79 protein-coding genes, 6 tRNA genes, 1 pseudogene and 1 riboswitch are annotated in these 96227 nt (G+C 64.9%); of the genes and pseudogenes, 53 read left to right on the top strand and 33 right to left on the bottom strand.

Annotated features, from left to right (window positions below; all coding sequences use genetic code 11):
* On the bottom strand, positions 1 to 850 hold an 850-nt coding region (locus tag Q8P38_03410), incomplete at its 3' end, for a DnaJ C-terminal domain-containing protein (GenBank protein ID MDP4013660.1).
* Positions 851 to 895: 45 nt separating this feature from the next.
* Positions 896 to 2014 (bottom strand): heat-inducible transcriptional repressor HrcA, encoded by a 1119-nt coding sequence (gene hrcA, locus Q8P38_03415; GenBank protein MDP4013661.1) that lies wholly within the window; start codon positions 2012 to 2014, stop codon positions 896 to 898.
* 172 nt (positions 2015 to 2186) lie between these two features.
* On the opposite strand from hrcA, the gene Q8P38_03420 reads away from it, so the two are divergent.
* The gene (locus Q8P38_03420) at positions 2187 to 2426 is read left to right on the top strand and encodes a type II toxin-antitoxin system VapB family antitoxin (GenBank protein MDP4013662.1); all 240 of its coding nucleotides are present in this window, start codon (positions 2187 to 2189) and stop codon (positions 2424 to 2426) included.
* Complete coding sequence (locus Q8P38_03425; GenBank protein ID MDP4013663.1) at positions 2423 to 2818, top strand: type II toxin-antitoxin system VapC family toxin; 396 nt, start codon at positions 2423 to 2425, stop codon at positions 2816 to 2818. Before Q8P38_03420 ends, Q8P38_03425 begins: the two co-directional genes overlap by 4 nt.
* Positions 2819 to 2920: 102 nt before the next feature.
* On the opposite strand, the gene hemW is transcribed toward Q8P38_03425, so the two are convergent.
* The 3 genes from hemW to lepA form a co-directional block, all read right to left on the bottom strand.
* The gene (gene hemW, locus Q8P38_03430) at positions 2921 to 4114 is read right to left on the bottom strand and encodes a radical SAM family heme chaperone HemW (GenBank protein MDP4013664.1); all 1194 of its coding nucleotides are present in this window, start codon (positions 4112 to 4114) and stop codon (positions 2921 to 2923) included.
* A gap of 63 nt (positions 4115 to 4177) precedes the next feature.
* A complete protein-coding gene (locus Q8P38_03435) occupies positions 4178 to 6031 on the bottom strand; it encodes a long-chain fatty acid--CoA ligase (GenBank protein MDP4013665.1) in 1854 nt (617 codons plus the stop codon).
* 131 nt (positions 6032 to 6162) lie between these two features.
* On the bottom strand, positions 6163 to 7989 hold the full coding sequence (gene lepA, locus Q8P38_03440) for a translation elongation factor 4 (GenBank protein MDP4013666.1): 1827 nt from the start codon (positions 7987 to 7989) through the stop codon (positions 6163 to 6165).
* A 171-nt stretch (positions 7990 to 8160) separates the two neighbouring features.
* Here lepA and rpsT point away from each other — a divergent pair, with 171 nt between their 5' ends.
* Positions 8161 to 8424, top strand: a complete 264-nt coding sequence (rpsT, locus tag Q8P38_03445; protein ID MDP4013667.1) for a 30S ribosomal protein S20 — start codon at positions 8161 to 8163, stop codon at positions 8422 to 8424.
* Between the two features lie 44 nt (positions 8425 to 8468).
* On the opposite strand, the gene Q8P38_03450 is transcribed toward rpsT, so the two are convergent.
* From Q8P38_03450 to Q8P38_03465, 4 genes are all read right to left on the bottom strand, one after another.
* A complete protein-coding gene (locus tag Q8P38_03450) occupies positions 8469 to 9470 on the bottom strand; it encodes a hypothetical protein (GenBank protein ID MDP4013668.1) in 1002 nt (333 codons plus the stop codon).
* Between the two features lie 49 nt (positions 9471 to 9519).
* The gene (locus tag Q8P38_03455) at positions 9520 to 11973 is read right to left on the bottom strand and encodes a ComEC/Rec2 family competence protein (protein ID MDP4013669.1); all 2454 of its coding nucleotides are present in this window, start codon (positions 11971 to 11973) and stop codon (positions 9520 to 9522) included.
* On the bottom strand, positions 11970 to 12734 hold the full coding sequence (locus tag Q8P38_03460; protein MDP4013670.1) for a ComEA family DNA-binding protein: 765 nt from the start codon (positions 12732 to 12734) through the stop codon (positions 11970 to 11972). Before Q8P38_03460 ends, Q8P38_03455 begins: the two co-directional genes overlap by 4 nt.
* Positions 12735 to 13041: 307 nt before the next feature.
* Complete coding sequence (locus Q8P38_03465) at positions 13042 to 13566, bottom strand: hotdog fold thioesterase (GenBank protein MDP4013671.1); 525 nt, start codon at positions 13564 to 13566, stop codon at positions 13042 to 13044.
* Between the two features lie 57 nt (positions 13567 to 13623).
* Here Q8P38_03465 and polA point away from each other — a divergent pair, with 57 nt between their 5' ends.
* From polA to coaE, 4 genes are all read left to right on the top strand, one after another.
* Positions 13624 to 16359 (top strand): DNA polymerase I, encoded by a 2736-nt coding sequence (polA, locus tag Q8P38_03470; GenBank protein MDP4013672.1) that lies wholly within the window; start codon positions 13624 to 13626, stop codon positions 16357 to 16359.
* Positions 16360 to 16462: 103 nt separating this feature from the next.
* Complete coding sequence (locus Q8P38_03475) at positions 16463 to 17920, top strand: hypothetical protein (GenBank protein ID MDP4013673.1); 1458 nt, start codon at positions 16463 to 16465, stop codon at positions 17918 to 17920.
* Between the two features lie 203 nt (positions 17921 to 18123).
* On the top strand, positions 18124 to 19599 hold the full coding sequence (rpsA, locus tag Q8P38_03480) for a 30S ribosomal protein S1 (protein MDP4013674.1): 1476 nt from the start codon (positions 18124 to 18126) through the stop codon (positions 19597 to 19599).
* Positions 19600 to 19611: 12 nt separating this feature from the next.
* On the top strand, positions 19612 to 20211 hold the full coding sequence (coaE, locus tag Q8P38_03485; protein MDP4013675.1) for a dephospho-CoA kinase: 600 nt from the start codon (positions 19612 to 19614) through the stop codon (positions 20209 to 20211).
* On the opposite strand, the gene Q8P38_03490 is transcribed toward coaE, so the two are convergent.
* Positions 20204 to 21571, bottom strand: coding sequence for an AMP-binding protein (locus Q8P38_03490; GenBank protein ID MDP4013676.1), 1368 nt, complete (start codon positions 21569 to 21571; stop codon positions 20204 to 20206). The genes coaE and Q8P38_03490 overlap by 8 nt on opposite strands.
* 79 nt (positions 21572 to 21650) lie before the next feature.
* On the opposite strand from Q8P38_03490, the gene uvrB reads away from it, so the two are divergent.
* From uvrB to Q8P38_03505, 3 genes are all read left to right on the top strand, one after another.
* The gene (gene uvrB / locus Q8P38_03495; GenBank protein ID MDP4013677.1) at positions 21651 to 23741 is read left to right on the top strand and encodes an excinuclease ABC subunit UvrB; all 2091 of its coding nucleotides are present in this window, start codon (positions 21651 to 21653) and stop codon (positions 23739 to 23741) included.
* 30 nt (positions 23742 to 23771) lie between these two features.
* Positions 23772 to 24842, top strand: a complete 1071-nt coding sequence (locus tag Q8P38_03500; GenBank protein ID MDP4013678.1) for a TerC family protein — start codon at positions 23772 to 23774, stop codon at positions 24840 to 24842.
* 93 nt (positions 24843 to 24935) lie between these two features.
* On the top strand, positions 24936 to 25214 hold the full coding sequence (locus tag Q8P38_03505) for a hypothetical protein (protein ID MDP4013679.1): 279 nt from the start codon (positions 24936 to 24938) through the stop codon (positions 25212 to 25214).
* 65 nt (positions 25215 to 25279) lie between these two features.
* On the opposite strand, the gene Q8P38_03510 is transcribed toward Q8P38_03505, so the two are convergent.
* The 3 genes from Q8P38_03510 to Q8P38_03520 form a co-directional block, all read right to left on the bottom strand.
* Complete coding sequence (locus Q8P38_03510) at positions 25280 to 25906, bottom strand: transglycosylase SLT domain-containing protein (protein ID MDP4013680.1); 627 nt, start codon at positions 25904 to 25906, stop codon at positions 25280 to 25282.
* Positions 25907 to 26251: 345 nt separating this feature from the next.
* Positions 26252 to 26334 (bottom strand) — tRNA-Leu (locus Q8P38_03515).
* A gap of 69 nt (positions 26335 to 26403) precedes the next feature.
* Entirely contained in the window at positions 26404 to 27096 is a 693-nt protein-coding gene (locus tag Q8P38_03520) for an NADPH-dependent F420 reductase (GenBank protein MDP4013681.1), read from the bottom strand.
* Positions 27097 to 27171: 75 nt separating this feature from the next.
* Here Q8P38_03520 and Q8P38_03525 point away from each other — a divergent pair, with 75 nt between their 5' ends.
* The 8 genes from Q8P38_03525 (at position 27172) to Q8P38_03560 (ending at position 34450) form a co-directional block, all read left to right on the top strand.
* Positions 27172 to 27864, top strand: coding sequence for an energy-coupling factor ABC transporter permease (locus tag Q8P38_03525; GenBank protein ID MDP4013682.1), 693 nt, complete (start codon positions 27172 to 27174; stop codon positions 27862 to 27864).
* The gene (locus Q8P38_03530) at positions 27861 to 28190 is read left to right on the top strand and encodes a PDGLE domain-containing protein (GenBank protein ID MDP4013683.1); all 330 of its coding nucleotides are present in this window, start codon (positions 27861 to 27863) and stop codon (positions 28188 to 28190) included. The genes Q8P38_03525 and Q8P38_03530 overlap by 4 nt, the downstream gene beginning before the upstream one ends.
* Before the next feature lie 16 nt (positions 28191 to 28206).
* Entirely contained in the window at positions 28207 to 28968 is a 762-nt protein-coding gene (gene cbiQ, locus Q8P38_03535) for a cobalt ECF transporter T component CbiQ (protein ID MDP4013684.1), read from the top strand.
* Positions 28965 to 29714, top strand: coding sequence for an ABC transporter ATP-binding protein (locus Q8P38_03540; GenBank protein ID MDP4013685.1), 750 nt, complete (start codon positions 28965 to 28967; stop codon positions 29712 to 29714). Before cbiQ ends, Q8P38_03540 begins: the two co-directional genes overlap by 4 nt.
* A 34-nt stretch (positions 29715 to 29748) precedes the next feature.
* Complete coding sequence (locus Q8P38_03545; GenBank protein ID MDP4013686.1) at positions 29749 to 30225, top strand: DUF3618 domain-containing protein; 477 nt, start codon at positions 29749 to 29751, stop codon at positions 30223 to 30225.
* On the top strand, positions 30222 to 30584 hold the full coding sequence (locus Q8P38_03550) for a co-chaperone GroES (GenBank protein ID MDP4013687.1): 363 nt from the start codon (positions 30222 to 30224) through the stop codon (positions 30582 to 30584). The genes Q8P38_03545 and Q8P38_03550 overlap by 4 nt, the downstream gene beginning before the upstream one ends.
* Before the next feature lie 71 nt (positions 30585 to 30655).
* Positions 30656 to 32650: an acetoacetate--CoA ligase gene (locus Q8P38_03555; protein MDP4013688.1), complete on the top strand. Its 1995-nt coding sequence runs from the start codon at positions 30656 to 30658 to the stop codon at positions 32648 to 32650.
* 195 nt (positions 32651 to 32845) lie between these two features.
* The gene (locus tag Q8P38_03560) at positions 32846 to 34450 is read left to right on the top strand and encodes a nitrilase-related carbon-nitrogen hydrolase (GenBank protein ID MDP4013689.1); all 1605 of its coding nucleotides are present in this window, start codon (positions 32846 to 32848) and stop codon (positions 34448 to 34450) included.
* Between the two features lie 98 nt (positions 34451 to 34548).
* Here the strand turns inward: Q8P38_03560 and Q8P38_03565 are convergent.
* Positions 34549 to 34621, bottom strand: a tRNA-Lys gene (locus tag Q8P38_03565).
* 78 nt (positions 34622 to 34699) lie between these two features.
* Positions 34700 to 38350 (bottom strand): hydantoinase B/oxoprolinase family protein, encoded by a 3651-nt coding sequence (locus Q8P38_03570; protein ID MDP4013690.1) that lies wholly within the window; start codon positions 38348 to 38350, stop codon positions 34700 to 34702.
* A gap of 144 nt (positions 38351 to 38494) precedes the next feature.
* On the opposite strand from Q8P38_03570, the gene Q8P38_03575 reads away from it, so the two are divergent.
* Both Q8P38_03575 and Q8P38_03580 read left to right on the top strand, forming a co-directional pair.
* Positions 38495 to 39079: a TetR/AcrR family transcriptional regulator gene (locus Q8P38_03575; GenBank protein MDP4013691.1), complete on the top strand. Its 585-nt coding sequence runs from the start codon at positions 38495 to 38497 to the stop codon at positions 39077 to 39079.
* Positions 39080 to 39574 (top strand): hemerythrin domain-containing protein, encoded by a 495-nt coding sequence (locus tag Q8P38_03580; GenBank protein ID MDP4013692.1) that lies wholly within the window; start codon positions 39080 to 39082, stop codon positions 39572 to 39574.
* Here the strand turns inward: Q8P38_03580 and Q8P38_03585 are convergent.
* The 6 genes from Q8P38_03585 to Q8P38_03610 form a co-directional block, all read right to left on the bottom strand.
* A tRNA-His gene (locus Q8P38_03585) sits at positions 39553 to 39628 on the bottom strand. The two genes, Q8P38_03580 and Q8P38_03585, sit on opposite strands and share 22 nt — an antisense overlap.
* Positions 39629 to 39704: 76 nt before the next feature.
* A complete protein-coding gene (gene orn / locus Q8P38_03590; protein MDP4013693.1) occupies positions 39705 to 40325 on the bottom strand; it encodes an oligoribonuclease in 621 nt (206 codons plus the stop codon).
* A 48-nt stretch (positions 40326 to 40373) separates the two neighbouring features.
* Positions 40374 to 41249: a universal stress protein gene (locus Q8P38_03595; protein ID MDP4013694.1), complete on the bottom strand. Its 876-nt coding sequence runs from the start codon at positions 41247 to 41249 to the stop codon at positions 40374 to 40376.
* A gap of 179 nt (positions 41250 to 41428) precedes the next feature.
* The gene (locus Q8P38_03600; protein ID MDP4013695.1) at positions 41429 to 42691 is read right to left on the bottom strand and encodes a hypothetical protein; all 1263 of its coding nucleotides are present in this window, start codon (positions 42689 to 42691) and stop codon (positions 41429 to 41431) included.
* A 299-nt stretch (positions 42692 to 42990) separates the two neighbouring features.
* Positions 42991 to 43344, bottom strand: coding sequence for an STAS/SEC14 domain-containing protein (locus Q8P38_03605; protein ID MDP4013696.1), 354 nt, complete (start codon positions 43342 to 43344; stop codon positions 42991 to 42993).
* A gap of 103 nt (positions 43345 to 43447) precedes the next feature.
* A tRNA-Arg gene (locus tag Q8P38_03610) sits at positions 43448 to 43520 on the bottom strand.
* Between the two features lie 209 nt (positions 43521 to 43729).
* Between Q8P38_03610 and ssb the strand changes: the two genes are divergently transcribed.
* Complete coding sequence (ssb, locus tag Q8P38_03615) at positions 43730 to 44188, top strand: single-stranded DNA-binding protein (protein MDP4013697.1); 459 nt, start codon at positions 43730 to 43732, stop codon at positions 44186 to 44188.
* An 18-nt stretch (positions 44189 to 44206) separates the two neighbouring features.
* On the opposite strand, the gene Q8P38_03620 is transcribed toward ssb, so the two are convergent.
* The 3 genes from Q8P38_03620 to Q8P38_03630 are packed head-to-tail and all read right to left on the bottom strand — an operon-like array spanning position 44207 to position 47798.
* Complete coding sequence (locus Q8P38_03620; protein MDP4013698.1) at positions 44207 to 45022, bottom strand: ECF transporter S component; 816 nt, start codon at positions 45020 to 45022, stop codon at positions 44207 to 44209.
* A complete protein-coding gene (locus tag Q8P38_03625) occupies positions 45019 to 46671 on the bottom strand; it encodes an ATP-binding cassette domain-containing protein (GenBank protein MDP4013699.1) in 1653 nt (550 codons plus the stop codon). The genes Q8P38_03620 and Q8P38_03625 overlap by 4 nt, the downstream gene beginning before the upstream one ends.
* Positions 46668 to 47798, bottom strand: a complete 1131-nt coding sequence (locus tag Q8P38_03630; protein MDP4013700.1) for an energy-coupling factor transporter transmembrane component T — start codon at positions 47796 to 47798, stop codon at positions 46668 to 46670. The genes Q8P38_03625 and Q8P38_03630 overlap by 4 nt, the downstream gene beginning before the upstream one ends.
* A 75-nt stretch (positions 47799 to 47873) precedes the next feature.
* Positions 47874 to 48001, bottom strand: a riboswitch (cobalamin riboswitch).
* A 129-nt stretch (positions 48002 to 48130) separates the two neighbouring features.
* Between Q8P38_03630 and ettA the strand changes: the two genes are divergently transcribed.
* From ettA to Q8P38_03660, 6 genes are all read left to right on the top strand, one after another.
* Positions 48131 to 49825: an energy-dependent translational throttle protein EttA gene (gene ettA, locus Q8P38_03635; GenBank protein ID MDP4013701.1), complete on the top strand. Its 1695-nt coding sequence runs from the start codon at positions 48131 to 48133 to the stop codon at positions 49823 to 49825.
* Positions 49826 to 50054: 229 nt separating this feature from the next.
* Positions 50055 to 51152 (top strand): hypothetical protein, encoded by a 1098-nt coding sequence (locus Q8P38_03640; protein ID MDP4013702.1) that lies wholly within the window; start codon positions 50055 to 50057, stop codon positions 51150 to 51152.
* 25 nt (positions 51153 to 51177) lie between these two features.
* Complete coding sequence (locus Q8P38_03645; protein MDP4013703.1) at positions 51178 to 51729, top strand: hypothetical protein; 552 nt, start codon at positions 51178 to 51180, stop codon at positions 51727 to 51729.
* A gap of 143 nt (positions 51730 to 51872) precedes the next feature.
* The gene (locus Q8P38_03650; GenBank protein MDP4013704.1) at positions 51873 to 53423 is read left to right on the top strand and encodes a S41 family peptidase; all 1551 of its coding nucleotides are present in this window, start codon (positions 51873 to 51875) and stop codon (positions 53421 to 53423) included.
* A 115-nt stretch (positions 53424 to 53538) separates the two neighbouring features.
* Positions 53539 to 53964, top strand: a complete 426-nt coding sequence (locus tag Q8P38_03655) for an NfeD family protein (GenBank protein ID MDP4013705.1) — start codon at positions 53539 to 53541, stop codon at positions 53962 to 53964.
* A 15-nt stretch (positions 53965 to 53979) separates the two neighbouring features.
* The gene (locus tag Q8P38_03660; GenBank protein ID MDP4013706.1) at positions 53980 to 54888 is read left to right on the top strand and encodes an SPFH domain-containing protein; all 909 of its coding nucleotides are present in this window, start codon (positions 53980 to 53982) and stop codon (positions 54886 to 54888) included.
* A gap of 14 nt (positions 54889 to 54902) precedes the next feature.
* On the opposite strand, the gene Q8P38_03665 is transcribed toward Q8P38_03660, so the two are convergent.
* Positions 54903 to 55844 carry a mechanosensitive ion channel family protein gene (locus tag Q8P38_03665; protein ID MDP4013707.1) on the bottom strand — a complete coding sequence of 314 codons (942 nt, stop codon included), beginning with the start codon at positions 55842 to 55844 and terminating at the stop codon, positions 54903 to 54905.
* Positions 55841 to 57970, bottom strand: coding sequence for a prolyl oligopeptidase family serine peptidase (locus tag Q8P38_03670; protein MDP4013708.1), 2130 nt, complete (start codon positions 57968 to 57970; stop codon positions 55841 to 55843). The genes Q8P38_03665 and Q8P38_03670 overlap by 4 nt, the downstream gene beginning before the upstream one ends.
* Before the next feature lie 106 nt (positions 57971 to 58076).
* Here Q8P38_03670 and Q8P38_03675 point away from each other — a divergent pair, with 106 nt between their 5' ends.
* From Q8P38_03675 to malQ, 3 genes are read left to right on the top strand one after another with little or no spacing between them, the layout of a single operon-like run.
* Positions 58077 to 58430, top strand: coding sequence for a LapA family protein (locus tag Q8P38_03675; GenBank protein ID MDP4013709.1), 354 nt, complete (start codon positions 58077 to 58079; stop codon positions 58428 to 58430).
* Positions 58427 to 59854 carry an amidase gene (locus tag Q8P38_03680; protein ID MDP4013710.1) on the top strand — a complete coding sequence of 476 codons (1428 nt, stop codon included), beginning with the start codon at positions 58427 to 58429 and terminating at the stop codon, positions 59852 to 59854. Before Q8P38_03675 ends, Q8P38_03680 begins: the two co-directional genes overlap by 4 nt.
* A complete protein-coding gene (malQ, locus tag Q8P38_03685) occupies positions 59851 to 61980 on the top strand; it encodes a 4-alpha-glucanotransferase (GenBank protein ID MDP4013711.1) in 2130 nt (709 codons plus the stop codon). The genes Q8P38_03680 and malQ overlap by 4 nt, the downstream gene beginning before the upstream one ends.
* Here malQ and Q8P38_03690 read toward each other — a convergent pair.
* Positions 61974 to 62342 (bottom strand): annotated as a pseudogene (locus tag Q8P38_03690) (ERAP1-like C-terminal domain-containing protein). The gene malQ and the pseudogene Q8P38_03690 sit on opposite strands and share 7 nt — an antisense overlap.
* An 83-nt stretch (positions 62343 to 62425) precedes the next feature.
* Here Q8P38_03690 and Q8P38_03695 point away from each other — a divergent pair.
* Complete coding sequence (locus Q8P38_03695; protein MDP4013712.1) at positions 62426 to 63418, top strand: fibronectin type III domain-containing protein; 993 nt, start codon at positions 62426 to 62428, stop codon at positions 63416 to 63418.
* Positions 63419 to 63475: 57 nt separating this feature from the next.
* Here Q8P38_03695 and pepN read toward each other — a convergent pair whose 3' ends face one another.
* Complete coding sequence (gene pepN, locus Q8P38_03700; GenBank protein MDP4013713.1) at positions 63476 to 66061, bottom strand: aminopeptidase N; 2586 nt, start codon at positions 66059 to 66061, stop codon at positions 63476 to 63478.
* 66 nt (positions 66062 to 66127) lie between these two features.
* Positions 66128 to 66598, bottom strand: coding sequence for a hypothetical protein (locus tag Q8P38_03705; GenBank protein MDP4013714.1), 471 nt, complete (start codon positions 66596 to 66598; stop codon positions 66128 to 66130).
* A 445-nt stretch (positions 66599 to 67043) separates the two neighbouring features.
* Here Q8P38_03705 and Q8P38_03710 point away from each other — a divergent pair, with 445 nt between their 5' ends.
* On the top strand, positions 67044 to 68165 hold the full coding sequence (locus Q8P38_03710; protein ID MDP4013715.1) for a Fic family protein: 1122 nt from the start codon (positions 67044 to 67046) through the stop codon (positions 68163 to 68165).
* A gap of 61 nt (positions 68166 to 68226) precedes the next feature.
* Here Q8P38_03710 and Q8P38_03715 read toward each other — a convergent pair.
* A tRNA-Gly gene (locus Q8P38_03715) sits at positions 68227 to 68300 on the bottom strand.
* A 69-nt stretch (positions 68301 to 68369) separates the two neighbouring features.
* Here Q8P38_03715 and Q8P38_03720 point away from each other — a divergent pair.
* From Q8P38_03720 to clpX, 5 genes are all read left to right on the top strand, one after another.
* Positions 68370 to 68445 (top strand) — tRNA-Pro (locus Q8P38_03720).
* A 23-nt stretch (positions 68446 to 68468) separates the two neighbouring features.
* Positions 68469 to 69833, top strand: a complete 1365-nt coding sequence (tig, locus tag Q8P38_03725) for a trigger factor (GenBank protein ID MDP4013716.1) — start codon at positions 68469 to 68471, stop codon at positions 69831 to 69833.
* Positions 69834 to 69942: 109 nt separating this feature from the next.
* The gene (locus tag Q8P38_03730) at positions 69943 to 70572 is read left to right on the top strand and encodes an ATP-dependent Clp protease proteolytic subunit (protein ID MDP4013717.1); all 630 of its coding nucleotides are present in this window, start codon (positions 69943 to 69945) and stop codon (positions 70570 to 70572) included.
* Entirely contained in the window at positions 70569 to 71213 is a 645-nt protein-coding gene (locus Q8P38_03735; protein MDP4013718.1) for an ATP-dependent Clp protease proteolytic subunit, read from the top strand. Before Q8P38_03730 ends, Q8P38_03735 begins: the two co-directional genes overlap by 4 nt.
* 145 nt (positions 71214 to 71358) lie before the next feature.
* The gene (gene clpX, locus Q8P38_03740; GenBank protein ID MDP4013719.1) at positions 71359 to 72663 is read left to right on the top strand and encodes an ATP-dependent Clp protease ATP-binding subunit ClpX; all 1305 of its coding nucleotides are present in this window, start codon (positions 71359 to 71361) and stop codon (positions 72661 to 72663) included.
* A 15-nt stretch (positions 72664 to 72678) separates the two neighbouring features.
* Here the strand turns inward: clpX and Q8P38_03745 are convergent, their stop codons facing one another.
* Together Q8P38_03745 and valS are read right to left on the bottom strand one after the other, a co-directional pair.
* Positions 72679 to 73560 (bottom strand): hypothetical protein, encoded by an 882-nt coding sequence (locus Q8P38_03745; protein ID MDP4013720.1) that lies wholly within the window; start codon positions 73558 to 73560, stop codon positions 72679 to 72681.
* Positions 73561 to 73599: 39 nt separating this feature from the next.
* Positions 73600 to 76188 (bottom strand): valine--tRNA ligase, encoded by a 2589-nt coding sequence (gene valS, locus Q8P38_03750; protein ID MDP4013721.1) that lies wholly within the window; start codon positions 76186 to 76188, stop codon positions 73600 to 73602.
* A 71-nt stretch (positions 76189 to 76259) separates the two neighbouring features.
* Between valS and Q8P38_03755 the strand changes: the two genes are divergently transcribed.
* From Q8P38_03755 to Q8P38_03830, 16 genes are all read left to right on the top strand, one after another.
* Complete coding sequence (locus Q8P38_03755; GenBank protein ID MDP4013722.1) at positions 76260 to 77600, top strand: Mur ligase family protein; 1341 nt, start codon at positions 76260 to 76262, stop codon at positions 77598 to 77600.
* On the top strand, positions 77593 to 78000 hold the full coding sequence (ndk, locus tag Q8P38_03760) for a nucleoside-diphosphate kinase (GenBank protein MDP4013723.1): 408 nt from the start codon (positions 77593 to 77595) through the stop codon (positions 77998 to 78000). Before Q8P38_03755 ends, ndk begins: the two co-directional genes overlap by 8 nt.
* Before the next feature lie 411 nt (positions 78001 to 78411).
* Entirely contained in the window at positions 78412 to 79467 is a 1056-nt protein-coding gene (locus Q8P38_03765; protein MDP4013724.1) for a rod shape-determining protein, read from the top strand.
* A 90-nt stretch (positions 79468 to 79557) separates the two neighbouring features.
* Positions 79558 to 80373 (top strand): rod shape-determining protein MreC, encoded by an 816-nt coding sequence (mreC, locus tag Q8P38_03770; protein ID MDP4013725.1) that lies wholly within the window; start codon positions 79558 to 79560, stop codon positions 80371 to 80373.
* Positions 80370 to 80918, top strand: coding sequence for a rod shape-determining protein MreD (gene mreD, locus Q8P38_03775; protein ID MDP4013726.1), 549 nt, complete (start codon positions 80370 to 80372; stop codon positions 80916 to 80918). The genes mreC and mreD overlap by 4 nt, the downstream gene beginning before the upstream one ends.
* 47 nt (positions 80919 to 80965) lie before the next feature.
* The gene (gene mrdA / locus Q8P38_03780) at positions 80966 to 83005 is read left to right on the top strand and encodes a penicillin-binding protein 2 (protein MDP4013727.1); all 2040 of its coding nucleotides are present in this window, start codon (positions 80966 to 80968) and stop codon (positions 83003 to 83005) included.
* Positions 83002 to 84165, top strand: coding sequence for an FtsW/RodA/SpoVE family cell cycle protein (locus Q8P38_03785; protein ID MDP4013728.1), 1164 nt, complete (start codon positions 83002 to 83004; stop codon positions 84163 to 84165). Before mrdA ends, Q8P38_03785 begins: the two co-directional genes overlap by 4 nt.
* A 96-nt stretch (positions 84166 to 84261) precedes the next feature.
* The gene (locus tag Q8P38_03790; GenBank protein MDP4013729.1) at positions 84262 to 85950 is read left to right on the top strand and encodes a hypothetical protein; all 1689 of its coding nucleotides are present in this window, start codon (positions 84262 to 84264) and stop codon (positions 85948 to 85950) included.
* Between the two features lie 87 nt (positions 85951 to 86037).
* Positions 86038 to 87969: a TIGR03960 family B12-binding radical SAM protein gene (locus tag Q8P38_03795; protein MDP4013730.1), complete on the top strand. Its 1932-nt coding sequence runs from the start codon at positions 86038 to 86040 to the stop codon at positions 87967 to 87969.
* The gene (locus Q8P38_03800; GenBank protein MDP4013731.1) at positions 87966 to 88697 is read left to right on the top strand and encodes a TIGR03936 family radical SAM-associated protein; all 732 of its coding nucleotides are present in this window, start codon (positions 87966 to 87968) and stop codon (positions 88695 to 88697) included. The genes Q8P38_03795 and Q8P38_03800 overlap by 4 nt, the downstream gene beginning before the upstream one ends.
* 125 nt (positions 88698 to 88822) lie before the next feature.
* Positions 88823 to 90952 (top strand): Rne/Rng family ribonuclease, encoded by a 2130-nt coding sequence (locus tag Q8P38_03805; GenBank protein MDP4013732.1) that lies wholly within the window; start codon positions 88823 to 88825, stop codon positions 90950 to 90952.
* A 93-nt stretch (positions 90953 to 91045) separates the two neighbouring features.
* Positions 91046 to 91360 carry a 50S ribosomal protein L21 gene (gene rplU, locus Q8P38_03810; protein ID MDP4013733.1) on the top strand — a complete coding sequence of 105 codons (315 nt, stop codon included), beginning with the start codon at positions 91046 to 91048 and terminating at the stop codon, positions 91358 to 91360.
* A gap of 3 nt (positions 91361 to 91363) precedes the next feature.
* The gene (gene rpmA, locus Q8P38_03815; protein MDP4013734.1) at positions 91364 to 91615 is read left to right on the top strand and encodes a 50S ribosomal protein L27; all 252 of its coding nucleotides are present in this window, start codon (positions 91364 to 91366) and stop codon (positions 91613 to 91615) included.
* Between the two features lie 38 nt (positions 91616 to 91653).
* Positions 91654 to 93006, top strand: coding sequence for a GTPase ObgE (obgE, locus tag Q8P38_03820; protein ID MDP4013735.1), 1353 nt, complete (start codon positions 91654 to 91656; stop codon positions 93004 to 93006).
* On the top strand, positions 93003 to 94127 hold the full coding sequence (proB, locus tag Q8P38_03825) for a glutamate 5-kinase (GenBank protein ID MDP4013736.1): 1125 nt from the start codon (positions 93003 to 93005) through the stop codon (positions 94125 to 94127). Before obgE ends, proB begins: the two co-directional genes overlap by 4 nt.
* A 32-nt stretch (positions 94128 to 94159) precedes the next feature.
* A complete protein-coding gene (locus Q8P38_03830; GenBank protein ID MDP4013737.1) occupies positions 94160 to 94540 on the top strand; it encodes a hypothetical protein in 381 nt (126 codons plus the stop codon).
* A gap of 154 nt (positions 94541 to 94694) precedes the next feature.
* Here Q8P38_03830 and Q8P38_03835 read toward each other — a convergent pair.
* On the bottom strand, positions 94695 to 96227 hold a 1533-nt coding region (locus tag Q8P38_03835), incomplete at its 5' end, for a DUF222 domain-containing protein (GenBank protein ID MDP4013738.1).

Below are 96227 nucleotides of genomic sequence, written 5' to 3' on the forward strand. Positions count from 1 at the left end.
TGCCGTCCAGAGTCGTCAGCGGGACCTGCGCCCCGAGCGCGGCGACAGTCATCGGAACAGACACCAGGCAGTGCAAGTCATCGGCCTGACGAGTGAAGACCGGGTGCGGCTTCTCGACGATTTCGACGTATAGGTCGCCGCGCGGCCCACCCCCGGGACCGGCTTCGCCCTGGTCAGCCAAGTGGATCCGCGTACCCGACTCGACCCCCGGCGGGATGCGAACGCCGATCGTGCGCCTCGCTCTGACGCGCCCCGCTCCGCCACACGCCGAGCAGGGATGCGGGATGACCGATCCGAAGCCCCGGCACTGAGGACACGCGTGGGTCGTCATCACCTGACCCAGGAACGACCGCTGAACGGACTGGACCTCTCCGCGGCCATGGCAAGCCGTGCATGGGACAACCTGCGTGTCCGGTGCCGTCCCTTCGCCGCCGCACGATTCGCACACTGTCGCCGAGTCGATTGTCAGTTCCCGCTCTGTACCGAAGACCACTTCCTCAAGTGAAACCTCAACCTGAATAAGAGCGTCCTTGCCCCGGCCACGCCTCGGGCGCGGACCCCGGGAAGCGGACTGGCCAAAGAACGCGTCCATCAGGTCACCAAAGCCAAATCCGGGTGCCTGACCGCCTCCGGGCGCTCGCGGATCGACGCCTCGGTCGTACATGGCACGCTTTTGTGGGTCGCTTAGAACCTCATAGGCGGCCGCGATCCTCTTGAAGTGCTCCTGGGTCTCGGCGTCAGGGTTGACGTCCGGGTGCAGCTCGCGTGCGAGCTTGCGGTAGGCGCGCTTGATCTCCGCTTGATCGGCGTTGCTGGATACTCCCAGGTCGCCGTAGTAGTCATTGGCCACGCAGGATCTCCCGGTCGGGACCGACCGCGCCGCCGCCCGGCACTGTCATCGCTGGTCCGCCAGTATCCGGCCCAGGTACTTCGCCACCGCGCGAACTGTTCCCATTGTTCCCGGGTAGTCCATCCTCGTCGGCCCGACGACGCCCAGATGAGCCACCGCCTTCCGGTTCGGCCCATAGCCAACAGTGACGACCGAGGCAGCGTCCATGCCGGCGATGTCGTTCTCATGCCCGATCCGCACGTCCACTTCCTCAGCAGCCGTGGCATCGCCCAGCAACCGCAGCAGCACCACGTGTTCCTCTAGCGCGTCCAGCACCGGAGCGAGCGTCAGCGGGAATTCCCGGCCGTAGCGCGCCAAGTTCGCCGCGCCGCCTATCACGACCCGCTCTTCGGACTCCTCGACCGTTGCCTCTTGCAGGGTGTCCAGAACGCGCGATACGACGGCTTGTTCCTCTTCGTGGAACGACTCTGGCAGGTCGGAGACCAACTCCGAGACATCCGCGAACGGCCTGTCCGCGACCGCGACGTTGATGCGCGCGCGCAGCTCTCCCAGGACCGCTTCGGTCAGCGACGTCGGCGACTCCACGATTCGCTGCTCCACCCGCCCTGTGTCGGCGATGAGAACTACGAGCAGTCGCTGCGGGTCCAAAGCCACGAATTCCACGTGGCGCACTCTTGAGCGGCGCAGGGACGGGTACTGCACCATCGCCACCTGTTTGGTGAACTGCACGAGCAACCTCACGGTCCGCTCCACGACGTCATCCAGGTCAACGGCACCATCCATGAACGTCCGGATCCCCCGGCGCTCGGCTGCGGACATCGGCCGAATCGTTGCCAGCCGGTCCACGAAGGTCCTGTAGCCCATGTCCGTCGGCACGCGCCCCGCGCTGGTATGAGGCTGGACGATGTAACCCTCGTCCTCAAGTGCGGCCATGTCGTTGCGGACGGTCGCGGACGATACTCCCAGGTTGTGCCGCTCAACCAACGCCTTGGACCCGACCGGCTCACGCGTGGCCACGAAATCCTCGACGATCGCTCGCAGAACCTCGAATCGCCGCTCGTCAGCCATGGTCACCTCCTCGGCCGCGTCACGCTGGCGGCAGTCTGCCTGCGATCCGCCGCCGGTGGCCCACTCGTGGCATTCGGCGTCAACCGCTGCTGGCACTCAGTCCCTGTGAGTGCCAACTCTACGCGCTTAGGGGCATCTTCCGGACATTCGGCCGAATCCATCCCATGGCCTACACCTGATTCCGCAGGGACCGACCCTTTACGCAAGTCCCTCACAATGGTGGCGTGGTGTATGCTGGATACAGCATTACACCTCCAGGGAGCAGCGCATGGGCGTCACTATCAAGAACGCTGTGGCCGAACAACTCATCCGGGAGCTGGCGGCCCTGACCGGCGAAACGAAGACCGAGGCCCTGACGAAGGCAGCCAGAGAACGCCTTGAGCGGCTCCGGCGCATCAGCCAGCGTGATCGGATCGATCAAGCCGCCCATGACCTGCAGGAATCCCTGGTCGGCAAGGAGCCACTGAGCACCGATGCCCTTTACAACGCCGCAGGACTACCCGGATGATCATCGACACATCCGTGGTCATCGCCATCGGTAATCGTGAGCCCGACGCCGATCGGCTGCTGGAAGCACTGCGCACAGCTGACCGGATCCGCGTCTCCGCCGTCACATGGGTCGAGATCGGGATCGTCGTTGACTCACGCGACGACCCCCTTGTCGCCAGGCGTGCTGACGACCTCTTCTCCGAGCTGGATGTAGTAGTCGAACCGGTGACGCCCGAGCAAGGGCGAATCGCGCGCCAGGCATACCGGGACTTCGGCAAGGGCCGCCACGCCGCTGGCTTGAACTTCGGCGATTGCTTCTCCTACGCACTTGCCAAGGTCACCCGCGAACCCCTGCTCTTCAAGGGCTCCGACTTCAGCCTCACCGACATTCACCCGGCCCAGCTCGCCTAAGACGCCGCTGATCCTGCGGCGGCGCCCCCGGAGTGATCTTGTTGCGAAAACGGCCAAATGTGGCCGCTTCGCGTATCTGAAGTGGCCGGAAGCGCTACAAGATCACCCCGACCCCGATTCGGCGGCGGCGGCGGCGGCCGACCCGGCCCCGGCGGCGGCGAGCAACTCCAGCGTGACGCGGTCGCCAAGACGGCGCCCCGCCAGCGTCAACACGCAGCGGCCCAAGCCCAGCTCGTCCGGGTCAAGCAGGCCCTGACTGGCCAAGTCACCGGCAACCGGCCGAACCGCCGCAGGCAGCCCCTCCATCGCTAGCCCCTCCCGCAGCCGGATCGACAGCATCACCTGCTCGGTCAAGCGCTGCTCGGCCGAAAGCAACTCACTGCCGACCCTCGGGAGCTGGCCATCGGCAACACAGCGCATCCACTTGCCAGGATTACTCTCGTTCCACCAACGCTCACCCCGAACGTGGCTGTGCGCACCGGGACCTATGCCCAGCCAGTCGCGCCCGCGCCAGTAGCCCAGGTTGTGCTCACACTCCTGCCTCGGGCGACACCAATTCGAGATCTCGTACCAGCCCAGGCCCGCCTCACTCAGGAGGGAATCGGCCTCCTCGTACGCGGCCGCGGCCTGATCTTCGTCTGGGCTGGGTACCTCATTGCCAGCTATACGCCTGAACAGCCGAGTGCCATCCTCGACCTTCAACGCGTAGGCAGACACGTGGCCAACGCCAGTTCCGATCACCGCGGAGACCGTCTCCCGCCATGACGGCAATGACTCCCCCGGCGTTCCGTAAATCAGATCCACGCTGACCCGATCGAATCCGGCCGCCTCCGCCAACCGGACCGCGGACAGCGCACGATCTGGCGAGTGGCGGCGCCCCAGCGTTTCCAGAACCCCACTGTCAGTGCTCTGCACACCCACGGACAGCCGGTTGACGCCGCTAGCGAGCAACTCGTCGAGCATGACCGGATCTACGGTCTCCGGGTTGGCCTCCACCGTGATCTCGGCGTTGACGTCGAGCCCCAACTCATCGACGACGCGACTGACGACAGCACCAATCTCTGTCCCACCGAGCAGTGTCGGAGTGCCGCCGCCGAAGAAGACCGTCCGCACTGTGCCCGAGCCCCCGATCAGCTGGGCGCTAGCGGAAATCTCCGCCATGGCGGCGTCCACCCAGCCATCCCTTGTCTCCCCCTGCTCTTCACCCAGAACGTAGGTGTTGAAGTCGCAGTAGTCACAGCGCCGGGCGCAGTAGGGAACATGTACATACACGCCGAGGGGCGCGCGAACTCTCACACCCGCATTGTCTCCAACCGGCAGTTCCATGTCCCGATCAGTGAGAGCGAATGCGCAGCTAGCTCAGCCCGCGTACATGCCCTCAACGAGGTCGGAGAACGTCTGCTCAACGACCTTGCGCTTGACCTTCAGACTCGGCGTGAGTTCACCGCTTTCCACCGTAAGCTCACGCGGCAGCACGACGAACTTCTTGATGGTTTCCCAGCGGTTCAGGTTCGCGTTCAACGCATCGAGAGCAGCTTGGATCTCGGCGCGCAAGTCAGCGTTGTCAGCGATGGCCGCTGGATCCGAGCCGTCTAGGCCGTGACTCTGTCCCCATGCCTTGGCGGCGTCAGGGTCCAAGGCCACAAGAGCACTGGCGAACTTGCGCTCATTCGCGATGACAACCATCGCCCCGGCCAGAGGGCAAAGCGCCTTGAACTGGGCTTCGATCGCCCCTGGCGCGATGTACTTGCCGCCTGAGGTCTTTACGAGGTCCTTCTTGCGGTCAGTCATCTTCACGCGGCCGAGGTCATCGATCACGCCGATGTCACCTGTAGAGAACCAGCCGCCCTCGTAGACGAAGGCTTCTTTGTTGTCCTGCGGACGGTTACGGTACCCGCGCATCACGCCCGGCCCGCGGATCAGGATCTCCCCGTCCTCAGCGATCTTCATCTCCGTACCCGGCATCGGCTCACCGATCGTGCCAGGCATTAGGTGTTCGGGGCGCACGATCGACGTCCCCGCCGAAGTCTCGGTCAGCCCGTAGCCCTCCAGGATCGTCATCCCGGCCGCGCCGAACCATGCGTTAATGTCCTTACTCAACGCTGCGGAGCCAGAAACGAAGTACCGGATGTTCCCACCCATGCGCTCCTTGATCTTGGAGAAGACGAGCCTGTCCGCCAGCCCGTACTGCACGGCGAGCAGACCACTGACCGGCTTGCCCTCCAACTTCTGCTCAAACGCTCGCTTGCCGACCCGGCAGGCCCACTCGAAGATCGCGGCCTTCGCCTTGCTCTCGGATGTGGCCTGCTTGGCGACACCGGCGTAAACCTTCTCGAAGATCCTCGGGACAGCCGCCATGAACGTCGGCTTGATCACCGGCAGGTTCTCGACAATCTTCGGGATCCGACCGTCGACCACCGTCATGAATCCAGCCTGCAACTGCCCCGCTAGGAGCACCTTGCCGAACGAGTGGGCCAAAGGAAGCCAGAGGAACTGGACGTCGTCCTCACGCAGGATCCCGATCGAGGCGATCGCCGCTCCCTCGTAGGTCCAGTTCCCGTGAGTGAGCTCAACGCCCTTGGGTTTGCCTGTCGTGCCCGACGTGTAGATAAGTGTCGCCAGGTTGTCAGGCCCGGTCGCACTGACCCGTTCCTCGATCAAGCCCGGCTTCTCCGCCAGTAGCGCCCGGCCCTTCTGCCTGAGCTGATCCCACGAAAGGACGAAGTCTCCGTCGCCATCGCCATCGATCAGGACCACCTGCCGCACACCGGGCAGGTTGATCTTCTGCTCGATGACCTTGTCCACCTGGGACTGGTCCTCCGCGATCAAGACGACAGTGTCGGAGTCACCCAGGATGTACGCGACGTCCTCGGGCCCGGTGCTGGGGTACACGGTCGTTGTGGCCGCCCCAGCGAGCATGATCGCGAAGTCCGCCAGGATCCACTCAAGGCGCGTGCCGCTCGCGATGGCGACGCGGTCCTCCAGCTCTACGTCGAGCGCCACCAGTCCCGCCGCGGCCTCACTGGACTCCTCAGTGATCTGGTTCCACGTGTACGAACGCCAACCGCCGTCAGCAGTTGGTGCGCGGAACGCCTCCCTGGGTCCGCTGGCAGCCGTTCGGTCAAGGATCAGCCGCCCGAAGGACGACGCCGGAGTTTGGTACTGGGTGTTGAGGGATCCGCTAGTACGGCCGGCTGAAAGGACTTCGGTCATCCCACTTGCCTCCTTGTGGCACTGCGACGGTGCATCGTGGCTGTTCTGCGCACAATAGCCGTTCACACGAGCCGATGCCCGCGCGGTCCCTGCCTCAGCGGACTATCGACAACCCGCGAAACGCGCAGCGACTAGCTTTCAGTCCCTGTGGACAGCGCGGCTATGAACGCCTCCTGGGGCACTTCCACTCGGCCCACCATCTTCATCCGCTTCTTGCCTTCCTTCTGTCTCTCCAAGAGCTTGCGCTTGCGGGTGATGTCGCCGCCGTAGCACTTCGCCAGCACGTCCTTGCGGATCGCGCGGATGTTCTCACGGGCGATGACCTTCGAGCCGATCGCGGCCTGGATCGGAACCTCGAACTGCTGCCGGGGAATCAGCTTCCGCAGCTTGCCCACAATCGAAACGCCGTACGGGTACGCGTTCTCGCGGTGAACGATGGAACTGAAAGCGTCCACGGGCTCTCCGTTGAGCAGGATGTCAACCTTCACAAGGTCGGCCACCTGCTCACCTGAGGCTTCGTAGTCCAGCGACGCGTACCCGCGAGTTCGCGACTTCAGCGCGTCGAAGAAGTCGAACACGATCTCCGCCAAGGGCAGGGAATACCTCAGCCCAACCCGGTCCTGCGATAGGTAGTCCATTCCAAGCATCGCGCCCCGGCGGCTCTGGCACAGTTCCATGACGGTCCCGACGAACTCAGACGGAGCGATAATCGTTGCCTTGACGATTGGTTCGCTCACGGACGCGACCTTCCCTCCCGGGAACTGGCTTGGGTTCGTCACGACGCTGCTAGTGCCATCGTCCATCGCCACCGTGTAGACCACACTCGGGGCAGTCGTAATCAGGTCAAGCCCCGACTCGCGCCTCAGCCGCTCGCCGACTATCTCCATGTGAAGCAAGCCAAGGAATCCGCACCGGAAGCCGAATCCGAGAGCGTCGGAGGTTTCCGGTTCGAACACAAGCGCGGCGTCATTGAGCTTGAGCTTGTCCAGGGCGTCTCGCAGTTCGGGATAGTCGGACCCGTCCATCGGAAACAGTCCTGAGTAGACCATGGGCTTGGGGTCCCGGTATCCGCCAAGGGCCTCCTGAGCGGGCCTGGCGGCTGATGTCACGGTGTCCCCGACACGGCTCTGCCTCACGTCCTTGACGCCGGTGATCAGATATCCGACTTCGCCCGCGCCCAGCGACGTACACGGTGAGGGCTCGGGCGACATGACCCCAACTTCCAGCGCCTCGTGAGTGCCCCCCGTGGACATCATCGTGAGCCGCTCGCGGTTGCGCAGCTCGCCGTCAACCATCCGCACGTAGGTGACAACCCCACGGTAGGTGTCGTATACGGAGTCGAAGATCAGTGCCCTGGCTGGCGCGTCGCGTCGCCCACTGGGGGGCGGAATCTTGCGGATGACCTCGTTCAGCAGCTCGGCCACGCCCTCCCCCGTCTTGGCGGAGACCCGCAGGACCTCGGCTGGTTCGCACCCGATGATGTGGGCGAGCTCAGCGGCGTACTTGTCAGGTTGCGCGGCCGCCAAGTCAATCTTGTTCAGCACCGGGATGATCGCCATGTCGTCCGCGAGAGCCAAGTACAGGTTCGCCAAGGTCTGCGCCTCAATCCCCTGAGCCGCGTCCACCAACAACACAGCGCCCTCGCAGGCCGCGAGGCTGCGCGAGACCTCGTAGCTGAAGTCCACGTGGCCGGGCGTGTCAATCAGGTTCAGAACGTACGGCGTTCCGTCCTGGTCACCGTATGGCAAACGGACCGCCTGGCTCTTGATCGTGATCCCGCGCTCGCGCTCGATGTCCATCCGGTCCAGGTACTGAGACCGCATGTCCCTGTCGGGGACCGAATCAGTGAGCTGAAGAATCCTGTCCGCCAGGGTCGACTTGCCGTGGTCGATGTGGGCGATGACACAGAAATTCCGGATAGCAGCTTGATCCGTAAGGCCTGGCGGCAGTTCGATCACTTGGCTTCCTGCTCCGGAGTTAGGCGCGCACATCGCTAGCGGCGGGTTGGGAGTTGGTGCTGCGAGGTCCCGCCCAGGTATCCTATGTGGCGTTGAACCGTGGATCGGGCGCGAAGGGCGCCTGTCGCCCCGGTGCAAGTATCGGACTCATCATCGAAAAGGGACTATTAAGTGGCGAACATCAAGTCGCAGATCAAGCGAAACCTGACTAACGAGAAGGCGCGCCAGCGGAACAAGTCGATCAGGTCCGCGCTCAAGACATCGGTGCTCCGCTTCCGTGAAGCCTTGGCCAGCGGCGACTCGGCGAAGGCTCTGGACGCGGCGAAGTCCGCGGGACGTCAGATGGACAAGGCCGCGAGCAAAGGCGTGATCCACAAGAACCGCGCGGCCAGCCACAAATCCGCGATGTTCTCGCGGGCTTCGAACCTAGGCTGACAGTCAGGCCGCGATCTCCATCCGGCAGCTCCGCGGGCGAGGATTCAGGCGGTCATTCGCACAATCAACTGTTCAAGGACAGCCAGCTTCTGCTCATCGTCCAGCGCCTGACCCCCTTCCAGGCCACCCTTCATGTCCGCATCAAGTCCCGGCAGTACAACAGCGAACCGCGCGATGCGCCGCGGCGTCCACCCGAAACGCCGGATGTTCTCCCTGGCTCGATCCAGTTGCCAAGGCTGTACTCCTACTCGGGCTGCCACGGCGGAACCGGTCTGGCTGGCCAACGCCATCACTCGTAGGCCATGAGCCAAGGCCGCGACAACCGAAACGCCCACGCCCTTCTGGCCGCCTCGCCGCTCCATCCCCCGCAGCAGCCGGATGGCTTCAGCTGACCTGCCTGCCCACACGTGGTCGGCGACTTTGAACGAGCTGATCTTCGCCTGCGCTGGGAATCTCGCCTGGACAGTCTCTGGCGTGACGTGGCCGTCGGAGCTGTCGGCCACCGCCTGACGCACCGCCGCCAGCAGCAGTCCCAGGGAATTGATGCCGATGGCCTCAACTAGCCACTGCTCAGCCTCGGGGTCCAGGGTTCCTCCTGCCTGGGCAGCCGCCCGACGCATCACGCCTCTCGCATCTGACTCAGTCGGTTTGGCGCACTTGATGATCTGGGCGCCCGCCTTCGCGCCAGCGTTGATCACACCACGGCCTTTCGCCCCCCCGCCGTGCCCGACCACCAGCACCGGACCGGCACCGTCGGCGACAACGGACTTGAGCACCTCGATGGCATCCGCGTCAGCTGACTCCGTAGCGAGGGCCACGATGATGGGCGAGTCCCCGAATAGGCTTGGCTCGAGCGCCTGGCGCAGCCTTTCCAGCGCGGACAAGCCAGCCGGGTCGTCGGTCGGCGAGCTGAAGTCAATCGTGACAAGCCCGAGATCGGGGAACGCTTTCCGGCGGGCCGCGACCGCTGCGGCCAATTCGCCTTCCACGACAGCTGGCTCGGGTCCAGTCACGATCGCGACCCTAGGTACGGCTTGGACGTTCACGATCTGATCGTGCCATCCGCGTCCGACACGCGAGATCGTCGGGCCGTAGTCACCCCTGTGGGGCTGCTTCCACTTGACCCGACCGCCAGGTGTAGGCCCATGCTCCGGCGACGTCAGTGCGCGCTATCTGTGAGCCGGACCTTCGGTACAGCGCCAGGGCGCTGTCGGCTGGGTGCCCGTAGTCGTTGTCGGCCCCAGAGCTCACAGCGGCCATGCCCGCGTCTGTCCAGCTCGCGAACCGGGGGTGTTGGTTCGCCGAGCCGTGGTGCGGGATCACTACTAGGTCGATACCTCCGGGCACGGCGCCCGCTCGGATGATTGAGCCCTGAGCCCCACTCTCGATGTCACCGGTGAGCAGAGCCGAACCGGGTTCCACACCTGGCCATCGAACCAGCAGCACGACGCTGGAGTTGTTGGGGTCTGAACTGGCTCCGGGATCCCGACCGTCCGGCCACAGGACCCGCGCGTCAACCGCGCCGCTGTGGATCTCGTCCCCGGCTCGCGCGACTCGGACTGGGACGCCCTCCCGCTTCGCAACTGTCTCGACGAAGGACGCGTTCTCCTCAGGCTCCCGCAGCGGGCTGACCAGGATCTGCCCCGTGTCCCAACCCTCCAGCACCTCTTCCAGCCCGCCGACGTGATCGGCATGGAAGTGAGACAGCACGACGCCTGATAGCTGTTTCACGAGTGCATCCGACAAACACTGGGCCACGCCGCCGTCTTCGGGTCCGGCGTCCACAAGGACAGCGCCATCGTCGGATGTGCGCAGAAGCGCGGCCGATCCCTGCCCCACGTCGCAGACAATGACCCGCCAGTCGTCAGGAGGCCAGGCCCGTGAGGATCTGGAAAGCGGACCGCACGCCACGGCGGCTGGCACTAGTGCGGCCGCACACGCGAGCAGTCCTATGACAGCCCAACGCGGGTCGGACGACTCTCCTGACCCACAGCGGCGCGGGCTGAACACCGAGGCTGTCCAGTGGCATGTGGCGCGCAGCCGGGGACCACGCGACCAGGCCGCCATAGCAGCCGCCGCTAGCAGCACAGTCACCACCAATGCCGGGCCAGGGCCGCTCTTGGACAGTTCTTGGGTCCGTTCGGCGATGTTCGCGATCCATCCTGAGAATGGAATCGCCAGCGCACCCAGTCCGGATGCCAGCTCCGGCGAGGCCAAGCTGATGACGGCCGCCCCGAGCCCGAGGAGGGTAATGGGCGCCACGACGGGCGCCGCTAGCACGTTCGCCGGAACCGCCAGGACACTCACGCCTCCATTCATCGCCAGCAGGATGGGTGCTGTCGCGATCTGTGCGCCGATGGTCAAACACAGCGCGTCAATCGCCAGACTTGGGACCCTGGCGGCGCCCGGGATTCGCTGGGCGTTTCGCCGCATGACTGGGGAGATCACGAGTAGGCCGATCGTCGCCGCCACCGACAACGAGAACCCCAGTGACACGCTCAGTCCCGGGCTTATCAGCAGCAGTAGTGTCACGGCGGTCCCCATCGCGGGTAACCCAGCTAGCGCCCCGCCACGCCACAGGCCGATCAGCGCCACGCAGCCCATGCCCGCCGCCCTGAGCACGCTTGGCTGCGGCCCGACCAATGCCACGTACCCCGCGAGAACGATGCCCCCGGCAGCGAACTGACCGCCCGGGGGAATGCGCGCCAGACGCGCCGCCCCTATCCCCACGAGCAGGACCAGCGCCGTGTTTCCGCCGGACACAGCTGTTAGGTGCGACAGTCCGGAGTCGCGCATCGCGTCGCCGAAATCAGGGCTCTGCTGTGACTCATCGCCCAGGGCCAGGCCGGCTACGAGGCTCGCCGGTGCGGCGGGTTGTTCCGCGAGGGCATCCCGCAGGCCTTGCCTCACCCGGTGCAGCCATTCGGCAGGCCCGGACACCGGGCTCAGTATCTGAGGCGAACGTGAGACGCGAAGGGTCGCCGCGGAGTCGTCGCCGACCCGCCGGGGCAGAAGTTTTCCGCGAACCTCGACGACAGTTCCAATGGGCAAGCCGACCCATTCGGAGTCCGCCGGTGCCAGTATCCGCACCGGGGCATCCAGCGACCACTCCTGTCCCCTGCTGGCACGCACGGCTGTCAACCTGCCTCGAAGCGACACGCCGGCCTCTTGCCAGGCCCCGGCCGGTGCCACATTCCGAGTCTCGCTGGCCGTCGTCAAGGTCGCGAGCACATCGGCGTGACTCGCAGCGGCTTCGGCGATCACAGGTTGTTCCAGGCTGGACACCGCGCCTCCACCAACCGCGACTCCCGCCACGACTGCCACCCCCGCCATGGCCACCGCGGGTCGTAGAGCGCGCCACCTTCCAAGGATGGCTCCGCTGAGTCCTCCAACGACGAGCCCCGCGGCTAGCGCGCCAACCCAGCCCCACAGGTAGGTGGAAGCGCTGCTGAGCCAAACCGCGACGGCCAGCGTCGGCAAAGTCGCGTTGAACCCTGGCCTACGCTCACCGACAACTTCGTTGCCGACTCCCGCCTGGTCTGTGGTCACCCGACAGACAGTTTCGACCTCATCGACGCCAGCGTGGCGTCCCCTATCCCTGACACCTCAAGCAAGTCATCCACGCTCCGGAACGGCCCGTTCGCGGTCCGCCACTCGACGATGCGGGCCGCCAGCACAGGCCCGACGCCAGGAAGGTCTTCTAGTTCAGTCGCAGTGGCACGGTTGATGTCGATCACGGCGCTTGGACTCGCCGCCGTGGATGGGGCCGACGCCGGGCTCGTCGCGGGCGTCCAGCCGCGGCCGACGATGACCTGCTGCCCGTCTGTGAGGATCTGCGCAAGGTTGACCGGTCCGAAGTGCCTTCCGGGCCGCAGACCACCCGCCGCCTCGATCGCGTCAGCGACCCTGGAGCCATCCGGAAGACGTTGAAGTCCTGGCCGCCGCACCGCCCCCCGCACGTCGACCACGACGACGCCACCCGTCTGACTGCCAGGAGTCGCCGAGGCTGCCCCGGTCGGCGTGGCACTCTCTTGCGCTGTGGAGGCGGGAGTAGCTGGCGACGTGACCAGCAGTTCCGGTCCCGGCGGCGGCTCCGTCGTCGACGGTTGCCCTGACGCCAGAGAAGCCGATTCGACTGACTGCGCCGTCATCGTGAGGTTGGGTTCTGCCCGGCCTTGGCTCCACCACCAAGCCGCCAGACCCATGGCAACTACGGACATCGCCACGACACCGCGCACCGACGACCAGTCGGGCAGTCGGCGTCGGCGTGGTAGTGGCTGAAGGCGAAGCTCTTCGCGGTCGTTTGTCACCCTTCGAAGCTAGGTCCGATAGGTCATCCCGGCGAGCCATGTTCTCGCCCTGTGGACTAGCACCTGTTCGTCCACAAGCAAGCCGAATATGGGCGGGTCGGTGCGCGCTACGGTCACGACATCCGCACCGCGGTAACCTCCCACAGCGTCCGAACTGCCCGATCCACCCCAGCCATCGACGGAAACGGCCGCTAACGCAAGACGCGACAGTTTCCGAAAGAAACGCCTGTTCTAACGGGCGCGTCTGTACCCAAACATTCGCGTTTGTCGGGAACGGCCGCTAACGCAAGGGGTGGGCAGGAGATGGCTAGCCCGGCGGAGTTCGATACAGGCAGGTCAGCCGGGCCGTGCAAACCGGCCGGTCGTTCTCGTCTGTCAGGGAGATCATCAGGGTCGCCAGAGTGCGGCCGATCACCAGCGGTTTGGCCACAGCGGTCACGGTGCCGGAAGTGGCCGATCGGTGATGCGCGCACGACAGTTCGATGCCGACGGGGAAGCGGCCCTCGGGGGCAAGAAGCGCCGCCAGCATCGATCCGATTGATTCAGCCAGCACAGCGCTCGCGCCGCCGTGAAGAAGCCCCATCGGCTGCCGGTTCCCCACAACGGGCATCGTCGCCCGGATCCCATCGGGCCGGGCCTCCGTTATGCGGATACCCATGCGTTCCGCCAGCTCGCCGTGGTGCTGATTCAGGCGCTCGACGACATCAACAGGCCAGCTATCGCCGGGCTGAATCTGGGGGATAGGGGGGAAGGAGTCTTCAGCGTCTGGGGGTCCCCCCGCCCGCCGCGCTGCGGCGGGGAGGGGGAGAGGCGCAGGGAGGGATTCCGTCACGTCAGGGAGGTTACCGGCACCCGTGCGCTGTCGGAGCGTCCGCATAGGCTCAGGGGGATGAAACCTAGGCCGCGACTGCTGCTCGTGGACGGCCACTCGTTGGCTTACCGCGCCTTCTACGCGTTGCCGACAGACAAGTTCGGCACAAGCACCGGCCAGCCAACCAACGCGGTGTACGGATTCACATCCATGCTGATCAGCACGCTGAGGGATGAGCAACCCACTCATGTGGCGGTGGCTTTCGACGTTTCGCGGCGCACATTCCGCAGTAGCGAGTACGCGGAGTACAAGGCGAACAGGGCGGAATCGCCACAGGAGTTCGCCGGGCAAGTGGACTTCATCAGGGAAGTCCTCGCTGCGATGGGGATCAAGTCGATCGAGCGCGAGGGCTTCGAGGCCGATGACGTGCTCGCGACGCTGGCCCGCACGGCCGCGAGTCAGGGCATGGATGTTCTGATCCTGTCCGGAGATCGCGACGTCTTGCAGCTGGTGTCAGACCACGTCACTGTCTTGTACCCTCGGCGCGGCGTCTCAGACCTGGCCAGGATGACACCGGCTGCGGTTCGCGAGAAGTACTCGGTGTCCCCACAGACGTACTGCGACCTGGCTGCGATCGTCGGGGAAACGTCAGACAATCTCCCCGGCGTCCCGGGGGTCGGGCCTGGATACGCTGCCAAGTGGTTAGGCCAGTTCGGTTCCTTGGCCGGAATCCTGGAACACGCCGATGAACTGCCAGGCAAGAAGGGCGAGGCCCTGCGGGAGCACGCCCAGCAGGTACTGCTGAACCGGCGCTTGAATCAACTCGTGGACGACCTTCCGCTGGATGAGTCGCCGGACGATCTGATCCGAGCGCCTCTGGACCGGGGGCGCATCCACGAGGTCTTCGACGCTCTCCAGTTCCGCGTGCTGCGCGACCGCCTGTTCGCGACCCTTGAGGCAGATGTCGCCCGGCCGGAAGACTCCCAGACGGTTGACACCGAGGTGATCGCGCCAGGCCACGTCGCGGAGTGGCTCAGGGTCAACGCTGAAGCGGATCTTTACGGTCTGGCTTGGTCTGGACAGTGGGGTCGCGGCACTGGCGACCTTGACGCCCTGGCCATCGCCGCTGCCGCGGGCCCTGCCGCCGCCGCTGCGGGCCCTGCCGCTGCCGCTGCCGCGGGCCCTGCCGCTGCCGCTGGCCCATCGGCCGGATGGTGCGATCTATCCTTCCTGACCGCCGATGATCAGGAGGCCCTCAAGACGTGGCTCGCTGATGGGAGCGTCCGCAAGGCCGTCCACGATGCGAAGGGTCCGCTGCTCGCTCTGCGCGCCCGGGGATGGGCCATGTCTGGCCTGGTCGTCGACACGGCACTCGCGGCCTATCTCGTGCTTCCCGGACAACGTTCCTTCGGCCTCGTCGACCTCGCGGCTCGCTTCCTTCAACGCGACCTGGCCACCAGCGAAGAAGTCGGCGGCCAGATGCTCCTTGACGCCGGCGGGGAACGCGACGCCTCGAGGATGGGCTCGCTCGCCAAGGCCACCGGTGACTTGGCGATTGAGCTGACGCGGATGCTTCAGGAGCGTGGGGGCAGCCGATTGCTGGCCGAGCTTGAGATGCCGCTGCAAGGAGTCCTGGTCGACATGGAGGCCACGGGTATCGCGGTGGACGTCAAGCGGCTCGTCCAACTGGAGCGGGAGTTCGCGGACCGGATGAGACAGACCGAGGAGCAGGCACACGATCTGGCCGGGCGGCCCTTCAACCTGGGAAGCCCAAAGCAGCTTCAGGAGATCCTGTTCGGTGAACGCGGCCTGCCGAAGACGAAGCGGATCAAGACCGGGTACACAACCGACGCGGACGCGTTGCAGTCCCTGTTCGCCAAGACCGAGGACCCGCTGCTCCAGGAGTTGTTGATCTGGCGGGATGTTAGCCGGATGCGGCAGACAGTCGCCGGGCTGATCCCGCTGGCTGATGCCGCCCATCGCATTCACACCACGTTCAACCAAACCGTGGCCGCGACCGGGCGCCTGACGAGCGCCGACCCCAACCTGCAGAACATCCCCGTCCGCACCCCCGAGGGACGGCGGATCCGAGCCGCGTTCGTCGTCGGCGATGGGTACGAGACCTTGTTGACAGCGGACTACGCACAGATCGAGATGCGGATAATGGCGCACGTTTCCGGGGACCAAGGCCTCATTGACGCGTTTCGCGCCGGAGAGGACTTGCACACGAGCGTCGCCTCGCAGGTTTTCGGCTGTCCCGCCGACCAGGTTGACCCCGAGATGCGCCGCCGGATCAAGGCGATGTCGTACGGGCTGGCCTATGGGCTGTCCGCGTACGGTCTCGCCACGCAGCTTGGCACTTCGCCAGAGGAAGCCAAGAGCCTCATGGACACGTACTTCGAGCGGTTCGGCGCGGTCAGGGATTACCTGCATGGCGTCGTGGAAGAAGCGCGCCAAACCGGCTTCACCGAAACGATCTTGGGGCGGCGGCGGTACTTGCCGGACCTGACCAGTGACAACCGAATGCGTCGTGAGATGGCCGAGCGCATGGCGTTGAACGCGCCCATGCAAGGCTCCGCCGCCGACATAATCAAAGTGGCCATGATCGACATCCACCGTGAGCTGCGAGACGCTGGACTTGGCAGCAGGCTGCTTCTGCAGGTCCACGACGAACTCGTTGTCGAAGTGGCGCCCGGTGAGTGCGACGTCGTGCTCGGCCTCGTCAAGAACCGTATGGAGCACGCGGTCGAGCTCTCAGTGCCAATCTCCGTCCACATCGGACTCGGCGTGGATTGGGACAAGGCAGCTCACTGACCGGCCGATGCGTGGCGGTACGGTGCGGGGCGGGACGGTCACCATTTGGCAACGACTTCGCGCTGCGGCGCTCGATTCAGTTGCGGTGTGGCAATCTTCCTGCATGGCACGCGTGGCGGTGAGTGCGACAGTGGTTGTCGCTTCGCTTCTGGCTGCCTCGGGATGCGCCGTCAACCGGGTCACAGACCCCAATCCGGACGTCGGTTTCACGCCTTGCACACAGGTGGAGTGCTCCGGGGAGCTGCCAAGCGGGTCGGCCTTCGAAATCATGATGCCCCAGACGTGGAACGGCTCACTGGCCATCTACTCGCATGGCGCGAGCGCCGACAGTGACTCCGCAGCCGCATCGGCTGGCTTCCTTCCAGCGGGCCGCGCTCTAGGCCCAGCCCCGGCGCCGCTGTGGAGTAGGGGCGACAAGTCCATCGCGGATGTGCTGCTCGGGGCTGGCTACGCGATCGCGGGCGCGGCTCCCGGCGAAGGGGCTTGGCGAGTTCCCGCTCAAATCAAGTCAGGTGAGGAGCTGTACGAGTATTTCTCTGAGAACATCGCTGTTCCGAACCGCGTCTACGTTTGGGGGATGTCGGAGGGGGGACTCGCGAGCGTTCGGCTCGCTGAGCTCCACCCAGACTGGGTCTCCGGGGGCGCCGCTTTGTGCGCTCCCACGGCCGGCGCGCGCCCGACGTTCAACCTGGCTTTGGACGTGGCCTTCGCGGTGAAGCAACTCATGTATCCGCGCATGAAGCTCACCGGGTACTCGTCGGTTGAGGAAGCCGCGGCTGTTCGCGATGCCGCGATAGTCAGAGTCCGCCGCGCTCCCCTCACTCCAAGCGGGGTAGCGAAAGTGCTGTTCATCGGGTCGCTGTCCGGGCTCCCCGCTGAATCGGTGACAGAATCTGGGGAGGACAGATCAAGCCAGGCGGCGGCCTACGGCGAAGGCATTGAGAACCTGATCGCGATGTCGACGGTGTTGCGTTACGACTTGGAGCGACAAGTCGGGGGAAACCCCTCCAGCAACTCCGGGACCGACTACCTGTCACGAATATCGGCGGCGGAGCAGTCCGTGATCGACGAGCTACGGTCCGGGTCGGTCGCCGCGCTGTACGACAAGCTCAACGCCGGGCAACGTATCGAGTCAGAGCCTGACGCTGAGGCGTCCGCGGCGGAGTTGGGCGGCCCCTCCGGCGACGTGGCCGTTCCATTGATCGCGCTGCACAACGCGGCCGATCCTGTCTACATAGCTCAGCACGCGACGTCATACGCGGATCGCGCAGCCTCCCACTCCGCTGAATCGCGCGCGAGGCTGGTCAACCTGTTCGTGGTCCCTCCGGACGGCCAGTCCAGCGTGAATCCGGCCGATGAGGGGGCGGGGCATTGCGTTTTCAAGCGGCGCACGGTCTTGGGAACGATGATTCTGCTCAACGACTGGGCGCGCAACGGCCGATATCCGCAGCGGGATGCGATCGAAAAGGCCCTGCCTGGGGCGGAGCTGGCCGTCAACGCGGACGTCGGTGCGTGGCCCGCGACTGGGGTAGTGCCGACAGCTCAGCGCAGTGTCCCTTGACACATAGTTGGACCGCCGTTTGACCCCCGTCTCAGGCGGTCCGTAGTCTGGCACTTGCGTTGTGGGCTGCGCGCGGTCTCGGACCGAGCAGACCGCGTTGTTCTGGGCAAGAGTCGGCGACGGGGGGATTCCCCCGGATCCGGAGACCAAGAACAAGAGTTCACTGCGCGAAGCTACTAGCGACAATGGAACGAACCAACTTCATGACGTCCACTACCGACACCGTCGGCAAACCCGCGGCTCCGCAAGTCGCAGTCAACGACATCGGAACCGCCGAGGACTTCCTCGCGGCAGTCGAGCAGACAATCAAACCTTTCGACGATGGCGACATCGTCACCGGCATCGTGGTCCAGGTCGACCGGGACGAAGTCCTTGTCGATATCGGCTACAAGACCGAAGGCATCATTCCCAGCAAGGAACTGTCGATCAAACACGATGTCGATCCCGATCAGGTCGTAAGCGTCAATGACGCTATCGAAGCCCTGGTGCTGACCAAGGAGGATAAGGAAGGTCGCCTGATCCTTTCCAAGAAGCGCGCGCAGTACGAGCGGGCCTGGGGAACGATCGAGCAGATCAAGGCAGCGGACGGTGTCGTCGAAGGTGCGGTGATCGAAGTCGTCAAGGGCGGCTTGATCCTCGACATCGGACTGAGGGGGTTCCTGCCGGCGTCTCTGGTGGAGATGCGTCGCGTGCGTGACCTGCAGCCGTATGTCGGCCAGACGATCGAAGCCAAGATAATCGAGTTGGACAAGAACCGGAACAACGTCGTGCTGTCCCGCAGGGCCTGGCTGGAAGAAACACAGTCCGCTGTGCGCACAGGCTTCCTGAACGAGCTTCAGAAGGGCCAGATCCGGACCGGCACGGTGTCCAGCATCGTAAGCTTCGGCGCGTTTGTGGACCTGGGTGGCGTAGACGGCCTTGTGCACGTGTCCGAGCTGTCCTGGAAGCACATCGAGCACCCGTCAGAGGTCGTAGAAGTGGGCCAGGAAGTGACAGTCGAGGTACTCGACGTTGACATGGACCGTGAACGAGTTTCGCTCTCGCTGAAGTCCACGCTCGAAGACCCCTGGCAACACTTCGCCCGCACTCACCAGATGGGCCAAGTCGTTCTCGGCAAGGTCACCAAACTCGTTCCGTTCGGCGCTTTCGTGCGCGTCGAAGAAGGCATCGAGGGCCTTGTGCACGTTTCTGAGCTCGCTGGCCATCACGTCGAGCTGCCGGACCAGGTTGTCGGAGTTGGTGACGAGATCTTCGTCAAGGTCATCGACATAGACCTCGAGCGGCGACGGATCTCCCTTTCGCTCAAGCAGGCGAACGAGAGCACCAACGGCGCTTCGGTCGTGGAGGAGTTCGATCCATACCTGTACGGGATGGCCCCCGCGTTCGACGAAGATGGCAAGTACATCGGACCGGACGGATTCGACCCGCAGACCGGGGAGTGGAAGGCCGGATTCGAGGGCCAGCGAGCCCTCTGGGAGCAGGAATACGCCGAGGCACACGCCCGATGGGAGGCTCACCGCAAGCAGATCGGCGATGCTGCCGCAGCTCAGCAGACCGTACTGCTGGAGTCGGGTGAGACACCTTCGGAGTACTCGTCGGACGCTGGCCGCCAGTCAGAGGGGACTCTCGCGGAGGACGAGGCGCTTCAGGCCTTGCGGGACAAACTCGCTACCGACTGAGTTGCGGTCGGCATGACCAGAGTCGCGCTCACGGGCGAGATCGGTTCAGGCAAGAGCACGGTTGCGCGTTGGCTGGCTGACCGTGGGGCGGTCGTCGTAGACGCCGATCAGCTGGCTCGGGAACTTGTCGAGCCGGGCAGGCCCGCCCTGGCGGAGATCGTTGAGCAATTCGGCGGCGACGTGATCAGGCCTGACGGGACACTGGACCGAGCAAGTTTGGCGGCCGTCGTGTTCAATGACCCGGTTCGATTGTTGGCCCTGAACCAGATCATGCATCCGCGCATCGCCGTTGAGGCCGAGAGGCGACTGGCTGAGGTACCTGTCAGCCAGGTCGCGTTGTACGACACACCGCTGCTGGCCGAGACCGACCCTGATGGTGAGTGGGACTTCGTGATCGTTGTCGAAGCGCCCAGGGATGCACGGCTTGAACGGCTAGTGGAATTCAGGGGCATGGCCAGGGACGACGCGTTGGCTCGCATCGCGGCGCGGGATTCCGAACGCGAGACTCGAGTCGTGGCGGACATCGTGATCCGCAACGACTCGGGTTTGGATCGCCTGCGGGAGTGCGTGGACGAGGTCTGGGCGCGGATCAGCGGAGCCGAGATCAACTGAACCGGTTCGCGAGCTCCAGGCGCTTGATCTTGCCTGACGCTGTGTACGGCAGGCTGGACAACTTATGGGTTTCCTTCGGGATCTTGTAGCTGGCCAGGCGGTCACGGGCCCACTGCGCGACAACAGCCTGGTCAGCCGCGCCCGTGTACGTCACGCAGACGCGCATCCCCCAGTCCTCGTCGGCGACCCCGAACACCGCCACCTCGCGAACTCCAGGGCAGGCCCCCAGGACAGCCTCAACTTCCGCCGGGTAGACGTTCACGCCCCCGCTGATGATCAGATCCTCCCTCCTCCCGTCCAGGAACAGGTACCCGTCGCTGTCGAGACGCCCCAGATCCCCGACGGTGAAAGCTGGCCCGAAGCCAGTCTCACGCCAGGCCTTCGCGGTGGATTCGGGATCGCGCCAGTAGCTGAACCGGGCGAACGAGGGGGCAGCGCACCAAACAACGTCATCGCTGATGATCAAGTGGCGCCCGGTGCGCGCCCTGCCAACGGTCCCGGGGTGCGCCTCCCACTCAAGCCCCTGGCAGACCGAGAACTGCCCCTCGGTCGCCCCATAGAACTCCCAAACGCGCTCAGCGCCCGCCCAATGGTGCATCCGTGTCTTCAGCTTTTGCGGGCACGGCGCTCCCGCGTGCACGAGCATCCGGTACGGCGACGCGGGGGGCCCGCCGGGCAGCGCGAGGACCCGCTGAATGTGACTCGGCACCACGAAGGCAGTCGTCGGCTTCAGCTCCACGAGTGCGCGTGCGGTCCTCCGAGCGTCGAAACGGCCAGGGAATGCGATGGAGCCGCCCGCGAGGACTACAGCGATCGCGAATCTCAGCGGTCCAGAGTGACACAGAGGCCCGTGCACCAAGGAGACGTCTTGGTCCGTGAACTGCCACAGGGACTGCTCGTCTAGCCACAGCTCGCGGGCCTGAGCCTCGGGCAGATCCCCTGTCCAAACCCCCTTGGGTGTGCCAGTTGTGCCCGACGTGTAGTGCATTGGCCGGCCCTGCGGGAAGTCGCTGAGGTCGGGGGCCGGGGCGGGGTCGTCGAGCAGTCGGTCGACGTCGGCCCGTTCGCGGACGTGCCGGATAGGCTGTGCGTCGCTGAGCATCAGGTCGCGCTCACCTGGCTTCAGCAGCGGGTTGATCATCACGGGAACGATTCCGGCGCGTAGCGATCCCAGAACTATCGACAGCACCCTGGCCTGGGAGCGTGCGACATCCGACAAGGCCATGGGTGCGCCTCCGGCGGACGGATGCTCGGGTGTTGTGATGGCGACCCTGTCGCCGGGGCGGGCGCCCATGGCCCACAAACCCGCCGCCGCGCGGACCGCGTCGGCCTGCAGCTCTCGCGCTGTCGCTACGTGCACGTGGCTACGTTAGAGCCCCGGGGTGCGGCGCGACGCCGCGGATTGGCCGAGGTGGACAGTGAGCCTTAGCGTTGTACGCATGACCCGCCCCGTCACGGAACTGAAGCGCCGTGTCGCTCCCTTCCGCGTCGTTTCCGACTTCGAACCGGCGGGCGACCAGCCAGCGGCGATCGAGGACCTCGTCCGGCGAATCGAGCGAGGTGACCGCGACATCGTGTTGCTCGGTGCGACGGGCACTGGCAAGTCGGCGACCGCGGCTTGGCTAGTGGAGCGACTGCAGCGGCCGACACTGGTGATGGCGCCCAACAAGACTCTCGCGGCGCAATTGGCGAACGAGTTCCGCGAGCTGCTGCCGGACAACGCGGTTGAGTACTTCGTGTCCTACTACGACTACTACCAGCCCGAGGCTTACATCCCGCAATCGGACACATACATCGAGAAGGACTCCTCGATCAACGACGAAGTCGAGCGGTTGCGGCATTCGGCCACGAACTCGCTGCTGACGCGTCGTGACGTCGTAGTGGTTGCCACCGTTTCGGCCATCTACGGCCTCGGAACGCCGCAGGAGTACGTGGACAGGATGGTGCCGCTGCGAGTAGGTGACAGCTGGAACCGCACCGAGCTGTTGCACCGCCTGGTGGAGATCCAGTACGTGCGCAATGACGTCGCCTTTCAGCGAGGGACATTCCGTGTCCGTGGCGACACGGTGGAGATCTTCCCCGTCTATGAGGAACATCCGGTTCGCGTGGAGATGTTCGGCGACGATATAGAACGCCTGATGACACTCCACCCGCTCACGGGCGAGATCCTGACCGAGGATCAGGAACTGTATGTATTCCCGGCGAGCCACTACGTCGCCGGACCCGAGCGGATGGGGCGAGCCATCCGTGACATCGAGGCAGAGCTGGGCGAACGGCTAGCGGAGCTTGAGCGGCAGGACAAGCTGCTGGAGTCCCAACGCCTGAGGATGCGCACCGACTACGACATCGAGATGATGCGCCAGATCGGATCGTGCGCGGGAATCGAGAACTACTCGCGCCACATAGACGGTCGCGCCCCGGGAACGCCACCGAATTGTCTTCTCGACTACTTCCCGGACGACTTCCTGCTCGTGATCGACGAGTCGCATGTGACGGTCCCGCAGATCGGCGCGATGTATGAGGGGGACAGGAGTCGGAAACGAACGCTGGTGGATCACGGGTTCAGGCTGCCGAGCGCGATGGACAACCGCCCGCTGCGCTGGGAGGAATTCGCCGAGAGGATTGGTCAGACGGTCTACATGTCGGCGACGCCCGGTCCGTATGAGTTGGCCCGCGTCAAGGGCGACGTGGTCGAGCAGGTCATTAGGCCCACCGGCTTGCTGGACCCCGAGCTGATCCTCAAGCCGACGAAGGGTCAGATCGATGACCTCATCCATGAGATTCGGCTGCGCCAGGAGCGTCACGAACGAGTCCTTGTCACGACCCTTACCAAGAGAATGTCCGAGGATCTGACGAACTACCTGCTCGACCACAAGATCCGGGTGCGGTACCTGCACTCTGAGGTTGACACGATCCGCCGGGTCGAGTTGCTGCGTGAACTGCGAATGGGTGAATACGACGTGCTCGTGGGGATCAACCTGCTGCGCGAAGGCCTCGACCTGCCCGAGGTTTCGCTCGTCTCGATCCTGGACGCCGACAAGGAGGGGTTCCTGCGAAGCGGCCGAAGCCTCATCCAGACGATCGGCAGAGCGGCCCGCAACGTGTCAGGCGAAGTCCACATGTACGCGGACAAGGTGACCGATTCGATGCGCATGGCAGTCGACGAAACCAACAGACGGCGAGCCAAGCAGGTCGCTCACAACGCCGCGCACGGCATAGACCCCACGCCACTGCGCAAGAAGATCGCCGACATCACCGATCTGCTCTCGCGCGAGGACGCTGACACGGCCGCGCTAGGTGTGTCACCGCGAGGCGAGCGTGCCAGCGTCTCGGCTGGAGGCCCCGGACGCTCCAGGGCCAGAGGACTGTCGCTCCAGGAAGATGAACTGGAGGACCTGATCGCACAGTTAAGCGATGAGATGCACGTCGCCGCGGCGGATCTGCACTTCGAAGTCGCTGCCCGCTACCGAGACGAAGTCCAAGAGCTGAAGCGAGAGCTGCGCGGCATGCGCGACGCCGTCTCCGGTTGAGTGGCCACGAGAGCCGGTTAGTGTGTGCTGATGGACGTGCCGACCTGGTTGTGGCTGGCAACCATCGGGGGCATCCTGGGCGTAATCATTGTCGACCTGCTCGTGGTCGACAGTCGTCCTCACGTGTTCACGACCGCCGACGCCACACGGTGGGTCTTGTTCTACGTCGCAGCCGCCGTGCTCTTCGGGGTTGGGCTGCTCTTGTTCGTCAGCCCGAGCATCGCGGGGGAGTTCTACGCCGGCTACATCACGGAGTACTCGCTGAGCGTGGACAACCTGTTCGTGTTCATCGTGATCATGTCCGCTTTCGCCGTGCCACAAGTGCTTCAGCACCGCGTTCTGCTGATCGGTGTCTTGATCGCCCTATTCTTGCGCGGGATCATGATAGCTGTCGGTGCGGCAGCCATCGAGAGATTCACGGTCACGTTCTACTTCTTCGGGGCACTGCTGCTGTTCACGGCGGTTCAGCTCGTCCGCGGCCATGGGGTCGATCCTGACCCCGCGTCCAACCCGGTGGTCAAGATTGTGGAGCGGTACTTGCCGACCACCAGTGACTACCACGGTTCGCGCCTCGTAGTAAGGGTCGGTGGGCGGCGGTTGCTGACGCCGATGCTGCTGGTCATGGTCGCCATCGGCACTACCGACGTGCTGTTCGCGCTGGATTCAATCCCGGCGATCTTCGGACTCACCCACAATGCCTACCTGGTGTTCACTGCGAACGCCTTCGCCCTCATGGGACTGCGGCAGCTCTACTTCCTCGTGCACGGATTGCTCGACAGGTTGGTGTACCTGCCGCTGGGGCTTGCTGTGATCCTGGGCTTCATCGGAGGGAAGCTGATCCTTGAGGCCATCCACGCCACGAGCAATCTTCCGGTTCCGACGATTCCGATCTGGAGCTCCCTGGCGTTCATCATCCTGGTCCTGGCACTCACGACCGTGGCCTCGCTCTGGCGGGCACGGCGTGATCCCTCGATGGTCTCCGGTAGCGCCAGGCGCGGTCACGAGCAAGCCTTGCGCCGCGGTGGCAAGGGGCTGGAGGAACTCCCCCCCACGCGAGGTGTGTGGAGCGAATCGGGCGAGGAGCCGCTCGGAGACGACTGATTCGCCGACAGTCGTTGTGGCGTCATTGTCGACGCGAGCAGGACACGACCGTTCGGCGCGCCAAGCATGATCTTTTCGGCTAGTGTTCGCCTCATGTCAGCTAATGATGAAGCAATCGCCAGGATCACTGAAGCCATTGAGTCGGCCCGAGCTGCTGTGAAGCAGTTCGCCGACACGGTGGCCGACACCGCCACCGCCAAGGCAACCGCCGGACAAAGCCAGCTCAGTGAGAGCGCCGCGGGCGCCTCAGAAGCAGTCAATGCCGCACTCGCCAGTGCTCAGGAGCAGGTAGAGGGCCTCCTTGAGACGCTGAAGGGCGCAGCTCAGACAGCTTCGGAGAAGGTTACCTCCGCACTGCCTAAGTCGGAGTAGCGTCGGCGCCCCGCTTCCGCGTGGGGCTGGACGACACCGCGCAACGTTTGTCGCCCGGTGTTGGGTCAGTACGCCTGGTTGTGGCCGCGATTCCAGGCGACGAACTTGTGCATTCCGTAGCGACGCTTGACGTACCGCAGCGCTGCCCAGACGTTCGTGTACGGCACGATTTGGAACTTCAGGCGCTTGTAGCCAGGTTTGGCATTTGAGCGGTAGGTGGGGGCGATTACCTGCATCAGGCCCTTAGAGGGGTAACCACGCTGGGCGTTGATGTCCCAGTTGTTGACGTTGTTCGGATTGCCGCCGGACTCCTGCTGGATCTGCGCCAGGATGCCAGGCAGGAACTTCTGCTTGATCTTGTGCTCGCGCATGACGCCCAGCACGAGGTTGCCCCAGCGCTCAACTCGAGGGTAGAAGCGGTGGCGGTTGGGGTGGCGCAGACGAACCCCGCGCAAGCGCGCTGGGCGCCAGTTGGCTTGGATCCATCGCGAAGGCCCCGTCGAGACCGATACTACAGCTTGCCGACTGCCGACAGGTATCCGGGATTTCGAGAACTTCGCGGGCGTAGCGCCGGTGGCAACGACGGCGGCGGGCTGAGCCGGGGCCGCGGCGACCTGGCCAGCCACGATGCCCGTGAGCGGGATCACGAGCGCGACTGAGGCAGCGGTGATCCGGGCGCGAGGTGTGAGCATGAACATCCTTGTGCTGGCAGCACCGTGCGGCGCTGCGATCCAAGAGGCGTTCAACGCGCTCCCGCTGGCGATTCCGGGAGTTGCGGCAAGGAGCAGACCCTCGTGAGGCCCTCCTCAAGTGGTCCGACAGTCAAGACACTTAGTGCCGACCATCCAGACCGCACCTCTTGGGGGTAGTCGCCGACCAAGATGCCTCGCATTAGCGCTGAGCGCAACCCCCAGATCGAGCGGCAGCGGACAGCGCGCGTGAGCCTGGAGGGACGAATCACCTAGTCAGCGCCTGGATTCAGCGACGTCGGAGTCGACCGTATGGCGTGTGTCACATCAGGGCAGATCAGCCCTTCGTGCGGGTGGAGGGACTCGAACCCTCATGTCCTACGGACACAGGAACCTAAGTCCTGCGCGTCTGCCAGTTCCGCCACACCCGCCGCAGACATTGTGGCACCGGCGGGCACCAGTTCCCGCCTCAGTTCCCGCCTCAGTTCCCGTCCGTTCGGCTAGGCGATACCGAGAAGCTGTCTGGCCTCGGCCGGTCCGACCGGCACGTTATACACAGCGGTCCCAGGCTCTTGGCGGCCCCCGTTCGCCAACGAGCCGTTGTCCACCGGTGCGAAGCCCAGATCCTCAATCAGCCGAGACACGGTGGCTTTGGCTTCTTCATCGTCGGACGCGACCGGGATGGCGAGCCTGTCGTGGATGGGAAGGTCGGGGCGGCCGCCGTCGCGCAGCCGCTCAAAGTAGATCGTGTTGAACGCCTTGACGAGCCTCGCGCCGGGCAAATGGCGCCCCACGAGCTCGCTGGACGTCGTAGAGGCGGAGTCAAGCTCCGGGAATCGGCCGTCCCTGTCCGGGTAGTAGTTGCACGTGTCTACGACCGTGCGTCCCGCGAAGACAGCCGCCGGTAACTGGGTTACTGCCCCCAACGGGATGGTCACGATCACGAGATCCGCCGCCGCAGCCTCCGCGACGGTGGACGCTGAGACGTTTGGACCCAGACTCGCGACCTTCTGCCGCAGTGATTCCGGTCCTCGGGAGTTGGCGAGCAGTATTGTATGGCCGATGCCGGGCAAGCTCCCGGCTAGAGTGCCGCCGATGAGTCCGGCTCCCACTATTCCGATTCGCATGTGACAAGTGAAGCGTGTGGGGCCATCAGTTGCTAGCCACAGGCCAGATGGTTGCCGCAACTCCATCTTTCGTCGCCGACGCCCCATGTAGGGTTACTGCGAAGAGTTCGCAATAAGACGTTCACCAGACGGAGGGCGTGCATGCATATCCCCGACGGGTTCATCGACGCGCCCGTGTCCGTCGCAGCGGGTGTAGTGGCAGCCGGAGGCGTGGCGATCTGCTTGCGCAGGACCCGCCGGACACTGGAGGAAGCGACGGCTCCGCTGGCAGGGCTCGTGGCCGTTTTCGTGTTCGCGGGGCAGATGCTGAACTTCCCAGTTGGGCTGGGCACGAGCGGACACTTGCTGGGCGGGGCGCTGGCCGCGATCCTGATCGGGCCTTGGGCTGGCGCCCTGGCGGTGTCGGTGGTCCTGGTTGTGCAGGCGCTGCTATTCGCGGACGGTGGGCTGACCGCTCTAGGGTTGAACGTGATCAACATGGCCCTTGTCGGCGCCTTCGCCGGGTGGATCGTGTTCCGGCTCGCGATCAGGTGCTTGCCCAAGGGCCGCCCTGGAATCGTTGTCGCTTCTTGCGCGGCGGGGACGTTGTCCGTGGTCGCGTCGGCCGGAGCTTTCGTCCTTGAGTTCGCCAACGGCGGGACGACCGCCATCGATTTGGGGTCCGTGACCGTCGGCATGCTTGGCGTTCACGTCGTAATCGGCCTGATCGAGGGGGGAGTGACCGCCGCGGTGGTCGCCGCCGTGGCCGCGACTAGGCCAGATCTGGTCGCGGGGCTCAGGGGTATGGCGTCACTTGAAGCCCTGGCACCGGCGAGCAGCGGAGTAGCGGCGTGATCGCCCGAGCGCACATGGCGCGCCAGCCGACCGTCCTGGCGCTGATACTGGTCGGCCTCGTGATCGCGTTTGGGATCGCGGGGATCGTCTCTTTCTACGCCGACCCGAACCCGGACGGATTGGAGTCCGTCGCTCAGGCTTCGGGATTCGCCTACCAGGCCCAAGAGTCAGCCACCGCGGGCTCTCCGCTGGCTGACTACGGCGTTTCCGGCGTCAGCGATGAGCGCGTGTCGATCGGCTTGTCCGGTGTCATCGGCGTGGCAGTGACCATCGTGTTCGGGTTCGGGCTCTTCCGCGTGCTGACCTGGCGCCGATCAAGTGGGTAGCCACTCACACGCACACGTGCCTGGAGAGTTCCTGTACTCCCCAGGTGAAACGCGCGTACATCGCTGTCCGGCCCATGTGAAGCTGCTGGCCGCCTTGGCGACTCTCACAGTGATCGTTGCCACGCCGGGCCGGGCCGTTTGGGCGTTCGCGGCGTACTTCGCTTTGGTACTGGTGATTCTTAGCCTGGCACGGCTTTCGGTCCGGCTCGTCTTGCCCAGACTGGCGGTGGAGCTGCCGTTCCTTGCGTTCGCTGTACTGCTGCCGTTCCTCGGGACCGATCCAAGAATCCAGGTGGGCACGGTGTCGTTGTCTGAGCCGGGGCTTTGGGCGGCATGGACGTTGGCGGCTAAGGCGACACTGGGCGTGCTGATCGCGATCGCGCTCTCGGCTACGACTTCGACGACCGAACTGCTTGACGCCATGCGGCGATTACGGGTACCCGACCTGTTCGTGCAGATCCTGACGGCCATGGTCCGCTACATACACGTTGTGGGGCAGGAGTCATCGAGGATGTCGAGGGCCAGGGCCGCTCGGGGATTCTCCGCGAAGGGAGTGCGATCGTGGCCCGTACTGGGGCTGGCATTGGGCACGCTGTTCATCCGTTCGTATGAGCGTGGGGAGCGCGTCCACTGCGCGATGCTCAGTCGCGGCTACAGCGGGCAGCCACCGCGGCTTCGGGAGGTCATGCCCGTATCGATCGGTGCGTGGGTTGCCGCCGCTGCTCTGCCTGCCTCGGCACTGTCCGTCTTGGCCGTAGCGGTGGCGCTGCCGACATGAACACGGCACCGAGCCTGAGGGTGCGGGGGCTGACTTACAGCCATCCCGACGGAACCGTGGCGCTGGCTGGTGTAGACCTGACGATTCAGAGGGGAGAGCGGGTCGCCGTACTCGGACCTAACGGTGCCGGCAAGACGACCCTGGCGCTGCATCTGAACGGGCTCCTGCGACCTGGCAGCGGGTCGGTCGAGGTCGGGGGGGAGACAGTCACTTCGGCGAACGTCGCTTCCGTCCGGCGCGACGTCGGCTTGGTGTTCCAGGATCCGGACGATCAGTTGTTCATGCCAACCGTGCGTGACGATGTGGCGTTCGGGCCGGCCAACGCGGGGATTCGCGGTGACGAGCTCACGCGGCGCGTGGAGCTGGCCCTAGCTGACGTCGACATGCTGGATCTGATCGACCGTCCGCCTCACCATCTGTCCCTCGGGCAGCGGCGCCGTGTCGCAATCGCCACGGTTCTTTCCATGGACCCGAAGATCCTGGTGCTTGATGAACCCAGCTCGAACCTCGACCCGGCGAGCCGCCGCGAAGTCGCCGAGATCCTGGTCAGCTTGGGCCGGACCACTGTCGTTGTCACCCATGACTTGCCGTATGCCTTGCAGATCTGCCCTCGTGCTGTGATCTTGAGCCAGGGCCGCATTGTCCGGGACGGTGCGACGCCGGAGCTGCTGCGCGACACCGAATTGTTGTCCGCGAACCGTCTCGAACTGCCCTACGGCTTCAATCTGGCGGATGTGACCGCGTAGGCTGCTCACGACGACGACAGCCCGCGGAGGAACTGTGACTGACACGCCGACCCGGTCCGACAAGAAGTCGGGCCCCCGCTCCCCGGAGGAGATTCAGACGGAGATCGAGCAGACGCGAGACCGGCTCGCTGCGAATCTTCGGCGCCTGAAGGCGGAGGTGAGCCCACAGGCGCTCGCCGAACGCGTCAGGGCCGCTGCCGTTGGGTGCTTCATCGACGCGCGGACCGGCCAGGTGCGTGTCGAGCGGGTCGTAGGCGTTTCGCTCACCGTGGTCGGAATCGTGGTGATACGGCATAGTCTGCGCTCGCTCGCGAGGCGTCGCGAGCTTGAGCGTCTTCGGGAAGTCGTCTGGGTGCCTGTGCCCAGGTTCGCGCTGTCGCCCGAGCTGCTCGCCGTGGCTCGGGACGCGGCAGAGTTGGCTCCGGGGCCGTCGGTTCTGGTCGCTGAGCTGGGGCCGCCGGCGCTCCCGCCCGCGCACGAGATCCTCGAACCGGCCGAACTGTCGGAATGAGCGGGACGGACACACGGACAGCTGCTGCTGGGCGGAAGCGGGAGGCACCGGTTCCAATCAAATTGCTGCATGACCGCGTGCTTGTCAGCGACGAGGGACCAGATGGCGAACGCACGTCGAGCGGCGGGATCCTAATCCCGGCCACGGCCCAGGTCGGTCGGAAGCTCGCCTGGGCCCGAGTCGTCGCGGCGGGGCCTAACGTGCGCACACTCGAGGTTGGCGACAGGGTCCTGTTTGAGCCAGAGGATCGCGGCACGGTTGAGCTCCAAGGCGCCTTGTACATACTCATGCGGGAACGGGACGTCCATGCTGTGGCCTCAGCATGCAATACCGCGGAGAACACGGGCCTGTACCTGTAGGCGCGGACTGCGATCGCGTTGGCCCAGGGTCCGCGTGCCGGGATGGCAGGCCGCTTCGCCACAATGGCCCGGTGACAGGTCTCGGACAACTCCTTTGGCAACCCGGCGCGGGCCGAGTCGCCGCGTCGGCGATTGACCAGTTCAGGCGGCGGTACGCCCCGGATTGCGCGGACTCCGCGAGCCTTCACCAGTGGTCGGTGTCGAACCTCGCCGCCTTCTGGGACGCGGCTTGGGAGGATTGCGGCCTCGTGGGCGAGCGCGGCATGTCCCCGTCCGTGGAGCGCGCGATGGGCGACGACATCCGATCCTGCGGGTTCTTCCCAGACGCGAAGCTGTCGTACGCCGAGAATCTGCTCGCTGGCGGTGATCGCCCGGGAGCCTCGGAGGTCGCGATCATCTTCCGCCGCGAGGACGGGGTCAGGCGGACATTGACGTGGACACAGCTGCGCAGTCAGGTGTCAGCGGCGCAGGGCTGGCTAGCGAGCGTTGGGGTCGTGGCTGGCGATCACGTCGCGGCTTGGCTGCCCAACCTGCCCGAGACGGTGGTGGTTCTGCTGGCCGTCAATGGGCTCGGCGCGGTGTTCACCAGCACAAGCCCTGACTTCGGCGTCGCTGGGGTGCTGGACCGTTTCAGCCAGGTCAACCCGAAGGTCCTCGTTGCGGCCGACGGATACGTGTATGGCGGAAAGCGTCACGACAGGCTGTCGCCGTTGGCAGAAATCGTCGATGCGTTGCCGACCTTGGAGGCAGTGGCCGTGGTTGGGGAGTTGTCCCCGGACCCGGAGCTTCCGAACTTGGGCGAAGGTTCGGCGTCACTAGTGCCTTGGGCCCGAGTAGTTCGGAATGCCGAGAAGGCCGGAGCCCCGACGTGTTGGCGGATGCCCTTTGACCAGCCCGGATTCGTCCTGTATTCCTCCGGCACGACAGGCAAGCCGAAGCCGATCGTCCATTCCGGCGCGGGGGTCCTGATCAAGCAGGCCACCGAGCATCAGATGCACTGCGATGTCCGGCCCGGCGACCGAGTCTTCTACTTCACAACATGCGGTTGGATGATGTGGAACTGGCTCGTCACCATGCTGGCGGCCGGTGCGACGATCGTCCTGTACGACGGGTCGCCGTTCCACCCCGAAGCCACCGCGATGTGGGATCTCGCCGAGCAGGAGCGGGTGACTCTCTTCGGCACCAGCGCGAAGTTCATCGACGCCTGCGCCAAGGCTGGTCTGACCCCCGCGACGACTCATGATCTGGGCAGCCTGAGAACAATCACATCGACCGGGTCGCCGTTGTCGGCCGAGGGCTTCGAGTATGTCTATACGAGCATCAAGAGTGACGTGCACCTTGCCTCCATCAGCGGCGGGACTGATCTTTGCGGCTGCTTCGTGCTGGGTGACCCGACGCGACCGGTGTACGCCGGTGAGATTCAAGGCCCGGCGCTGGGCACGGCCGCTGACGTGTGGGACGAAGCTGGCCGGTCACTCGCGGACCGCCCTGGGGAGCGCGGTGAGTTGGTTTGCACGCAGCCCTTCCCGTCCATGCCCTTGAGATTCGCCGGAGACGCGGATGGTTCGCGGTACAAGGCGGCCTACTTCGAGCGCTTCCCAGGAGTTTGGGCCCACGGCGACTTCGCTTCATGGACAGCGCACTGCGGCATAGTCATCCACGGGAGATCCGACGCGACGCTCAACGCGGGTGGCGTGCGGATAGGTACAGCTGAGATCTACCGACAGGTCGAGCAGATTGACGGCATCGCGGAGGCGCTGGCCATCGGGCAGGAGTGGGAGGGCGACACCCGGATCGTGCTCTTCGTGCGCCTGTCCGCGCCGGAGGGCCGCCTGACGGACGAACTTCAGGCCGCTATCCGGTCGCGGCTGCGCGCCCAATGCTCACCGCGTCACGTCCCGGCGCGGATAGTCGCGGTGACGGACCTGCCCAGGACACGTTCGGGGAAGCTCGCGGAACTGGCCGTGGCCGACGTCGTCCACGGTAGACCTGTGCGGAACACCGAGGCTCTGGCGAATCCGGAGGCCCTGGCCCTCTTCGCTGGGCTACCCGACCTCCTGCGGTGACCTTGGCGCGGATTCGGCCAAGTGGATCTTGTTGCGAAAACGGCCAAATGTGGCCGCTTCGCGTATCTGAAGTGGCCGGAATCGCGACAAGATCACGTAGTGGTTGGATACCGCGGATATCCGGGCGCGAGCTCACCGAGCGACCAAGCGCTCTGGCGGCTAGATTCGTCCCATTCCGCGAGGCAGGGAGGCGCGATGGCCGCGACGGCACCTGCGAGACAACCATCCGATCGCACATCTCTGCCGACTGAGCCCCCGACTAGCACGCGCAAGACTCTGCTGGGCTTGGGCTTGTCGGCGGTTAGCGCGGTCATGTTGTACGTGACGTGCGACGGACACGGGTCCTTGTGGCCGTTGATCATCGTGGGCTTCGTTCCCATGTACGTGGCCCAGTACCGGCTTCTGCCCCGCAGGTTGTCGGGACTGGCTGTTGGTATCGCGTTCTTCGGTTACTGGCTGTCGCTGTTGATGTACAGCAGCAGCGTTGCTGAGTTCTTGGGTGGGCCGCTGGTGGCCTTGCTCATCATCATCGTGGCCGCAGCGGTGATGTCGGTCCCGTTGTTCGTCTTCGGGATCTTCGAGCGCCCGTTCTCTGAGCGCACGAAGTACAAGTGGTTCGTCATCCAGCTGCCGCTGGTTTGGGTGGGGCTTGAGGTTGTCTTTGGAGCGAATCCGTTCTTCGCCACCAACTACTGGATGGCGTATCGAATGGCGTCGGTCCCGGCGCTGGATCAGCCCGTCAGCGTCTTGAGCACGCCAGCACTCAGCCTTCTGCTCATGATGATCAACGCTGGGATCGCGATACTGGTTCTGAAGTGGATCGATCGCCGGTGGCCGTCCTTGGCTTCTGTGGCGATCCCAGGCCGTACGGTGAAATGGTCTGCCGGAATCGCGTTGTGCTTGACCGTTATATGGATCGCGTCGAGTCTGCTGATCAACGCCCGAGTCAACAGCCAGCTCGGCCCCGTGGTTCGTGTGGCCGCCGTCCAACCCGGGAACGAGAACAGGAGCGAGCCGGGACAACGTCAGGCGCAAGACGCTCCCAGCGAAATCGAGCGCAATGTGAGGCTGAGCGCCCAGATGGAAGGGCTGACGCGTGATGCGGCCGCCCAAGGCGCGAAGTTGATCGTGTGGCCCGAGAAGCTCCTTGAGTATGACGCCGCAACCGAGCAGGGGGCGTGGGTAGGAGACCTGGCCAGTGAGACGCAGACGACGATCGTCGCCGGTTGGATGCCGCAGTCTCCGGATCCGTCCTCGGCCAACATAGCTGGCGCCTGGCTGCCGTCCGGGCAGCTAGCGGGTATCTACTACAAGATCCACCCAGTCACGCTCGAAGGCGAGTCGTTCAACACTCCTCAGGAGTACCCGACGTTCACCACGCCCGTTGGACAGCTGGGTGTCCTGATCTGTTTCGACCACGACTTCCCTGATAGCTCCGCCCGGCTGGAGACGCTTGGCGGCGCCGACATCTTGGCAGTGCCGGCGCTGGACCCGGCATCAATCGCTAACTTGCGCTGGCAGTCGCTCACGTTCCGCGCGATCGAGAACCGGGTTCCGCTCGTGAAGACAGACGTCGGCTGGGATAGCGCCATCATCAACGCCAACGGCGTAGTCGCGGATCGCACAGCGGTGCCGAACCCTGACGGCGCGGAGGAGGTCCTGGTCGCGGACGTTAACCTCGGACCCCGGAACTCCGTATTCACCAAAGTTGGTGGCTACACATTCGCTCTGCTAGTTGTCATAGGCCTGGTCAGCCGCTACACGTACCAATTCAGGCTGGCGCGGTCCGATTCTGGCTAGCGCGGTGATCTTGTTGCGAAAACGGCCAAATGTGGCCGCTTCGCGTATCTGAAATGGCCGGAATCGCGTCAAGATCACGCATGGGCACGAACCACGAGTACGCCGCCAGGGACTTGAACCCTGAACCCACAGATTAAGAGTCTGTTGCTCTGCCAATTGAGCTAGCGGCGCGAAGTGAGGTTACCACTTCGGGTGGGCTCGTTCAGAGTCCAGCGGCGGCATGGACTCCCCGTCTGTGTGCCACTGAACTCAGATGTCAGCGGCCCCGAAGCCTCCGCCGCCGGGAGTCTCGATGACCAGCACGTCGCCTGGGTGAACCTGGCGGGTGTCGGTCCCTGACATTGGCTCGTGGGTGCCGTCGGCTCGCTCGATCCAGTTGCGCCCGACTTGACCAGGGCTTCCACCGCGCAGACCGAAGGGCGGTAGGCGGCGCCTGTTGGACAGGATGCCGACTTGCATGTCAGCCAGGAATCGCAGCCGGCGGACGACGCCGTCGCCGCCCCGGTGGCGTCCAGGTCCACCGCTACCGGCCCGGATTGAGAACTGACCGACCAGGACGGGGAACCTCAGCTCGAGAACCTCAGGATCGGTTAGCCGCGAGTTTGTCATGTGACTCTGGACGGCCGAAGCGCCATCGAAGTCAGGGCCCGCGCCCGTCCCGCCGCAGATCGTCTCGTAGTACTGTCGCTCGGCGTCACCGAAAGTCAGGTTGTTCATCGTGCCTTGGGCGGCGGCTTGAACCCCGAGCGCCGCGAAGAGCGCGTCGGTGATCGCCTGGCTGGTCTCGACGTTGCCTGCGACGACGGCGGCTGGGTACTCGGGGGAGAGCATGCTGTGCGGAGAAATGACGATCTTGATAGGGATGAGGCAGCCGTCGTTAAGCGGGATGTCATCGTCGACGAGGCAGCGAAAGACATACAGGACCGCTGCTCGGCAGATCGCGCTGGGTGCGTTGAAGTTGTCCGCGAGCTGCGCGCTGGTACCCGTGAAGTCGACTGTCGCCGAGCGGCGATCGCGGTCAACCGACACCCGGACCTGTACGCGGGCGCCGTTGTCCATCTCGCACACGAAAGAACCGGGGGTCAACGCCTCGATCGCCCGCCGCACGCTCTCTTCAGCATTGCGTTGGACATGGCCCATGTAGGCGTGAACGGTCGGCAGTCCGAACTGCTCAATCATCGCCCGCAGCTCGACAACGCCCTTCTGGTTGGCGGCGATCTGCGCCACCAAGTCCGCGATGTTTCGATCGGGGTTGCGGCTCGGAAAGGGGCCACAGGTCAGCAGTGCGTGCACTCCCGCCACGTCGAAGACGCCACCGCTCACGAGCTTCACGTTGTCCAGGACCACGCCTTCCTCATCCAGAGTCCGGCTGTCGGGAGGCATCGAACCGGGGGACTTGCCTCCGATGTCCGCGTGGTGTGCGCGGCTGCCGACGAAGAACAGCGGCGCGGGGGAGTGCGACGAGGAGGTCTTGGTCAACTCCAGCGCGTCCTCGGCGAACACTGGTGTGACAACGGTGATGTCTGGCAGGTGGGTGCCGCCTCGGTAGGGGGCGTTGAGAGCGAACACGTCCCCTGGACTCATGGGCGTACTGGAGACGAGCGACCTGACGCTCTCGCTCATCGACCCCAGGTGAACGGGGATGTGCGGGGCGTTCGCCACCAAGGCCCCGGATGGGTCGAAGATCGCGCAGGAGAAGTCCAGCCTCTCCTTGATGTTGACCGACGAAGCTGTGTTCCGAAGCGTCACGCCCATCTGTTCGGCGATGGACATGTACAAGTTGTTGAACACCTCGAGCATCACCGGGTCGACCTGTGTTCCGACCGCTGGCCCACGGCTTCGCGGCTCTACCCGGGCCAGCAGCAGGCTCCCGGAAGGAGTCACGACCGCGCTCCACCCGCTGTCCACGACGGTCGTCGCCGTTGGGTCGGAGATGATGGCTGGCCCCTTGATGACATGTCCAGCGGCCAACTCGGATCTGATGTAGACGCCCGCGGTGTGCTCCACTCCATCGGCGAAGAGCCTGATGAGTGCCCGCGGCTGGTCTCGTGGAGCTGTGGCGGTGACTGCGGCAAGACCACGCATGAGTTCCTGATCCCATACACCTTCCGCGGCCAGGGCATCGATCATGATGGCCTTCTCGGGCCATGAGAAGCCGAACCGCGACTGGTGCTGGGCTCGAAAGTCGCGGCCCATCGTCCCAGGCGGCCCCCACGGCACTGGGATAGTCGAATCAGTCCCCTCGTACTTCAAGAAAGCCGTCCGGAGGACTCGAATGGCGTCGACGGGAGCCCCTTGCGCCGCAAGCTCGGAGGTCACCCCCGCCGCCAGCGCGGCCACTTCTTCGGCGAGGTCTGGCGCATCGCTCAAGGGTTCCTCGATGGACTTCTCGCGAAGAGCCCTGAGGTCCGCCATCCCCATCCCGTACGCGGAGAGAACGCCAGCCAGGGGATGGATCAGGATGCGGGTCATCCCGAGCGCGTCAGCTATCCCGCAAGCGTGCTGCCCTCCAGCCCCGCCGAAGCAGCACAGCGCGTACTGGGTCACGTCGTGACCCTGCTGAACGGAGATCTTCTTGATCGCATTGGCCATGTTGAGCACGGCGATCCGGAAGAACCCCTCCGCCACTGCTCGGGGGTCACGGGTGTCGCCAGTGGCCAGATGGATCCGCTGGGCGAGGGACGCGAGACGAGATTCAACTGCCTCGACGTCGATTGACTGGTCTTGGGCCGGACCGAATGTTGAAGGGAAGAACGCTGGCTGGATCCTGCCCAGCATCACGTTGCAATCTGTGAGAGTCAGGGGGCCATTCCGCCTGTAGCAGGCTGGCCCAGGGTCGGCGCCCGCCGATTCGGGGCCCACTCTGTAGCGGCTCCCATCGAATCTGCAGATCGACCCACCGCCCGCCGCCACCGTGTTGATGGTCAGCATCGGCGCGCGCATCCGCACTCCAGCCACCTCGGTCTCATGGGAGCGTTCGAATTCCCCGGAGAAGTGGGCGACGTCCGTTGATGTGCCTCCCATGTCGAAAGTGATCACGCGATCGAAGCCTTCGAGGCGGCTGGCCTCAACTGCCCCAACCACACCTCCAGCCGGTCCGGAAAGCACCGCGTCCTTTCCCCGGAAAGCGTCGACGCGGGCGAGGCCGCCGTTCGATTGCATGAACATCAGGTTCACGCCCGGAAGCTCAGCAGCCAGATGGCTTATGTATCGGTGGAGGATCGGGGATAGGTAGGCGTCGACGACAGTCGTGTCGCCCCTGCCAACGAGTTTGATTAGCCTGCTGGCTTCGTGGCTGGCCGTGACGTGCTCGAAGCCCATCGCCCTGGCCAACTCGGCGACCTGGAGTTCGTGGGCCGGGAAGCGGTAGGAGTGCATGAACACGATGGCGACGCTCGTGATTCCGGTAGCCGCCGCTGAGAGGAGCTTGGCTCGAACCGCGTCCAGGTCAGGGCACTTGAGGACGTCCCCGGAGGCTGTGATCCTCTCGTCGACCTCGATGACGACGGAGTACAAGGGCTCGGGCAGCACGATCTGCCGGTCGAACAGTCGCGGCCTGTTCTGATAGCCGATACGCAGTGCATCGCGGAAGCCTCGAGTCGTCACCAGGATGGTCGGCTCTCCCGTGCGTTCAAGCAGCGCGTTCGTGGCCACCGTCGTTCCCATCCTCATCGACGAGATGAGGTGCGCCGGGATAGGCCCGTCAGTCGTGCCGAGCAGATCCCTGATGCCTTGAAGCGCCGCGTCCCGGTAGTGGTCGGGTGCTTCAGAGAGCAACTTGCGCACGGCGATTTCACCGTCGGGTCGCCGCCCTATGACGTCTGTGAACGTGCCACCGCGATCGATCCAGAAGTCCCAGCCGCGCTCGGGCGTGGCCTGCTCCGGAGTTGCTGATGGCATCTCGGTCATTGTGGCCTATGCATGGGGTCCATCGCGCTTGCTACGATGTGAGCGAGTGCTCACAACATCGAGCGTGCACGACGGATGATGGCTTGGGTTCCGATGAAGAGGATCGCTCGGTGGGACGCTGGAGGCTGAGAGAAGATGCCCAACAAGAACGGACGGCTGAGGGTCGAGAAGGTCGCCCTTGAGCTCTTCGCGGACAAGGGCGTCGCGTCTACGTCGACGAGGGAGATCGCCAGGGCGGCGGGTCTGGCTGAGGGGACGCTCTACCGTCATTACGCCACCAAAGACGATCTCGCGGTAGCCTTGTTCCTCGATGCGGCCGGGCAGCTGCTCACCTGCATGGAAGCGGCCGTCGCGAAGAGTCCAGCCTCGAAGACCCAGGTCAAGTTGCTCGTGGCCACCTTCTTCGAATTCGCTGATCGAAATCCCAGCGCTTGGCAGTACCTCATGCATAGACATCCCCCGCTCCGGGCGCTCCCGCAAGACACTCGCCTGCCGAGCGCGCTCGTCGTCGAAGTAGTCCGCCGGGGTATCGAAGATGGCGCGTTCGCCGTGCGCGACCCCGTCCTGGGGGCGGCGTTCGTCATCGGCATGACGATCCGATCCGTCTTCTTCCTGAAGGAGGGACTTCTCAAGGGGCCTGCCAGGACAGTGAGCAGGGAGGTCGCGGGCGCGGCGCTCCGCGCGTTGGAAATCAAGAACGAAGATAGGGAGGAGACCTAGATGAAGGTGACCGAATGTCTGAACACGGAACACGGTGTGTTTCTTGCGCAGCTGGGCGTACTCGAAAGGATGCTGATCGAGGAGGCTCCCAGCGGGGAACTGCGGGCCGTGACCTTGACCATCGCCCAGGCGGTGGAGAAGCACCGTGACGCCGAGGAGAAGATCCTGTACCCCGCCATCCTGCGGGAGTTTGGAGAGGGCTTCCCGCCCATCCAGGTGATGGAGGCGGAGCACGAGGAGATCGGGCGGCTTATCCGAGGAGTGGCTTCGGGAGATGGGAACGTGCCCCAGATGGTTCGCGGATTCATCGACGTCCTCCGGCAGCACATTGGCAAGGAGATCAAAGTGCTCTTCCCCATGGCGGAACAGAGGATCGCGGGAGCCGATCTCGAACGGATGGCCTGTCTGTGTGTCGAGCAGTACCACGAATCTGCGGGCGTGAACCCCTGCGAGCACGGCCACCAAGTAAGAAGTGGGGTGGCTGACGGGACTTGAACCCGCGACTTCCTGGACCACAACCAGGTGCTCTACCGGCTGAGCTACAACCACCATCGCCGCGTATGGCCGCGGCTCGTCAAGTGTAGCTGTGGCTGGGCTGGCGGATGTTCACGAACGGCGCGGGGCCTCAGCCGACGGTCGGCGCTGGCGGAGTCATGACCTTCTCGCGGTAGTACGCCAGCTCGGCTATGGAGTCCAGGGTGTCGCCGAGGGCTCGGTGGTTCCCCGTCTTCTCGGGCGCCTTGTGGTAGATGTCCGGGTGCCAGCGTTTGACAAGTTCCTTGATGCTGGACACGTCAATGAGGCGGTAGTGCAGGTACTGGTCCAACTCCGGCATGTACTTGGCCAGGAATCCTCGGTCAACGTAGACGCTCGATCCGGCCAGCGGTGCTCGTCGCGGGCCGGGAACGCGATCGGTCACGTATGACATGACTAGCCGCGTCGCCTCCGCCAGCGTGGTGCCGTTGGGGATCTCCTCCAGTAGGCCCGACTCGGTGTGCATGCCGACTACTACATCGTCCATGTTCCTCAGGGGGGCGTCGGGCGGCTTGATGACGACGGTGATGCCTTCATCCAGCGGCGTCAGATCGGGCTCGGTGATGACGCACGCGATCTCTACCAAGGCGTCGGTGGTGGGGTCCAGGCCCGTCATCTCGCAGTCAAGCCACACGATTCGCCCGTTGGCCGCACCAGCATCAGCCTCGGCATTCGCAGGCGCACTGGCATCGGAAGACGGTTGCTCAGGCATTCCTGAACGATAGCCGGGCCCTCGCACGTCGGCGGAGGTCGGTCGGGGTCAGGGGACTACCACGACCGTGCAGTGGGCCTGATGGGCGACGCCGTGACTCACCGAGCCCAGTAGCAAGCCAGTGAATCCACCCCGGCCCCTGGACCCAACGACGACAGCGATGGCGTCCCGCGAAGCCTTGACGAGTGCCTTGACCGGTGTGCCCCGTTGCACGTCCTGGTGCACGGAAACGTCTGGGTAACGATCCCTGAACCCGGCCAGGGCCTCAGATGTGGTCCGCATCTCGATGCCGGACAGGTCTGCGAGCATCTCCGGTGGAGCGAACGTCGGAACGCCCGTGATGGCGCCAATAGGCGGAACCTCCCACGTGTGCAGAACACGAAGGGAGTAGGCACGGCGGCTAGCTTCGTCGAACGCGAGATCAAGGGCCTTGATCGACTGCGGCGACCCGTCGACTCCGACCACGATGACGCGCGAATCAGGGTTCTCGGCTTTGCGCACGATGATGGCGGGACATTTGGCGTGCGCCGCGACCTGACGGGACACGCTGCCCAGGAGCAGTCCTCTGATTCCGCCTTGCCCCTGCGAGCCGACCACGACGACGGAGGCCTTCTTGGAAGCTTCAACTATTCCGGCGGCCGGAGGCCCAAGCCAGACTTCCGCGGTGGCGTCCACATCGGGAGCGACCTCCAGGGCGCGCGCGACGCCTCCTTCGGCGGTCTTGGTGGCGTCCTCACGCAATACATCGAACAGATTCCGGTCCATAGCGGACCCGCCACCCAGCGTGATTTCAGCGCTCGGAGTGTTCCAGGCAGTGAGCACCACAAGAGGTAAGCCTCGTCCTGATGCTTCGACAGCGGCCCACTCAAGACCCCGGTTCGCTGACTCAGATGCGTCGTATCCAACAACAATCGGTTTGGACATGATCTCTCCCTCCGAGACTCACGACCTAGACGAGGGCGAGACACTTCACGCGGTTCATCGCCGCTTGCCTGATCTACTTCCAGCGTACTCGTGGTGAGGCTTGCTATTCGCTGTGAGGAACATCGCAAGTCGAGGCGGTTCGTCGCGCATCGCGCCGGTTTCTCGGCTGTGCGGAACACTTAACGCAGCCGCAGCAGGTACGGATCGGAGCGCTCGCTGCCGTCGCAATCTCCCGATCCCGTCCCCCAGTCAGAGGCGAAGATCGCCAGGCGTCCGTTGCGCGACCATGTAGCTCTGGGCTGTGCGAAGTAGCCGCAGCTGCTTGACCTGTGATGCGCGACGCGGCGGACGGCGCCGTTGAGCCGCTGGATGAACAGCTCCTGCTCGAAGGGTCCCCAGCCATCAGATTCGTCCCCACCGGCCGACACTAGGCAGCGGCCGTTCGGGCCTTGGCACGAGATGTGCCCTCCGTTACCCCACGGGATCAGGGTCAGGTAGCGGGGCGGGCTCACGGTGGAGCGGCCTGGCAGTTTCCTCACGCCGAGGGACATCTGTCCGCTCGGGTGATAGAGCTCGAAAGTCATGAAGAACTCGCGCTTGCCGGAGCGCGTCACACCGAGGTCGCCGTGCTGGTGGCCGTCATACACCCTGCCAACGAAGGACCCGCCTTTGAGCTTGAACGTCTCCAACCCGGAGCAGCGCTCAGTGCCGTCCCGCTGCCATTGGATCACCAGATAGCGGCCCAGAGGTGAGACTCCGACCCAATCGGGTTCCACTTCGCCCCAATCCGGATCCGGAGCGCAGGGGCCTTGATAGAGGCTATGGACGGTCGTGCGAACGGTCAGCCGTCGTTTGACTAGGTTGAGGACGAAGATTGTGCTCTGCCCGTCGGCCCTAGTCACCATCCCCGACATCCAGCGGCCGCTTCGGGAGACCTCGTCGAAGGACTGGTTGTTCAGGACGGTCCGGTACTTGGCTGGGAAGGTGAAGAGGGTCCGTGTCCGGGCAGTACGCACGTTGGTTCTTTGAGCCCTGACAGTTGAATCCTCGTTGGAGTCGAAGTGCAAGACCGCGTGGCGCTTGGAAGGATCCCATCTGGGAGCGTTCCAGGAGGCGGTGGTCAAGGGGAGTTTGCGGCCCCCACGACGCGTTCGGACCAGGTAGCCGTCCGAGCCGGCCAGTAGGACGAAGGCCCTATCCGTGGAGAACGCCTGTAGCTGGGAGTAGATCGGTGTCTCGAATCTGCCGCGCGAGCCGCTGCCTGATAGGCGTTTGATCCGTGTGCCGAAGTCGGGATCGCGCGCGAATCGTCCAACTGCCGGGCGCGCGAGTGGGCTCTGTGAGATCACTTCATCCGGGTCGGTGCTCACTCCGCTGGCAGGGGCTATGACCAGCATCGACGGGAGCAGCCCGAACGCCGCGACGACGACCGCAGAAGCCATCAGTCGCTCGCGAATCGGGCGAGGTCTTGGCGCGAGCCCCATACAAGGTGCGTCGGAACACGCTGGGGCCTTCTTTAGCCTGAATCCACCGCAGATTGTGGTGGGTGGGTCGGCGAGCTCCGGCTCAAGGCAGCCAGATGATGCAAATCCTCTGCTGATCATGGAGGTCGACGATCACTCAGGAAGGAATGATCGCTGACGAGCTTGATCATCAGAGCCTTTGCACCACCTTGGCCTCCGCAGAGACGAGACGCGGCGCTGGATTCAGGCTTAGGCGGGCCGGAGGGGCGTCTGCGCGACTACTCGGACAGCCACGCCCAAGCGGCGTCCTCGTCCTCGAAGTACCGGGCGGAGTCCGGGCAGTAGAACTTGTCCGCGAACACGGCGATGATCTTCTGCCCGACGCCGTCGCCGATGATCGCCATCCTTGTGATCTTGTTCTTGAACTCGTGGCCGAAGCGCGCGTCGGAGGGCCAGGCGCTGAACTTCTCCCACTTGAAGTCGGTGAGATCGCACAGCATCCGTACGGTGCCGTGTTCCTTCACCAGCGACTCCATCTCCGGTACGAGCACTTCGTAGTCGGACTTGTCGATGACGGAGGAGAAGTGATACCCGATGACGTTGCCGCTGCTGCGGTCCAGCTTCTCGATCATGCTTGGCCCCTTTCCGATGCCGCCTCCGACATCTCGCCCATTGCGCCAGCTCTGCGGCGCAGTGTCGTGGCGACGGGTCCAGCGACAGGTGGCGAGGAGCCAGCGCGCCCGGAGGGACTCGAACCCCCAACCAACCGGGTAGAAGCCGGTCGCTCTATCCGTTGAGCTACGGGCGCCGTTGCTGCCGAGCGGTTGCCTTGCCGAAGGCATCGCTGATGACAGCGCGATAGACATGTTCAGTGTGCCAGAGATGCGAGCGCGAGCCGCCAGACTTGGTTGTCCCCAAGCCCCGGCGACCGACGGCTTGTCCACAGAGTCCGGTCCGGGCGCGCGACGACCTTCACAGGTGGTGGGCTGGACCCAGTTGACTAAGGATGGGGGAAAGATGAACGAAACCACATTGACCGTTCAGGGGAATGTCGCCACCGATGTCGCTCTGCGGACCACTCGTTCCGGACACGAAGTGGCGTCGTTTCGGGTGGCATGCACACCTCGGAGATACGACAAGCAGGTCGAGCAGTGGGTTGACGGGCAGTCGGCCTTCTATCAGGTCTCGTGCTGGCGTTCTCTGGCGCGAAACGCCGCTGAGAGCTTGAAGAAAGGGCTGCCGGTCATCGTGCACGGCCGGTTGACGCAGCGGATGTATGAGCGGGATGTCAACGGTGAAACAGTGAGGTCATACGCGTCGGAGATTGACGCGTTGTGCCTGGGGCCAGACCTGCGTTACGGGGTGGCGGAATTCCGACGCGCGAAGTCACAGGCGATTCGGTTGGCTGAAGATCGCGCAAGGAACGAAGCGATGGAGCGAGCCGAACCCGCCGAGGTGGATGAAGGCGCTGCTTGATCGGTGGTCGCGTTCGCTTCACTCGTCGACGAACACCGGGCGTGCGGCGAAGTTGGCCTTGCGCGTAGACCTCCGGATGGACCGCAGAATAGGGCTGGCAGCCACGAGAATGAGGATTACGTTGCCGACCGCTCGAGGAATGTCGAACCCAAGAGAAGTCACCGCGCAGTAGACCAAATACCGGCTCAGATTCGTCGTCAGCGGGTCGCCGGGAACGAACGAAATGGACGAGTCGAGATTGGTCAGGAACGGCCAGAACCAGAGGTTGAGCAGGAGCCCGAACATGAGTCCTGCCACCGCGCCATACGCGGCCAACATGACAACCTCTGCCCGACCTTTGGCTCGGGGAAGCAGTCCCGCACCTAGCCCTACCCAGGCGGCACCGAGCATCTGGAACGGTAACCAGGGCCCGATTCCACCCATCAGCAGGGCCGAGCCGAACATCGACACCATGCCCAAGGAGAACCCGAAGCCGGGGCCCAGAGCGCGACCGCCCAGGATCAAGATCACGAACATGGGTTGGAATCCGGTCACTCCCGCTCCAAGGGGCCGCAAGATGGCCGCGATGGCCGCCAGTACCCCGAGCATCGCTAGGGCCTTGGAGTCGATGTCTCCGGAGGAGACCTCGCTGAGCATGACCAGAAGCAGCATCGCCAGGAGCGCTGCGAACAGCATCGGCGCATTCGAGTTGTGAGCCAGCTGGGAGTCGGGGCTGGCCAGCAACGGCCACAGAAACATGAGCAGACCGGCGGCGGACACGAGCAAGAGAGTGACGAAGGACCTCCGGGACAAGCGCATCGCCTGGACCCGTTGCGGCATGGTCGCGGCGGTCACGGCCCAGCCTCACCGGCGGCTGCGCGGACCTCGGCCACCGTCAGGAACGGTAGGGGGGACAGGATCTTGGCGACTTGAGGAGCGAACGCCGGCGACGCCGTGACAGCTCGTCTGGCGAGTTCATCCGCTACGACTTCGCCGTCGGCCAAGAGTGCGACGCGGCTGCAGAGCCCCGCCACGAGTTCAACGTCGTGAGTGGCCAAGATGATCGCAACGCCGGACTTCGCCATCTCCCGGAGGCGATCGCTCAGCCTGGCCTTGGCCTCATAGTCCAGGCCGCGCGTGGGCTCATCGAGTAGCAGGACCTTGGGCTTGGCGCTGAGCATGATCGCTAGCACGAGCATCAGCCTGCTTCCCTCGGACATGTCGCTTGGATGGGTTTGAACGGACAGTCCGGGAAGCAGCCAATCCAGGAGTTCGCGCGTGGTGCCCGGCTGAGCTCGCGCATCCTTGTCGGCCGCGTGACACTCGGCGCCTATCGACTCAGCCCAGAGCAAGAGCTGGGGCTCCTGGGGGACCATTGCCACCTTGCGCAGCAGATCAGTGCCGGCCAGGGAGGCTGGGTCGCGACCCAAGACCGCGGCTGACCCGCTGCTGGGCACGAGGCTGCCGGCGATCGTGGCCAGGGCGGTGGACTTGCCCGCTCCGTTGCGCCCCATCACCGCGACGATTTCCCCAGGGCGGAACGCGAGGTTGACATCGCGGAGCGCTAGCAGGTCGCCGCGCCGGACAGTGACATGGCGAAGCTGCGCCACCGGCGGCTGATCGGTGGCAGAGGAGTCTTGGGGATGGGCAGCTGTTGCGCCATCGACACAGTCTTCTGGGGCGGGCGAGTCCTTCAGACGCGTCCGAAGCGGTTCAGCCGAGCGTCGGGCGTCCCGGACTGACAGTGGCAGGGGCCGCCAGCCAGCCCATCGGCCGAGCTGCACCACGGGGGGCGCGACAGGGGCGGTGAGCATCGCCTCAGATGGATCGGCGAAGTCCGATACCCGGCCGTCGTCCCCGATCAGGACAATCCGATCGGCGAATTGGACCACGCGCTCCAAGCGATGCTCCGAGACCAGCACTGTCAGGCCCAGGTCGAAAACGAGGCGCTGGATGGCGGCCAGGACTTCCTCGGCGGCCTGAGGATCAAGCGCGGACGTCGGTTCGTCGAGAACCAGCACCTTCGGATGAGTCGTGAGCACCGAACCGATCGCGACCCTCTGCCTTTGCCCGCCAGATAACGTCCGAAGCGCTCGCTGCCGCAGGTCCGCCAGGCCCAGTAGGTCAAGGGTCTCCTCTACCCGCCTGCGCATGACCATCGGCTCGATAGCCAAAGACTCCATCGTGTACGCGAGCTCGTCTTCGACAACATCCGTGACGAATCCGGCCTGGGGATCCTGCCTGACCATGCCCACGACGTCCGCCAGGTCACGGGGGGGATGATCCCTGGTGTCGCGGCCGTCGACTGTGACGCGGCCCGAGAACGTCCCGCCCGTGAAGTGCGGGACGAGTCCGTTGACACAGTTCAGGAGCGTGGACTTCCCCGAACCCGTGCCCCCGATGACCAGGGTCATCTCGCCCTCCGGAATGGACAGGCTGACATCGCTCAGCGCTGGGCGCGCGGCGTCCGGGTAGGTGATGGTCACTCGATCGAAGTCGATCACGCTGGCACCTCACGCGGCTGGGCTGGCAGTTGGGTTTGTGGATGGGGTACACGCGGGGAAGCGATGGCGGGGAAAGCCGCGACAATGACAGCGAGTGTCGTGCCGATGGAGACATCTGGCCACGCGGGGGGCGACGCTGGCCCCACCAGGATCTGCGCTGAGCCTAGGGCTACGAAGACGACGGCCGGGACGAATCCCAGAGTCGACACAATCCACTCCGGCAACCCCCAAGGGTCTGGACGGTATCGCGTGCGCAGCACCCGCCTACCAGCGAAGATCCCGCCGAGGATGGCCATGAGGGTTCCTGCCAGGAGCATCGGCCAGCCGAGCACAGGAACTCCTTCGACGCCGGGGGATGCTCCCTGGAGCAAGGCGTACAACCCGATCACCGCACCGAACAGCCCGGTTATCACAAGGACCGCGGTCACGGCCCGGGCACGGGGTGTCTCGCCTGTGCCTCGGCCGTACCCACGCGAGTCCATCGACGCGGCCAGCGCGATCGATCGCTCGAGTGCTCCGTTGAAGAGTGGCATCGCCATCTCGGTCCACGCGCGCAGACCTTTGGTGGCCCTTCCTCTCAGGCGGCGGGCTCCACGAATCCTTACGGCGTCCGACACCATCATCGGGGCGAACGTCAGGCACACCACGACCGCGACCCCGACTTCGTAGAGAGCCGCTGGGACGATCCGCAGCAGGCGGCTGGGGTGGACAAGCGCATTCGCGGCCCCCACGCACGCGAGCATGACGGCCAGACGCAGACCGTCGTACACCGCCAGCAGAAGTGCATCCGCTGTGACAACACCACCGAGGTGGATGCCAGCGATCCAACTGGGCAGCTGAATCTGCGGCAGCGTGAACAGGGGAGTGCCCACCTGCGATGAACCGACGAAGACCTCGAGGATGACTCTCAGCCCGACGACGATCAGACCGAGGCGAAGGAACGCCCCGAATGACTTCGCCCAAGGCCCGGGAGCACGACGCTCGGCGACCACTAGCCCAGCGACGGCCGCGATCAGGATCAGCAGGATCGGGTTCGTCGTGCGGCTGGCCGCGGTAGCCAGCCCGAGCGCCCACAGCCACCACGCGCCCGGATGCAGCAATCGTGGGGCGAAGGACGACGGCGCCACGATGCCTCCCATCGGGCGGTCCGGGCGGGCGTCGCGCGACTTGCGCCACCTCCGTTCCGCAGACCACGGCGGACTCATGCAGGTAGCTTCCGCAGCGGGCGTTCCGGCTCACCTTGCTGGTTCACGGCTGCGGGTCAGCGTCGGAATCTCACCGACTTCCCCCACCGCGGAGCTAGCGGCAGTCTAGGGGTCGGCTGGTGTGAATGCCTGGCATTGCCGACCTGGCCTTCGCGGCGCGGCGGGGTACCATCGCCTCGCGCGGCATTGTCGAGGGCGCGACGCTGCCTGGTTGGGCGAGCGGACGAGACGAACAATCGAGGTGGGAGTTCAGCGTGGCCGAATTCATCTTCACGTTGAATCGCGCCCGCAAGGCGCATGGCGACAAGGTCGTTCTGGACGATGTGACTCTGGCCTTCCTGCCCGGTGCCAAGATCGGCGTGCTCGGACCGAACGGGGCGGGGAAGTCCAGCTTGCTCAGGCTCATGGCGGGTTTGGATGAGCCTTCCAACGGAGAGGCCAGGCTCAGCCCCGGTTACACCGTGGGGATGTTGGCGCAAGAGCCCGAGCTGGACGAGGACAAGACAGTGCTCGGCAACGTCCAGGAAGGCGTGGCCGCGACTCAAGCACTGCTGGATCGCTACAACGAGATCTCAGCTCAGATGGCCGATCCTGACGCGGATTTCGACGCTTTGATGGCCGAGATGGGGCAGCTTCAGGAGAAGATCGATCACCGCAACGCCTGGGATCTGGATTCGCAACTGGAGCAGGCGATGGACGCCCTCCGGTGCCCGGCTCCCGACGCGGACGTGAAGGTGCTGTCCGGAGGCGAGCGGCGTCGCGTGGCGCTGTGCCGCCTGCTCCTCGAGCAACCGGATCTGTTGCTGCTGGACGAGCCCACGAACCATCTCGACGCCGAGAGCGTGCAGTGGTTGGAGCAGCACCTCGAGAAGTACGCCGGAACCGTCATCGCGATCACGCATGACAGGTACTTCCTGGACAACGTCGCTGAGTGGATCTTGGAACTCGACCGCGGCCGCGCATATCCGTATGAGGGGAACTACTCGGTCTACTTGGACAAGAAACGGGCCCGGCTGAAGGTCGAAGGCCACAAGGACGCGAAGCTGGCCAAGCGCCTGTCGGACGAACTCCAGTGGGTGCGCTCCAGCGCCAAGGCCCGCCAGACCAAGTCGCGCGCGAGGCTCGAACGCTACGAGGAGATGGCCACGGAGGCCGACAAGACCCAGAAGCTGGACATGGATGAGATCCAGATCCCGCCTGGGCCGCGTCTTGGCACTCTGGTTGTGGACGCCGAACATCTGACCAAGGCGTTCGACGATCGCGTGCTCATCGACGACCTCTCGTTCACTCTGCCGCGCAACGGCATCGTGGGTGTGATCGGCCCGAACGGAGTCGGCAAGACGACGTTGTTCCGCATGATCCTGGGCTCCGCAGCCGGAACCGATGACAAGGCCGACCTTCCGACATCGGGGGAGATCCGCGTGGGGGACACGGTTCTGATGTCGTACGTGGACCAGTCGCGCTCGGGCTTGGCCGGGGAGAGGACCTTGTGGGAGGTCGTCTCCGACGGCCTTGATTGGATCAAGGTCGGTCACGTGGAGATGCCGTCGCGGGCGTACGTGTCGGCGTTCGGCTTCAAGGGCCCCGATCAGCAGAAGCCGGTGAAGGTTCTTTCCGGCGGGGAGCGGAACCGGCTCAACCTGGCGCTTACGTTGAAGATAGGCGGCAACCTGCTGCTGCTGGACGAGCCGACGAATGACCTGGATGTTGAGACCCTCGGGAGCCTGGAGAACGCTCTGCTGGAGTTCCCGGGATGCGCGGTGATCACGTCCCATGACCGCTGGTTCCTGGACAGGGTCGCGACCCACATTCTGGCGTACGAGGGCGACTCCCAGTGGTTCTGGTTCGAGGGCAACTTCGACTCATACGAACGCAACAAGGTTGACAGGCTCGGGCCGGAGGCGGCTCGTCCGCACCGGGCGACCTACCGGAAGCTGACGCGCGGCTAGTTGTTCTACGTGTGAGCAGACTCGCCAGTTGTTGGACGGCCATGCTTGCGTGGGGTTGACAGCATTGGGGTGCTGACGTAGCGTGACGGCGTGATCGCACACGGGGGAACCCGGAAGGGCAAGTCGGCTCTTGTGGTTGGCGCGCGGATGTCAGTTGGGGCGATGGGTGCGGCGGCCGTCGCTGCCCGGAGCGGGCAGTCCAGCGAAGGTCGCGACAAACTACCGCCGGATGCAAGACAAGCTGTTCATCCCGCATCCGGAGGAATGGGGCGGTGCCTACGTTGACGGTGACACACTGGTGGTCAATACCGTGCGGCGATCGCCTGTCAGGGCGGCGAAGGTGCTTCGGAAGATCGGTGTGACGCGTGGGGTCACGATTCGCAAAGTGGATGTGTCGATGGCCCAACACGACACCGTGACCGCGGATGTAATGAGCGACCCTCTCCTGAGAGGCAGCGTTGTGGCGGCCGGTCCTGAATACAGAAACAGTCAGGTTGTTGTCGGGGTCCGAGACGGAGTCTCGTTGACGCGAGCGGCGAAAGCCAGGCTGAAGACGATCGCAGCGCGATCTGGCGTGCCGACCACTACCTATAACCATCGGGGAGATCCGGTCCTCACGAACCGCTACTGGGATACCTCGCCCTACAACGGTGGGGACAACGTGAACTTCGGGCCAGGAGGTGGCTGCTCCAACGCCTTCGCGTGGAAAGGCGGCCAGTACATGGTCAGTGCCGCACATTGCTACACAAGGTCGGGCTTGCGGGTGTTCAGGTACAAGACCGGAACGAAGTCCGTTGGCAAGCAGATCGGGAAAGTGCTGTGGTCGTCTGCCAATGCGTCTGGAACCACCGCCGACAGGCATGGCGACGTTGTCGTCTGGAAGGCCACCGGGGGTCTGAAAACCGTCGGCCGCATCTACACCGGGACGGGCAACGCGACCGCGAAGAGCGCCGTCAAGGACCGGACCAGCCTCCCAGAAGGCTGGAAAGGCCCGAACCTGTACACATCAGGTGCGGGACCTTTCTACGGCAACGGGTCGGGGCAGATCAATCCCGACTGGATTTCACTCGTGAACCAAACGATCTACTTCCGCGACACCAAGGCAACAGTTGCCAACCTGACCGTCGCGGAGCACTCGTCCGCGTGCATCGGTAAGGGGGATTCAGGTGGGGCGTTCTATCTGACGCGTCCGTCCGGCGGCGTTAGAGCTGTTGGCGTGATCAGCGGTACCAACAACGGGGGCGGCTCGTGGACCAACTGCCGCAACTACTACACACCATTGGAGTACGTGGCCAGCGACTTCGGCGGAGCGGTCAAGAAAGAGTAGGTCCGCAAGGAAGATGAGGTCTGACATGAGTGCGCACCGAGAAGTTGATCCGCCCACGGGCCGGCCAGTCCGTCCGCGCTCCCTGTGGCAAGTGGCGCTTGCTTCCGGATTCGCACTCGGGACCGTTCTGTTCGGGTGGTACTCCGTGTATGCCGCGCAGCAGGGGCGTGCCGAGATGGCGTACTACCATTCGGATTCCTACATGTCTGATGGCTTCTTTGCCACGGTTGATCTTATCGCGTCTGGTGTGGCGGGCACGCTGAGCGTTGTGTGTCTGTGGAACGCGATTCGATTCGCGAACCGGTTCATACGCGAACCGGTTCGTTGGCGGTCACTGCCGTCGGGGGCGCTTGCTTCCGGATTCATATTGGGGACCATTCTGCTTGGGTTGTACTCCGCGTATCTGGCGTACCATGGACGTGCTCGATTCCTGGACTTTGATCCCATGCGCGACTTGTCTGATGATTCGATTGCCATGGTTGAACTCGTTGGGTCTGGTGTAGCGGGCACCCTGAGCGTCATGTGCTTGTGGAACGCGATCCGGTTCACGGTCCGTTTCATGCGCGAACCTTCCTGACCGTTGCCCGAACCCCTAGCCGAAAACCGGGGAAACCTGAACCGGCTCGCGGAGTCCCACGTCCTCAGATCCTTTTCCCCGCTCTCGGCACGCCTCACGCCACTCGGCGGCGTACGGTTGAGAGGGCTCGCGAGGAGACCAACATGCGCGCACGACGCACGGAACTCAACACGACAGCCGCACGTGAAGCCGGGCAGCGACGCGCGGCACCACGTGGGATACGAAGCGGCGCGTTAGCTTTGGCGGTGGTGACCGCGTTGGGGCTGAGTGTCTTGCTCACGCCGTCCAACGCATCCCCGCCGATGCCCAGTGCCGCCGCCTACACGCCGCCTGCGCCAGAGGACTTCAGTGCCCTGACCTGGACCCAGGCCTTTCGCGCCCTGAACAAGAAGATGTCGCGCGAGTATGCGTTCACCAAGTGGAAGCGGATCAAGTGGCATTCCCTGTACGAGAAGTACGCTCCTCGGATTGCCCGGGCGGAAGCGACGGACAACCGGCAGGCCTACTACCTGACTTTGCGCCGCTACCTACACAAGCTGCGGGATGGGCACGTCTCGATCAAGCCCAACGTCGAGGCTTTCGAGGAGGCGCTTGTTGGCGGCGGATTCGGGCTGACCGTGACGACGCTGGACACGGGAGCAGTCGTCGCGACATGGGTCAAGCGGGGTGGACCCGCCGATATGGCAGGTATCGAGCGTGGCGCGCGGATCCGCAAGTGGGGCGGCAAGCCGGTGCTGAAGGCGTTGCGGAAGACGCCGACGGTCTTCGGGCCGAGTCAGCCCACTACCGCGCGGAAGAGGTCCGAGCAGCTGCGCTTCCTCGTGCGGGCTCCCATCGGCGTCAGGCGAACGGTTGTCTACGAGAATCGCCGGGCGACCGCGCGCGAGCGCGTGAAGCTTCGGGCGGTCGATGACGGGATGGAGACCCTCGAGCGGACCGATGGTTCGTCCGTCCTGGCGAAGGGCCAGTGGCCCAAGCGCATGGTTGAGCACAAGATCCTGCCGGGCGACGTGGGCTATGTTCGCATCTACGCCGAGATCGACCTGCCCGCTCAGTTGCCTGGTGACCACACGCCTACGGTCAAGCTCTTCCGCCGAGCGATCCGCGACTTCGTCAACGCGAAGGTTGCGGGCGTGATCGTCGATGTCCGGTCCAACTCCGGCGGCTCGGATCAGATGGTCGCCGACTTCATGGCCTCGTTCTACAGCAGGAGAGCCTTCTACGAGTACCAGAACTACATCGTGCCAGCGACCCGGAAGTTCCAGATCTGGATCGCGGACGACGTCACTGGAGAGTTCCGCTCCAGGGGCAAGGGCGTCTGGATCAAACCGGCGAAGAAGCGCTACCAGGGACCCGTGGTGGCACTAGTGGACAACGCCTGCGTGAGTTCGTGTGAGGGCGTGGCGATGGGCATCCAGAACCTGCCCCGCGGTCGCGTGGTTGGCTTCTACGGCACGAATGGTTCCTTCGGGATGACTGGAGACGCGGCGGTCATGCCGGGCGGCCTCGAGATCGACTGGCCATACGGCCAATCTCTGGACAAGCGCAAGGTCGTCCAGATCGACACCAGGAATGGCAAGGGTGGAATCCTGCCGGACCGACCCATCCCCATGACCCTGAAGAACGCCCTGCGGTCAGCGGCTGGGCGCGATGTCGTGCTCCGCCGGGGGCTTGGGACCCTGAGACGCATGTGACTGTCGACCATCCAGGGTGTGCGTCGCGCGGCCGTAGCTCGGCTCAACGCCTGACCAGAGAGGCTGACGGTCGGCGTGGTTGGGCGGGCACGCCGGGCTGGACTACTCTGCGTGGGTGGACGCATGGTGGGTGTGGCTGGCAGCGGCCTTGGTGATGGGAATCGTGGAGGTTACCACCGGGGGCACTCTGGTATTCGGAATGCTCTCTGTGGGGGCGCTCGCCGCTGCTGTGGCAGCAGCTGTCACGGTAACCGAATTCGTCCCTTGGCTGGTGTTCGCGCTGGTTAGTGTCGCCATGCTGGCGCTCGTTCGTCCAGTCGCGCGCAAGCATGCTTGGACGCCGGGCCACCTGCGCACGGGCACCGCTGCCCTGATCGGGCTGGAGGCAGTCGTCACGCAGCGGGTCACCGGCTATGGGGGACAGATCAAGTTGCGTGGTGAGGTGTGGTCGGCGCGGTCGTTCGACGTCGACGAAGTGTTCGAACCGGGGATCATGATCCGGGTGATAGAGATCGAGGGTGCTACGGCACTCATCGCGTGAGTCGGAGGTGTAGTTGTGGCGAGTGCGACAGGCTGGGTAGTAGGCGGGCTCGTGGCCCTCTTCGTTCTAATACTCCTGGCCAAAACGGTACGCATCGTGCCGCAGGCCAGTGCTGGGATCGTGGAACGCGTCGGCCGATACCAGCGCACGCTAGGCGCGGGGCTGAGCATCGTCATCCCGTTCATCGATCGTGTCCTGCCTCTGATTGACCTCAGAGAGCAAGTGGTCAGCTTCCCGCCGCAGCCGGTCATAACGGAGGACAATCTGGTGGTCCAGATCGACTCGGTGATCTACTTCCAGGTGACCGACCCGAAGGCAGCCACCTACGAGATCTATGACTACATTCACGGAGTCGAGCAGCTGACAGTGACCACATTGCGCAACGTGGTCGGCGGCATGGATCTAGAGCGAACCCTGACGTCGCGCGAAGAAATCAACCTGGCGTTGCGTGGCGTGCTGGACGAGGCGACAGGGAAGTGGGGCATTCGGGTCAACCGCGTGGAGCTAAAGTCGATCGACCCGCCGCCCAGTGTCCAGGAGTCGATGGAGAAGCAGATGAAGGCGGAACGCGAGAAGCGCGCCTCGATCCTGACCGCGGAGGGAGCCAAGCAGTCGGCGATCCTGACTGCCCAGGGTCGGCGCGAGTCAGATGTGTTGACCGCGCGGGGTGAGGCGGAGGCGAGGATCCTGCGGGCTCAAGCCGAGGCCGAATCGATCAAGGGAGTGTTCGCCGCCCTGCATGACGCCGACACGGACGAGCGTGTACTGGCATACCAGTATCTGAAGTGCCTGCCGGAGATCGCGGAAGGTACGGCAAACAAGATCTGGGTGATCCCGGCGGAGCTCAGCTCGGCGATGACAGCGCTGCGCTCCGCGTTCATCGATCCGGAGGCCGTCCGTCGAGCGGCAGAGCCGACTCGCTAGGCGGCGGGCTAGGCCTAGGCAGGCGCCTGCGGTGCGCGGATTACAGGCGGGATCCTGATGTGGTCCTGGTCGAACGCGCGCTTGATACGCTCCCTGATGGCACGCGTCAGCGCCACCTGGTCATCGGGCGCGGCTCTGGCTATCGCACGCACGATTACGGCGTCACCGGTGACTGACTCCACGCCCACATACTTCAATCCGTCCAGCAAGGAGTCCGCCCAGTCGGGGTCCTTGGACATCTCGTCCGCGACCCGTTCTATGGCCGACTTGACCGCGCCCAGGTCTTGGTCGTAGGACACGGGAGTATCGACGACGGCCTGGGTCCAGCCCTGGGATCGGTTCGCGACCCGCAGAATCTCGCCGTTGCGGACGTACCAGACCACGCCAGACCCGTCGCGAAGCCGGGTGACGCGCAGCGTCACCTCATCGATAGTGCCGACCACCTGGCCGAGGTCCACTACGTCGCCGACTCCGTACTGGTCCTCAAGAATCAGGAAGATGCCGGAGAGGTAGTCCTTGACGAGGGTCTGGGCGCCGAATCCGAGCGCGATGCCTATGACGCCAGCACTGGCGAGCAACGGCGTGATGTCCAAACCCAGTAGGGGTAAGACCATGAGCACCACGACAACCCAAAGGAACACGCTAAAGACGCTGCGGATGAGCTGCCCCATCGCCTTGGCCCGCTGCTCACGGCGTTGCTTGAGCAGCAGGAACGCGGACGAGGGACGACGGCCGCTGCGTGTCCGGGGCTTGGAGTCGATCAACTTGTGGACCGTGTGGTGGATCATGAGGGCAATGCCGGCCTGGATGAGCACAGCCAGGGCCAGGATCAGGGCGATCTTGATCAGCGCGTTGGATTCGAGGAGAGTTTCCAACCACCCGATCGGGTTCGGGGTGGGAGCTGGCTTCGCTGACGGCGTCGCCGGAGGCGAAGGCGAAGCTGCGAGGAATATCACGGTGCGTCCTCTTCTCTGGGCTCCTGACCGGCTTCGAGGCCTGTCATGTGAGCGGCGAACGCCAGAGATTCCGCGACTTCGGCCACCGACCGGTCCAGCGATCGCACTCCATGGCCGACGTCGGTCTCGGTGCGGATCAGGATCGGATCTTCGCTCACGGTGGCATGTTGGAGCGCCGCGACCATCTTGCGGCCATGCATGGGATCGGTTCGAGTGTCGTTGTCGAACACCATGACGAGGGTCGCCGGGTAGTCAACTCTTTGCTCCACGTGGTGATAGGGGGAGTAGGAGCGAAGCCAACCGAACTGCTCTGGGTCCGTTGGGTCGCCGTATTCGGTTGTCCATGTGGCGCCCAAACTCGACGTCGTGTACCGGATCATGTCGAGCAGCGGCGCGGTGCAGATCACGGCTCCGAGAAGCTCAGGGAACTGCGTTAGTGCGGCTCCCACGAGCAAGCCGCCGTTGGAGCCGCCGCTGACGCACAGCCGCTGCGGCGCTGTCCAGCCGGTGTCGATCAGCCACCGCGCGGCCGCCCGGAAGTCGTCGAAGACGTTCTGCTTGTTCGCCAGCATCCCTGCCCGGTGCCAGTCCTCGCCTTCCTCGCCGCCGCCGCGCAGATTGGCCACCGCGTAGACGCCGCCTGCCTGAACCCAGGCAAGGGCAGTCGGGTTGAATGCCGGGCACAAAGAGATCCCAAATCCTCCGTATCCATACAGAAGCGTCGGAAGTGGAGCGAGCGGCTTGGCGCTGGGAGAGATCAGATACATGCGCACATCAGTGCCGTCTCCCGACTGGAAGGTCACTTGCTCTGTGTGAACGCTCGGAACACGTACATCTCCGGGGGGCTCGGCCCAGAGCGTTGTCTCACCAGTGATCACGTCGTACCGAAATATGCGAGGTGGAGTCACGTAGTCGGTGTAGGCATACCAGCAGCTTGTGCCCCCTTCGGGGCGCGTGACCGGGCCGGTGAGAGTCCCCAATCCCGGGACGTCCAGGGCGCGGACACGCTCGCCGGTGGCGGAGTCGTGCAGTGCCAGTTCGCCTATCGAGTGCCGTGTGCGCTGCAGTACGAGGTACTGGTCGTGGCGGTCGGGTCCGTCGACCACTCGGAGTGATTCCAGGACAGAGTCGGGTTCCTCGGGGATTAGAGGCGTCCAGGTTCCTGGCTCTGGGGACAGCGCGGCGCCGAGCATCAGTTGGCCGCGCGGAGCTTCGAAGTCAGTCCAGATGAACATGCGATTGTCGGGCCGGATCGTGATTGAAGTCATCGCGTCCCGGCCGATGACCAGTGGCAGCAGGTCGGGCTCCTCGGGGCTTGACCGGCTCAGATCCGCCAAGTAGACGTCGTTGCGGGGAGCGGTGCCTTCGGAACAGTCGACGACCAGCCAACGCCCGTCCCTGGTGACAGACGCCGAGTAGTAGTTCGTCGCCAGCATCCCAGTGCCGAAGATCTCGGGGTCCTGGTCAGGGTCACGTCCGATCCTGTGAAGCCGCACTCGCCGGTGGAACTGTCGCTCGCCCGGCGGCAGGCCAGCAGGGTCCAGGCGGCGGACGTAGTAGAACTGCTCCTCGCCGGGAAGCCAGCCGATGGGAGAGAACCGAGCACGGTCGATCGGGCCGTCGATGACCTCACCTGACGCGACATCCAATACGCGAAGCTCGGATTCCTCGGTACCGGCCTCGCTCATCAGGTAGGCGATCCGGTTCCCCTCCCAAGAAGGCTGGAAGTCGTCGAGGGTCGTCGTGCCGGCCGGGTCTATGGCGATCGGATCGATCAGCACCCGCTCGCTACCGTCAGCCTCGACCACGTACAGGACTCCGAACTGCTGGCCCGGCTCGCGGCGCATGACGAAGTACCTGTCGCCTCGCCAGGTCGGGAGCCCCTCATAGCCGCCCATCAGTAGCGCCGAGACCGCGCTGGCGAACCCGGCTTCGCCCGCCCAGCGCGAGCGGTGGCTGTCATAGAGATCCCGCTGCCCCGCGAGCCAGGCGGTTCTCCAGCTGGCCCAGTCGGCAGGTTCATCGGGTTCGGCGGACTCAAGCCAGCGGTAGGGGTCCGGAACCTGGTCGGTGTGTACGAGGTCTCGGAGGTCGAGTCGCTGGGCGGCCGGGTAGTCAGCTGGCACGCGTTGACCTTATCGCCCTGTCTGCCGTCCGGACCGCGTGCGGAGGGATGCGTCGCGCTCGCACGGGCGCTAGCGTGAGAGCACACTCAGCCCCCAGGAGGCCCGCGTGAACACATCACGGGAAGCCCGCGAAGGGAAGCCGTCTGTTCCTGGCCGACCCGAGCCTGTCGATGTGGCCAAGTACGCGCGAGTGTTCGGCTGGCTGATCCTGGCGATCCTGGCGATCCTATTCGTGATTCTGAACAGCGGAACCGTGAGCGTCAGCCTGGTGTTCGCGCAGCGGGATGTACCGCTGTTCGTCGCGCTGCTCATCGCCATGGCGCTGGGAGCGGGGCTTGGCAGCGGGACCGGATGGTGGCTGCGCCGCCGTCGCACCCGGCGGAACGCGGGCAAGGCGGCTCCACCGGGAAGCGCGGGAGAGGCAGACAAGACGGAGAAGGGTGAGAAGCACCCAAAGTGAGCCAGTTGCACGACCTCACAGCTCTGGAGCAGTCCCGTGCTGTCCGGACGCGAGAAGTGTCGGCGGTTGAATTGACACGGCACTACCTGGGTCGCACAGAGGAACTCAGCGATGTCGTCGGGGCTTTCGTGACAGTGACACCGGACCTGGCGCTGGAGCAGGCTGAAGCGGTTGACCGCCGGGTCGCGGCCGCGGAGTCACCCGATGATCTGGGTCCGTTGACGGGCTGCGTAGTGCCAGTGAAGGACCTTGATCTTGTGGCTGGCGTCAGGTGCACGTTCGGGTCCGCCGTGTTCGCTGATTTCGTGTCCCCCCAGGACGCGGCGTTCGTGCGGGCCATGCGCGATGCGGGCTTGGTCATCACCGGGAAGACGAACGCTCCGGAGTTCGGGTTGCCGTGCTACACCGAGCCCGACATCGCCCCGTCGGCACGGACGCCCTGGGACACGACCAGATCGGCGGGCGGCTCCAGTGGCGGTGCCGCCGCAGCCGTGTCAGCTGGTTTAGCTTCAGCGGCTCAGGGGTCGGACGGTGGTGGATCCATCCGGATTCCGGCCAGCGTCACTGGGCTGGTTGGGCTCAAGCCCTCCCGTGGACGGGTGTCGGTGGCTCCGCTCGTGGACTCTGTTGGCGAGCTGGTGGCGATCGGTCCGCTAGCCAGGACCGTGGCAGACGCGGCCGCACTGCTGGATGTCATGTCCGGCGTTCAGCTCGGCGATGTGTTCGCAGCCCCCGGGCCGCCGGGGGCCGGTACGTTTCTGGCCGCGGCTTCGATGGAGCCACGGCGGCAGCGGATCGGACGGTTCTGCGTACCTCTCATCGCCGAGACGACCGTGCATTCGGACTGCTTGGCCGCCTATGAGGCCGCCTCAACGCTTCTGGCGGAGCTCGGGCATGAGGTAGTGGACATCGAGCCGCCATACAGCCCAGTACTCACCCCGCACTTCGAGGCGGTGTGGGCCACGCTGGCTGGGTCGATTCCGGTCCCGCCCGGCAAGGAGGGATTGCTGCGGCCTCTGACGAAGTACCTGCGCGACGCGGGAGAAGCGGTGACCGGACGCCAACTCGCCGCCGCCGTGGCCATGCTGCGGACGGCCGCGAGAACCGCGATCCTGGCGACCGCTGGATTCGACGCGCTCTTGACCCCCACGCTGGCCCAGCCGCCGGCGCTAGTCGGCGGCATTCGCGACGACGATGATCCCGCCAGGGACTTCGCGAGGCAGAAGGAGTTCACTCCGTTCACGGCGCCGTTCAACGTAAGTGGCCAGCCCGCGGTGAGTTTGCCGCTCGCGCACAGCCCAGGCGGGTTGCCGATCGGAGTGCAGATCGTCGGGCGCCCCTGGGGGGAAGCGGATCTGCTGAGTTTGGTCGGCCAGATCGAGCGGGCGAAGCCTTGGGTAGACAGGCGGCCACCGGTGTGGTGAGCGCTGCTGGGGCGCGGCCAGTTCAGGGACCCCTCGCGCGACTGGCGGAGGCGCACGGGGTGGCGCTTGAGTACTACGACCAGTCGGGGCAACGCCACGTCATCAGCAGAAGCTCTGTGATCGCCGTGCTGCGGTCCCTTGGCGTGCGGGCGGCCACCTCCGATGAGGTCCGCACGGCGTTGCGCGAGGCCGACTCGCATGACTGGGGCCTGATGCTTCCGCCGGTGGTTGTGTGCGGACAGGACCGGGGCGCTGAATTCTGGGTCAACACGCCGACGGGTGAGGCGGCTGAGGTGAGCGTAGCTTTCGAATCCGGCAGTGCTAGCGCCCCACTCGAACCGCTGGACAGGCCCCGGCGCTCCCGCCGGATCGAGGGCGCCAGCGTACGCAGATCGTGGTTCGAAATCCCAGCGGGTTTGCCGCTTGGATGGCACGAGGTACGGGCGGTGTCGCCATCGCGCACCGGGTCCTGTGCGTTGGTAGTGACGCCGACGAGACCTGACAGCGAGCTTCCCGGGCGGCTCTGGGGTGTGATGGCCCAGATCTACGCGCTGCGATCCTCGCGGTCCTGGGGGATAGGGGACTTGGCCGATCTGAGGGAACTCACAGCTTGGACAGGCCGCTCGCTGGGCGCGGGCTTCTGCCTGGTCAACCCGCTGCACGCCGGCCGCGTGGTACCGCCCATAGTCAACTCGCCCTACCTGCCGAGCAGTCGCCGCTTCGTCGATCCGCTGTACCTGAGAGTGGAAGACATTGTTGAGTACGGCCTGTTGCCGGATGAGGACAGGGTCGCGGCCCAAGCTGAGGCCGCCAAGTGGGCGGTAGTGGATCGAAGCTCAGAGTTGCTCGACCGTCAGAAGTGCTGGGAGTCCAAGTCACGTGCGCTTGAGTCTGTCTACAGGGTCCCCATGGGCCCAGGGCGCCAGGCCCAGTTCGAGGCATACGTCGCCAGTCAGGGTGATGGATTGCGACTGTTCGCGACGTGGTGCGCGCTGACAGAGGAGTACGGGCCCGTATGGCGTCAGTGGCCCCTGGCCCTGCGCGACCCGTACAGCCGCGACGTGGCACTGGAGGCGGACCGCTTGTCCGGACGGGTCGGGTTCTACTGCTGGCTCCAATGGCAGGCTGACCAGCAACTGGCCGCCGTCGAACAAGCGGCCGAAGGTGTGGGCATGCCGATTGGCGTGATCCATGATCTGGCTGTCGGTGTGCATGTGGACTCGGCGGACTCCTGGTACCTAGGTGACGTCTTCGCCGAAGGAGTTCACGTGGGGGCGCCTCCGGATGCTTACAACCAGCTCGGTCAGGACTGGACCCAGCCTCCCTGGCATCCGCGGCGTTTGGCGGAACAGGCGTTCGTCCCATACCGCGACCTGTTGAGAACCATGCTGCGCAACGCCGGGGGAATACGCGTGGACCACATCCTGGGCTTGTTCCGGCAGTGGTGGGTTCCCCAGGGTTGTCCACCGACGGAAGGCACATACGTGTCCATGGATCATGAGGCTCTCATCGGGATCCTCGTTCTGGAGGCCCATCGCGCCGGGGCGGTCGTGATCGGGGAGGATCTGGGGACGGTCGCGGATTGGATCAGGGACTACCTGGACGAGCGGGGAATCCTAGGGACCGGCATCTTGTGGTTCGAACGGGATCGAACCGGCATGATCGTGCCCCCCGAGTCCTGGAGGGCGCGGACCCTCACAAGCGTCACTGTGCACGACTTGCCCCCGACGGCGGGCTATGTCCGCGGAGACCACGTCCGGCTCAGGGATGAGCTGGGGCTCCTGACTCGACCTCTGGCCGAAGAGGAGCGGGCGCACGAGGCTGAGATCGCCCTGTGGCGCGAGATGCTGACCGATCGGGGGTTACTGGATTCGATCGACGCGAGCCCGGCGGAGACCGTAGTCGCTCTGCACCGGCTCGCTGCGGCGTCACCGGCGATGTTGCTGGGGGTCAGCCTGCCTGATTTGACGGGGGACCGCAGAGCGCAGAACCAGCCAGGAACCGACACGGAGTACCCGAACTGGAGGGTGCCGTTGTGCGACGAACGCGGCCATGCTGTCCTGCTGGAGGACCTGTCCAAGCTTCCCCTGCTCGATCCTGTGGTTTCGGCGGTGAGAGGTTACTGAGCGGCTGCGGTGGTGTCGGCGTCCTTGGCTTGGGCTCGCAGGGCCCGGACGGTCGAGTCGCGCCCTTCGGCGACGAGTCGCCGGGCCGCCGTAGTCAGAGTGCCGTCCGCCAGGAGTCGGTCGGCGGCTGCGACTGTAGCGTCTTCGACGAGCAGGTGCGGGTACAAGAGGTTCGTCATCGACTTGGCGGTGTCCGGGGTGCGCGTTTTCCAAAGGTTCGGCAGCGACTCGAAGTAGCGATTCGCGAACGGCCGCAGCAGATCCCGCTGCCCGGGTTGGATGAATCCAGACATCGTCGCGTTGAGAACGGCGTTGGGAAGTTCATCGGAGTCGACAGCCTGGGACCACGCCTGGTTCTTGGCGTCAGTGGTGGGGCGATCTCAAAGAAGCTGAGGCACGCCGCCGGGTTGACACCGGGGGGGGGGGGGCATGGGAGCGTGCGGCCATGAATCTGTCGCATCGCGGTTCGGTTGTTGGTCTGGTCGTGTGGGCTGTGCTTGTGGCCCTGTTGGGGGCGCTGGTGGGAGCACCCGGGGCGTGGGCGTGGCCCGGGGGGGACACGCCCCCGGACAAGACGCTCGTCGGGGCCGCGACGGGACTGAATTCTCCTGGGGATGTGGCGTTCGATGGCTCCGGGCGGATGTACGTCACCAACTACGGCGGCGACTCGGTGACGGTGTATTCGGCGGATTGGGCCGATGGGGACACCGGCCCGGTCAAGACGCTCGCTGGCGGCGCGACGGGACTGGATGGTCCAGTGGGTGTGGCGTTCGACGGGTCTGGGCGGATGTACGTCACCAACGCCAACGGCGGCTCGGTGACGGTGTATTCGGCGTCGGCCACGGTTCCTGGTGCGGCGAGGTCGGTGGGGGGTGTGGCCGGTGATGGTCGGGCCACCGTGTCGTGGACGGCTCCGGCGTCAACTGGTGGTAGTGCTGTGACGGGGTATCGGATTCAGCGCAGGGCTGGTTCGGGTTCTTGGTCGACTGTGGTGGGCAACACAGGCTCGGTGGCCAGGTCGCGGGTGGTCACTGGTTTGTCGAACGGGACTTCTTACACCTTCCGTGTCGCGGCTATCAACTCCGTGGGGGTGGGTGCGTTCTCGCCCGCTTCGGCGGCGGTGAAGCCGGTTGGTAAGCCGGGTAAGCCTGGCAAGCCCAAGGTGAAGGCGAAGCGTCACGGCAAGGCGCGTATCCACTGGGCCGCGTCGGCGTCCCATGGTGGGAAGGTGACGTACAAGATCCAGAAAGCGGTGAAGAAGAAGCACGGTAAGTGGAGGAAGGTCGCCTCCACCACTCGCCATAAGTGGAATGGGAAGGTTCCCGGTGCGAAGAAGGCCGCCAGGAAGGGCCGCGCGTTGTGGTTCCGGATTGTGCCCCACAACTCCGCTGGAACCGGGCCGAAGAGCAAGCACACGAAGGCCTGGATGAAGAAGTAGTCTCGGCCGGTGCGCTGCCGCCGTGGTGCCCTTGGGTCGGATGCTTGGTGGGATCGGCTAGGGCTGGCGCGACGGTGACCTGGAGCCCGACACGGCACCAGCGTCCTTGGCTTGGGCTCGCATGGCCCGGACGGTCGAGTCGCGCCCTTCGGCGACGAGTCGCCGGGCCGCCGTAGTCAGAGTGCCGTCCGCCAGGAGTCGGTCGGCGGCTGCGACTGTAGCGTCTTCGACGAGCAGGTGCGGGTACAAAAGGTTCGTCATCGACTTGGCGGTGTCCGGGGTGCGCGTCTTCCAAAGGTTCGGCAGCGACTCGAAGTAGCGATTCGCGAACGGCCGCAACAGATTCCGCTGCCCGGGTTGGATGAATCCAGACATCGTCGCGTTGAGAACGGCGTTGGGAAGTTCATCGGAGTCGACAGCCTGGGACCACGCCTCGTCCTTGGCCTCGGCAGTGGGGCGAGCCGCGAGAGCCAGTGCCTTGTGACGCTGTCCTGTGGATGTCGCGTCCCTGGCCGCTTCGGCTTCGATCCGTTCGCTATCGGCCCTGCCTCTGGCGGCGAGTCGCTGGAGCAGATGCCACCGCAGGTCCGCGTCGATCACCAGCCCGGGGAGGGTCTGGTCGCCAGCGAGCAGAGCGGCCACGGTGTCGAGTTGGACCGGGGTCGTCGCGAAGGAAGCGAATCCGCGTATGTGCGCGAGTTGAAGGTCGCTGCCGGGTTCTCCGGACTCCGCCAGTCCCAGCAGGTGATCGGCGAGCTTGACGGAGTACCGGTCGCTGTTCTCGGGGCAGGCGTATTGGTCGATCGCCGCTCGCGCTTGCATGAGTGCGGCGTGAACCGTTGCCACCTCAGTTTCAGCCGCCAGCCCGGAGATGAGCAGGTCGATGAAGTCTCCGCAAGACATCTCGGCGTCCCTGGTCATGTCCCACGCAGCGCCCCAGAGCAGAGTCCGGGCCATGGGGTCGTCAACCAGTCCGAGATGCCGCACCGCGGTGCGCGCCGAGACGTCGTCGAGGCGGATCTTGGCGAAGGTCTGGTCACCGTCATTGAGCAGGATCAGGTCCGGCCAAACAGCGCCGACCAGGTCGGGTACTGGAGTGCACGAGCCAGTGACATCCATCTCGATCAGCGAGTAGCGATGGACGCGTTGACCCTCGTTCCGGTACAGGCCGATGCCGATTCGGTGATCGCGCAGAACTTCAGGCAGACCCGGAGGTGAAGTCGGTGGCTCCTGGACGATAGTGGCCGACGTGATCACTCCCTTGTCGTCCGAGGTGGATTCCAAGCGCAGCAAGTTGACGCCGGCAGTTCGCAGCCACTGCCCGGTCCACCCGCTCAGGTCACGACCGCTCGCGGCCTCAAGGTGTCGCAGCAGATCGTCCAGCTCCGTGTTCTGCCACGCGTATTCGCTGAAGTAGGCGCGAATCCCCTCCAGGAACTTATCCTCGCCGACCCACGCCACGAGCTGCTTGAGGGCGCTGGCCCCCTTGGCGTAGGTGATGCCGTCGAAGTTGACGTCAACAGCGGCCAGATCCGTCATGTCCGCCGCGATCGGGTGGGTCGAAGGAAGTTGGTCCTGCTTGTAGGCCCAGACCTTGCGCATCGCCGCGAACGACGTCCACGCTTCTGTGTAGCGCGTCGCCTTGATCGACGAGTAGTGCGCCGCCCACTCCGCGAATGACTCATTCAGCCAAAGGTCATCCCACCACTTCATCGTGACAAGATCCCCGAACCACATGTGAGCCAGCTCGTGCAGGATCGTGTTGGCACGCTGCTCATACGCGGTGCGAGTGACTCGGCTGCGGAATACCAGGTCCTCCAGGATCGTGACGCAGCCAGCGTTCTCCATCGCTCCGGAGTTGAACTCTGGGACGAACAACTGGTCGTACTTGGAGAATGGGTAGGGCTGGCCGAACTCCGACTCATACAGACCGAAGCCTTGCTTGGTGAGCTGGAGGATCTCGTCGGAGTCCAGGTACTCGCTCAGGCTCCGGCGGCAGAACACGCCCAGGGGGTAGGTCCCGTGTATGCCGGTGTACTCATCCCTCACGCAGTAGTAGGGGCCGGCGACTAGCGCTGTGATGTAGGTAGCCACACGCGGCGTCGGCGTGAAGTCCCACCGCGCCGTGCCAGCATCCGCTGGCTTGGACTCGGGAGTCGGGGAGTTTGAGGTAACCGTCCAGTGGTCCGGCGCGGTGACTGACAGCTGAAAGGTGGCCTTCAGATCTGGCTGCTCGAAGCACGCGTACATCCTGCGCGCGTCGGCGGTCTCGAATTGCGTGTACAGGTAGATCTCGTCGTCGACCGGGTCAACGAAGCGGTGAAGTCCCTCGCCGGTGCGCATGTAGGCGCCGTCCGCCTCGACGATGAGTTCGTTCGCCACGCCAAGACCGTCGAGACTGATGCGGAAGCCGTTATACGCCGACGCCGGGTCGATTTCCCGTCCGTTGAGGACAATGCGACGAACTTCTGGCGCGATCAGATCGATCCAACTCGAGTCCGTCTTCGCGTTGAAGTTGACCCTAGTCGTGGTGCCGAACCTTCTCGGGCCCTTGGTCAGATCGAGCTCGACCTCATAGGCAACTACGCGCACGTTCGCTGAGCGATCGCCCGCTTCAGTTCGTGTGATGTTCGCGTCGGCCATTCGGACTCCTCCCGACGCGGAGATCCTCGCAGGTTCGAACGGCCCTCGCCGCCGCTTCAGCCAGCGCTACGTCTTTGCGATTACGACGGTCTCGGAAACTGTCACCTTGCCACTGTCGCCCGACACGGTCACGCTCACCTTGATGTCGCCCTTGGTCCAGAGCACGACCGCGCCGACCTCACTGCTGCCAAACGAGCTGGTCTGCTTGAAGCCAGCCGACTCAAACGCGCTCCCCAGTTGTTGGGTGACTGCCTTGGCGTCACCGGGGCCCTCGAAGCCAGCGGACAAGCTCTTCCCGGCTTCTGTCGCGAATTGCGTGGAAGTCTGGACCGTCAACCCTTCAGGAACGGGCACATCGGCCGGCCACTCGTCAGGCAGCGTCGCCGAGTCGCTAACAGAACCCTCGACCCCGGGGGCCGAGAAATCGACGCTACCTTCGGGGGCCACCTGGACCGACCCGCTGCATCCAGCGACGAGCAGCGCCGCACCCGCGGCCAGAACTAGGCCCGGGAGCTTCAGGGGAATGCGGGTAGCCATAGTTGCCTCCAGTGTTCGCCAAGATGGCGTTATCGAATTCCAAGACTACACGGAGCGTAGGGAAGCTCGACGAGAGCGGGTGACGGGGATCGAACCCGCACCACCAGCTTGGAAGGCTGGGGCATTGCGCGAACGATCCTCGGGTGTTCGGCCGTCGGGGCAGGTCAGCGGCGATGGCGCCGCTACGAAAGGATCCGTGGGTTTCCTTGCGTAACGGAGAACTCAGCGCTACCTTGGTGTTACGAAAGGATCAGGACCGTTCCTTTCGTAGCAGCCATCTCCCGAAAGGATCGCTCCACTGCCCGTGCTCGTCGACTGTCTCTGGGAAGGGGGCGGATACGGATCTCGCCGTGACCGCCAGCCCTTGCGCTTTCGGGCCTTCGTGCCCGATTCGATCGCGCGCTGGGACCGACCGCTTGCCGGTCGCGCCGCAGAGGCTGTCTCGGTGGCGACCGCCGCGCTGAGCGAGCTCCAAGCGGTGGGCCCCGGTCATGACCTCGAGGCCCTCGCCACCACGTTGCTGCGAGCGGAAGCCCTCGGGTCCTCGTTCATCGAGGGCTTGCGGGCTTCGAACAAGCGTCTGGCGCTCGCGGTCTACGAGCCCGTTGCGGCCGACCCAACGGCACGGGCCGTGCTCGGTAACGTCCGCGCGATGGAGCGCGCGATCGAGATGGGCACGGAACGAAGTGGGTTCCAACTCGATGACTTGATCGACATCCATAGGACCCTGCTCGAGGGCACAACCGAGGAGCGGTTCGCAGGCGTTGTGCGCACAGAGCAGAACTGGATCGGGCAGAACTGGATCGGCGGGCGAGGTACCAGCCCACGCGACGCCGCGTTCGTTCCTCCCCCAGCCGATCGCGTCCGACCGCTCCTCGACGATCTCGTGACATTCGTGAACCTCGACGACCTGCCCGCCGTTTCGCAGGCCGCGATCGCCCATGCCCAGTTCGAGACCATCCACCCGTTCGGTGACGGCAACGGCCGCGCTGGCCGCTGCCTCATCCAGGTCATACTGCGGCGGCGGAACGTCGCGCCCCGTCTCGTACCTCCGATCAGTGTCGTGCTCGCAACCAACGCGAAGCGCTACATCGCCGGACTGACCGACTTCCGTGGAGGGCGCATCGACGACTGGATCGGTGGCTTCTCCGACGCAGTCACGCTGGCTGCTCGGAGCACGGAGGTTCTCCAGACGCAGATCGACGGTCTGCTCGCGGATCTCATCGAGCGCGCCAGCTCACCGAGAACAGACTCGGTTGCTCGAAGAATCATCCTGGGACTACCGCGGCAACCCATCCTGAGCGCCGAGGTCGCGGCCACCTCCTATGAGGTGACGCCGACCGCAGCGCGCGCTGCGCTCAACCGACTTGAACAAACGGGCGTACTCGTTCCGGCTCGCGTCGGTCGTCGCCGTGATCGCGAGTGGATCAGCGACGAGCTCTTCCAGCTCCTCGACGCCTTCGAGCACGACCTCGGTGAGAGTGAAGCAGGTACGAAGCGAAGGCCTTCGCCGTCATCAACTCGACCGTCGAGACGCGAACGCTCAGCCCGTCGGTTGGCAGACTGAATCTGGAGTCAACGCGGACAGTAACAATCAGCGCGCTCGATCAACCGCTCGGTCCGATGTGTGGAGCGGGTGACGGGGATCGAACCCGCACCACCAGCTTGGAAGGCTGGGGCTCTACCATTGAGCTACACCCGCGAAACGCACCGAGAGTCTATCCGCAGAGTGTCTGGGGTACCGATGGGCTTCCCGTACACTCATCTGGCGCGGGGCGTAGCGTAGTGGCTAGCGCGCCTGCTTTGGGTGCAGGAGATCGGGAGTTCGAGTCTCCCCGCCCCGACCAATCCATTAGGAGAACCCAGCGCCGTGAAGAGCGATGTAGAGAACCTGTCGGAAACGCGGGTCAAGTTCGCAGTGGAACTGCCATTCGAAGAACTGGCCGACGCTGTGACAGCCGCGTACAAGAAGATCGCCTCGCAGGTGCAAGTGCCTGGATTCCGTCGGGGCAAGGTCCCGCGTCAAGTCGTTGACCAGCGGTTCGGGCGGGGCCTGGTGCTGGAGGAAGTTGTCAACGCGTCCGTGCCGAAGGCCTACCAGGAGGCAGTGCGCCAGAGCGGGACGGTCGCGATAGGCGAGCCGAACGTGGAGGTGACCGAGATCGTCGACGGCGAGCGGATAACGTTCACCGCCGAAGTGGACATCCGTCCCGAATTCGACCTTCCCGAGTACCGTGGGCTGAGTATCGAGGTTGACCGTCTCGAAGTCACCGACGAGGACGTCGCGCAGGAGATGAACGCTCTCAGGGACCGCTTCAGCACGTACGACGAGGTCGACCGTCCAGCCCAGTCAGGGGATGTGCTCCTTTTGGACATAGTCGCTACTTGCGACGGGGAGCCTGTGGAGGACCTAACCCGAAATGCCATCTCCATGGAAGTCGACAAAGGCGCGTTTCTGCCTGGTTTCGACGAGGCGGTCCTGGGTGCGTCGGCCGGCGACGACAGGTCGTTCGAGTTCGTGCCTGACGTTGGCGAGTTCGAAGGCAAGTCCATCGACGTGTCGATGTCGGTCAAGGCGGTGCGCGAGCGCGTACTGCCGGAAGTGGACGACGAGCTGGCGATGATGGCCAGCGAGTTCGACACGGTCGACGAGTTGCAGAAGGATCTACGCAAGCGGCTCGGGCACTCTCGGCTGATGGACCGAGGACACAAGGCCAGGAAGAAGGCTCACGAGGACCTTCTGGCTGGAGTCGAGATTCCAGTACCCGAAGGCTTCCTGTCCGCGCAGGTTTCCGCTCACTTCGGCGAAGAGCGCGGCGACCATGGCGATGAGGAGCGTCGTGCCGAGGTTGAGGCGAGGATCAGCAAGGGCATTCGGAGTGAGTTTCTGCTTGACCGCATCGCGGATGCGGAGGATCTGACCGTCGAACAGGCGGAGCTGGGTCAATGGCTAGTGATGCAGGCTCCTCAGTACGGAATGTCCGCCGACCAGTTCGCCAAAGCCCTGGTCGAGGCGGGGCAGATCCAGTCGGCTGTCGGAGAGGTGCGCCGGACCAAAGCGCTGGCCCTGGTCCTTGAGAACGCCGTCGTCGTGGACACAGCGGGGGAGCCCGTGGACCTGTCCGAGATCGACCGGTCGATCTTCGGCGGTGAAGCCGAGGATGAGTCTGACGGCGAGGCTGCCGAAGGCGGCGACGTGGCTGACGAGTCAGCAGAGGACACGGTCGCGGACTGATTGTGCCGCTGGCGAAATCGGGCCCGGCGACGCAAGCCGACCGCGGCTTCGGCGCTAGGGTTTCGTCAGGAAGCAACTAGTCCGCAAGCAACTAGCACGGAGGCCGCGCGTGACGGAATCCCAATTGACCAACACTGGGGGTAGAGGCCACGAAGCAGCGGTCCCGGGCCTCGACGAGTCGGTGTACCAGCGGCTACTGCGCGAGCGCATCGTGTTCCTTGGGTCCACCGTGGAGGACCAGGTGGCCAACGCCATCGCCGCCCAGATCCTGCTACTGGCCGCAGAGGATGCCGAGCGGGACATCTTCTTGTACATCAACTCCCCCGGGGGTTCAGTGTCGGCGGGGATGGCCATCTACGACACCATGCAGTACGTCAAGAACGACGTAGCTACCGTCGCGATGGGGATGGCGGCGTCGATGGGCCAGTTCCTGCTCTGCGCCGGCGCGAAGGGTAAGCGTTATGCGCTGCCCCACGCCCGAATCATGATGCACCAGCCGTCCGGCGGGATCGGTGGCACAGCGTCGGACATCAAGATCCAGGCGGAACAGATGCTGTACACCAAGAAGAAGATGGCCGAATTGATCGCGTCCCATACTGGCCAAGACCTGGCGGCGGTCGAGGCTGACTCCGACAGGGATCGATGGTTCACCGCTGATCAGGCCAAGGAGTATGGCTTCGTTGATCAGGTCGTGCGCAGTGCCCGCGACGTCGCGGGCGAAGGGGGTACGGCAGCATGAGCGCTCGCGGCGAATCGGCAGACCGGGGGCCCAGTGGCCGGTACATCCTCCCGGAGTTTCGGGAGCGGGGATCCGGTGGCGTGGAGCGGGTTCACAATCCCTACACGAAACTGTTCGAAGAGCGGATCATCTTCCTTGGAGTGCAGATCGACGACGCTTCTGCGGACGATGTCATGGCTCAGTTGCTGTGCCTTGAGCAGATGGACTCCGAGCGCGACATCTCCGTCTACATCAACTCACCCGGCGGCTCCTACACGGCCATGACCGCGATCTACGACACGATGCAGTACGTCAAGCCTCACATCCAGACCGTGTGCCTTGGGCAGGCTGCCTCTGCGGCGGCTGTTCTGCTGGCCGCTGGCACGCCGGGCAAGCGTTTCGCGCTTCCACATGCTCGAATCCTGATTCACCAGCCCTACAGCGAAGGGCAGGGACAGGGTTCCGACATCGAGATCCAGGCGAACGAGATCCTCAGAATGCGCGCGGAGATGGAAGGCATTCTGGCCCGTCACACTGGGCGCAAGCTGGCCCAAGTACGCAAGGACATCGAGCGAGACAAGATCCTGACCGCGGATCAGGCGATGAAGTACGGACTCATCGATTCGGTGATCGAGTCGCGCAAGACGCTCGCTAACAAGTAGATACGCGGCCGACGCGGGTTGGCCGTACCCGCTGGCGGGATGCGGCGGGTCGAACCGCGATCGCGTCGCATCCAGGGGGTACCGTTTTCTCGAGGCAAGTTCCGCTGCCTTCAGGGGGAGCGGACGATGGGAAGGGGACCGAATCGTGGCTCGTGCTGGTGACGGCGGTGATCTGCTGAAGTGCTCCTTCTGCGGGAAGAGCCAGAAGCAGGTCAAGAAGCTAATCGCCGGTCCCGGCGTGTACATCTGCGACGAATGCATAGACCTGTGCAGCGAGATCATTGAGGAGGAGCTGACCGAGGGCAACGGTGCCCCCATCGAGGATCTGCCAAAGCCGCGCGACCTGTTTGAGTTCCTAGATCAGTATGTGATCGGCCAGGAGAACGCGAAGAAGACTCTTTCGGTTTCGGTGTACAACCACTACAAGCGCTTGCAATGGGGCGGCCGCCAGCGTGTCAGGGACGATCAGGTCGAGTTGGCGAAATCCAACGTCCTCCTCCTTGGCCCGACCGGGTCCGGCAAGACGCTGCTGGCCCAGACGCTCGCCCGCCGCCTGAATGTGCCCTTCGCGATCGCGGACGCCACGGCCCTAACCGAGGCGGGATACGTCGGCGAGGACGTGGAGAACATCCTCCTTAAGCTGATCCAAGCCGCCGATTACGATGTCAAGAAGGCCGAGAGCGGCATCATCTACATCGACGAGATCGACAAGATTGCCCGGAAGAGCGAGAACCCGTCGATCACGCGCGATGTCTCCGGAGAGGGTGTCCAGCAGGCGCTGTTGAAGATCATGGAGGGGACCTCCGCGTCAGTGCCGCCGCAGGGTGGGCGTAAGCATCCGCACCAGGAATTCATTCAGATTGATACGACCAATGTGCTCTTCATCGTGGGTGGGGCGTTCGCCGGGCTGGACAAGGTCATTGAGGCACGCATCGGCGCCAAGCCCATCGGATTCACTCACTCCCAGCTCGACGACAGTTCGCATGGTGAAGGTGACACGAATCCTGACCACATCTTCAGCAAGGTCATGCCAGAAGACCTGCTGCGCTTCGGACTCATACCGGAGTTCATCGGCCGTCTGCCGGTAGTGACATCGGTCGACGCGCTGGATCAGGAGGCGCTGATTGAGGTGTTGACCGCACCCAAGAACGCTCTGGTGAAGCAGTACCAGCGACTGTTCGAACTGGATGGAGTTGAGCTGGAGTTCGATCCCGCCGCGCTGGTGGCAATAGCTGAGCTGGCGAGCGATCGGGGGACCGGCGCGCGCGGACTGCGGTCGATTCTCGAAGCGATTCTTCTGCACGTTATGTACGACGTTCCGAGTCGCAAGGACATTGCCCGGGTCATCATCACTGAGCAGACTGTGGTCGAGAAGGGTGCCCCGACCATCGTGCCCCGTGAGATCACCCCACGCCGCCGACGCGCTACGGGAGAGAAGACCACGGCCTGACGGATCCGCCGACGTTCAGGCGTTGGAACCGCGCTTGTGGGCGATCCGGTCGCTGGGGTCCGGGGGAGGCAAGTCGGGGGAACTCTCAGCGGGAGTGCGCGTACGCGCCTGCGGTTCGCCGGTGTCAGGCGCGGGGATGCCAGCCAAGGCGTGGTAGGTGATCCTGTCTGCCGGATTCGGAGGGGGAAGCTCACCACTTGGCAGCGCTGGCAGTGCCAGCGTTTGTTCGACGGGCGGGAGCTGCTCGTCGGGCGGGAGCTCAGGGGTTGCGGGCCCGGCGATCTCAGGCTCTGGTGTGGCGATGACGGTTCCGAACCCCCACTGGGATCCGGGCACGGATGGCTGAACCCGCTCGCTGACGACTTGGCCTGCCGCGGTGTCCGCGCTCTCCTCACCTTCGGGAACTCCCCAGTAGATCGGCCCGCATGCTTCTTCTGACCGGTCAGCCGGATCGGGTGGCGGTAGGGGCTCGGGGATGGCGACCAAGGCGTCCTGAGCGCTCTGCTCCGTTGACGCCGCGCCCGCCAGAGCGCTGGCGCCCCACACAATCGCCCCGCCCGGTTCGTCGGATCTCGAGGACGGGTCTGGCGGGGCCAGGCCGCTGTCCGCGTCTGTAGTGACTATGGCCGACGTGGTGCCCAACTCCGGCGCGCTGGTGGCGGCAGCGCGGCCGCGACGCCACCTGCGACCGGAGCCCGCAGAGACCGCGTCGGACAACGGAGCGCGCGGCGCCCAATCGGGAAGCTCAACCCCAGGCAAGATCGCGACTCCCACGGACTCGAGTCCATAGGGTTCGGCCAAGCTAGGCCTGCTAGCCGCGTGCCCGCCCTGCTCCTCCAGCCCAAGCGCCGGAGTATGGGGCGAACCGGGCTCGCCCTTCTTCCTGCCAAAGCGCATTCTCACTCCCGGAGGGCCGTTGCCGTCATCCTGTCACGTTCACGGGCGAGTCTCACTGACCGCGTCGAGTTCAATATCGCGCACGCTCACCTTGTCGCCGCCTTCTTCGAACCGCAGGTCGGCTATTCTGCCCGCCGCACACAGGTCCTGGGCTGCCGCTCGGATCTTGGCCAATGAGGCAGAGGGGGCGACGACGGTCGCTGTTCGCACTTCAGTCCTCATACCTGTCTTGGCCTCGCTCTTGACCTTGCGAATCTGGCTCAAGGCCAGGGCGACATCCGTCAGAAGCTCGACATCGCCCGTGTCTCGCGGCACTTCTTGAGCACACGGCCACGGCTGCCGGTGTACCGATCCGTCCTGCCACCACGACCAGACTTCCTCGGTGACGAACGGCAGTACTGGCGCGAACAAGCGCAGTAGCGTCGACAGGGCTATGCGCAGTGCGGCCTGGGCCGAGGCGGCACCTTCGGACTCATCGGCTGAGAGGGCCAGGTCAGAACTGGAACGGTGCTTGATCAGCTCCAGATAGTCGTTGCAGAAGTCCCAGAAGAACTTCTCGGTGCGCTCCAGCGCTCGTGCGTAGTCGTAGTCGCTGAACGCACTGGTCGCGTCGTCCACGGCATCGGCCAAGCCCGCCAGCATCGCCAAGTCCAAGGGTCTCGTCGGCGCGGAAGTGAGAGTGTCCCGGCTCAGGTTCAGAAGCGCGAACCGGGATGCGTTCAGGATCTTGATTGCGAGGCGCCGACCGATCTTCATCTGGCCTTCGTCGAAGGCGGTGTCGGTCCCGGGCCTGCCGCTGGCCGCCCAGTATCGAACAGCATCTGAGCCGTGCCGTTGAAGCAAGTCGATCGGCGTGATGACGTTGCCTTTGGACTTGGACATCTTCTTGCGGTCCGGATCAAGGATCCAGCCCGATATGGCCACGTGTGACCATGGAAGCCTGTCGTCCTCCAAGTGGGACCTGACGAGCGTTGAGAACAGCCACGTGCGGATGATCTCGTGGGCCTGGGGACGCAGATCCATGGGGGCGACGCGCTGCCACAGGTCCGGGTCCGTAGCCCATCCCCCCGCGATCTGCGGAGTGAGCGACGACGTGGCCCACGTGTCCATCACGTCCGGCTCGGCGACGAATCCACCGGGTGCGCCTCGCCCAGACTCATCGAATCCGGGTGGGCAGTCGCTGCAGGGATCAACTGGCAGCGAATCGTGATCCGGGAGGATTGGATCTGAGTAGACCGGCTGGCCGTCCTGACCGGCGCGGTACCACAGTGGGAAGGGAACACCGAAGAAGCGCTGCCTGGATATCAGCCAGTCGCCGTTGAGGCCGCTGACCCAGTTGTCGTACCTGACACGCATGTGGTCCGGATGCCAGTTCAGTTGCGCGCCCCGTTCGAGCAGCGCCTGCCGCAGTTCCCGGTCCCGTCCACCATTGCGCAGGTACCACTGCCGGGTAGTCACGATCTCCAGCGGCTTGTCGCCCTTTTCGAAGAACTTGACCGCATGAGTGATGGGGCGCGGTTCCCCATGCAAGTCGCCGGACTCGGCGAGCAGCCCGACCATGCGCTCCTTGGCCGTGAACGCGGTCGACCCGGCGATGGTGGCGTAGGCCTGGGCTCCCGCTCCAGCCAGCCATCCTGGGGTCTGTGCCACCAGGCGGCCGTTCCAGCCGATGATCGGCCTGGTGTCCAGCTGTAGTTCCCGCCACCAGGTGACGTCAGTGGTGTCGCCGAAGGTGCAGATCATGGCTATTCCCGATCCCTTCTCAGGATCGGCGACAGGATGGGCGACGACCGGTACTTCCACCGCGAACACCGGCGTAGTGACGGTTGTTCCCAGGAGCTTGGCGTAGCGCTCGTCGTCAGGGTGGGCGACCAGTGCGACGCATGCGGCTAGCAGTTCCGGCCGAGTGGTTTCCACGAAGATCAACTCGCCGTCAGCGGCATGGAACGAGATCTTGTAGTACGCGCCCGGCCTTTCCCGATCCTCCATCTCGGCCTGAGCTACCGCGGTTTGGAAGGTGACATCCCACATGGTCGGGGCTTCAGCCTGGTATGCCTCGCCCCGTTCGAGATTGCGCAAGAACGCCAGCTGGGAAGTGGCTCGGGCATTGTGGTCGATTGTTTGGTACGTCTGCTCCCAGTCGACGCTGAGCCCTAGCTCGCGCCAGAGGTACTCGAATCCCTTCTCGTCCTCCGCTGTCAGCTGCTCGCACAGGTGGACGAAGTTACGTCGGGACACTGGCAGCGGTCGCTTCGGATCAGGTTCCGCCGGCGGAGCGAAATCCGGGTCGAACGGCAGCGAAGGATCGCAGCGCACGCCGAAGAAGTTCTGCACCCGTCGCTCGGTCGGCAGCCCGTTGTCATCCCAACCCATCGGGTAGAAGACTTCCTTGCCGCACATCCTCTTGAAGCGTGCGACGCAATCCGTGTGCGTGTATGAGAAGACGTGACCGACGTGCAGCGATCCGCTGACGGTGGGCGGGGGAGTGTCGATGCTGTAGATGTCAGCTCTGTCGCGCGTGCGGTCGAACCGGTAGAGGCCTTCGTCGCGCCACCTGGCTGACCACTTCTCCTCGATGCCCTCCAGCGCCGGGCGTTCAGGCATGCCGGGGAAAGCGGAAGTGGTCATGGACGCCGATTCTATGGGCGGGGCCGGATCGCGCCTGCGCCAGTGCGGACGTGGCTTCATAGACTGACCCGATGGTGGAACTGGCCGATGTCGCGGCCGACCTGTTTGAGCGGCGGCCGGAGAACGACATGGAGCCGACGCTGGACAGGGTGGCCAGGGTCGGGCGGCTGCTCGGCGATCCCTGGGAATCATTCCGGGTCATTCACGTCACTGGGACCAACGGCAAGACTTCAACCGCGCGAATGGCCGAGGCGCTTATCCGCGCCGCCGGTCTGCGCACAGGGATGTTCACCAGCCCTCATCTCGAATCGGTGACCGAGAGGATCGCGGTCGACGGCCAGCCGGTGTCTGATGAGGTGTTCGTGGCGGCCTTCGAGGAGGTGCGCCCGTACATAGACATGGTCGACGCGGAGGAATTGTCCGGCGGGCGCTCACGGATGACCTTCTTCGAGGTTCTCACATGCCTGGCGTTCTCAGTCTTCGCGGACGCGCCGGTCGATGTTGCGATTCTGGAAGTCGGACTCGGTGGCGCGTGGGATGCCACGAATGTGGCGCGCGCGGACGTGGCCGTAGTGACACCCATCTCGCTGGACCACACTGACTGGCTCGGGGAATCTGTGGAGCTGATCGCAGCGGAGAAGGCCGGAATCATCAAGTCGGGGGCGCGAGTCGTGATCTCCGCCCAGCTGCCGGAAGTTGAGGCGACGCTGACCAGGTGGTGCCGGGATGCGGGCGCGACTTTCGTGCGCTTCGGTCACGACTTCGATGTCGTCTCGCGTTCGCTGGCCGTGGGTGGCCAGGTGTCGACGATCAGGACGCCTACCGGGGTCTACGACGACGTGTTCGTGCCTGCCTTCGGTCGTCATCAGGCCGAGAACGCCGCCGCCGCGCTTGTTGCCGCTGAGCAGATGCTGACCTGCGGGCAGCGTCTGGACGGCGAGATTGTTTCAGCTTTTGGGAACGTCCGGTTCCCGGGGCGGCTGGAGCAGGTCGCGGGCAATCCGTTGGTGATCACGGACGCGGCCCACAACCCGGCTGGCGCGGCAGCTCTGGCCGATGCGGTGGCGGAGTCCTTCTCGTTGGGCTTCCTCGTCGTGGTACTGGCCGTCATGGCTGACAAGGACGCTGTCGGCATCCTGAATGCGCTGGCCGAGGCCTGCGATTTGGTGATCGTCACGCGCAACGCGTCCCCCCGCAGTCTGGGCGCGGACGAGCTCGGGGAGGTGGCGGAGCGGATCTGGGGGCCCGAGCGCGTCACAGTTGTCCAGGAACTGCCCGACGCCATCGACTTCGCTCGGGCGAAGGCTACTGAGCTCGATGGGGCCGTGCTGGTGACCGGATCGGTCGTCACGGCCGCGGAGGCGAGAGCATACTTGCGGTCTGAGCGCCCAGAGGAGGACATCTGTGAGTGAACGAACCCTGGTCCTGGTCAAGCCCGACGGCGTCGCCCGGGGCCTGATCTCGGAAGTGTTATCTCGAATCGAGGCGAAGGGCTTCCGATTCGTGAAGCTGGAACTGCGCACTCTCGACGTGGGTACAGCGCAGCGCCACTACGCCGAGCACGCGGAGAAGCCGTTCTTTGGCGAGCTGGTCGATTTCATCACCAGCGGTCCTCTTGTCGCGGCCGTTATCGAAGGCCCCGACGTTGTGGTGGCGTGGCGCCAGATGATGGGCGCGACCAATCCTGTGGACGCGGCGCCCGGCACGATCCGCGGAGATCTGGCCACAGAGCTGCAGAACAACGTCGTGCATGGCTCGGACTCCCTTGATTCAGCCAGCCGCGAGATCGGGATCTTCTTCCCTGACCTGTGAGGAGCGGCTAGTCGGGTTGCGCCGGACCGACCCCGCGAGCAGCGGAATCGGGCGCTTGCCCGGGCCGGATTGGCGCAGGGGATACCCTCACCTGCGGGGGATGGATGCCTGCGTGGTCGCGGAGTTCCATGACCCAGATGGGTTTTGCGTCACCTCGTTGCTGATCGACGCTAGTGATCTACCCGAAAGTGTCGTTACCCGCCTTAGATCTGGCCGGGTAACGACATTTTCGGGTAGATCCGGGGCACAAGACACAGGGTCACGTGTCTGGAGTGTCCTAAGACATCACACAGCGGTGGGATTCGAACCCGCGGTGGAGTCGCATCCACACACGCTGGCGGGAGCGCGGGCGTTGAGTCAGCGCGGGGCCTTCCCGGACCGGCATTCCCCGCGTAGCATGGCGGACCTGAGGTGGGCGATCGTGGGGGTGGCTTGATTCGGCTGAGCGTCGCTGTTCTGGGTCGAGATCTCGCGGTCGACCTTGGAACGGCCAACACGTTGGTGTATGTGCGCGGGCGTGGTGTTGTGCTGGACGAACCGAGCGTCGTGGCTATCGACACCAAATCTGGAGCGCTGATCGCCGCCGGTTCGCGAGCCAAGGACATGGTTGGCCGCACACCCGCTGAGGTCTCGGTCATACGCCCACTCTCCGATGGTGTCATCGCCGATTTCGAGGCGACCGAAGACATGCTGCGCTACTTCATCCAGCGCGCTCACGCCAAGCGTGCTTTGGCCAAGCCCAGGGTTGTCGTGTGTGTGCCCTCCGGTATCACTGGAGTGGAACGGCGCGCGGTCGAGGACGCTGGATACGCGGCCGGGGCACGCAAGGTGTTCCTGATCGAGGAACCGATGGCGGCGGCCATCGGAGCCGGCCTGCCCGTCTACGAGGCGGCCGGCAGCATGGTTGTGGACATCGGCGGCGGAACCACGGAAGTAGCGGTCATCTCCCTGGGCGGCGTCGTAACGAGTCTGTCCGTCCGGATCGGCGGCGACGTACTTGATGACGCGTTGGTGCAGTACGCGAAGAAGGAGTACTCGCTACTGCTTGGGGAGCGGACCGCGGAACGCATCAAAGTGACCATCGGCTCGGCCTACCCCGCACCCGACGAGCCAGACGCGGAAATTCGCGGTCGCGACCTCGTCAGTGGCCTGCCGAGGACCGTCGTAGTGACAGCCGCAGAGGTCCGTGAGGCGCTGGACGAGCCGGTGACAGGGATTGTGGACGCGGTGCGCACAGCACTCGACCGCACCCCGCCGGAGCTAGCGGGCGATGTGATGGACCGTGGAATCATGCTCACTGGCGGCGGGGCACTTCTGCGGGGAATGGCTGAGCGTTTGGAGCACGAGACCCGGATGCCGGTTCGGGTCGCTGAGGGCCCGCTTCGATGCGTCGCCTATGGAGCCGGACGGTGCGTCGAGGATTTCGCCGCCCTGGAACCGGTGCTCGCTGCCCGGCCACGGCGGTAGCTCGTGACCACCGACATCCTTCAGCCCCCGGACTTGGGGAGTCCCCCGCGCCGACCGCGCCGCGGAACGGTCCGAAGGACCCCCAAACGGATGCCAGTGGTTCTCATCCTGGCTCTGGTGGCAGTGACATTGATGATGGTGGACGTTCGGCAGGGCCCGACGGTGCTGTTGCGGTCGATCGGGCAGGCGATAGGCGGACCCCTGCAGGCATGGTCTGATTCGGCCCTGGGTCCGTTGCGCGAAGGGCCGCTACCGGTCGCGGACACGGGTGATCTCGCTGGAACCGTCGAGGACCTGCGGGCCCGCAATGACGAGCTCGAACGCGAGCGCGACCATCTGCTGGACAGGCTGTCGCAGCAGCGCCAGACGGATGAGCTGGCCCGCTGGAACGTTGCCGACCGCCAAGCGCGATTCGCCAGAGTCGTAGCCGCCGCGCCGTCCTCCTCCCTCGGGTCCACCGTGACGCTTGATAGCGGATCAGCGGACGGAATTGTCGTAGATCTGCCCGTCCTTTCGGGGTCAGGGCTGGTCGGCAGGGTCATAGCGGTCGGTCCGTCGACGAGTACCGTCCGCTTGATCGATGACCTGGCCAGCGAGGTCGGTGCTCGCTTCGCCCGCTCGCTGGAAACAGCGGTCGTTGCGGGATCGGGAAACCCGGACGTCCTGACCGCGAGGCTTGTCGATCCGCTCGCTGATGTCGCCGCCGGAGACCAACTCGACACGATCGGATCACCCGGAGGTAGTCCCTACCCGCCGGGCATCCCTCTCGCCCGCGTGAGCGAAGTCTCCGGACCGGTCGGCAGCACCACGCGGCAGATCCTGCTCGCCCCAGTGGCCCGGCTGACCGCGTTGGACGTTGTGGCAGTGCTTGTGCCACGCGCTGATGGAGCGGAGGCCGAGCGATGACTCCCGCTGGGTGGCGGATCCTGCTGGCCACGACAGCCGTACTGGTGGCGGCACTTGTTCAGACCGTGGTGCTGAGCCGGTTGCCGCTTCCGGGGGCCGTGCCGGACCTGACCCTCGTCGTCTTGGTTGGGCTGGCGATGGCCGCGGGCTCGTCGTTTGGTGCCTACTCGGGGTTCGGCGCGGGGCTACTGCTGGACGTACTGCCTCCGGCCGCCGGAACCCTTGGAGTGACCGCGCTGGCGCTGACACTCGTTGGGTGGCTCGCCGGCCGGGTGCGTGATCCGCGGGGGTTGGCGCCAGCGGAGACGGCTGCCCTGGTCGCTGGACTGAGCGTGCTCGCGGTCACGATCGAGTCAGGGCTGGCCTGGCTGATGGGACATGGGATTGGGAGCTTCGGCTACTGGGCTCTTACGTTGGTGACCGGCGCGGTCTACAGCGTGCTCCTGGGGGTGGCCGTGATCCCTGCGATCACCGCGACATTCCGGCGGCTGACACCGGCTGGCGCACCGCGCCGCGCCAGGCGCGCGTCGTTGCCGGGGGCATGAGGGTAGGCGGCGATCGATCTTGCCGCCGGGGTGAAGGGAGGGCGTTCATGGGCGACAGACCAGGGATGCGCCTTGGCATCCTGGCTGTGTTCCTGGGCGCGCTATTGGTCGCTGTGCTTGGTCGTTTGGTTGAACTTCAGCTTGTCCAGGGGGCCGACTTCGCCGGGGCGGCGGAGTCGAATCGCTTCCGCACCTTGATTGAACCGGCGCCGCGCGGGTTGATCCTGGACTCCAAGGGTCGACCACTAGTCGCCAACTCAGCCTCGGTGGCTGTCGTAGCTGATCGTTCCCAGCTGGCCGGGCAGGAGGACGGAGGCGCTGCGGTGATGGCCCGCTTGGCGAGTCTGCTGGGGCAGGACACTGGGGACCTGGAGACGCGGATGATTCCGTGCGGGACCGCTGGTGCCGCCAGTCCCCCTATGTGCTCGGCGGGTGGGCCGTCGGAACCCGTCGTTCTGGCAGCGGGCGTGGAGGCTGCGAAGGTGTTGCCGGTTGCCGAGCAGCCGGAACAGTACCCCGGCCTGCGCCTCGGCCCCATCGTGGACAGGAGCTACCCCCGCTCTGGCGTGAATGCCGCTCATGTCCTTGGCTACGTCGGCGCCGTCAGCGCTGAGGACCTGGCGGAGCAAGCGGAGTTGACCGCGCTGGACACCGTAGGCCGTTCCGGGTTGGAGAAGCAGTACGACCGTGACCTACGAGGCGAAGCGGGCGAGTCCCGTGTCGCGGTCGATGCCATGGGAAGGGCATTGGGGACCGAATACGTCCGCTACGCCAGGCCTGGGGCCAACCTCGTCACGTCCATCAACGCGGATCTTCAGCAGGTGGCTGAAGCTGGCCTGGCCCAGGCGGTCAGCGCCGCTCGATCCGCTGGCAACGACAACGCTTATGGTTCCGCTGTAGTCCTGGACGTGCGAACCGGCCGCGTGCTGGCTCTGGCATCGAATCCGGACTATGACCCGAGCCTGTGGGTCGGAGGCATCAGCGACAAGAACTACCAGTCCTTGAGCAAGAACGGCGCGCTGCTCGATCACTCGATCCAGACCACGGCGCCACCTGGGTCGGTATTCAAGCCGTTCACAGTTGTCGCGATGGATCGTCAGGGCTTCGATCTGAGTCGCTACTACGACTGCCCAGCTCAGTACCAAGCGGGGGACAGAACCTTCCGGAACTTCGAGAACGAGACGTTCGGGCGCGTCACCTTGGCCAGGGCGATCGAGGTTTCGTGCAACACGGTCTTCTATCGCGTTGGGGATCAGATCTGGCGCAAGACTGGGGGAGAGCGCGAAGGTCCGGGCGAGGTCGATCCGATCGCGGGCGCCGCGGTTGACGCTGGCCTGGACAGCAAGACCGGAATCGACTTGCCAGGCGAGGCCTTTGGGGTCGTTGCGAGCCCCGCGAGCAAATACGACCTGTGGGAGCAGCGCAAGAAGGCATGGTGCCAGGCGGCTCGGGACGGCTATCCGGTGCTTCGACGCAGGAACGCGCGGAAGGCTGACTACTTCACCAAGCTTGACCGGGAGAACTGCCGCACCGGGAACTTGTGGCGACAGGGGGACGCGATCAACGCCGCGATAGGCCAGGGCCTCACCACCGTCACTCCCATCCAGCTCGCCGTGGCATACGCTGCCCTGGCGAATGGAGGGGATGTCTGGCAGCCGACGATCGGCCGAGCGGTCGTAGAAGAGGGAGGCTCGGTCGTCAGGGAAGTCAATCCAGAGCGGGCCGACCGGATGAAGCTCTCGGCGAAAGTTCAGCGTTTGCTTGCCAGGGCGATGGCCGGGGCCGTCACGCGGGGGACCGGGCGACGGGCGTTCGCTGGGTTTCCGCTGGGGCGCCACCCGATCGCGGGCAAGACAGGAACCGCGCAGGTGGAGGGTCGGCAGTCGACCGCGTGGTTCGCGTCATTCGCTCCCGCCGACTCGCCGAGGTACGCGGTCGTGGTGACCGTGGGGGAGGGCGGTACGGGCGGCGAGGTCGCGGCTCCCGTGGCGGCGAGCATCTACTCGGCGCTGTTCGGAGTGGGTCGGCCATCTGTCTTCGGTCCGTCGGGTCCACCGGATTCGTTGCCCGGGGTCGTGGGTCGATGAGCCTTCGTACACGAGCGCCCGAGCGTGCCGTGACCGTGTCTGGCACAAGCGCGCGGATTCGGATGGCCGCGGTTCGGATGGACTGGCTGCTCATCGCGGCCGCTCTAGTGCTATCGGTTCTGGGCTGTGTCCTGGTTTGGTCGGCCACGCAATCAACCGACGGTGCCGGACCGGCCCGGCGGCAGGCACTGAGCCTCGTAATCGCTGTGTTCCTGGCGTTCGCCGTGACCCGCGTCGAGGCACGGGCTCTGCGGGGATACGCGATGCTCGGGTACGCGTGCTCACTGCTTCTGCTGTTGCTGCCGTTCACGCCGATGGGTATCTCGATCTCTGGGGCGAGGGCTTGGGTAGCCGTGCCCGGAGGTTTCACTCTGCAGCCCTCCGAGTTCGCCAAACTCGCCTTGATCCTCGCTTTGGCTTCGGTTCTGGTTGGTGACCGGCCGCGCCTGGTCCAGCCGGGCGTCCGAGAAGTGGCTGCGGCATTGGGGGTCGCAGGAGTGCCGGTCCTGATCGTGCTAGCACAGCGCGACACGGGCACGGCCTTGGTCATGGTTGGCATCACCGGGGCGATGCTGCTCGTCGCGGGTGTGCCGCGCGTGTGGCTGGCGGCGCTGGCGGGGACAGCCATCACGGTCGGCGTGCTCGCTTGGCGGTTGGGCGCACTCGCGGATTATCAGATAGCGAGATTCAGGTCCTTTCTGGATCCGGCGTCTGACGCGCTCGGATCTGGCCACAACACTTTGCAGGCGCGCACGGCGATCGGAGCTGGGGGCCTCTTCGGTAGCGGTCTGTTCTCTGGGCCGCAAACGCAGGGTGGGTTCGTGCCGGTGAACGACAGTGACTTCATCTTCACCGTCGCGGCTGAGGAGTTGGGATTTGTCGGCGCGCTGGCGCTCGTGGTCGCGCTGGCTGTGGTGTGTTGGCGGGGCCTGAGGACGGCGTCGGAGGCCTTGGACCTGTTCGGGCGGCTCGTGGCTGTGGGTTGCGTGGCGTGGTTCGCCTTCCAGGGGTTCGAGAACATCGGGATGAATCTTGGGCTGATGCCGGTGACGGGCGTGACCTTGCCGTTCGTCTCCTACGGTGGGTCTTCGCTGATCGCGACGTGGCTCGGGATCGGACTGCTGCAGTTGGTCAGGTTGGCGTCGGGTCGCAGTTCCTAGGGCACTACGCACAATCAGGGTTTCTCGCCACTTCGGCGCGCGACAAAGGCTGACATGGGGATACGGTGGGTTGAAGTGCGATCCCTGGGAGTGATCATGTTGAGATCGGCGTTTGTGACCAAGGCTGTGGTGCCGCTGAGTGCGACGGGGCTGTTGTTCGTGGGGATGGGGGTTCCCGCATCGGGGGCTGTTGACACGGAGTCGGACAGCCAGGCGTCGTCATACGCACCTTCGGTGAGAGCAGTCAAAGCCAAGGGCAAGGTGAAGAAGGCCAAGGGAATGACTCTGCTAACGATGAGTCGTGCGGGGTACGTCATGGCCCGGAAGATTCTGAAGAAGAAGGGGAACTTCTCACTGCGCGTCAGGGATGGCTCCAGCCTGCACTTGATCACGAGGGACGGCGTGTACGCCGGTCCGCTCGTGCTGGCGAAGAGCAAGAAGGGCAAGCGCGCTCACATCTACCTGAAGTCTGTCGGCAGTGGCGTCAACATCGGGAAGGTCAAGGTTCTAAACGGGTACGCGAAGGTCAAATCGAGCAAGAAGCTGAGGAAGAAGCTCGCGCGCAAGGCCAATTTCGCCGTAGGGGCGAGCGCACTCGCCAAGAAGGGACGGCCCAAGGGAGCTCGCCACCAGGGCGTTGTGAGCGTGAAGAAGAAGATGATGCTGCAGAAGTCCGCGGCGTCGAAGCGTGCGGCGGATCTGGACCGCGACGGGTATGTGAACGTGTTCGATCTGGACGCGAACGGCAACCGGGTGCTGAACAACGTGGATAAGACGAACCGCCACGGCAAGGTCAGGGTTCCCGCGACCCTGAAGTCCGCCGATGCCTTCACCACGCTTGCTGAGCCTCCGCCGCCAGGAGGCGGTGGCCTGATGCTGTTCAGCAACTACAAGGCGACGTCACCGAATCTGTCGGACGTGATCAACGCCAACCTGTTCGCCCCAGGCACCAGTGTCGCTGTGATCCTGACCGCGATCGATGCTTCGCTGGCCGCCAAGACAACGCTGGCAATTCAGTCGATCCCGGGAGGGGACTACGAGTGCACGATGCCCTACTGCCCGAAGGGGTCATGGAGCGCTCCCGCTGGCGGGACAGGGGACTTCCAGTGGAATATCGGGGCCGGTAGCGTGCCGGGAGGGATACCGGCGTACCCCGGTCTGAAGCACACTGAGATTGGCGGGGGCGACACGATCATCGCTGAGGACAACAACGGTACGAAGATTCCGGGAGTTCTCAACTTCGCGTTCGTGACAACGCCGGCATTGCAGAGCTACACGACGTACGACGCCGCTGGCACGGCGGTGGAAAGTGGCGTGATCGACTACGACGCTGGTGTCATCAAGGGCAGTACCGGCGATCCGATCCACGTTCCAGCCGGAGGTACGGTCAGACTGGTCTGGTACGTCCCGCAGAGGATGTCGATGTCAGGAGAATCGGGCTTCGGACCGAATGGCATCTTCGTCAACCAAGGCCTGCTGAACTACTACGCGGATCTGCCGAACAGGCCAGCCGGAGTCGCTGGATCAGCCAAAGGAGGCAACTGCCAGAGCTTCAAGGACATGTCTAGCGGAGCTGCTCTCCCCGGCGAATTCGTGACCGACGGCACCGGCGACACCGCCGGGACAGGACGCGTCTTCGCCTGGCGGATGAGCATCGACGATTGTGTGGACGACATGTGGACCGGCCAAGGCGCAGCTTGGACCACGGCGGACTTTGACATCAAGGCGCAGAGCCCGAACGGCGGCGACAACGGCGCCCAGAAGCTGTTCTTCGCCCGTTCGTAGTCGCCGGGACGCGACCTGACGAATCGGTCGATGAGCGCGCGCGACGTACCCTGAGGTACTCGGACCGGGGCGACGCGGAGGCTCAGTTTGGTTGATTCGGTGTTTGGCGCCCTCGAGCCCCTGCTCGGGCGCGTGGCCAAGCCGGTGCAGTATGTCGGCGGCGAGGTCAACTCGGTCCGCAAGGACTGGGATGCCGCGGATGTGCGATGGGCTCTGCTCTACCTGGACGTGTACGAGGTCGGAGCCCCGAATCAGGGGATTCAGATCCTGTATGAGGTCCTGAACAACCTGGATCGCGTACTGGCTGAGCGCGCTTACGCCGTGTGGCCCGACCTGGAAGACGCTATGCGCGAGGCGGGGGTGCCGGCGTTCACTGTTGACTGTCACCGCCCCCTGGCAGCGTTCGATGTTCTTGGCGTGAGTCTGGCGACCGAACTGGGCCACACGAACCTGCTCAGCGTGCTTGATCTTGCGGGCATCGCGCTGCACGCAGCGGACAGGAAGCCTAGCGACCCTCTGGTCATAGCTGGCGGACACTCCGCGTTCAACCCCGAGCCGCTCGCCGACTTCCTTGACGGCGTGATTCTGGGCGACGGGGAGGAGACCGTGGCCGCCGTTACTGGCGTCATCCGGGACTGGAAGCTCGGCGGTGAACGCGGCGGCCGCGATGGACTACTGGCCAGACTGGCCGCCACGGGCGGAGTCTATGTCCCCGCCTTCTATGACGTCGACTATCTCCAGGACGGGCCGATCGCGTCCATCAAACCGAACCGCGCCGGTGTTCCCTGGCGAGTTTCGAAGCACACCTTGATGGATCTGGATCATTGGCCGTATCCTCGGGCTCCCGTGGTGCCTGTCGCGGAAACAGTCCACGAGCGGATGAGCGTGGAGATATTCCGAGGCTGCACGCGTGGTTGCCGATTCTGCCAGGCGGGCATGATCACCCGGCCGGTTCGAGAGCGATCCGGCGCGGCGCTGGCGCGGATGGTCGCCTGCGGACTGGCGAGTACCGGGTACGACGAGGTGGGGCTGCTCAGCCTGTCTTCCGCTGACCATTCCGAGATCGGATCCCTGGCGAAAGTCCTGGCGGATACTTACGCCAGCTCGCGGGTGGCCCTGAGCCTGCCAAGCACGCGTGTGGATGTGTTCAACATCGAGCTGGCAGGGGAACTATCGCGCAACGGTCGGCGGTCCGGGCTCACATTCGCGCCTGAGGGGGGCAGCGAACGCCTGAGACGCGTGATCAACAAGAACGTGACAGAGGCGGACCTGATGGCAACCGTGACGGCGGCCTACGCCAGCGGCTGGAGGCATGTGAAGTTGTACTTCATGTGCGGTCTGCCCACCGAAACCGACGACGACGTGCGTCAAATCGCACGCCTGGCCACGGAGGTGATTCGCGCTGGCCGACAGGCCACGGGACGCTCAGATGTCAGATGCACCCTTTCCGTCGGCGGCTTCGTACCCAAACCGCACACTCCGTTCCAGTGGGCTGCCCAGCTCGATTACGAGGAGACCGACAGGCGCCTGGCCATGATCAGGGACCAGATCCGCGGGCAACGAGAGTTCGCCCGGGCGATAAAGGTCAAGTACCACGACGGCAGGCCGGGGGTAGTGGAAGGCTTGCTGGCCCGGGGTGACCGCAGGGTAGGGGCCGTCATCGAGGAAGTCTGGCGGCGGGGAGGCCGGTTTGACGCGTGGAGTGAGTACTTCTCGTTCGACCGCTGGATGAAGGCCGCCGAGGACGTCTGGCGAGGCACGCCGGTGTCGCTTGGCTGGTACACAACGCGCGAGCGCGAGCACGACGAAATCCTGCCGTGGGCTCATCTGGATGCCGGTCTAGACACCGAGTGGCTCTGGCAGGAGTGGACTGACGCCCTGGCGGACGACGAACTGGGGGATTGTCGCTGGGCGCCCTGCTCGATCTGCGGGGTATGCGACCAGCTCGGAACGGATACTCAACTCGCATCGCCGGGCGCCGCTCACCGGGCGGAACTGTCGCGGAGAGCGCGCCAATGAGGAAGCCTCCGCATGAGGCACAGCCTGTGGCACAGCGCCTGTGGTTGCGGTACCGAAAGACCGATCGTATGCGTTTCGCCAGTCACCGCGACTTCCAACGCAGCCTGGAACGAGCGGTTCGACGGGCCGGACTCCCGGTTGCCTCAAGTGGCGGATTCAGCCCTCATCCGCGGATCTCCTATACCAATGCCGCACCAACTGGAGTGGCAAGCGAGGCAGAGTACCTGGAGTTGGGGCTGGCGACGTGCGTGGACCTGGGCGAGGTCAAGGACGACCTGAACAACGCCTTGCCGTGCGGGTTCGGAATCGTGACCGTGGCTCCCAAGGCTGCGGGCAGGCTGACGGACTTGCTCGAAGCGAGTCAGTGGAGGCTTGAGTTCCCAGGAGTGGCCGGACCTGATATGGCGGCGGCATGCGACCGGCTACATGGCCTGGCGCCGGTGACAGTGACGCGGGTCAGTCACAAGGGACGCCGCGACTTGATCGTCACTGATGCGCTCGTGTCGACTGGCGTGACCGGCGAATTCTCAGACTCTGGGGGCGAGTGTGCGATACTGCACATGGTCGTGCGGAACGTCACACCGTCTGTTCGACCAAGCGAAGTCCTGACAGCTCTCACCGAGCAGGCGGAACTTGTAGCGAAGCAGCCGGTGCTTGTGACTCGGTTGGCGCAAGGTCCGATGGACGAGTTGGGCATGATCGGTGACCCTCTCGCCGTTGATCTATAGGACATCGCGAGTGTGCCGACATGGCACGCGACACATGACCGAAGACTTGCGGCTCGCAGGACGAGTCGGACGACCAAGGTCCTCCAGCGGTGGAGACATCCGGGGGCCGTGAAGGGATCGAGCGCATGCTCGACGAAGAAAGCAAGCCGAAAGCGGCTCCCGAAGAAAACTCCCGAGCCTCGGCGGTCGCGTTGCCTTTCGGCTCGCAGTCGGCCGAGTCCAAGTCGGCACGTAGCGAGAAGCGGCCAGAGACCGGAAGGCCAGCAGCTCCACTCGCTGGACCAGCTGGTATTCCTCTGTTCCAGCCTCCGCCGGAGCCGCCCGCGCGTAGTTCGCGGCCAGATGAGACCAGGGAGACGTCACAGGGAGGCGACTCAACCACACCCCCGCCTAGCCGCAACCGAAACCGTCAAACCCGTGGGCAGCAGTCCGCGGGCCAGACCGGATCAGACAGCGGGGGTTCGGGTTCGGCGGTCGGCCGCAAGCCCTCCGGCGCCGGGAAGCCTTCCGACGCGGGCCAGACCGAAGATGCCGACAAGTCCGGCGAGGGCCAGGAGCCCGAATCCGAACAGGACACCGGTGGAAACGCTGCCCGGCGCAGGCGCCGCCGCAGGCGCCCAGCTGGCGGCAACGGCGAAGCCACGGGAAGCACTGGGGCCAGTGAGAAGAAGGAACCGAGCTCAGGCGATGAGGTGGCCAGTTTCAAGGGCTCAACGAGGCTGGAGGCGAAGAAGCAGCGCAGGCGCGAGGGCCGCGAGTCAGGACGGCGCCGCGCGCCAGTGCTGACTGAGGCCGAGTTCCTGGCACGCCGGGAGTCGGTGCGTCGGGGCATGATCGTGCGCCAGAGGGGGCGCGTAACCCAGATCGCGGTGCTGGAGGACGGCATCATGGTTGAGCACTATGTCAACCGTGCCACAGTCACTTCCATGGTCGGAAACGTCTACCTCGGCAAGGTCCAGAACGTGCTGCCCTCCATGGAGGCCGCGTTCGTCGATATCGGCCGAGGCCGCAACGCTGTGCTGTACGCGGGCGAGGTGAACTGGGACGCCGCGGGTCTTGAGGGGCAGGCCAAACGCATAGAGCAGGCACTGTCGTCCGGAGACAACGTACTGGTCCAGGTGACGAAGGACCCGGTGGGCCACAAGGGGGCCAGGCTGACCAGCCAGGTCTCGTTGCCCGGCAGGTTCCTGGTTCTGGTCCCGGACGGGTCAATGACTGGGATCAGCCGCAAGCTCCCCGATCAGGAGAGGGCGCGGCTGAGGTCGATCCTGAAGACGATCGTGCCCGAAGGCGCTGGTGTCATCGTCAGGACCGCGGCCGAAGGCGTGAGCGAGGAGGACCTGTCCCGCGACATCAGCCAACTTTCGGCCGCGTGGGATCGGGTTCGTGAGCAGGCTGAGACCGCTGTCGCACCCGCGGTTCTGCACAGCGAGCCGGACTTGGCTTTGCGTGTCGTCCGGGACATCTTCAACTCTGACTTCGAGTCGCTGGTCGTCTCTGGCGACGAAGTGTGGCGCACTTTGCACGACTACGTGTCCGCGAACGCCCCAGGTCTGCTGGATCGGGTCAGCAAGTGGACCGAAGAAGCTGACGTGTTCAAGGCGAATCGCGTTGATGAACAGCTGTCCAAGGCGCTCGACCGCAAGGTATGGCTCCCGTCGGGAGGATCGCTCGTCATCGATAAGACCGAGGCGATGACCGTCGTGGATGTGAACACAGGCAGGTTCACCGGCCAAGGCGGCAACCTTGAGGAGACCGTTACAAAGAACAACCTGGAGGCGGCCGAAGAAATCGTTCGGCAGATCCGGTTACGGGACATCGGCGGCATCATCGTCATCGACTTCATCGACATGGTCCTGGAGAGCAACCGGAACCTCGTGCTTCGCCGAATGGTCGAGTGTCTCGGGCGCGACAGGACGAAGCACCAGGTGGCGGAAGTGACTTCCCTGGGACTGATACAGATGACCCGGAAGAGGATCGGCCAGGGGCTCCTTGAGACGTTCAGCGAGCCGTGCGAGGTCTGCGACGGCCGCGGCGTCAAGGTGCACTCCGAGCCGGTTGAACAGCGCAACCGGACCGGCCGCGGCCGGTCAGTACGACCGCAGGGCGCCCATGACCCGACCGAGTCGGTAAGGCGCGATGCGGAATCCGCGGTAACCGAGACCGACAAGGCCAGCGACTCGGTCGCGTCGGCTCAGGCGGCGCAGCCGGCCGCTTCTGAGGCGAAACAGTCCGCGGACGCGGAGGCGGTTTGACCGGTCGCGCGCTGACTCCGTACCCTAGATCCCGGCTGGGCGGGCGCGGAAGCAGCACGCTGTGAGCCAAGTGATTATCTAGGGAGCGGGCACATGTATGCCATCGTGCGTGCCGGAGGGCACCAGGAGAGAGTGGCAGTCGGAGATGTCATCGACATCAATAGGTCGGATGACACTCCCGGCGCCGTAGTGGACTTGGCTGCCCTACTGATCGTCGACGGCTCCACCGTCACCAGCGACGCGGATGCTTTGGCGAAGGCAACCGTGAAGGCTGAGGTTGTCGAGCACTTCCGTGGGCCGAAGATCAAGATCGTTCGCTTCAAGAACAAGATCGGGTATCGCCGTCGGCAGGGCCACCGCCAGGACCAAACCAGGCTTCGCGTGACCCGCATCGAAAGTGGGATCTGAGCAATGGCACACAAGAAGGGCGCGGCTTCCTCCAGGAACGGACGTGACAGCAACGCGCAGCGGCTCGGGGTGAAGCGCTTCGGCGGGCAGGCTGTGTCCGCTGGCGAGATCATCGTGCGCCAGCGCGGAACGCACTTCCATCCGGGTACCAACGTGGGCCGGGGAGGCGACGACACACTGTTCGCTCTGGTCGGCGGCACGGTTGACTTCGGAACTGCCCGTGGCCGCCGTGTCGTGAACATCATCGCTTCCTAGTGCCCGGGCGTTTGCCTTGAGACAGTGAGATTCCTGGGATGAATTCATTCTTCGTCGACCGGGTCATCGTCCACGCGACCGCGGGAGACGGGGGTGATGGCTGCTCGGCAGTCCGCCGGGAGAAGTTCAAGCCCCTGGGTGGGCCGTCTGGCGGCAACGGCGGGTCCGGAGGGTCGGTTGTGCTGGAAGTGGACTCCGGGGTTACTACCTTGCTGGGGGTGCATCGGCGGCCTCACCTGCGCGCGAGCAACGGTTCGGCTGGCCGAGGCGGAAACCAGACCGGCTCCGACGGTGACGATTTCGTGGTCCGAGTGCCCCGAGGGACTGTGGCTAGCACGCTCTCGGGAGGTCGGATCGCTGACCTGATGGGTCCTGGAGACACGTTCATTCTGGCGCGGGGTGGTCGGGGAGGACTTGGCAACGCCGCGCTCGCCTCTCCCAACCGGCGCGCGCCGGGCTTCGCCTTGCTGGGGGAGCCGGGAGCGAAACTCGATGCGGTCCTGGAGCTGAAGTCGATCGCGGATGCTGGGCTCGTTGGGTTCCCGAGTGCCGGGAAGTCGAGCTTGATCGCGGCGATGTCGGCTGCGAGGCCAGAGATCGCCGACTACCCGTTCACGACCTTGCGGCCTCACCTGGGCGTGGTCGCCGCCGGGGATGGATCGTTCACGATCGCGGACGTTCCCGGGTTGATTCCCGGCGCGAGCCAGGGCAAGGGGCTCGGTTTGGAGTTTCTGCGGCACGTCGAGCGCTGCGGGGTCATAGTTCATGTCGTGGACTGCGCGACTTTGGAGCAGGGGCGCGACCCCGTCTCAGATCTTGACGTGATCGAAGCCGAACTCGCCGTTTATGGAGGGTTCGACGACAGGCCGCGAATCGTGGCACTGAACAAGGTCGACGTGCCTGACGGCAGAGAGTTGGCCGAGATGGTCCGCCCCCAAGTCCAGGCTCGGGGATTGCCGGTGGTCTTGGTGAGCGCGGCCACACACGAGGGACTTAGGGACCTGGGTTTCGCGATCGCTGGAATTCTGTCAGATCAGCGGCGCGATGAGCCCGTTGAGGCGAGGCGAATCGTCATCAAGCCGCGCAGCGTCGATTCAGCGGATTTCGCTGTGGTGCGCGACGGCGAGCTGTTCAAGGTCAGTGGTGAGAGGCCGGAGCGTTGGGTACGCCAGACCGATTTCGGTAATGACGAGGCTGTCGGCTACCTGGCCGATCGGCTCGCTCGGCTTGGTGTGGAGGACGAACTTGTCCGATTGGGCGCCACGCCTGGATGCACCGTCGTGATCGGAGGAGACGACGGCGTTGTCTTCGATTGGGAACCCGCGATCCGCGCCGGGGATGGCCGAGCCGAGGGACCTCGCGGTACAGACACACGGTTGGACGGCCGATGAGCGGGCGCACGGTATTCGGGTCGGTCCGCAGGGTCGTGGTCAAGATCGGATCGTCGTCGCTTGCCATGCCCGGAGACGGGCTGAGCTCTGAGCGCGTCAAGGGGATCGCTGATGTGGTCGCCGACGCCACGCTGGCGGGGCGGCAAGTCGTCCTGGTGACAAGCGGCGCGATCGCGGCGGCCCTGGCGCCTCTTGGTCTGAGACGCCCACCTCGGGACCTGGCGACGCAGCAGGCCGCGGCCAGCGTTGGCCAAACCGCGTTGATGGCGGTGTACGCGGCATCGTTCTCTCAGCGTGGGCTCATCGTCGGACAAGTCCTGATGACGTCCGAAGATGTCGTTCGCCGCGCCCACTACCGGAATGCCCAAAGGACGCTGTACCGGCTCATGGAGCTGGGCGTGGTGCCTGTCGTCAACGAGAACGACACGGTCGCTACCGACGAAATCCGGTTCGGCGACAATGACCGCCTGGCGGCGCTGGTCGCGCATCTAGTACACGCCGACGCCATGATCCTGCTCAGCGATGTTGACGGCCTGTACGACGGGCCACCTCATCGTGAAGGCAGTCGGCTCGTCAGGTCTGTGCGCACCGCCGATGATCTGAACGGGATCGAGTTCGGCAAGCCGGGTCAGTCAGGCATCGGGTCAGGCGGGATGCGCACGAAGGTTGAGGCCGCGCGCATCGCCACCGGCGCGGGTATCCCGGTGCTAGTGGCTTCGGCTGATGATGCCGCCGCGGCCCTTGCCGGGAGTGGAGTAGGCACGTACTTCCACGTAACGGGCCGCCGAGTGCCAACTCGCCTGCTGTGGCTGGCGCACGCCGCGACGGCTGTGGGGGCCCTCCATCTGGACAGTGGGGCCGTCTCGGCGGTAGTGCAACGACGGAAGTCGCTGCTGCCGGCTGGGATCATGCGAGTCGATGGCAGATTCACCGCGGGAGATCCGGTGGACATCTTGGACGAAAACGGGGGCATTGTGGCCCGGGGACTGGTGAACTTTGACTCGGCGGAACTACCACGGCTGCTGGGCCGGTCCACGAAGGATCTGGCGCGGGAGTTCGGGTCCTCATACGAGCGTGAGATCGTGCACCGCGACTCGCTGGTTGTCCTGCCGAGGGCTTGACGGGCCTGGCGAGCCGCGAAGGAGGCGCATCCGTGTCTGACGCAGACGGGAGCGTTCGGGTGCCTGGCGTGCTGTGGCATGTCACTGTGACTCTGCACGGCAACCCGAGCCCGGTGCGCCAGCTTCAGGACTCGCTGACCGAGCTGGCGTTCCTCCACCCCTTTGACATGGCCGTGCGGTTCGCCGGCGACACAGCGGAGTTGAGGTACTGGGACGAGGGCCAGGACTGCCGCGGCGTAGTCGAGAGGGCGCTGGCCTTGTGGGACGAGCACAGGGCAGACCTTGGCTTGCCGGCGTGGCCTGTCGTGGGGGTGGAGGTTCTTGACCGCTTCACGTTCCGGCGCAGATGGACCGTCGATAACCCGCTGGCCCACTTGCTCGCTCCCGGCGTGCTGCCTTTCCCGCGGGGCTGATTGCCCGGCTGATGCAAATCCTCTGGTGATCAAGCTCGTCAGCGATCTTCCCTTCCTGAGTGGTCATCGACCGCCATGATCAACATATGCGGCCCTTCGGATTTGGGTGGGGGCGCGGCCTCGGGCCCCCACCCCGGCTACTCCCGTAGTGGCGCTACTCCAGTAGTAGCGGCGGGGGCTTGTCGGTGATGGTGATGCCCGCTGGGGTGCGCCATGTCCAGCCGGCCGCTGCCTCGTTGCCGTCTTGCCCGGTCTTGGGGTCTGGGCCAGGGTCGGGGTCCAGGCCCAGGTCGAGGTCCCAGCCGTGGTGCGTCTTGATGTTGTGATGCCTCCGACACAACGGCCCAAGGTTCTCCGCTGTGGTAGCCCCCTTGGGCCACGCTACGGCGTGATCAAGATCGCAAGCCTGGGACTGGCGGCGACACCCAGGATGGCGGCAATACGGTTCACGGGCCCGAACCAACCGAGCCAACGCCGCACCCGGGGTGTACGTTCGAGAACCAGTCGCCGTCTCCGTCGACGACGCCGCATCAGTGATCCAGGCCCTCCACGTACCATCAGCGGCCAGCTCACGAGCCACGGTGGCCGGGACCGGACCCAAACCAGTCACATCACCTTGGTCCTCGGCTAGTCCCAGTAGCGTGTCCAAACCAACGACCACGTTCACCTCAACGCCGGCAGCGGCGGAACCAGCGGCGGAGCCCGTGGGGTTGTTCAGGATTAGGTCGGTGAGGGTGTCGGCGCGGATCTGGTCGATGTGACGCCCGGTGCCGTCACTGGACATGCCTTTGGCGATCGCGGTCAGGCGCCGCCAGATCCTTCCGCCTTCCTCCTGGGGTAGTAGGGCGAGTAGTTCACACATGCCGTCTTGTTCGTCGCGTAACTCCACGCGGCGGTCCTGGCGTGCCCTCAAGCGGGCCTCCTCCAGCAGAGGCGGCGCGAGATTGTGTTTGATCCCCTTGGCGGTGCGGCGCACCTCCGCACAGGTCCACACCCGGGAACCAGCCAGCCACCGCTTCTGGACCCGCCCAGCAACAGCGGCGGTCACCTCCAAGGCGGCCTGTGTGTCCAGGTTCGCCACATCGGCCAGAAGTAGCCGCGCCGACAATCCCGGTAACTGGCCCCGCGACACCAAACCAAGCAAATCGGGATGAGCGGTCAACTCCCGCGCCGCGTGGATACGATTCGCCGCGCTACCAGGGGACAAATGCAACGCCGCGGCGATCTCTTCACGAGCCGGATCAGTGATCCCAGGCGAGGCACCCACAGGCGGCACGATGACTGGTTCGGGTCCCGCCGCGGTCACGAGGCCATGGGCTTGTTGGGCTGACACCCACGAAGCCACAGCTTCCCAAGCGGCCAACAGCACAACCTGGCACGCGCACGGTGAACCGGGAAGCCCAAGAGGTGGATCCCCGGGCATTTGTTCACCGCTGTGATCCGCCGGGCACGGCCCCCACCCAAGAGCGGTCAACGCCTCCACCAGGCCCGGACCCGCTGGCAAGGTCAACAAATCGAGAACCCCGGGACGGATCGGCGCCTCATACCAGCCCGCGTCCACCCAACCCGGTCGGTTCCCCAGCCACCACGAGCGCAGATCCCGCGCCGTAGCCACCTCCGCCAGGCTCGACGCGTCGGCCACAGGCGCGGCGAAAACCCTCGACCCGGCTGCCGGGTCAAGAGGCGA

Source organism: Candidatus Nanopelagicales bacterium (assembly GCA_030700225.1).
In the GTDB taxonomy this organism is placed as follows: domain Bacteria; phylum Actinomycetota; class Actinomycetes; order S36-B12.

Coding starts and splice junctions, on each gene's coding strand:
- rpmA (MDP4013734.1), top strand. CDS start 91,364: ATGGCACACAAGAAGGGCGCGGCTTCCTCCAGGAACGGACGTGACAGC.
- polA (MDP4013672.1), top strand. CDS start 13,624: ATGAAACCTAGGCCGCGACTGCTGCTCGTGGACGGCCACTCGTTGGCT.
- Q8P38_03525 (MDP4013682.1), top strand. CDS start 27,172: ATGCATATCCCCGACGGGTTCATCGACGCGCCCGTGTCCGTCGCAGCG.
- obgE (MDP4013735.1), top strand. CDS start 91,654: ATGAATTCATTCTTCGTCGACCGGGTCATCGTCCACGCGACCGCGGGA.
- Q8P38_03605 (MDP4013696.1), bottom strand. CDS start 43,344: ATGATCGAGAAGCTGGACCGCAGCAGCGGCAACGTCATCGGGTATCAC.
- Q8P38_03595 (MDP4013694.1), bottom strand. CDS start 41,249: ATGTCCAAACCGATTGTTGTTGGATACGACGCATCTGAGTCAGCGAAC.
- Q8P38_03745 (MDP4013720.1), bottom strand. CDS start 73,560: ATGCGCTTTGGCAGGAAGAAGGGCGAGCCCGGTTCGCCCCATACTCCG.
- pepN (MDP4013713.1), bottom strand. CDS start 66,061: ATGGCCGACGCGAACATCACACGAACTGAAGCGGGCGATCGCTCAGCG.
- Q8P38_03640 (MDP4013702.1), top strand. CDS start 50,055: ATGCAAGACAAGCTGTTCATCCCGCATCCGGAGGAATGGGGCGGTGCC.
- Q8P38_03570 (MDP4013690.1), bottom strand. CDS start 38,350: ATGCCATCAGCAACTCCGGAGCAGGCCACGCCCGAGCGCGGCTGGGAC.
- Q8P38_03520 (MDP4013681.1), bottom strand. CDS start 27,096: ATGGAGTTGCGGCAACCATCTGGCCTGTGGCTAGCAACTGATGGCCCC.
- Q8P38_03540 (MDP4013685.1), top strand. CDS start 28,965: ATGAACACGGCACCGAGCCTGAGGGTGCGGGGGCTGACTTACAGCCAT.
- valS (MDP4013721.1), bottom strand. CDS start 76,188: ATGACCACTTCCGCTTTCCCCGGCATGCCTGAACGCCCGGCGCTGGAG.
- Q8P38_03560 (MDP4013689.1), top strand. CDS start 32,846: ATGGCCGCGACGGCACCTGCGAGACAACCATCCGATCGCACATCTCTG.
- rplU (MDP4013733.1), top strand. CDS start 91,046: ATGTATGCCATCGTGCGTGCCGGAGGGCACCAGGAGAGAGTGGCAGTC.
- Q8P38_03425 (MDP4013663.1), top strand. CDS start 2,423: ATGATCATCGACACATCCGTGGTCATCGCCATCGGTAATCGTGAGCCC.
- Q8P38_03755 (MDP4013722.1), top strand. CDS start 76,260: ATGGTGGAACTGGCCGATGTCGCGGCCGACCTGTTTGAGCGGCGGCCG.
- Q8P38_03580 (MDP4013692.1), top strand. CDS start 39,080: ATGAAGGTGACCGAATGTCTGAACACGGAACACGGTGTGTTTCTTGCG.
- mreC (MDP4013725.1), top strand. CDS start 79,558: ATGCCAGTGGTTCTCATCCTGGCTCTGGTGGCAGTGACATTGATGATG.
- Q8P38_03735 (MDP4013718.1), top strand. CDS start 70,569: ATGAGCGCTCGCGGCGAATCGGCAGACCGGGGGCCCAGTGGCCGGTAC.
- Q8P38_03420 (MDP4013662.1), top strand. CDS start 2,187: ATGGGCGTCACTATCAAGAACGCTGTGGCCGAACAACTCATCCGGGAG.
- Q8P38_03510 (MDP4013680.1), bottom strand. CDS start 25,906: ATGCTCACACCTCGCGCCCGGATCACCGCTGCCTCAGTCGCGCTCGTG.
- Q8P38_03475 (MDP4013673.1), top strand. CDS start 16,463: ATGGCACGCGTGGCGGTGAGTGCGACAGTGGTTGTCGCTTCGCTTCTG.
- Q8P38_03505 (MDP4013679.1), top strand. CDS start 24,936: ATGTCAGCTAATGATGAAGCAATCGCCAGGATCACTGAAGCCATTGAG.
- mreD (MDP4013726.1), top strand. CDS start 80,370: ATGACTCCCGCTGGGTGGCGGATCCTGCTGGCCACGACAGCCGTACTG.
- mrdA (MDP4013727.1), top strand. CDS start 80,966: ATGGGCGACAGACCAGGGATGCGCCTTGGCATCCTGGCTGTGTTCCTG.
- Q8P38_03600 (MDP4013695.1), bottom strand. CDS start 42,691: ATGGCTTCTGCGGTCGTCGTCGCGGCGTTCGGGCTGCTCCCGTCGATG.
- Q8P38_03500 (MDP4013678.1), top strand. CDS start 23,772: ATGGACGTGCCGACCTGGTTGTGGCTGGCAACCATCGGGGGCATCCTG.
- Q8P38_03650 (MDP4013704.1), top strand. CDS start 51,873: ATGCGCGCACGACGCACGGAACTCAACACGACAGCCGCACGTGAAGCC.
- Q8P38_03575 (MDP4013691.1), top strand. CDS start 38,495: ATGCCCAACAAGAACGGACGGCTGAGGGTCGAGAAGGTCGCCCTTGAG.
- Q8P38_03645 (MDP4013703.1), top strand. CDS start 51,178: ATGAGTGCGCACCGAGAAGTTGATCCGCCCACGGGCCGGCCAGTCCGT.
- ssb (MDP4013697.1), top strand. CDS start 43,730: ATGAACGAAACCACATTGACCGTTCAGGGGAATGTCGCCACCGATGTC.
- Q8P38_03705 (MDP4013714.1), bottom strand. CDS start 66,598: ATGGCTACCCGCATTCCCCTGAAGCTCCCGGGCCTAGTTCTGGCCGCG.
- Q8P38_03805 (MDP4013732.1), top strand. CDS start 88,823: ATGCTCGACGAAGAAAGCAAGCCGAAAGCGGCTCCCGAAGAAAACTCC.
- uvrB (MDP4013677.1), top strand. CDS start 21,651: ATGACCCGCCCCGTCACGGAACTGAAGCGCCGTGTCGCTCCCTTCCGC.
- Q8P38_03435 (MDP4013665.1), bottom strand. CDS start 6,031: ATGACCGAAGTCCTTTCAGCCGGCCGTACTAGCGGATCCCTCAACACC.
- rpsA (MDP4013674.1), top strand. CDS start 18,124: ATGACGTCCACTACCGACACCGTCGGCAAACCCGCGGCTCCGCAAGTC.
- coaE (MDP4013675.1), top strand. CDS start 19,612: ATGACCAGAGTCGCGCTCACGGGCGAGATCGGTTCAGGCAAGAGCACG.
- Q8P38_03785 (MDP4013728.1), top strand. CDS start 83,002: ATGAGCCTTCGTACACGAGCGCCCGAGCGTGCCGTGACCGTGTCTGGC.
- orn (MDP4013693.1), bottom strand. CDS start 40,325: ATGCCTGAGCAACCGTCTTCCGATGCCAGTGCGCCTGCGAATGCCGAG.
- proB (MDP4013736.1), top strand. CDS start 93,003: ATGAGCGGGCGCACGGTATTCGGGTCGGTCCGCAGGGTCGTGGTCAAG.
- Q8P38_03790 (MDP4013729.1), top strand. CDS start 84,262: ATGTTGAGATCGGCGTTTGTGACCAAGGCTGTGGTGCCGCTGAGTGCG.
- Q8P38_03550 (MDP4013687.1), top strand. CDS start 30,222: ATGAGCGGGACGGACACACGGACAGCTGCTGCTGGGCGGAAGCGGGAG.
- Q8P38_03800 (MDP4013731.1), top strand. CDS start 87,966: ATGAGGAAGCCTCCGCATGAGGCACAGCCTGTGGCACAGCGCCTGTGG.
- Q8P38_03695 (MDP4013712.1), top strand. CDS start 62,426: ATGAATCTGTCGCATCGCGGTTCGGTTGTTGGTCTGGTCGTGTGGGCT.